At 70.9% G+C, this 112,518-nt stretch carries 101 protein-coding genes and 14 pseudogenes (1 of these 115 running past the window's edge); 53 read left to right on the forward strand and 62 right to left on the reverse strand.

The genetic code is table 11. The annotated features are described in order from the left end of the window. The first annotated feature begins 150 nt into the window (after positions 1–150). A complete protein-coding gene (locus tag ACFXGI_RS02320) occupies positions 151–2,511 on the forward strand; it encodes a phosphoketolase (RefSeq protein WP_384702027.1) in 2,361 nt (786 codons plus the stop codon). Positions 2,512–2,701: 190 nt separating this feature from the next. Here ACFXGI_RS02320 and ACFXGI_RS02325 read toward each other — a convergent pair whose 3' ends face one another. The 10 genes and pseudogenes from ACFXGI_RS02325 to ACFXGI_RS02370 form a co-directional block, all read right to left on the reverse strand. Further along, positions 2,702–2,986, reverse strand: a complete 285-nt coding sequence (locus ACFXGI_RS02325; protein WP_384702030.1) for a DUF1876 domain-containing protein — start codon at positions 2,984–2,986, stop codon at positions 2,702–2,704. Between the two features lie 18 nt (positions 2,987–3,004). Then, entirely contained in the window at positions 3,005–3,223 is a 219-nt protein-coding gene (locus ACFXGI_RS02330) for a cation transporting ATPase C-terminal domain-containing protein (protein WP_384702033.1), read from the reverse strand. A gap of 85 nt (positions 3,224–3,308) precedes the next feature. Next, a pseudogene (locus ACFXGI_RS02335) lies at positions 3,309–3,950 on the reverse strand (cation-transporting P-type ATPase); the annotation flags it as partial. After that, the gene (locus ACFXGI_RS02340) at positions 3,943–4,539 is read right to left on the reverse strand and encodes a hypothetical protein (RefSeq protein ID WP_384702036.1); all 597 of its coding nucleotides are present in this window, start codon (positions 4,537–4,539) and stop codon (positions 3,943–3,945) included. The pseudogene ACFXGI_RS02335 and the gene ACFXGI_RS02340, both read right to left, overlap by 8 nt. A 42-nt stretch (positions 4,540–4,581) precedes the next feature. Beyond that, a complete protein-coding gene (locus ACFXGI_RS02345) occupies positions 4,582–5,082 on the reverse strand; it encodes a flavodoxin domain-containing protein (RefSeq protein ID WP_384702038.1) in 501 nt (166 codons plus the stop codon). Positions 5,083–5,435: 353 nt separating this feature from the next. Continuing rightward, positions 5,436–5,801, reverse strand: coding sequence for an iron chaperone (locus tag ACFXGI_RS02350; protein WP_384702040.1), 366 nt, complete (start codon positions 5,799–5,801; stop codon positions 5,436–5,438). A gap of 32 nt (positions 5,802–5,833) precedes the next feature. Beyond that, entirely contained in the window at positions 5,834–6,286 is a 453-nt protein-coding gene (locus tag ACFXGI_RS02355; RefSeq protein WP_384702043.1) for a universal stress protein, read from the reverse strand. Between the two features lie 84 nt (positions 6,287–6,370). Further along, positions 6,371–8,770: a glycoside hydrolase family 65 protein gene (locus ACFXGI_RS02360; RefSeq protein WP_384702046.1), complete on the reverse strand. Its 2,400-nt coding sequence runs from the start codon at positions 8,768–8,770 to the stop codon at positions 6,371–6,373. Between the two features lie 82 nt (positions 8,771–8,852). Further along, positions 8,853–9,539, reverse strand: a complete 687-nt coding sequence (locus ACFXGI_RS02365) for a helix-turn-helix domain-containing protein (protein WP_384702049.1) — start codon at positions 9,537–9,539, stop codon at positions 8,853–8,855. Positions 9,540–9,544: 5 nt separating this feature from the next. After that, positions 9,545–10,621, reverse strand: coding sequence for a zinc-dependent alcohol dehydrogenase family protein (locus ACFXGI_RS02370; protein ID WP_384702052.1), 1,077 nt, complete (start codon positions 10,619–10,621; stop codon positions 9,545–9,547). A 176-nt stretch (positions 10,622–10,797) separates the two neighbouring features. On the opposite strand from ACFXGI_RS02370, the gene ACFXGI_RS02375 reads away from it, so the two are divergent. Then, positions 10,798–12,219: an MBL fold metallo-hydrolase RNA specificity domain-containing protein gene (locus tag ACFXGI_RS02375; protein WP_384702056.1), complete on the forward strand. Its 1,422-nt coding sequence runs from the start codon at positions 10,798–10,800 to the stop codon at positions 12,217–12,219. A 119-nt stretch (positions 12,220–12,338) separates the two neighbouring features. After that, entirely contained in the window at positions 12,339–12,992 is a 654-nt protein-coding gene (locus ACFXGI_RS02380) for a CBS domain-containing protein (protein WP_384702059.1), read from the forward strand. 284 nt (positions 12,993–13,276) lie between these two features. Here ACFXGI_RS02380 and ACFXGI_RS02385 read toward each other — a convergent pair whose 3' ends face one another. After that, on the reverse strand, positions 13,277–13,717 hold the full coding sequence (locus ACFXGI_RS02385) for a hypothetical protein (protein WP_384702062.1): 441 nt from the start codon (positions 13,715–13,717) through the stop codon (positions 13,277–13,279). Between the two features lie 1,050 nt (positions 13,718–14,767). On the opposite strand from ACFXGI_RS02385, the gene ACFXGI_RS02390 reads away from it, so the two are divergent. The 4 genes and pseudogenes from ACFXGI_RS02390 to ACFXGI_RS02405 all read left to right on the forward strand — a co-directional run bounded on the left by ACFXGI_RS02390 (position 14,768) and on the right by ACFXGI_RS02405 (position 20,352). Beyond that, the gene (locus tag ACFXGI_RS02390) at positions 14,768–17,521 is read left to right on the forward strand and encodes an IPT/TIG domain-containing protein (protein ID WP_384702065.1); all 2,754 of its coding nucleotides are present in this window, start codon (positions 14,768–14,770) and stop codon (positions 17,519–17,521) included. A 471-nt stretch (positions 17,522–17,992) separates the two neighbouring features. Then, positions 17,993–19,111: pseudogene (locus tag ACFXGI_RS02395) on the forward strand (alpha/beta fold hydrolase); the annotation flags it as partial. Beyond that, positions 19,027–19,431, forward strand: coding sequence for a CocE/NonD family hydrolase C-terminal non-catalytic domain-containing protein (locus tag ACFXGI_RS02400; RefSeq protein ID WP_384702681.1), 405 nt, complete (start codon positions 19,027–19,029; stop codon positions 19,429–19,431). The pseudogene ACFXGI_RS02395 and the gene ACFXGI_RS02400, both read left to right, overlap by 85 nt. A 363-nt stretch (positions 19,432–19,794) precedes the next feature. Beyond that, on the forward strand, positions 19,795–20,352 hold the full coding sequence (locus tag ACFXGI_RS02405; RefSeq protein ID WP_384702068.1) for a YceI family protein: 558 nt from the start codon (positions 19,795–19,797) through the stop codon (positions 20,350–20,352). A 67-nt stretch (positions 20,353–20,419) separates the two neighbouring features. Here the strand turns inward: ACFXGI_RS02405 and ACFXGI_RS02410 are convergent, their stop codons facing one another. After that, positions 20,420–20,860: a cupin domain-containing protein gene (locus ACFXGI_RS02410; protein WP_384702071.1), complete on the reverse strand. Its 441-nt coding sequence runs from the start codon at positions 20,858–20,860 to the stop codon at positions 20,420–20,422. 301 nt (positions 20,861–21,161) lie between these two features. On the opposite strand from ACFXGI_RS02410, the gene ACFXGI_RS02415 reads away from it, so the two are divergent. After that, a complete protein-coding gene (locus ACFXGI_RS02415) occupies positions 21,162–21,326 on the forward strand; it encodes a hypothetical protein (protein ID WP_384702074.1) in 165 nt (54 codons plus the stop codon). Between the two features lie 94 nt (positions 21,327–21,420). On the opposite strand, the gene ACFXGI_RS02420 is transcribed toward ACFXGI_RS02415, so the two are convergent. From ACFXGI_RS02420 to ACFXGI_RS02485, 14 genes and pseudogenes are all read right to left on the reverse strand, one after another. Further along, positions 21,421–22,791: a hypothetical protein gene (locus ACFXGI_RS02420; RefSeq protein ID WP_384702078.1), complete on the reverse strand. Its 1,371-nt coding sequence runs from the start codon at positions 22,789–22,791 to the stop codon at positions 21,421–21,423. 300 nt (positions 22,792–23,091) lie between these two features. Beyond that, a complete protein-coding gene (locus tag ACFXGI_RS02425; RefSeq protein ID WP_384702081.1) occupies positions 23,092–23,643 on the reverse strand; it encodes an MOSC domain-containing protein in 552 nt (183 codons plus the stop codon). 7 nt (positions 23,644–23,650) lie between these two features. Further along, on the reverse strand, positions 23,651–23,884 hold the full coding sequence (locus ACFXGI_RS02430; RefSeq protein ID WP_384702084.1) for an acyl carrier protein: 234 nt from the start codon (positions 23,882–23,884) through the stop codon (positions 23,651–23,653). Between the two features lie 2 nt (positions 23,885–23,886). Continuing rightward, entirely contained in the window at positions 23,887–24,897 is a 1,011-nt protein-coding gene (locus ACFXGI_RS02435; protein ID WP_384702087.1) for an NAD(P)H-dependent flavin oxidoreductase, read from the reverse strand. After that, positions 24,894–25,766 (reverse strand): hypothetical protein, encoded by an 873-nt coding sequence (locus ACFXGI_RS02440; protein WP_384702090.1) that lies wholly within the window; start codon positions 25,764–25,766, stop codon positions 24,894–24,896. The genes ACFXGI_RS02435 and ACFXGI_RS02440 overlap by 4 nt, the downstream gene beginning before the upstream one ends. Then, positions 25,753–26,667, reverse strand: coding sequence for a diiron oxygenase (locus ACFXGI_RS02445; RefSeq protein WP_384702093.1), 915 nt, complete (start codon positions 26,665–26,667; stop codon positions 25,753–25,755). The genes ACFXGI_RS02440 and ACFXGI_RS02445 overlap by 14 nt, the downstream gene beginning before the upstream one ends. Before the next feature lie 5 nt (positions 26,668–26,672). Next, complete coding sequence (locus ACFXGI_RS02450) at positions 26,673–27,629, reverse strand: inositol monophosphatase family protein (RefSeq protein WP_384702095.1); 957 nt, start codon at positions 27,627–27,629, stop codon at positions 26,673–26,675. After that, on the reverse strand, positions 27,626–28,984 hold the full coding sequence (locus ACFXGI_RS02455) for an aspartate aminotransferase family protein (protein ID WP_384702098.1): 1,359 nt from the start codon (positions 28,982–28,984) through the stop codon (positions 27,626–27,628). The genes ACFXGI_RS02450 and ACFXGI_RS02455 overlap by 4 nt, the downstream gene beginning before the upstream one ends. Positions 28,985–29,088: 104 nt before the next feature. Beyond that, positions 29,089–29,613, reverse strand: a complete 525-nt coding sequence (locus ACFXGI_RS02460; protein ID WP_384702100.1) for a hypothetical protein — start codon at positions 29,611–29,613, stop codon at positions 29,089–29,091. Positions 29,614–29,840: 227 nt separating this feature from the next. After that, positions 29,841–30,842: a phosphotransferase family protein gene (locus ACFXGI_RS02465; RefSeq protein ID WP_384702103.1), complete on the reverse strand. Its 1,002-nt coding sequence runs from the start codon at positions 30,840–30,842 to the stop codon at positions 29,841–29,843. A 31-nt stretch (positions 30,843–30,873) separates the two neighbouring features. Next, the gene (locus ACFXGI_RS02470; RefSeq protein WP_384702106.1) at positions 30,874–31,824 is read right to left on the reverse strand and encodes an ROK family protein; all 951 of its coding nucleotides are present in this window, start codon (positions 31,822–31,824) and stop codon (positions 30,874–30,876) included. Beyond that, positions 31,821–32,957, reverse strand: a complete 1,137-nt coding sequence (locus ACFXGI_RS02475; protein WP_384702109.1) for a zinc-binding dehydrogenase — start codon at positions 32,955–32,957, stop codon at positions 31,821–31,823. Before ACFXGI_RS02475 ends, ACFXGI_RS02470 begins: the two co-directional genes overlap by 4 nt. 151 nt (positions 32,958–33,108) lie before the next feature. Continuing rightward, a complete protein-coding gene (locus ACFXGI_RS02480) occupies positions 33,109–34,944 on the reverse strand; it encodes a glycoside hydrolase family 15 protein (RefSeq protein WP_384702684.1) in 1,836 nt (611 codons plus the stop codon). A 216-nt stretch (positions 34,945–35,160) separates the two neighbouring features. Then, a pseudogene (locus ACFXGI_RS02485) lies at positions 35,161–35,316 on the reverse strand (hypothetical protein); the annotation flags it as partial. Here ACFXGI_RS02485 and ACFXGI_RS02490 point away from each other — a divergent pair. Beyond that, positions 35,294–35,498: pseudogene (locus ACFXGI_RS02490) on the forward strand (LysR family transcriptional regulator); the annotation flags it as partial. The pseudogenes ACFXGI_RS02485 and ACFXGI_RS02490 overlap by 23 nt on opposite strands. A gap of 76 nt (positions 35,499–35,574) precedes the next feature. Here ACFXGI_RS02490 and ACFXGI_RS02495 read toward each other — a convergent pair. Continuing rightward, positions 35,575–36,192, reverse strand: a complete 618-nt coding sequence (locus ACFXGI_RS02495) for a TetR/AcrR family transcriptional regulator (RefSeq protein WP_384702112.1) — start codon at positions 36,190–36,192, stop codon at positions 35,575–35,577. Between the two features lie 105 nt (positions 36,193–36,297). Here ACFXGI_RS02495 and ACFXGI_RS02500 point away from each other — a divergent pair, with 105 nt between their 5' ends. Next, complete coding sequence (locus tag ACFXGI_RS02500; protein ID WP_384702114.1) at positions 36,298–36,651, forward strand: hypothetical protein; 354 nt, start codon at positions 36,298–36,300, stop codon at positions 36,649–36,651. Positions 36,652–36,779: 128 nt separating this feature from the next. Here the strand turns inward: ACFXGI_RS02500 and ACFXGI_RS02505 are convergent, their stop codons facing one another. Next, positions 36,780–37,808 (reverse strand): CorA family divalent cation transporter, encoded by a 1,029-nt coding sequence (locus tag ACFXGI_RS02505; RefSeq protein ID WP_384702117.1) that lies wholly within the window; start codon positions 37,806–37,808, stop codon positions 36,780–36,782. 944 nt (positions 37,809–38,752) lie between these two features. Then, positions 38,753–40,069 carry a cation:proton antiporter gene (locus ACFXGI_RS02510; protein WP_384702120.1) on the reverse strand — a complete coding sequence of 439 codons (1,317 nt, stop codon included), beginning with the start codon at positions 40,067–40,069 and terminating at the stop codon, positions 38,753–38,755. Between the two features lie 517 nt (positions 40,070–40,586). Between ACFXGI_RS02510 and ACFXGI_RS02515 the strand changes: the two genes are divergently transcribed. Together ACFXGI_RS02515 and ACFXGI_RS02520 are read left to right on the forward strand one after the other, a co-directional pair. Then, positions 40,587–42,209, forward strand: a complete 1,623-nt coding sequence (locus ACFXGI_RS02515) for a sulfatase-like hydrolase/transferase (RefSeq protein ID WP_384702123.1) — start codon at positions 40,587–40,589, stop codon at positions 42,207–42,209. Positions 42,210–42,625: 416 nt separating this feature from the next. Continuing rightward, complete coding sequence (locus tag ACFXGI_RS02520) at positions 42,626–42,922, forward strand: DUF2188 domain-containing protein (RefSeq protein ID WP_384702126.1); 297 nt, start codon at positions 42,626–42,628, stop codon at positions 42,920–42,922. 613 nt (positions 42,923–43,535) lie between these two features. Here ACFXGI_RS02520 and ACFXGI_RS02525 read toward each other — a convergent pair. Then, complete coding sequence (locus tag ACFXGI_RS02525) at positions 43,536–44,102, reverse strand: dihydrofolate reductase family protein (protein ID WP_384702128.1); 567 nt, start codon at positions 44,100–44,102, stop codon at positions 43,536–43,538. Positions 44,103–45,257: 1,155 nt separating this feature from the next. On the opposite strand from ACFXGI_RS02525, the pseudogene ACFXGI_RS02530 reads away from it, so the two are divergent. Continuing rightward, positions 45,258–45,473 (forward strand): annotated as a pseudogene (locus ACFXGI_RS02530) (STAS domain-containing protein); the annotation flags it as partial. 242 nt (positions 45,474–45,715) lie between these two features. Here the strand turns inward: ACFXGI_RS02530 and ACFXGI_RS02535 are convergent. Continuing rightward, positions 45,716–45,940, reverse strand: coding sequence for a hypothetical protein (locus tag ACFXGI_RS02535; RefSeq protein ID WP_384702131.1), 225 nt, complete (start codon positions 45,938–45,940; stop codon positions 45,716–45,718). Positions 45,941–46,548: 608 nt separating this feature from the next. On the opposite strand from ACFXGI_RS02535, the gene ACFXGI_RS02540 reads away from it, so the two are divergent. Beyond that, positions 46,549–46,761, forward strand: a complete 213-nt coding sequence (locus tag ACFXGI_RS02540; RefSeq protein ID WP_384702133.1) for an EF-hand domain-containing protein — start codon at positions 46,549–46,551, stop codon at positions 46,759–46,761. Between the two features lie 422 nt (positions 46,762–47,183). On the opposite strand, the gene ACFXGI_RS02545 is transcribed toward ACFXGI_RS02540, so the two are convergent. The 5 genes from ACFXGI_RS02545 to ACFXGI_RS02565 form a co-directional block, all read right to left on the reverse strand. Beyond that, a complete protein-coding gene (locus tag ACFXGI_RS02545) occupies positions 47,184–48,329 on the reverse strand; it encodes a terpene synthase family protein (RefSeq protein WP_384702136.1) in 1,146 nt (381 codons plus the stop codon). 57 nt (positions 48,330–48,386) lie between these two features. Further along, on the reverse strand, positions 48,387–49,091 hold the full coding sequence (locus tag ACFXGI_RS02550; protein WP_384702139.1) for a hypothetical protein: 705 nt from the start codon (positions 49,089–49,091) through the stop codon (positions 48,387–48,389). A 171-nt stretch (positions 49,092–49,262) separates the two neighbouring features. Then, the gene (locus ACFXGI_RS02555; protein WP_384702142.1) at positions 49,263–50,615 is read right to left on the reverse strand and encodes a cytochrome P450; all 1,353 of its coding nucleotides are present in this window, start codon (positions 50,613–50,615) and stop codon (positions 49,263–49,265) included. A gap of 213 nt (positions 50,616–50,828) precedes the next feature. Further along, positions 50,829–51,908: a polyprenyl synthetase family protein gene (locus ACFXGI_RS02560; protein WP_384702145.1), complete on the reverse strand. Its 1,080-nt coding sequence runs from the start codon at positions 51,906–51,908 to the stop codon at positions 50,829–50,831. Beyond that, positions 51,905–52,099, reverse strand: a complete 195-nt coding sequence (locus ACFXGI_RS02565; RefSeq protein ID WP_384702148.1) for a hypothetical protein — start codon at positions 52,097–52,099, stop codon at positions 51,905–51,907. Before ACFXGI_RS02565 ends, ACFXGI_RS02560 begins: the two co-directional genes overlap by 4 nt. 1,066 nt (positions 52,100–53,165) lie before the next feature. Here ACFXGI_RS02565 and ACFXGI_RS02570 point away from each other — a divergent pair. The 3 genes from ACFXGI_RS02570 (at position 53,166) to ACFXGI_RS02580 (ending at position 56,478) form a co-directional block, all read left to right on the forward strand. Further along, positions 53,166–53,825: a hypothetical protein gene (locus ACFXGI_RS02570; RefSeq protein WP_384702150.1), complete on the forward strand. Its 660-nt coding sequence runs from the start codon at positions 53,166–53,168 to the stop codon at positions 53,823–53,825. A 430-nt stretch (positions 53,826–54,255) separates the two neighbouring features. Then, positions 54,256–55,992, forward strand: coding sequence for a PKD domain-containing protein (locus ACFXGI_RS02575; protein ID WP_384702153.1), 1,737 nt, complete (start codon positions 54,256–54,258; stop codon positions 55,990–55,992). 249 nt (positions 55,993–56,241) lie between these two features. Then, complete coding sequence (locus ACFXGI_RS02580) at positions 56,242–56,478, forward strand: helix-turn-helix domain-containing protein (protein WP_384702156.1); 237 nt, start codon at positions 56,242–56,244, stop codon at positions 56,476–56,478. A gap of 27 nt (positions 56,479–56,505) precedes the next feature. Here ACFXGI_RS02580 and ACFXGI_RS02585 read toward each other — a convergent pair whose 3' ends face one another. After that, the gene (locus ACFXGI_RS02585) at positions 56,506–56,766 is read right to left on the reverse strand and encodes a hypothetical protein (RefSeq protein ID WP_384702158.1); all 261 of its coding nucleotides are present in this window, start codon (positions 56,764–56,766) and stop codon (positions 56,506–56,508) included. On the opposite strand from ACFXGI_RS02585, the gene ACFXGI_RS02590 reads away from it, so the two are divergent. After that, positions 56,765–57,034, forward strand: coding sequence for a hypothetical protein (locus tag ACFXGI_RS02590; protein WP_384702161.1), 270 nt, complete (start codon positions 56,765–56,767; stop codon positions 57,032–57,034). The genes ACFXGI_RS02585 and ACFXGI_RS02590 overlap by 2 nt on opposite strands. A 35-nt stretch (positions 57,035–57,069) precedes the next feature. Here the strand turns inward: ACFXGI_RS02590 and ACFXGI_RS02595 are convergent, their stop codons facing one another. Next, positions 57,070–57,396: a hypothetical protein gene (locus ACFXGI_RS02595; RefSeq protein WP_384702164.1), complete on the reverse strand. Its 327-nt coding sequence runs from the start codon at positions 57,394–57,396 to the stop codon at positions 57,070–57,072. Positions 57,397–57,742: 346 nt separating this feature from the next. Between ACFXGI_RS02595 and ACFXGI_RS02600 the strand changes: the two genes are divergently transcribed. The 4 genes from ACFXGI_RS02600 (at position 57,743) to ACFXGI_RS02615 (ending at position 62,536) form a co-directional block, all read left to right on the forward strand. Beyond that, on the forward strand, positions 57,743–58,993 hold the full coding sequence (locus ACFXGI_RS02600; RefSeq protein WP_384702167.1) for a cytochrome P450: 1,251 nt from the start codon (positions 57,743–57,745) through the stop codon (positions 58,991–58,993). Positions 58,994–59,705: 712 nt separating this feature from the next. Beyond that, a complete protein-coding gene (locus tag ACFXGI_RS02605) occupies positions 59,706–60,416 on the forward strand; it encodes a hypothetical protein (RefSeq protein ID WP_384702169.1) in 711 nt (236 codons plus the stop codon). A 269-nt stretch (positions 60,417–60,685) separates the two neighbouring features. Next, a complete protein-coding gene (locus tag ACFXGI_RS02610; protein WP_384702171.1) occupies positions 60,686–61,948 on the forward strand; it encodes an NAD(P)/FAD-dependent oxidoreductase in 1,263 nt (420 codons plus the stop codon). A 354-nt stretch (positions 61,949–62,302) separates the two neighbouring features. Beyond that, positions 62,303–62,536: a hypothetical protein gene (locus ACFXGI_RS02615; RefSeq protein WP_384702174.1), complete on the forward strand. Its 234-nt coding sequence runs from the start codon at positions 62,303–62,305 to the stop codon at positions 62,534–62,536. Between the two features lie 6 nt (positions 62,537–62,542). Here the strand turns inward: ACFXGI_RS02615 and ACFXGI_RS02620 are convergent, their stop codons facing one another. Next, on the reverse strand, positions 62,543–62,935 hold the full coding sequence (locus ACFXGI_RS02620) for a YciI family protein (RefSeq protein WP_384702177.1): 393 nt from the start codon (positions 62,933–62,935) through the stop codon (positions 62,543–62,545). A gap of 234 nt (positions 62,936–63,169) precedes the next feature. On the opposite strand from ACFXGI_RS02620, the gene ACFXGI_RS02625 reads away from it, so the two are divergent. The 3 genes from ACFXGI_RS02625 to ACFXGI_RS02635 all read left to right on the forward strand — a co-directional run bounded on the left by ACFXGI_RS02625 (position 63,170) and on the right by ACFXGI_RS02635 (position 65,487). Then, positions 63,170–63,328, forward strand: a complete 159-nt coding sequence (locus ACFXGI_RS02625; protein WP_384702180.1) for a hypothetical protein — start codon at positions 63,170–63,172, stop codon at positions 63,326–63,328. A 322-nt stretch (positions 63,329–63,650) separates the two neighbouring features. Then, positions 63,651–65,075, forward strand: coding sequence for a cellulase family glycosylhydrolase (locus ACFXGI_RS02630; RefSeq protein WP_384702182.1), 1,425 nt, complete (start codon positions 63,651–63,653; stop codon positions 65,073–65,075). Between the two features lie 229 nt (positions 65,076–65,304). Then, positions 65,305–65,487 carry a hypothetical protein gene (locus tag ACFXGI_RS02635; RefSeq protein ID WP_384702184.1) on the forward strand — a complete coding sequence of 61 codons (183 nt, stop codon included), beginning with the start codon at positions 65,305–65,307 and terminating at the stop codon, positions 65,485–65,487. 302 nt (positions 65,488–65,789) lie between these two features. Here ACFXGI_RS02635 and ACFXGI_RS02640 read toward each other — a convergent pair whose 3' ends face one another. Next, a complete protein-coding gene (locus ACFXGI_RS02640) occupies positions 65,790–65,993 on the reverse strand; it encodes a cold-shock protein (protein ID WP_030861106.1) in 204 nt (67 codons plus the stop codon). 511 nt (positions 65,994–66,504) lie between these two features. On the opposite strand from ACFXGI_RS02640, the gene ACFXGI_RS02645 reads away from it, so the two are divergent. From ACFXGI_RS02645 to ACFXGI_RS02655, 3 genes are read left to right on the forward strand one after another with little or no spacing between them, the layout of a single operon-like run. After that, positions 66,505–67,362 carry a CPBP family intramembrane glutamic endopeptidase gene (locus ACFXGI_RS02645; protein WP_384702187.1) on the forward strand — a complete coding sequence of 286 codons (858 nt, stop codon included), beginning with the start codon at positions 66,505–66,507 and terminating at the stop codon, positions 67,360–67,362. 1 nt (position 67,363) lies between these two features. Further along, positions 67,364–68,719, forward strand: coding sequence for a histidine kinase (locus tag ACFXGI_RS02650; protein ID WP_384702190.1), 1,356 nt, complete (start codon positions 67,364–67,366; stop codon positions 68,717–68,719). Next, on the forward strand, positions 68,671–69,315 hold the full coding sequence (locus ACFXGI_RS02655) for a response regulator (RefSeq protein ID WP_384702193.1): 645 nt from the start codon (positions 68,671–68,673) through the stop codon (positions 69,313–69,315). Before ACFXGI_RS02650 ends, ACFXGI_RS02655 begins: the two co-directional genes overlap by 49 nt. A 172-nt stretch (positions 69,316–69,487) precedes the next feature. On the opposite strand, the gene ACFXGI_RS02660 is transcribed toward ACFXGI_RS02655, so the two are convergent. Next, on the reverse strand, positions 69,488–70,120 hold the full coding sequence (locus ACFXGI_RS02660) for a TetR/AcrR family transcriptional regulator (RefSeq protein ID WP_384702196.1): 633 nt from the start codon (positions 70,118–70,120) through the stop codon (positions 69,488–69,490). 107 nt (positions 70,121–70,227) lie between these two features. Between ACFXGI_RS02660 and ACFXGI_RS02665 the strand changes: the two genes are divergently transcribed. The 3 genes from ACFXGI_RS02665 (at position 70,228) to ACFXGI_RS02675 (ending at position 75,965) form a co-directional block, all read left to right on the forward strand. After that, the gene (locus tag ACFXGI_RS02665) at positions 70,228–71,262 is read left to right on the forward strand and encodes an ABC transporter permease (protein WP_384702199.1); all 1,035 of its coding nucleotides are present in this window, start codon (positions 70,228–70,230) and stop codon (positions 71,260–71,262) included. Positions 71,263–71,462: 200 nt separating this feature from the next. Next, complete coding sequence (locus ACFXGI_RS02670; protein ID WP_384702202.1) at positions 71,463–74,498, forward strand: BTAD domain-containing putative transcriptional regulator; 3,036 nt, start codon at positions 71,463–71,465, stop codon at positions 74,496–74,498. 120 nt (positions 74,499–74,618) lie between these two features. Beyond that, complete coding sequence (locus ACFXGI_RS02675; RefSeq protein WP_384702205.1) at positions 74,619–75,965, forward strand: CHAP domain-containing protein; 1,347 nt, start codon at positions 74,619–74,621, stop codon at positions 75,963–75,965. 331 nt (positions 75,966–76,296) lie between these two features. Here ACFXGI_RS02675 and ACFXGI_RS02680 read toward each other — a convergent pair whose 3' ends face one another. After that, on the reverse strand, positions 76,297–77,313 hold the full coding sequence (locus ACFXGI_RS02680; protein WP_384702208.1) for an NADP-dependent oxidoreductase: 1,017 nt from the start codon (positions 77,311–77,313) through the stop codon (positions 76,297–76,299). Between the two features lie 110 nt (positions 77,314–77,423). Here ACFXGI_RS02680 and ACFXGI_RS02685 point away from each other — a divergent pair, with 110 nt between their 5' ends. Further along, complete coding sequence (locus ACFXGI_RS02685) at positions 77,424–78,017, forward strand: TetR/AcrR family transcriptional regulator (protein ID WP_384702211.1); 594 nt, start codon at positions 77,424–77,426, stop codon at positions 78,015–78,017. A 58-nt stretch (positions 78,018–78,075) separates the two neighbouring features. Here ACFXGI_RS02685 and ACFXGI_RS02690 read toward each other — a convergent pair whose 3' ends face one another. The 3 genes from ACFXGI_RS02690 to ACFXGI_RS02700 form a co-directional block, all read right to left on the reverse strand. Beyond that, on the reverse strand, positions 78,076–78,561 hold the full coding sequence (locus tag ACFXGI_RS02690) for a hypothetical protein (RefSeq protein WP_384702214.1): 486 nt from the start codon (positions 78,559–78,561) through the stop codon (positions 78,076–78,078). Positions 78,562–78,610: 49 nt separating this feature from the next. Further along, the gene (locus ACFXGI_RS02695; protein ID WP_384702217.1) at positions 78,611–79,093 is read right to left on the reverse strand and encodes a VOC family protein; all 483 of its coding nucleotides are present in this window, start codon (positions 79,091–79,093) and stop codon (positions 78,611–78,613) included. 63 nt (positions 79,094–79,156) lie between these two features. Then, a complete protein-coding gene (locus ACFXGI_RS02700; protein WP_384702220.1) occupies positions 79,157–79,312 on the reverse strand; it encodes a hypothetical protein in 156 nt (51 codons plus the stop codon). A gap of 857 nt (positions 79,313–80,169) precedes the next feature. Between ACFXGI_RS02700 and ACFXGI_RS02705 the strand changes: the two genes are divergently transcribed. The 5 genes and pseudogenes from ACFXGI_RS02705 to ACFXGI_RS02725 all read left to right on the forward strand — a co-directional run. Next, positions 80,170–81,162 (forward strand): DUF4344 domain-containing metallopeptidase, encoded by a 993-nt coding sequence (locus ACFXGI_RS02705; protein ID WP_384702223.1) that lies wholly within the window; start codon positions 80,170–80,172, stop codon positions 81,160–81,162. Between the two features lie 652 nt (positions 81,163–81,814). After that, complete coding sequence (locus ACFXGI_RS02710) at positions 81,815–82,108, forward strand: hypothetical protein (protein ID WP_384702226.1); 294 nt, start codon at positions 81,815–81,817, stop codon at positions 82,106–82,108. 158 nt (positions 82,109–82,266) lie between these two features. Continuing rightward, complete coding sequence (locus ACFXGI_RS02715) at positions 82,267–82,662, forward strand: hypothetical protein (protein WP_384702228.1); 396 nt, start codon at positions 82,267–82,269, stop codon at positions 82,660–82,662. Positions 82,663–83,105: 443 nt separating this feature from the next. Next, complete coding sequence (locus ACFXGI_RS02720) at positions 83,106–83,234, forward strand: hypothetical protein (protein WP_384702231.1); 129 nt, start codon at positions 83,106–83,108, stop codon at positions 83,232–83,234. Positions 83,235–83,392: 158 nt separating this feature from the next. Continuing rightward, positions 83,393–83,662, forward strand: a pseudogene (locus tag ACFXGI_RS02725) (MFS transporter); the annotation flags it as partial. 143 nt (positions 83,663–83,805) lie between these two features. On the opposite strand, the gene ACFXGI_RS02730 reads toward ACFXGI_RS02725, so the two are convergent. Then, on the reverse strand, positions 83,806–84,309 hold the full coding sequence (locus tag ACFXGI_RS02730; protein ID WP_384702233.1) for a hypothetical protein: 504 nt from the start codon (positions 84,307–84,309) through the stop codon (positions 83,806–83,808). A gap of 249 nt (positions 84,310–84,558) precedes the next feature. On the opposite strand from ACFXGI_RS02730, the gene ACFXGI_RS02735 reads away from it, so the two are divergent. The 3 genes and pseudogenes from ACFXGI_RS02735 to ACFXGI_RS02745 all read left to right on the forward strand — a co-directional run. Then, entirely contained in the window at positions 84,559–85,569 is a 1,011-nt protein-coding gene (locus ACFXGI_RS02735; protein WP_384702236.1) for a zinc-binding dehydrogenase, read from the forward strand. A 203-nt stretch (positions 85,570–85,772) separates the two neighbouring features. Then, positions 85,773–86,980 (forward strand): annotated as a pseudogene (locus ACFXGI_RS02740) (NupC/NupG family nucleoside CNT transporter). Positions 86,981–87,002: 22 nt separating this feature from the next. After that, positions 87,003–87,308, forward strand: a pseudogene (locus ACFXGI_RS02745) (hypothetical protein); the annotation flags it as partial. Between the two features lie 83 nt (positions 87,309–87,391). Here ACFXGI_RS02745 and ACFXGI_RS02750 read toward each other — a convergent pair. The 3 genes and pseudogenes from ACFXGI_RS02750 to ACFXGI_RS02760 form a co-directional block, all read right to left on the reverse strand. Further along, positions 87,392–87,943, reverse strand: a pseudogene (locus tag ACFXGI_RS02750) (SDR family NAD(P)-dependent oxidoreductase); the annotation flags it as partial. Positions 87,944–87,945: 2 nt separating this feature from the next. Further along, a complete protein-coding gene (locus ACFXGI_RS02755) occupies positions 87,946–89,253 on the reverse strand; it encodes an MFS transporter (protein ID WP_384702239.1) in 1,308 nt (435 codons plus the stop codon). After that, positions 89,250–90,674 carry an alkyl sulfatase dimerization domain-containing protein gene (locus ACFXGI_RS02760; protein WP_384702242.1) on the reverse strand — a complete coding sequence of 475 codons (1,425 nt, stop codon included), beginning with the start codon at positions 90,672–90,674 and terminating at the stop codon, positions 89,250–89,252. Before ACFXGI_RS02760 ends, ACFXGI_RS02755 begins: the two co-directional genes overlap by 4 nt. 139 nt (positions 90,675–90,813) lie before the next feature. Between ACFXGI_RS02760 and ACFXGI_RS02765 the strand changes: the two genes are divergently transcribed. Further along, the gene (locus ACFXGI_RS02765) at positions 90,814–92,025 is read left to right on the forward strand and encodes a PucR family transcriptional regulator (protein WP_384702245.1); all 1,212 of its coding nucleotides are present in this window, start codon (positions 90,814–90,816) and stop codon (positions 92,023–92,025) included. Positions 92,026–92,367: 342 nt separating this feature from the next. Then, positions 92,368–92,787: pseudogene (locus ACFXGI_RS02770) on the forward strand (isocitrate lyase/phosphoenolpyruvate mutase family protein); the annotation flags it as partial. Between the two features lie 40 nt (positions 92,788–92,827). On the opposite strand, the gene ACFXGI_RS02775 reads toward ACFXGI_RS02770, so the two are convergent. Together ACFXGI_RS02775 and ACFXGI_RS02780 are read right to left on the reverse strand one after the other, a co-directional pair. Next, on the reverse strand, positions 92,828–93,769 hold the full coding sequence (locus tag ACFXGI_RS02775) for a hypothetical protein (protein ID WP_384702248.1): 942 nt from the start codon (positions 93,767–93,769) through the stop codon (positions 92,828–92,830). A 419-nt stretch (positions 93,770–94,188) separates the two neighbouring features. After that, complete coding sequence (locus ACFXGI_RS02780) at positions 94,189–95,040, reverse strand: LysR family transcriptional regulator (protein WP_384702252.1); 852 nt, start codon at positions 95,038–95,040, stop codon at positions 94,189–94,191. A 138-nt stretch (positions 95,041–95,178) separates the two neighbouring features. Between ACFXGI_RS02780 and ACFXGI_RS02785 the strand changes: the two are divergent. Both ACFXGI_RS02785 and ACFXGI_RS02790 read left to right on the forward strand, forming a co-directional pair. After that, a pseudogene (locus tag ACFXGI_RS02785) lies at positions 95,179–95,498 on the forward strand (cupin domain-containing protein); the annotation flags it as partial. Then, positions 95,498–95,701: pseudogene (locus tag ACFXGI_RS02790) on the forward strand (DoxX family protein); the annotation flags it as partial. The pseudogenes ACFXGI_RS02785 and ACFXGI_RS02790, both read left to right, overlap by 1 nt. 75 nt (positions 95,702–95,776) lie before the next feature. Here the strand turns inward: ACFXGI_RS02790 and ACFXGI_RS02795 are convergent. Continuing rightward, on the reverse strand, positions 95,777–96,118 hold the full coding sequence (locus ACFXGI_RS02795; RefSeq protein ID WP_384702254.1) for a HopJ type III effector protein: 342 nt from the start codon (positions 96,116–96,118) through the stop codon (positions 95,777–95,779). Between the two features lie 186 nt (positions 96,119–96,304). Between ACFXGI_RS02795 and ligA the strand changes: the two genes are divergently transcribed. The 3 genes from ligA (at position 96,305) to ACFXGI_RS02810 (ending at position 99,038) form a co-directional block, all read left to right on the forward strand. Beyond that, a complete protein-coding gene (gene ligA, locus ACFXGI_RS02800; RefSeq protein WP_384702687.1) occupies positions 96,305–98,362 on the forward strand; it encodes an NAD-dependent DNA ligase LigA in 2,058 nt (685 codons plus the stop codon). Between the two features lie 143 nt (positions 98,363–98,505). After that, positions 98,506–98,727, forward strand: a complete 222-nt coding sequence (locus tag ACFXGI_RS02805) for a hypothetical protein (protein ID WP_384702257.1) — start codon at positions 98,506–98,508, stop codon at positions 98,725–98,727. A gap of 95 nt (positions 98,728–98,822) precedes the next feature. Further along, positions 98,823–99,038: a DUF6243 family protein gene (locus ACFXGI_RS02810; protein WP_384702260.1), complete on the forward strand. Its 216-nt coding sequence runs from the start codon at positions 98,823–98,825 to the stop codon at positions 99,036–99,038. A gap of 215 nt (positions 99,039–99,253) precedes the next feature. Here the strand turns inward: ACFXGI_RS02810 and ACFXGI_RS02815 are convergent, their stop codons facing one another. Next, complete coding sequence (locus tag ACFXGI_RS02815) at positions 99,254–99,673, reverse strand: arsenate reductase ArsC (RefSeq protein ID WP_384702263.1); 420 nt, start codon at positions 99,671–99,673, stop codon at positions 99,254–99,256. Between the two features lie 290 nt (positions 99,674–99,963). On the opposite strand from ACFXGI_RS02815, the gene ACFXGI_RS02820 reads away from it, so the two are divergent. From ACFXGI_RS02820 to ACFXGI_RS02830, 3 genes and pseudogenes are all read left to right on the forward strand, one after another. Continuing rightward, positions 99,964–100,278 (forward strand): helix-turn-helix transcriptional regulator, encoded by a 315-nt coding sequence (locus ACFXGI_RS02820; protein WP_007267709.1) that lies wholly within the window; start codon positions 99,964–99,966, stop codon positions 100,276–100,278. Between the two features lie 40 nt (positions 100,279–100,318). Next, positions 100,319–101,095, forward strand: coding sequence for an aquaporin (locus ACFXGI_RS02825; protein WP_384702267.1), 777 nt, complete (start codon positions 100,319–100,321; stop codon positions 101,093–101,095). A 97-nt stretch (positions 101,096–101,192) separates the two neighbouring features. Next, a pseudogene (locus tag ACFXGI_RS02830) lies at positions 101,193–101,477 on the forward strand (pyridine nucleotide-disulfide oxidoreductase); the annotation flags it as partial. Positions 101,478–101,708: 231 nt separating this feature from the next. On the opposite strand, the gene ACFXGI_RS02835 reads toward ACFXGI_RS02830, so the two are convergent. Together ACFXGI_RS02835 and ACFXGI_RS02840 are read right to left on the reverse strand one after the other, a co-directional pair. Next, complete coding sequence (locus ACFXGI_RS02835) at positions 101,709–102,203, reverse strand: GNAT family N-acetyltransferase (RefSeq protein ID WP_384702270.1); 495 nt, start codon at positions 102,201–102,203, stop codon at positions 101,709–101,711. Next, positions 102,200–102,562 (reverse strand): ArsR/SmtB family transcription factor, encoded by a 363-nt coding sequence (locus ACFXGI_RS02840; RefSeq protein WP_384702273.1) that lies wholly within the window; start codon positions 102,560–102,562, stop codon positions 102,200–102,202. The genes ACFXGI_RS02835 and ACFXGI_RS02840 overlap by 4 nt, the downstream gene beginning before the upstream one ends. A 114-nt stretch (positions 102,563–102,676) precedes the next feature. On the opposite strand from ACFXGI_RS02840, the gene ACFXGI_RS02845 reads away from it, so the two are divergent. After that, a complete protein-coding gene (locus ACFXGI_RS02845; RefSeq protein WP_384702276.1) occupies positions 102,677–104,089 on the forward strand; it encodes an NAD(P)-binding domain-containing protein in 1,413 nt (470 codons plus the stop codon). Here the strand turns inward: ACFXGI_RS02845 and ACFXGI_RS02850 are convergent. Continuing rightward, positions 103,999–105,153 (reverse strand): hypothetical protein, encoded by a 1,155-nt coding sequence (locus ACFXGI_RS02850; RefSeq protein ID WP_384702279.1) that lies wholly within the window; start codon positions 105,151–105,153, stop codon positions 103,999–104,001. The genes ACFXGI_RS02845 and ACFXGI_RS02850 overlap by 91 nt on opposite strands. Before the next feature lie 107 nt (positions 105,154–105,260). Further along, the gene (locus ACFXGI_RS02855; protein WP_384702282.1) at positions 105,261–106,181 is read right to left on the reverse strand and encodes an oxidoreductase; all 921 of its coding nucleotides are present in this window, start codon (positions 106,179–106,181) and stop codon (positions 105,261–105,263) included. Between the two features lie 80 nt (positions 106,182–106,261). Here ACFXGI_RS02855 and ACFXGI_RS02860 point away from each other — a divergent pair, with 80 nt between their 5' ends. Beyond that, complete coding sequence (locus ACFXGI_RS02860) at positions 106,262–106,870, forward strand: TetR/AcrR family transcriptional regulator (RefSeq protein WP_384702285.1); 609 nt, start codon at positions 106,262–106,264, stop codon at positions 106,868–106,870. Here ACFXGI_RS02860 and ACFXGI_RS02865 read toward each other — a convergent pair. Beyond that, positions 106,847–107,116: a hypothetical protein gene (locus ACFXGI_RS02865; RefSeq protein ID WP_384702288.1), complete on the reverse strand. Its 270-nt coding sequence runs from the start codon at positions 107,114–107,116 to the stop codon at positions 106,847–106,849. The genes ACFXGI_RS02860 and ACFXGI_RS02865 overlap by 24 nt on opposite strands. Positions 107,117–107,362: 246 nt before the next feature. Here ACFXGI_RS02865 and ACFXGI_RS02870 point away from each other — a divergent pair, with 246 nt between their 5' ends. Then, entirely contained in the window at positions 107,363–107,944 is a 582-nt protein-coding gene (locus ACFXGI_RS02870; protein WP_384702291.1) for a hypothetical protein, read from the forward strand. Between the two features lie 89 nt (positions 107,945–108,033). On the opposite strand, the gene ACFXGI_RS02875 is transcribed toward ACFXGI_RS02870, so the two are convergent. The 4 genes and pseudogenes from ACFXGI_RS02875 to ACFXGI_RS02890 all read right to left on the reverse strand — a co-directional run. Further along, positions 108,034–110,202 (reverse strand): xanthine dehydrogenase family protein molybdopterin-binding subunit, encoded by a 2,169-nt coding sequence (locus tag ACFXGI_RS02875; RefSeq protein WP_384702294.1) that lies wholly within the window; start codon positions 110,200–110,202, stop codon positions 108,034–108,036. A gap of 37 nt (positions 110,203–110,239) precedes the next feature. Beyond that, positions 110,240–111,256, reverse strand: coding sequence for an FAD binding domain-containing protein (locus ACFXGI_RS02880; RefSeq protein ID WP_384702296.1), 1,017 nt, complete (start codon positions 111,254–111,256; stop codon positions 110,240–110,242). Then, complete coding sequence (locus ACFXGI_RS02885) at positions 111,253–111,906, reverse strand: (2Fe-2S)-binding protein (RefSeq protein WP_384702299.1); 654 nt, start codon at positions 111,904–111,906, stop codon at positions 111,253–111,255. The genes ACFXGI_RS02880 and ACFXGI_RS02885 overlap by 4 nt, the downstream gene beginning before the upstream one ends. A 221-nt stretch (positions 111,907–112,127) precedes the next feature. After that, positions 112,128–112,518: pseudogene (locus tag ACFXGI_RS02890) on the reverse strand (hypothetical protein); it runs 694 nt beyond the window's last position.

Raw genomic sequence — 112,518 nt, forward strand, 5'->3', positions numbered from 1 at the left:
CACCCTCCCGGCCGGGCGCCGTGGCACACAGGGGCCAACGGTCCCTCCCCCAGGGCCGGTCATCCCCTCGCGGAGCCGACTCGGGGAGGGCAGTGTGGAGGTATCGGCTCAGTCGACGAACGTCCCGGACCGTCGCACTCAGGAGCGGGCATGACCTCGTACCCCATCTCGGAGCTCGACGCGCACTGGCGCGCCGCCAACTATCTGGCAGTCGGCCAGATCTACCTCATGGACAACCCCCTGCTCACCGAGGCGCTGCGGCCGGAGCACATCAAGCCGCGGCTGCTCGGCCACTGGGGTACTTCCCCCGGCCTGAACCTCGTCCACACCCACCTCAACCGCGTGATCAAGGACCGCTCGCTGGACGCCCTGTGCGTCTGGGGTCCGGGCCACGGCGGCCCCGCCGTCCTGGCCAACTCCTGGCTGGAGGGCACGTACACCGAGACCTACCCGGACATCACGCGGGACGCGACCGGCATGGGCACGCTGTTCCGGCAGTTCTCCTTCCCCGGCGGCGTGCCGAGCCACGTGGCCCCAGAGACGCCCGGCTCCGTCCATGAAGGCGGCGAGCTCGGATACTCCCTCGCCCACGCCTACGGAGCCGCCTTCGACCACCCCGGCCTGCTGGTCGCGTGCGTCATCGGGGACGGCGAGGCCGAAACGGGGCCGCTGGCCGCGTCCTGGCACTCCAACAAGTTCCTCGACCCCGTCCACGACGGCGCGGTCCTGCCGATCCTGCACCTCAACGGCTACAAGATCGCCAATCCGACGGTGCTGTCCCGGATCCCCGAGGCCGAGCTCGACGCGCTGCTGCGCGGCTACGGGCACGACCCGCTGTACGTGACCGGCAGCGACCCCGCCCAGGTGCACCACGCCATGGCCCGCGCGATGGACCACGCCCTGGACCTCATCGCCCTCATCCAGCGCAAGGCCCGGACGGCGGGAACCGATCCGGGCCGGGAGTACGCACACTGGCCGGTGATCGTGCTGCGCACCCCCAAGGGCTGGACCGGCCCCGCCACCGTCGACGGCGACCCGGTCGAGGGCACCTGGCGTGCCCACCAGGTCCCGCTCGCAGGAGTGCGGGAGAACCCCGCGCACCTGAGGCAGCTGGAGACCTGGATGCGCTCGTACCGGCCGGAGGAGCTCTTCGACGCCGACGGGCAACCGTCCGAGCAGGTGCTCGCGTGCGTCCCTCAGGGTGAGCGCCGTCTGGGCGCCGTCCCGTACGCGAACGGCGGCCGGCTGCTGCGGCCTCTCCCGCTGCCCGCCCCCGGTGCGTACGCCGTCCCCGTCGACAAACCGGGCTCCAGCCTCCACGAACCGACGCGGGTCCTCGGGCGCTTCCTCACCCAGATCATGCGCGACACCGCCGAGCGGCGGGACTTCAGGGTGGTCGGTCCGGACGAGACCGCCTCGAACCGGCTGGACGACCTGTACGACGTCACCGGCAAAGCCTGGCAGGGGTCGACGGAGGCCACGGACAGGAACCTCTCCCGGGACGGACGCGTCATGGAGATCCTGTCCGAACACGTCTGCCAGGGCTGGCTGGAGGGGTACCTCCTCACCGGCCGCCACGGGCTCTTCTCCACCTACGAGGCCTTCGCCCACATCGTCGACTCCATGGCCGGCCAACACATCAAGTGGCTGAAGACCTCGCGCAAGCTGTCCTGGCGCGCACCCGTCGCCTCCCTCAACTACCTGCTCACCTCGCACGTCTGGCGCCAGGACAACAACGGCTTCTCCCACCAGGACCCCGGGTTCGTCGACCACGTCCTCAACAAGAGCCCCGAGGTCGTACGGGTCTACCTGCCGCCGGACGCCAACACCCTCCTCGCCGTGGCCGATCACGCCCTGCGCAGCCGCGACCAGGTCAATGTGATCGTCGCCGGGAAGCAGCCCTCCTTCGACTGGCTGTCCGTCGACGAGGCCCTCGTCCACGTCACGCGGGGCGCCGGCATCTGGGAGTGGGCCGGCACCGACCACGGCTCCCGCGAACCGGACGTCGTACTCGCCTGCGCCGGCGACGTACCGACCATGGAGGTCCTCGCCGCCACGGCCCTCCTGCGCGAGCACCTCCCCGAACTGGCCGTCCGGGTCGTCAACGTGGTCGACATCGCCCGGCTGATGCCCCACGAAGAACACCCGCACGGGATGACCGACACCGAGTACAACGCCCTCTTCACGACCGACAAGCCGGTGATCTTCGCCTACCACGGCTATCCGTGGCTGATCCACCGCCTCGCCTACCGCCGCACCGGCCACCCGAACCTGCACGTCCGCGGGTACAAGGAGTCCGGCACGACGACCACCCCCTTCGACATGGTCGTGCGCAACGACCTCGACCGGTACCGGCTCGTCATGGACGTCATCGACCGCGTGCCGGGCCTGGCCGGCCGCGCCGAGGGACTGCGCCAGGCCATGGCCGACCAGCGCATCCGCCACCACAGCTGGATCCGCGAGCACGGCACCGACCTGCCGGAGGTCGCGGACTGGTCCTGGCCGTACTGAGCCCACCGCAGACCGCGGCGCCCAGAGCCTCGAAGACGACCGTCCCGACGAGCAGGGCGGCCGGCATCCGGCGCCGCCGGTACAGGTCGGGCAGTGCCCGCAGGGCGCCCACCGCTTCGCTCGGTGGTACGAGCCGGCCACCCGGCGGTGATCGGCGATCGGTCCGGTCCGAGTACCCGCACATGCCCGCTCACCCGAGGTCGTAGGCCGTGAGGGGGGCCTGCCGCGGTGCGGCCCCGGCTGCTGCCATGTCTCCGTAGGCGGTGCGCTTGAGTTGTTCCGCCAGGTTCTCCAGTGCCCGGGCGGCCGCGAGTTCGTCGCCGATCTCGGGCACGTCCTTGTCCGTCGGGTTGCAGCGCGCGGTGCCGTGGCCCGTGAGACGGGTGGTGCCGGTGTCGAGTTCGACGCGGACCTTGGTCGTGTGCTCTTCCTCGAAGAGGTAGAGGTGGGTATTCCATTCGCTCGTGTGCGACATGGTGTGCCTCCGGTCGGATCAGGAGTAGCGGTGGTGTCGGCGTCGGGCCCAGCGTCGGGCCTCGTCGCTTGCCCGGACCAGCGGCGGGAAGACCGCGATGAGGAGGACGACGTCCAGCGGGAGGGCGGCGGTGCCGAAGAGGTTCTGGAGCGGCGGCGCGTACACGAGCGCCGCGGTGAAGACGAGCTCGAAAGCGATGCCCGCGAGCAGCCACCAGTGCGATCTCGGTCGGGTCACCGTGCAGCCTGCCGTCGCTCTCACACAGCGAGTCGGTCAGCGGCAGGCCGACCGCCACCCCGGTCACGAGGAAGACGGCGCCCATGCCGACCGCGACCGATGCGATCAGCCAGGCGACCTTCTTGACCTGCTGCTCCAGTGGGCTCGGCTCACGGCGGGTGCGCTGGCTGGGGACCGCGATCCGGCCGAGCCCGGTGTGGTCCCCGGTGGCGAAGACGATCGTCTGCGCCCGGCCCTCGGTGGCGGTGGCGCCGCTGAAGACGAGGAAGGGCTCCTGGAGCAGGGAAAGGCTTTCCGGTCCCGGGCCGGCGGGACGCTCGACCGGGGTGGACTCGCCCGTCAGCATGGAGAGGTCGGCCTCGATTCCTCCCTCGGTCAGGCGGGCGTCGGAGGGTATCCGGCCACCTTCGTCGAGGGTGACGAGGTCTCCGGGGACCGGGTCCCGGGCCGGGACGTGCTGTGCCTGTCCGTAGCGGATGACCTGGGCCTGTGAGGGGAGGTAGCGGGCCGGCGGGTGGACCGGTTGCCGGAGCAGCTCCCTCAGGACGCTCGTCCGGGCGGTGCGGCGGACCTCGTTCGGGCCGTGGACGGCGAGCCGGCGTGCCGCCTCCCGGCTCGACAGGCCCAGGGGGCCGGTGTGCAGCTCGCGGCGGAGCAGAGGAAGGGGTTCCAGGGGATCCGGCGCGGTGTCCGGTGTGAGGTACGGGGCAGCGGCGGTCTCAGTCATCGCCGGCTCCCTGGCCGGGGCGCAGGCGGCCGGACCAGAGGGGCTCGACGCCCGCCCACTCGGATTCCCAGGCCCGTGCGCTGCGCGCGTCCACGATACGGAGCCGCACGGCGACCAGGGCGCCGCCGACGAGCACGATCCCGGCCAGCGCTGCGGTACCGATGCCCACCGCGTTCAGCACGATGTCGGCCTGGCTGGGTGGGGCGGCGGCCGCGCGGCCGTTTCCGTCGACCCACACGTGGATCGTGTCACCGTTCCCGGTTCCTGCCGGAACGGGGATGGTTTCCGTGTGCGCGCGCTGTGAGGGGTAGCGCCAGGTGGCGGTCGCCACGGTGACCGGCCGACTGCTCGGCTGGTCTCCCGCTCGGTAGGTGGTCTCGCTGACCGTGGTGGCCGTCACGCTGTGCCGGTGTCGCGCGACCTCCTCGGCGGTGCGGTGGCCGTCCGTCCAGGCGGCCCGCGCGAGGAAGAAGCCGGCGACCACTGCCAGCAGGCAGGTCAGCGCGAAGGCGGCATGCATACGGGTCCGGGCGCGGTCGGCATGCCGCCTGAGCGGGTTGCCCCCCGCCCCCTTCGTCCAGTGGTGCATCGCACGCCTCCGTGCTGCTCCATACCGAGCCGGGCCGTCCCTTCAGGCGGCGACGAGCTCGGCGCTGATGTGGTGGGCCCAGTTCTGGATCCGCTCCGGGTTGCGGAAGTCTCCGCCCTTGCCCTGGCGGGTCAGTGCCTTGGCGAGGAAGCCGGGGGTGTGGGCCGTGATGCTGCCGCCGAAGGTCATGTGCTCGCGGGCGCCGACCAGCTGCATCTCCCGGGCGACCGCGGAGACCGGCGGAATGTCGTGTTCCTCGGCCGAGCGGTCGAGCGGGCCGCTGCTGAACATCCACACCGGGCGGTGCCGAAGGGATTCGGCGTTGCGTTCTGCGCAATGCTTGGCCTTGCTGCTCCAGTGACCGGCGTAGAGGGAGCCGCCGAGGACGACGGCGTCGTAGGCGCGGACGTCGTGGACATCGTCGGCGGGCAGCACGACGGCATCGAGACCGTCCTCGCGGAGGGTCTTGCCGATCTGCTCGGCAATGCCTGCGGTGGCGCCGTGCTTGGTGCCGTAGGCGACCAGGACTCGCTTGGTGATCATGGCGGGTGCTCCTTGATTCCGTCGTGCGGGTCTGATGCCACTGTCACGCGGCCGACGGCTGTTCCGCTTGGGCCGGACGGATCCCTACGGGGACCATTCGGTCCTCCCCGCAGCGGCTCCCGGCGGCGGCGACGTGCTGCTTGACAGCGGCGAAGCCGTCCGGGGCTACGGAGATCGAGTCGGTGCCGGCGCGGACGAGGAAGGCGTGGCGGCGCCGGGATGGCGTCCGGGTTCCACGATCACGCGGCGGGCCAGAGGGACCGCAGTGCCGAGGCCTGCCCAGGACCGTGAGCGGGAACGCCTCGTCCACCCTGTGCCACTACGTCGATGGCCGCCGCGAGGACGCGGAAGGGTCAGCAGATCTTGCCGGGCAGGACCGCCGTGGCCTTGAGGAGGTCTCGCAACAGGTCGAAGTCGATGCTCTCCGACCTGCGGAACCGCAGGCAGCCCTTGCCCCTGTCCTGCTCGGCCAGCCGTTCCTCGAACGCTTCACGAACGTCACTGCGCATGAGGTAGAAGGAGATGTACTGCTTCTGGCTGGCAAACGCGATCTCACAGGCGCCGTCGCGCTCGTATGCGGGCATCCCGTAAGCCATGACCTCGTCGAATCCGACCAGCTCTTCACGGCACAGCTGCCGCACCCTGGTCAGCGCCACCCTGCGTTCCTCGGGGACCTCATTCAGGTAGCCGTCGACGTCGCTTGCCTTGCTCTGCACCATTGCGTGAGGTTATGCCGGATTCAAAGCGCCCATCAACGTTCCTCGGGTACGTCCGCCCGGACGATGGTGATCGGACACGGCGCGTGGAGCGCCGTCTGATGGCTCACCGAACCGAGGAGGGCTCGGCTGAAGCCGCCTCGACCGCGGCTGCCCACGACCAGCATGTCCGCATCCTCTGCCGCATCGACCAGGACATCGACCGGATTGCCGCGCACCAAGCGCTGGTGTACGGACGCGGCGCCGTCCTCGCCGAGGACCGTGCGGACCTCCTCGACCAGTCGGCGCTCGGCTTCCTCCTCGTCGAATGTGGTGTCCACCGCCGGCGCCGACCACGATGCGGCACCGGGCAGGTCCCACGCTGCGACCGCCTCTACTCGCCCGCTCACCAGCCTTGCGTACCGGACCGCCCAGCGCAGCGCAGCCTGGGACGAGGGCGATCCGTCGACGCCCACCACGATCCGCGGAGCCTCTTGCTGCCTGTCCATTCCGTTCATCCTTCCGACGGCTGATACATCCACAGTGTGCGCATCGCGATCGCCACGCCACGCGAGCAGGGGGTGGGAGCCGCGTCAGCCCTTGGGGAGGCGGAACCACCGCTCCTGCCCTGCGGAAATGCGTTCCTGTCGGTCGCCGGGCAGGACCACGGGCACCGGGCCCAGGACCGACGAGGGGACGCTGATGCCGAGCCGGCCGGGGCGGAACCGGATGCGGATGTCCCGGTGCCCCAGGTAGGAGATCGAGAACGAGGAACCGGGCACTTCGCAGAGGGGCACCGGGTCGACGTGCAGGCCGTCGCCGTGGGGCTCGAGTCCGACGATGCCGCGCTCGAGGAGGTCGAGGGTGCCGCCCATGGCACCGAGGTGGATCCCTTCACCGGTGGTGCCGCCCTGGACGTCCGTGATGTCACCGAGCAGGGCTTCCTGGCAGTAGCGCCAAGCGTCCGGGCCCTGTTCCCGGGCGAGGACCCAGCCGTGGACGAGGCTGCTGAGCGTGGAGCCGTGACAGGTGCGCCGCAGGTAGTAGTCCACCGTCCTGCGCCAGAGGTCACCGTCAAAGCGGTACCCGAGCCCAAGGAACAGTTGTTCGAGTTCCTTCGGGCGGAAGAGGTAGCCGAGCATGAGGGTGTCGGCCTGCTTGGACGCCTGGTAGCGGTTGGGGGTGTCGCCTTCGGCTTCCAGGATGCGGTCCAGGCGGCGGATGTCGTGGTAGCGGGCGCGGTAGCCGTCCCAGTCGAGCTCGGCGAGGTCCCCGTAGCCGTGGAACTGGCTGATCACGTCGCGATGGAACGGCACGTACAGGCGGCGGGAGACGTCCTCCCAGACGGTGAGGCCGTCGGGGCCGATGCCGAGTTGCGTGAGGAGCTCTGCGCGTCGGGCGGCGGGGAGTTCCCTGAACAGGTCGAGGGCGCGGGCCAGTACCCACGCGGCGGTGACGTTGGTGTAGGCGTTGTCGTCGATGCCGGGAACGGCGGCGTCCGGGTAGGCGTCGTGGTACTCGTCCGGGCCGACGACGCCGCGGATCCGGTAGCGGCCGAGGCCGGTGTCCCAGATCGCCGTGTCCGCCCAGAAGCGGGCTGTGTGCAGGAGGAGTTCGGCGCCGGGGCCGTGCATGAATCCGGCATCGCCGGTGGCCTGCCCGTACCGCCACACGTTCCAGGCGATCGCCGACCCCACGTGGTGCTGGAGGTGGGAGCGGTCCGGCAGCCAGCGGCCGGAGCGCGGGTTGAGGTGCAGCCGCTGTGTCTCCTCGGCGCCCGAACTGCCGCTCTGCCAGGGGAACATGGCGCCCTTTGCCCCGGCCCGGCGGGCGGCCTCCCGGGCTGCGGGGAGGCGTCGGTGCCGGTACATCAACAGGGCGCGTGCGGTCTCGGGGAGGTGGAGGGCGAGGTAGGGCAGGACGAACAGCTCGTCCCAGAAGACGTGGCCCCGGTACGCCTCGCCGTGAAGGCCGCGGGCGGGGACGCCGGCATCGAGCTCGGCGGTGTGCGGCGAGAGGGTCTGCAGCACATGGAAGGCGTGCAGCCGCAGAACCTTGCCCGTCTCTCCGGGCACCTTCAACTCTCCATCGCTCCAGAGGCGTTGCCAGGATGCGCGGTGCGAGGCCAGCAGTGAGGGGAAGTCCCGGGCGTGTATGGCGCAGTCGATGCTCCGCCGCAGGGGATCGGCCGAGGGGCGGTCGAGCGAGGTGCACAGGGCGGCGGTCTTCACGACGACGACCGGAGCGGCCCGCCTGATCGGCAGGACGAATGTCTGAGTGGCGGTGGTGGCTGTGCATGTCCGACCCACCGGTGCCAGAGGATGCGCTGATGTCCGGACCGCCAGCCCGATCCGTACCCGGGAGGTGGCCGTAGAGCAGGACAGCCAGGCGGTGCCCTCCGCCTCCACTCCGACCCGGTGCTCGACGAGGTGCAGCCCGGCCAGGGCGCGGTAGCGGTCGACTCCCGCGTTCGTGACGTCGCCGTCGAGTACGGACTCGATCTCGATCCTGCCGCGCCAGCCGTACGCTCTGAACACCGTGTTCTGCGCGGCCAGGTTCGGGTCGCCCATGTGGACCATGCGAGTGTGGGTGACGCCCAGGCGGCGGCCCTCGGCGTCGTGGAAGAGCATGCGGCGGGTGAGCGTTCCGGCGCACAGGTCCAGCGATACGCGGCTGTGGCGCAGGGCCGGGTGGTCGGGCGTGAGCCAGTCGCCGGGCGGTGCGCCGTCGGGCAGGCAGCGGTACCGCAGGGCGGTCCAGTCCGGCAGCCGGACCATGTCCTCGTTGGAGACCGTTCGTCCGCCGATGGTGGAGGTGAGCCGGTCGTAGCAGCCGGCGAGGTAGGTGCCCGGGTAGTGGATGTCGTCGGCGACGCTCTCCGGAGCTGAACCGCGGGTAGCGAAGCGGCCGTTGCCCAGGGTGCACAGGGACTCGACCAGCCGCTCGGTTTTGGGGTCGTAGCGGTGGTACTCCCAGCGCCAAGGCGCGGTCATGGTTGGCGGCTGTCCTCGAGTGCGGCGAGTGGCCCGCCGAGGTCGGGGAGGACCGGGTGGGCGCCGTGCGCGCGCAGGTCGTTCATGGGTCGTGCACCACGCGACGGCCGGTGATGCGAGCAGGGATGATCTTCATCCAGTGGCTGCGCGGGCCGCCGGCCCAGGGCTGGGAGCGGGCCGTGGTGTTGAGGTGGTGAATCTCGTCCGGGTCTGTGACGGCTCCCAGTTCACCCACCGCCAGCACGCTCCAACCGCCGGCGGTCACGTCGTCGATGTTGTCGATCTCGAACGCGACCTCGGTTCCGGCGGCTCTGGCAGTGACGGCGTCCGCGGAGGTGCGGAAGGTGATGTCGGGTCCTGCGATCAGGTAGTTGACGGGGAGGACGGCGGGGCCTTCGGGAGTGAAGATGGCGATGCGGCCCACGCCGTGCGTGTTCAGCAGCCGCCGGCATTCGCTCTCGTCCAGCGGTACGAGCGCACTGTCACGCCGGGCGGTGGATCGGCCGGCGACGCGGTGGGCGCTGGCGCCGGTCAGGTCGCCGACGGTGAGACCGAGGGCGTCGGCCACCCGTACGAGGGTGCCGATGGCAGGACTGGCGGCGTGCTCCTCCAGGTAGGCGATGTACGTGCCGTCGGCGCCGCACCGCCGGCCCAGTTCTTCGCGGCTCAGGCCGAGGGCTTCGCGGCGGGCCGCCAGGCGGCGGCCCAGGTCGGTGCGTCCGGTCATCTCGCCGGACTGCTGCGGGTGGGTGCTCGGCGTGCTCTTCACGGCGCTCACTGCTCCTGGGGCGGTACGGCGATCGTGTCGTGCTGCGGTCCGCCGAGCACGACTTTGAGGGCGCCGGTTTCTCCTGCGCGGGAGAAGACGTCGTAGGCCTCTTCCATCTGGTCCAGCTCGAAGCGGTGGGTGACCATCGCGGCCCCGGGCAGGCGGCCGGCTGCCATCATGCGCAGCAGCATGGGGGTGGAGTGGGTGTCGACGAGGCCGGTGGTGATGGTGACGTCCTTGATCCACAGGTCTTCGAGGTGGAGGACGGCAGGCTTCCCGTGGACGCCGATGTTGGCGACCCGGCCGCCGGGGCGGACCATGCGGGTGCACATTTCGAAAGCTTCAGGCACACCGACGGCCTCGATGACCACGTCCGCGCCGAGCCCGTCGGTGAGGTCCTCCACCAGCCGCTCGGGCTCCTCGTCGGCGCTCGCGGTGGCATCGGCGCCGAGGTCACGCGCGGCAGCGAGCCGGGACGCGGTGAGGTCGACGGCGATGATCCGCCCGGGGCTGTAGAGCCGCGCTGTGGCGATGGCGGCCAGGCCGATGGGGCCGGCACCGACCACGACGACCGTGTCACCCGGGCGCACGTTGCCGTTGAGCACGCCGACCTCGTAGGAGGTCGGGAAGATGTCGGCGAGCAGTACGGCGTCGTGGCCGGCCAAGGCGCTGGGCAGCGGGTGGACGGAGAGGTCCGCGAAGGGGACCCGTACGTATTCGGCCTGGGTGCCGTCGATGATGTGGCCCAGGACCCAGCCGCCGCCTCCGCGGCACTGGCCGTAGTGCCCCTCGCGGCAGAAGCGGCAGCGGCCGCAGGCGGAGATGCAGGAGATCAGAACACGGTCGCCGGGGCGGACGCTGCGGACGTCGCCGCCGGTCTCGACGACGGTGCCGACAGCCTCGTGACCGAGGATCCGCCCGGGTGTCACTTCCGGGACGTCACCCTTGATGATGTGCAGGTCGGTGCCGCAGATCGTGACGGCGTCGACCCGGACGATCGCGTCGGCGGCGTCCTTGACGGAGGGGTCCGGGACGTCCTGCCAGGAGGTCTGTCCGGGCCCGTGGAAGACGAGTGCCTTCATGGCGCGGCCTTCTCTCTGTGTGCTGTGCGGGAGGGGTCACCGCCAGGCTGTGCCCATGCCCCTCCGTCCCGCTTGGGCCGGTCGGCCCCTACCCGGGACCGGTCGGTCCCCCGCGGTCAGGGCGTTCCGGTGCCAGGGTGGAGACCGGCATCCGTTCCGAAAGGAGGGCTGCTGCCATGTCCCAGTCAGCCCTGTCCCCCGCTTCCGCACGCCCGGCCTTGCTGAGGTTCCTCGGCGGAGTGCGGACGGTCACCGGCAGCAAGTTCCTGGTCGAGAGCGACCACGCCCGGATCCTCGTCGACTGCGGACTCTTCCAGGGTGTCGCGGACCTGCGCCGCCGCAACTGGGACAAGCTGCCCTGCGACGCCTCGGACATCCATGCCGTCGTCGTGACCCACGCCCACCTGGACCACTGCGGGTACCTGCCGCGACTGGTCCGGCACGGATTCCGCGGGCCGATCCTGACCAGCGCCACCACCGCCCGTCTCGCCGAGATCGTGCTCCGCGACAGCGCCCGCCTGCAGATGGAGGCGGCTGAGCACGCCAACCAGCGCGGCTGGTCCAAGCACCGGCCCGCCAGGCCGCTCTACGACGACGATGACGTCGACCACACGGTCAAGTACTTCGACCCGGTACCGGTGGGCAGCGAGATCGAGATCATGGCCGGCACGAAGCTGATGCTGCACCACGGCGGTCACATCCTCGGCTCCGCCTGGGCTCACCTGACCCTGGAGGACGGACACACCCTCGCCGTCAGCGGTGACCTCGGCCGCCCCGGACACCCGCTCCTCCTGCCGCCCGAGCCGTTCTCCGGCGCCGACGTCCTGCTGATGGAGTCGACGTACGGCAACCGCCGCCACGACCACGAGAGCGCACGGCGCGAATTCGCCTCGGTGATCACCCGCACACTGTCCCGGGGCGGGACCGTCGTCATCCCGGCCTTCGCGATCGACCGCACCGAGGTCGTCCTGCACGAGCTGGCCGCCCTGCGAAGCGACGGCACCCTGCCCCGCCACGTACCCGTCTACGTCGACAGCCCCATGGCCTTGGCCGCACTGGACGTCTACCGCGACGCCGTACGGGCCCACTCGCCCGAGCTGCGCCCCGAGATCCTCGCCCAGGGCGAGGCTGCGATCAGCCCGGAGCCCTTCCTGGCCGCCCGGACCGTCCAGGAGTCGATCGACATCAACAAGGCCACCGGCCCGGCGATCATCGTCTCCTCCGCCGGCATGGCCACCGGCGGCCGCGTCCTGCACCACCTCCACCGGATCCTGCCCGACCCCCGAAACGCCGTGGTCATCGTCGGCTTCGCCGCCACAGGCACCCGCTCGCGCGACCTCGCCGACGGCGCCCGCACGCTGAAGATGTTCGGCGAGTACGTCCCCGTACGCGCCGAGGTGGCCGACGTCCCGCACTTCTCCGCGCACGCGGACGCGGACCAGATCATCGACTGGCTGCGCGCCGCCCCGGCCCCGCACACCGCCTACCTCGTCCACGGAGAGGAGACAGCGTCCGAAACCCTGCGCGACCGGATCGATGACGAGCTGGGATGGACGGCCGTCGTACCCAAGTCCGGGGAGGCGGTCCTGGTCCGCTGACCGGGGCCGGACGGTCCGCGCGGTGTACACCGCGCGGCCCTCCCGCACCCGGTTCCTCGACCTGTTCGCCCCTCACGGCAGCGGCACCCCGCTCGCCCACGCACGCTGAGGACCCCGCCATGAACTCCACCCCCTACACCGTCGCCGACGTCATGACCACCAAGGTCATCGCCGTCACTCCCTCGACCGGCTTCAAGGACATCGCCACCGCGATGGAGCAGTGGAAGGTGACCGCCCTGCCCGTCATCGAGGGCGAAGGCCGCGTGGTCGGCGTGGTCTCCGAGGCCGATCTCCTGCCCAAGGAGGAGTTCCACGAGCACCGCCCGGGCCTGATCGAGCAGATGCGCCGCCTCGGCGACACCGCCAAGGCCGGCTCCACCCGCGCCGAGAGCATGATGACCGCCCCGGCCGTCACGATCAGCCCCGACGCCACCCTGCCTCAAGCCGCCCGCCTCATGGCCGACCGGCACATCAAGCGCCTCCCGGTCGTCGACGCCGACGGCAGCCTCAAGGGCATCGTCAGCCGCGCCGACCTCCTCAAGGTCTTCCTCCGCAGCGACGAGGAACTGGCCACCGAGATCCGCCGCACCGTCGTCGACCGGCTCTTCCCCCTCTCCCACGAAGCCGTCAAGGTCACCGTCACGGAAGGCATCGCCACTCTGACCGGCCGGGTCAGAGACAGCCACCTGATCGGGATGGCCGAACGCCTCACCCACTCCGTCGAAGGCGTCGTACAGGTCCACTGCCGGCTGAAGGCGCCCGCCTCGCCATGAGCTTGGACTCGCCGGCCTCGAGTGACGGAGCACAACGCCTCCCCCACGGACACGGCAACCCCCACACCGGCAGAGTCCGCCGGTGCGCCGGCCCAGCGGCAGGCGGACACCAAGGCCACACAGCCCGACTCCGCCCCGCCGGCAGCGCCCTGGGGCGCCCGGGCCTCGATCGAGAAGGAGGGCACCGGTTCACCGTTCCGCGCGGCCACCGACGGGCCGGCGCCTTGCAGCGTTCGACAGTCAGATGACCACCCTCTCGACACGAGTGTGCCGGTGATCCCCGATCAGCGGCGGCCGGTGGCCAGGACGACGAGGAACTGGCCGCCGCCCGCCTCGATGCCGGCGGTCACCGGCAGCCCCGGTACCAGTCGGGAGAACCGGTCCACCAGCCAATCCGCCACCTCTTGGGCGTCCTTCCTGGTCGGACAACGGCCCACCACCTCGCGGCCCCCCTTGCGCTCCAGCCTGTCGGCAACAGCGATCAGCGGCGCGGGTTCGACGACATACAGGCGCTCCGGCCAGGCGATGACCACCTTGACCGCACCCTTGCGCGTATTGCACCCGCGGTGCGCGAGTCGCTCCGCGACCTTGGCCTTCCGGTCTGCGGTCCGGCTGTCGACACTGGGCCCCCGCGGGTCGTTCACCGACTCGTCGGGGTCGACCGGTTCGTCACACACCCAGCACCGCCAGCCGTCACGCTCGGCCACATCATCAAGGAGACTCATCCAAGTAAACTAGCCTGCCCGACCGCCACCCGCGCACCAGGGCCCGTGACGTGCGGGCCTGTCCGGCGTTGCCCCCGGCATGACGCCGTCGTGCGGCAGCAGCACCTTGCACGGCTGCCAGCGGGGGGACTTCATCGTCCGGTGTGTCCGGGCTCGCGAAGTGGAAGGGGACGCAGAGGTGGGACGCGAGGGCTCGGCCGGCTCTTTCGGCTGTCACCGCTGCCGGGTGGCGTCCTTCCGGCTTCTCGTCTTCTCCATGGTGTCGTCCAGCCATGGCCCAGTGGACGAGGGCCGGCGCGTGCCCGTCCGCGGGGTCTTCGATGATGGCCAGCAGTCTCACGAACCAGTCGTGGACGGCGTGGCCGTCCCAGACCGCCTCGATCGCCACGTTGCGGCCGAAGATCCCGCCGGCACGCCGGACCCGGGCCCCCCGCAGCTCGCGTTGGCGGGCGAACATTCCTGTCATTCAAGATCCGAAAGAGTCGACCAGCCCTGCCGACCCACGCCGTTCGGTAACGGGAGGCGTCCCACATCGGCCGCCGCGCGGCTGGCCCTCCGGCACCCGGCCGTCAAGGGATCCGGGCCCCTCAGCCTGGAGGCGCCCTCGGGCGCGGGCCGGGGGCGGATATGTGGAGAGCCCGGCCCGGGTGGGGCGCCGACGGAGGTCTGCACCAGCGCCCGTCCACCCCGGCCAGCCGGCCGGGGTGGACGAGATCGCGCGATGCCGTCCGACTTCTGATCGCGCGGTCCCGCCGCGAGGAAGGGCAACTACAAGGCCCCGCGCGCCCCGGGTCCGTCACCGAAGTACCCCGTAGCGCAAGCGGAAACGGTCCTTCAACGGGGGCTGTGTGCCTGGCTGTAGCCCAGGCGAGGGAAGTATCGGCAGGGCGCGCCGCCGACCGTGACGGGCGGCCGGACGTTCCGATAGACACCGCCCGTGATCAACAGCTATCGCAGAACAGCTGTCGCCCGCTGCCGATGCGCGGGCAGGACCGGCCTTCCGAACGAGACCGAAGGGGGGAGCCCGTGTCGATGCGACAGTCCCTCCGAATGAAGCGACGGGTGATGCGCGCCGTGCGCGGCGGGCCGCGTGCGCTCGCGCTCGCTCTCACCGTGGCGCTCACTGTGGCCGTGCCGGCCGCCTCGGTGTCCGCCGAACCACGACCCGGCGTCCCGGCCTCGACCGGCGTCCCCTCGCCTTCGGGGGGCGAGGGGACGCTGTCGCGGGCCGAGGTGAAGCAGCGCGTGGACGTGAGCGCGCTGCCCCGTCCCAAACGCACCGCCGAGCCCCAGGTGCGGCCCTTCCTCGCACCTGCGAAGCGGCGGGCGCCCGTGAGGCCGTTGCGGCAGCCGAGTCTGCCGGTCACCACCGCGCAGCTGACTCCGAAGGGCGCGACGTCGCTGAAGGCCGTACCTTCCACGGCTGTGGTGGAGCGACTGAAGACGTTCCCCACCCTCGGGAACGGCGACAACGACGCCGCCTCGCGAACCGCTCCCTCCGACACCAATCTCGCGGTCGGACCGACGTACATCGTCGAGTTCGTCAACCGCGCCGGCCAGATCTACGACAAGGCCGGCAACACGGTGGGCTCCACGTTCGACCTGGGCACCTTCTTCGGGTTCGCGGCGGACACGGGCGGTGACCCTCGCGTGCACTACGACGCGGGATCCGGCCGGTTCTTCGCCTCGTACGAGGGGCTCCTGGCCGGCGGAGACGAGAACGACGTCGCGGTCAGCGACACCTCCGACCCCCGCGGACACTGGACCGTCTACAACATCGGCAGCAACACCTCCAACGTGCTGCAGGACCGGCCGCTGCTCGGCTACAGCAACGACAAGGTCACGCTGAGCTGGAACAACTTCGACCGCAACCAGCCCGAGCCGCTGCCGTTCCTCGGCGCGGTGAACGTCGTGGTCAACAAGGCGGACCTGCTGGCCGGTGGCACGATCAACTTCACGACGTTCGCACAGGACACGACCCTGGACGACGCCGTACCGGCCACCTCGCTGTCGGCGATCAACGACCAGCTCTCGATGAAGCACGACGGCACCAACGTGGTCGTGACCACGATCACCGGCGTGCCCGGGGTCAGTGCGGTCAACCGCGCCGTGAACACCATCGCCATCGGAACCGCCGACGCGCCGCCGGCAGCGGCCCAGCCACCGGGGGGTGATGCCACGATCGAGACCAACGACGCACGGATGCTGTCGGTCGCCTGGCAGAACAACCGCCTGTGGGGCGTCTTCAACGTCAGCTGCACCCCCATCGGAGACACCGCGGTCCACGCCTGCCAGCGCTTCATCCAGATCGCTACCGGCGGGACCCAGACCCTGTCGACCAACCTCAACCTCGGCCTCGTGGGCGGCGACATCTACTACGGCTCGCTGACCCTCAACGACGAAGACGACCTGTTCGCAGGATTCACCGCATCCTCGTCCACCCTGTTCGCAGGCGGAGTCGCGATCGGAGTGCCCGGCGGCAACTTCCCGTCCACCACCTTCGGTGACTTCTACGCCGCGGGCACGCAGGCCTACACATGTGCCTGCAATGGCGCCCCCCGCTGGGGCGACTACTCGGGCACCGCACGTGACCCCAGCAACCCCAAGGACGTCTGGACGGTCCAGCAGATCGGAGCCACCGGCAACACCGGGATCTTCGGAGGCGACTGGGGCACCGCCATGGACCGCGTCACGCTGTCCCCGCCCACCGTCACCAGCGTCACCCCGAACCACGCACCCGAACTCGCCCAGTGCGTCAACACCGTGACCGTGCGGGGGACGGAGTTCCCCACCAGCGGCACCACCGTCAAGTTCGGCTCCGCGGCCGCCACCAGTGTGAACGTCATCGGTCCGGAGGAGCTGACCGCGCAGGTGCCCCCACAGGCGCGGGGCACGGTCGACGTCACCGTCACCACCGCCAACGGCACCAGCCCGATCACCGCCGCCGACCGCTTCACCTACGACCCGGACACGACCGCCCCGACCGTCTCCGCAAGCATCTCCCCCGCACCGAACGGTGCAGGCTGGAACACCACCAGCCCGGCGACCGTCAACATCAGCGCTTCTGAGGGGGCTTGCGCCTCAGGGGTCCAGAAGATCACCTACAGTGCGAGCGGCGCCCAGCCCATCGCATCCACCGTCGTCCCCGGCGCGACTGCGGCCGTCCCGGTCACGGTGAACGGCGTGACCACCCTGACGTACACCGCGACCGACAACGCGGGCAACACCTCCGCGCCGCAGACGATCACGGTGCGCCTCGACACGGTGGCGCCGGCGATCACCATCGTCCGCCCGGCCGCAGGCACCTACCTGTACCGCCAGGCGGTCACCGCGTCCTACTCGTGCACGGACGCCACCTCCGGGCTGGCGAGCTGCGTCGGTACGGTGCCCAACGGGGCCGCCATCGACACCTCCACCCTCGGCTCACACACGTTCACCGTGAACGCCAAGGACATCGCCACGAACCCGTCCACCAAGAGCGTCACCTACACCGTCGCGTACCGGATCTGCCTGCTCTACGACCCCACCCGGCCGGTCCGCCTCCTCGGCCAGGTCGTGATCTCCCTGCGGATCTGCGACGCGAACGGCAACAACCTCTCCAGCTCCAACATCACCGTCACAGCCGCCCGCATCACCGGCCCCGTCACCAGGACCGTCGGCACGCGGATGCTCTACACCCCACTGTCCGCCGGCTACAGCCTCCCCCTCAGCACGCGGGGGCTGCCCAACGGCAACTACAACCTCGAATTCACCATCAGCGGAGCAGACACCACCACCCACGTAGCGCCCTTCACCCTGCGCTGACACCCACAACCCGTCCAAGCTCGCCGGCCCGGCCCCGAACCCGGGGCCGGGCCACCCGCGTATCACTCCGCGAGCCCGACAGCAGACCCTGCAAACGCTCCAACCGCTCCATGGCATTCCTCCCCGATCGGCAGGCCACAGGCCGTACATGACCCAGACCACATACGACGCTACGCAGGGTTGAGGGGGCCGGGGAGGCGGCCGTCCTCGGTCGACCTCTGGCCTGTTGTCCGCTTTGGGGTTTACCCGGTGTCGTTCATTCATTCGAGTGACTGGTGCGGAACCCTCCCCGGGGTGATCTTGGCGGGATGAGCATGTGTCCGGCACCTCGTCACCATCCCTTTCACAGAAGGCGGATACAGCCATGTCTGCAGACGGAACCACGGATACCTTCTTCACGCTCGACGCAGATGACCTCGCGAAGCTGGACGCGATCCAAGCGTCCCGAAGAACCTCGCCCCCGGGCAGGCCTGCCCCGCGGTCGTGCTGCCCGCCCCTCTGATCAGCCTCGGGCACCGGGCCTACCTCGGCATGCTCGCCCGATGGACGCAGGGCGGCTACGTCGTCCTGGCCTACAGCCAGCGCGGTCTGGCCAAGTCCACGGGCGAGATCCACGTCGCCGGACCGCAGGATGTCGCCGACGCCACCGAGGTCATCAACTGGCTGGTCAAGCACGACGGGGTCGACGCGGACCGGATCGGGTTCTTCGGCGCCTCCTACGGAGCCGGCACGAGCCTGCTCGCGGCCGCGCAGGACCAGCGGATCAAGGCCGTCGCGGGAGCCAGCGCCTGGGCCGACCTGTTCACCTCGCTCTACGAGAACGGCACCCGCCACCTCGCCGCCTTCGAGGCGTTGGTGAAGCTGTTCGGCGAGGACCGGTGCTCGCCCGAGTTCCGCGAGATCATCCAGAAGATCCGCGCCAACACCATCGACGACCAGGTCAGGGACTTCGCCCGGGTCCGCTCACCCCGGGCCTACCTGGACAAGTACAGCGACGCCGGCACGGCCGTCCTGCTGACCACCACCTGGCACGAGACCATCTTCTCCGTGCCCTCCGTCATCGACTTCCACAACCACCTCACCAGCCCCAAGGTGCTCCTCGTCCAGGTCGGCGACCACGGCAACGCCGAACTCCCGGGCCTGGCCGGCCTCACCGCCAAGCCCACCGCCATGGCCTACCGGTGGATGGACCACCACCTCGGCGGCACCGCCGGTGACGGAGAGCCTCCTCGGTTCGACGTCCGCACGGAGGCGATGTTCCAGCCCCTCTCCGACTTCCGCCACGCCACCTGGACGAGTTCGCCCAGCCCGAGAAGCGGTTCCACCTCGCCGACGCAGCCGCCGGGCAGAGCGACGGGCAGCTGGCCCGGGACAAGCCGCAGGCCGGCTGGACCCGTTCGGTCAAGGCCACCGGCAAGGGCACCGACATCGTCGTCGCCCCCCAGCTCGTCCAGACCGGCCTGTCCGAGCGCCTGGGCCTGCCCCACTCCTACAAGACCGCAGACATCGACCGCGGCCTCGCGGCGGTCTTCACCACCGCGCCGCTGCAGCAGGCCTCGCTCATCCGAGGCGAGATCGAACTGCGGGTGACCGTGACGCCCCAGCAGGCGGACGCCACGATCGTCGCCTACCTGCTGGAACACAACCCCGCCACAGGCAGGGCCAACATCATCACCCACGCCCCGTACACCTTCACCGCCCAGCAGGCGGGCAAGGCCACCACCGTGACCTTCCCCCTCCAGCCCGCCCACTACCCCGTACAGAAGGGACGCCGGCTCCAGCTGGTCATCGACACCCACGACCCCTTCTTCGCCTACGACAACACCACCACCCCGGTGTTCACCGTCGACATCACCTCCCCTAAGGGCACCGAGTCCTACCTCGACATCCCCCTCCACCCCGCCGACTGACCCCACCCCCGCCACACCGGTCCGCCGCCGCACCGGCGCCCATCGGGCCCCGAAACGCGGCGCGGACCGCCTCAGGGCCGGCGGCCTCCACCACCCGCGACCACCGCCCCCTCCGGTTCCCTGGCCCGGCGGAGTCATGAGGGATTCCGGCAGCCTCAGGTGATCGGCCGGCCACGGGATGCTGTTGTCGCTCGCCGGCGCCCTCCTGAGTGTCGTGCATACCGGTGGCATGAGATCAGCGATCAGGTGCACTCCGCGGTCGGCCCCGTGCGTCTGGCCGGGCGGGAGCCGCTCACGCCCTAGCGTGGCTCCAGAGCCGATGCCGACGGACCGCCGCCGGGACCCAGGACCTATGGAGCCGCCTTGACCACGTCGCCCGCCCTCACCGAGCTGACCGGGGACTACGTCCTCGACCCCGCCCACACCAGGATCGGATTCATCGCCCGCCACGCCATGGTCACCAAGGTCCGCGGCGCGTTCCACCAGTTCGAGGGCACCGCCCACCTGGACGGCGCCGATCCGGCCCGGTCCACCGCCCAGGTGGTCATCAAGACCGACAGCATCGACACCGGCGTCGAACAACGCGACCAACACCTGCGCACCAACGACTTCCTGAACGCTCCCGAGTACCCCGACATCACTTTCCGCACCACCTCGGTCGAGCCGCACTCCGACACCGAATACCGGGTCAACGGCGACCTGACCATCAAGGACACCACCCGCCCGGTCACCATCGACTTCGAATACACCGGCAACGCAGTCGACCCGTACGGCAACCTGCGGGTCGGCCTGGAAGGATCGGTGACCATCTCCCGCAAGGAGTACGGCGTGACCTGGAACGCTGCCCTGGAAGGCGGCGGAGTCCTGGTCGGCGACAAAGTCGTCCTGGAATTCGACATCTCCGCGATCAAGCAGAGCTAAGCGAAGCCCCGACCGGCCCACTCACCCGGCATCGGCCAGAGCCCAGGAACCCGTGACTTGCGCCCCCCTACGTCGGCGTGAGGAGTGTGAAGTCGTCGAAGTCGAACCCGGGTGTCACCAGGCAGCTCACCAGGACCTCTTCGTCGCCGGCGGGGCGGGCGCTCTGCCAGTGGCCGGCGGGCACGCACACCTCCAGCTCGGTGCCAGGGGAACGGTGCGGTCCCAGGCGGTACTCGGTGACCGTGGTCGGTGTCGGCCCCGGCGGGCTGACGTACAGCGTGAGGGAGCCGCCGTCACGCCAGAGCCAGACCTCGTCGCTGGCCACCGTGTGCCACTGCGACCGCTCCCCCGGTGCCAGCAGGAAGTGGATGAGGGTGGCCGACGGCCGCTGACCGCGGCCGGCCGGATGCGCGACGGTGACGGGAGAGGTGTAGATCCTGCCGTACCAGCCGCCTTCGGGGTGGGCTTCCAGGTCGAGCGTGCGGGCGGTCTCGGGACGGGAACTCATCGGTGGCAGCCTCCGGTCGGGACGGCGCTCTCTGGGGTGGTGGGCGAACCGTAGCGCTCATCATGGTCCTGGAAGCCCATTCTGGTCAGTCAGCGCGCGCACTGGTGCCGGCAGTCCCCATGTGACGGTGACGTCGATCGCTGGTGACCCGCGACGGCCGTCACATCCAACCCCGTACGAGGGGCCCGGCGGAGCTGTCGGAACCGGGGTCGGGACCGGCTGCGGCACGGTGGAGAAATAGCCCCTGCCCTGCGCATCGTCGTCTCCCCCTGCGGATGCCGAAGGCGGGCGCCGCGTCCGCGTGCCCAGGGGGATCCTCGGCCGCGCCACCGGCCCCGGCGACCTCCTCGCATTCCCGCGCCGGGCCGGCTCGGACCCGGACGGCATCCGCTTGGACGATCCGCTGCTGATCGAGTGGCGCGGCGGCGGACCGGCCGTCTGGAGCCCGGGTACCGGCGAGGCTTGATCGCCGTGGGGGCCGCCGGTGGTGACGTGGGGGCTCGTACGGCGTTGTCCCCGGCATGCCGCAATGCCCCCGTTCCCCGTGCGGGGCCCCGGTCTCAGTCGGTGGCGGAGGCCGGATCGTCGAGTTCGTGCAGCCCCGCCGGGTCCTCGTCGGTCAGCACCTCTCCGCTCGCGGTGACGAAGCGCTGGGCGTGGCCGCGGTGGACGCAGAGGAGTTGGTCGCGGGTGCCGGTCCGGTCCCGGTGCACGGCCAGCGCCGGACCGTACTTGCTGCTGTGCCCCGGCATCGCGGTGTCCGTACTCCACCCCGCGCCGTCGAAGGCGGACCACCACAGCTGCTGGCGGGCGGGGTCCCGGTGGACGCACATCAGCTTGCCGTCGAAGACGGCGAGGCCGATGTTGCTCCGGGTGCGGTGGCCGGGCAGCGGGCCCTCGGAGGTCCAAGTGGTGCCGCGCAGCCTGGTCCAGTGGATCGCCCCGTCCTTGGGGTTGCCGTACAGCAGGTGCAGGTCGCCGTCGTACACGGCGAGCGCCGGGGACCTCGTGGTGGCGCAGCCGGGAACGGGTTCGGGGGTTGTCCAGCTGCGGCCGTCCCGGCTGGTGGTGACCATGATCCGCTGGGCGGCGTCGGCGTAGGCGAGGTGGAGCGCGTCGTGGAAGACGGCCAGCGCCGGGCCGTAGACGCTCTCCGCGTCCGGGACCGGCCGGTCCGGTGTCCAGGCGTCGCCGTCGTACGAGGTCAGCGCCATGCCCCAGTCGCCCGAGCCGCCGCGGTGCGCGCAGTACAGCCGGTCCTGGAACACGGCCAGGGCCGGGCTGCCCAGGGTGTGGTGGGCGGGGAACGGCTGGTCTTCGGACCAGCTGCCGTCCGCGCGGTGCGCGGTCCACCACAGGTCGGGGTCATCGCCCCGGCCCTGGTAGACGCAGTACAGGTCATCGCGGAAGACGGCCAGGGCCGGTGTTTCGGAGGCGTAGCGCGCCGTGAACTGAACGTCCGCTCCCCAGCCTTCGCCCGGCTCGAACACGCTGAACCACAGGCCGGTCTCGCGCGGCGGGGCGTTGAGGGCCACGGGGGCGAGGAGGGTGGGCGCGGCCCACGGCGAGACCAGCTCGCACCCGGCGCCCCGGGCGGCCGCCCCGATCTGTCCGGTGCGTCCGGTCAGCCCCGCACCGACGGCTTCGGCGAGGGCCTCGGGCAGTGAGCCGGCGAGCACCTCCTCCACCAGGCGGGGGAGGTCCCTGTCGGGCCCGGTGCTGTCGTGCCGTGCGAGGCGGTCGGCGGCGCCCTGGTCCAGTCGGAGGGCGAAGCCCCACTCCAGCAGTCGGACGGAAACGGCCGCCCCCGCCGCGGCGAGCTCCGCGCCCGCCCGTTCCGCGTTCTCCACGGCCTTGGATGACGGAGCGTCCGCACCGAACTCAGGTGCCTTGCCGTTCTGCCGCCGAGTGGCGGCGCCTTCGATCGCCATGCTTCCTCCTGCCTGTTGGGCCACGGGCCGGACAGCCCGCATTCCGCGCGACGCGCGGGCGAACCGTTCCGATCCGCGGATTGACATGAACGCTTGCGGCCCGTCTCCGGCCAGGTACGCGCCGGCCTGCGGGCTCTCCCACGGTTCACCGGGCGGCCGGTGTGGACAAAAGAGGTCGGGGCCGGATGCGGCCGGGCCTGCGCCGGCTCGGCTGCGGCCGGGACATCGGCGTACGGGGTCCTCCATCCAGTCATGGCGTGACGGGGTCCGGACACGTCGTGGTGGGCATCCGTGCCGCCCTCAGGGAAGGTCGGACGGAACGGGGGGCACGAGCTGTCGCGCGTCCTGCGGCAGCGGGAGGATCCGGTCGCCCACTCGGATCGTCCCGCCGCGGACCACTTCGGCCCGCAGGCCGCCGCGGTGCAGCAGGCCGCGGATCAGGCCGGGGCGGACCAGCTGTTCGAGACGGGTGCAGGGCTCGCTGAGTTTGAGGCCGCGCAGGACCACCGCGCCGATCTGGAACTCCTGGTCCACCAGCGGGTTGAGCCGGATCTCGCGGCAGACGAGGTTGCGTCGGCACTCGGCGGGAGTGAGCGTGATGCCGTGTTGGCGGGCGAGGGCCTCCAGTGTCTCGGCCTCGATGAGGGTGACGTCGCAGACCCCGGACGCCCGGCCGGTGCCCCGGCGCCGGGGCCTGGGGCCCTCGCCCGCCCAGTAGTTGCGGTCCCCCGCCAGCCCGCGGCCGGTCACCGCGCGGGCCTCTGCCACGCGGAAGGTGGGATCCCCGGCGCGCGCGGCGAGGTGCAGGGAGGTGACCCGGCCGGGTCCGTACGGCGGCGGGGCCTGTGCCATGGGCGGTTCACCCTTTCAGGAAGTGGTCCGTGAGGGATCGAAGGGTGCGGAACTGGTTCACGTCGATCTGGTCGAGCTGCAGTTCCCGGCCGATCAGGTCCTCCAGCAGCAGGATGAACTCCATGAAGCCGAGGGAGTCGATCAGCCGGTTCTCGATCAGGTCGAGGTCCTCCGGGATCTCTTCGACGGTGGGGTTGCGTTCGCACAGCCAGTCCACGACGGGCTTGATCACGTCGTCCATGGTCACCTCTCCTGGATCCGGTGCAGCTGTCGGGAGTCCGTCGGGGGCCGGCGCGCGCTCTCGTACTCCAGGCGGACCCGGGCAACGGTGACGGCGGCCGGGTGCAGGGCGGTGACGCGGGTGCAGGACCGGCCGCAGTACATGGCCATCTCCTCGATGCGGCCGGTGGTGGCCTCGCTCGGAGCCGCCGCGCTGTAGCGCGGTACCGGGTGGTCCCGGCCGTCCACCCGGGTGGTCGCCATGAAGGTGGCCGGGGCGCGGTCCGAGGCATTGGTGAGGGGGTTGCGCAGGACGCGGTGCGGGCGGTTCGGCCAGCCGATGTCGAAGAGGGAGGTGATGAGGGTGTCGTCGGCCACGGCCTCGACCACCCGGCGTTTGAACTCCGGGTGCGCGGTGGATTCTGCGGCCGGGATGAACAGGGTTCCGGCCATGGCCCCGTCCGCGCCGCGCACCACGGCTTCCGCGAGGTCCTTCCCGGTGGCGATCCCGCCCGCGACGGCCAGGACCGCGTGCGGGTGGCGGGCCCGGACGGCGGCCAGCAGGAGGTCCACGGGCAGTCGGCCGAGCAGGTGGCCGCCGGCTTCGGTGCCCTGGAGGACCAGGACCGCCGCGCCCTGCCCAAGAGCCGTGTCGGCGTCCCTGAGGGTGCCGACCTGGACCACCAGCGGGTGTCCGGCTGCCCGCACGGCCTGGACGGCGTCGGTGTCGGGCAGCCCGAAAGAGGCGACGAAGCAGCCCCGGGGCAGTTCGGGCAGGACGGCCCGGAGCTGATCCAGACAGCCGGCCGGCCCGGTGACCTCGGGGACCACGTTCACCCCGAACGGGCGGCCGGTGGCGGCCGCCACCTCCCGGACCAGCCGGGCGGCCCGCGCGGGCGCCTCCTTGTACAGCGCGAGGGTCCCGCCCGCTCCGGCCCGGGACACCTCGGCGCACAGGGCCGGGCCGGCGACGGCGCCCATCCCGGCCTGGAGCAGCGGCAGTTCGAGGCCGAGCCGGGCGGTCAGCCGGGTCACGGGCGTTCCCCCGTCTGCCGCACCGCGCGGTGCGCGGCGGCCAGGTCCCCTTCGAAGACGTCGCCCAGCACGTGTACCCAGCGTTCCAGGCCGAAGGCGACGCAGCCGGTGAAGGCGGGGCGGCCCGCGTGGCTGATGGCGCGGCGCTCGCCGAAGAAGTTGCGGTGGTTGTTGGTGGACGCGACGGCGGTGCCGTCGGTGTGCAGGTACTCGTTCTTGACCGGGGCCAGCAACTGCATGACGGTGCGGGCGCCGTCCTTCTCGAAGAACGGGTCGGTGGCGGGCTGCCGGTCCAGGGGGAGGCCGAGGGCCGCGCCGAAGGCGAGGATCCGCTCCTCGTGTCGGTGAAGGTGGGTCCGTACGGCTTCGGCGGAGCCGACGCACACGATCTCCCGCATGGTGAACCCCCAGAGTCTGCGCAACCCGTCCTGGTGGTCCTCGTTGCGGAAGCACTGCGCGGCGGTGGTGATCAGTACGGGGGTGTCGGCGCTGGTGCCGGTGAGGTGCAGGAAGCAGCCGTAGCAGGCCGCGGAGGGCAGCATGTGGGTGGCGTCGGCCAGCTCGGATGCGGGCAGCGCGGTGGTGGCCCCGGGCGGAGCCGCGGCGAGGGCGGCCAGCCGGTCGGGGCGGATCCGGGTGACCGGGCTGCCCAGGTGCGGGAAGTTGCGGAAGTAGTCGAGGGACCGCAGGTCTTCGGCCCTCAGCAGCGGCGGGTAGCTCTGCTGCCGGGCTCCGGCCTCGGTGCCCCAGCGGGTGAACACCGCGTCGAGTGCGTCCCGCAGCAGAACGGCGGGTTCGTCGAGGGTGGCGAGTCCGTCCCGGACCGACCAGGTGGGCCCGGTGGTGGCCGTGGGGTCAGTGACGGGCATCGAACGCCCCGATCCGGTGGAGGAAGTCGGTGGTCTTGTGCAGGACATTGGCGTGGGCGGCCTGCCGGGCGGGGTGGGCGAGCAGCCGCCGGCGCAGCGCGAAGCCGTCCGGAAGGCCCGCGTCGCGGTAGACGGTCGGGTTGTAGAAGGACTCCATGCTGGTGGCGATGTAGCGGCTGAGGTAGTCGCGCAGTTCGAGCCGGGCCGCCTCGTCCAGGCCGCTGTCGAGGAGCCGCTCCCACAGCAGTTGCACCAGGCGGCAGCCGAAGGCGATGTGCCGGGACTCGTCCTGGTGGTGCAGCCGGTTGATGTGCCGGATGGTCCCGTGCAGCCGGCGGTCGGCGGCCAGCCGGACGTTGTAGTGGTCGACGATCTGCTCGAAGATCAGGATCCTGGCGAAGACCAGGAAGTTCTCGATGCCCGGGTCGCGCGGAGCCTCGGGCAGTTTGACCGACTTGTCAGGGTAGATCTTGTGGGCGTACTTGAGGCAGAAGGTGGCGAAGAACCACATGTGGTCGTTCTCCTCCCCGATGAAGTGATGGAAGAACTCGGAGGGGAGCTCGAAGCCGGGTAGGTGGATGCGCCGGGTGACCTCGATGAGCAGTTCGCGGATGCCGTGCACGTTGAGGCTGTAGAAGTTGATGCTCTCCCACCGGCTCAGGGCCTGGAGCCGGCCGGGGCTCAGTTCGTCCATGAGCTCGGTTCCGTGGACGGAGAGCAGTTCGGGGGACATCCACAGCCCGTCGGCGGGGATCGTGGGCGGCCAGTCGAAAGTGGTGTACGGGTTGTAGTAGTCCGCGGTGGCTTTGTCGGAGAGCCGGTCGAGCAGGGCCCTGAACTCGGTGTCGTCCGCTGTCGCCGTGCCGGCTGATCCGGTGGGCGGTGTGTTCCGCGGGGGCATTGGCGTCACTCCTTCCATCGAACGGCAGACAGCAGGGCCCGGTGGAGTTCGGGGGTGGATGCAGCCACGCAGGACCGCTGGTTGTCGATACTCAGGTCGGTCAGGACGGTCTCGCCGAGCGGCTGTCCGTAGCCGTCGGTGATGACCGTGCCGGCACGCTCGGCGAGGAAGACGGCCGCCGCGATGTCGTACGGGAAGAGGTGCAGGACCCGGCCGTTGCCGACGCGTTCGAACTCGGGCAGCAGCGCCGGGTCGTCACGCAGCAGCCGGTTGCCGATGTCCACGTACGCGTCGAGCTGGCCGGTGAGCAGCCGGGAGATGGACCAGGTCGCGCTGTTGAAGACGAAGACACCGCCGGTGTTGGCCGAGCGGTCGATGAGGTGGCCGTAGGCCTCGGTCATCAGGCGGGCCGGGTGGCCGTTGAACTCCAGCGACCAGAACATCCGCGCGGGGTCGGTGGTGCGGGTCAGCGCCGGGACGGGGTGGTCGTAGCCGTGCGCCGTGATGCCGGGCGTCGCCAGGTCCCCGTAGAGGTAGGCGCCCGTACGCAGTTCCATCAGCAGCGCGTGCTCGACGTCGGCGATGCGCGGGCGCTGCGACATTCGGGCGACGGCGACCGAGACGGTGGCCGACTCCAGGCCGGCGACGGCGGGCCGGGTGCCGTCGATGGGGTCGACGACCAGCAGGTGGGCCGGGTCGGTGCCGTGGTACTGCAGGCCGCGGTCCTCGGAGTAGACGGCGACGGGCAGGTCGTGACCGACGACGTACTTCCAGACGGCGGCCTCCGCGACCTCGTCGAGGCCGAACTGGGCGTCCCCTCCCGGCGAGTGGCCCCGGACCAGGCGACTGCCGGCCCGGTGCTGGGCGGCCAGCACGGCCCCGCGGACGGCACGGGCGAGGCCGGTCACGTACTGCCGCACGGCCGCGGCCCCGGGCGGGCTGCCGTGCGCGGTGTCCGTCATACGGCGGCCTCGGCGGCGAAGAGGGCTTCGAGCCGGTCGCAGAGCAGATCGGCCTCGGCGCGGGTGAGGATCAGCGGCGGGCGGATCTTGATCACGTTCCCCCGGCCGTAACGGGAGGTGCGCAGGACCAGGCCATGGTCCATGCCGCGCCGGGCCAGGGTTTGGGCGCGTTCGCTGTGCGGGCGGCCCGCGTCGTCGCCGATCTCGATCCCGATCATCAGGCCGAGGCCTCGTACGTCCACGACGGCGGGGTGCAAGACGGCCAGAGCGCGCAGCCGTTCCATGATGTGGGCGCCGACCTCCCGGACGTTCTCCAGGAAGCCGGGGCGGCCTATCACCTCGAGGGTGGTGGCCGCGGCGGCTGCGGCGAGGACGTTGCCGCCGTAGGTGAAGGAGTGGTGGTCGGCGCTCAGCCCGGACATCCGCTCGTCGGCGACGATGGCCGCGATCTGGGCGCCGGAGCCGCCGAGGCCCTTCGCGGTGGTCAGGATGTCGGGCCGGACCCCGTAGTGCTCTGCGGCGAACATCCGGCCCACCCGGCCGATGCCGGTCTGGATCTCGTCGAAGACGAGGACGATGCCCCGTTCGTCGCACAGCGTTCGCAGCGCGGGCAGATAGCCGTCGGGGGGCACGATGTTGCCGCCGCTGCCGGAGACCGGTTCGACGACCACACACGCCACGCTGCCGGAACTGGCGTGGTCGAGGAAGTCGTTGATGCGCTCGACGCAGAGCATGCCGCAGCTGTCGGGACCCGCCTGACGGTAGAAGCAACGCAGGCAGTAGGGGTCGGGAACCTGGAGCACGCCGGGCATCAGGTGCGGAAACGGGGCCTTGCGAAAGGACTCGCCCGACATGGTCGTCGTCATCATGGTCTGGCCGTGGTGACTGCGGAACAAGGTGATGACGTCGCGGCGGCCGGTGGCGAGCTGCGCCATCTTGACCGCGCCCTCGTTGGCGGTGGAGCCGCCCGACACCTTGAGGTGCACCTTGGTCAGGTTCGGCGGGGTGACCTCGACCAGCCACCGGACCAGCTCGTTGACGGGGGCGGTCTGGAAGGTCGAGGTCGTGTGCACCAGCCGTTCGGCCTGGTCGCGCATGGCCTTGACCACTTCGGGGTGCCCGTAGCCGAGGCTCAGGTTGAAAGTGCCGGACGCGCAGTCCAGGTACTCGTTGCCGTCGGTGTCGTACAGGTGGACGCCTTCGCCGTGGTCCATCTCGTACGCGCTGACCGGGTAGTACAGGTGGTTCTGCGCGTAGCTCAGGGCCTCGCCGCGGACGTCGCTCCGGGCACCGATTCGCGCGTCACTCCGGGCATCGCTCTGCGTATCGCATTGGGCGCGCATGAGATCAGCCATGTGTCTCCTGTCGGCTTCCGTCCCACGGACACGGTGGACGGCGGGATATCAATATCTCCGGGCAGCGGTCCGGAAGGTTCCCTACGGGATTCCGTGGCCGGATTTCACACATCCAGAACGAAGGTGAATGCGGCGTCCCACCCCTCGGACGTCTCCCGCACATCCATCAGACATTCTGGCCGGAAATATTTGTCAAGGTGGTTTCGGCGTTCCCCGGGGAAATACAGCATCGTGGTCAGTACCGCTCCGCCGGGCGGCTGCACCTTCACGTGCACGTGTCGCGTCCGCCCCGGGTACACGGCGGGCAGCACCGTCTCCAGCCGCCACCGCCCCTCGGTGTCGGCGAACTGGTGGCCGCGCAGCAGAAAACCATCGTCGTAGACCCCTTCGTCCCCGACCTGCCAGAAGTCGAGCAGGGTGCCGCCGATCGGTTTGCCCTCGGGGGTGCGAACGGCGCCGTGCAGCACCATCGGAACGCCTCCTGCCACATCACCCCGGAAGCTGGTCCTGCAGGGGGTGTCGGGCTTGTAGTAAGGCCCTTCACGCAAGGCGGGCGTCGGTGGCGTCCCGTTGCAGCGAACGGTCGGCGTGAGCGTCTTCAGGACGTTTTCCGGACTTCCGTTCTCCACGGTGGAATTCTCCCTTGGTCAAGGATCTTCGCTTCCGTCCAGGCAGACTAACCAGAATTCCCGATGTTGAGAAGAAGGCCCTGTGTCACCTCTCCGCCATTTATTGGACGTCTATTTCCAGGGCTTCGGTGATCCGCAAGGACAGCAGTCGTCTCCCGGGGCAAGAGCGGCGCACGGGTCGGATGGGACAGGCCGGCCATCGTTGGCACGTGCTTGTCCGGCCGCACTCAGTACCGGTCGGCTGCGGACCGGCGCAGCGCGGCGCGGGCGCGGGCGAAGTAGGCCGGGTCGGGTGGTGCGGTGAGGATGTCGGCCAGCGCGAAGAGGTCCAGTGTCCGGCTGAGCCGTAGCCAGTCCACCGGCAGCCGGCCGTTCCCCTCCCGGAAGCCCTCGACGAAGCCCGCGGTGAAGGCCGGCGGGTACTCGTGGGCGAAGCGCAGCATGTTCCCGACGTCGAAGAGCGGGGAGCCGCTGAAGGCGAGCTCCCAGTCGAGCACGGCGGCCACCGCCCACTGCCCGTTGTGCCGTTGGACCAGGACGTTCTTCGGGTTGAAGTCGCAGTGCACCAGACTGCGTTCACCCGCCACGGCGGCGAGTGCCCGGGGCCCCCGGCGGGCCAGGTCACGCAGTACGGCCGCGTCCGTCCCGCTCAGCGGCCCGTCCGCGGCCGAGGTCGCCAGACAGCGGTCGACGAAACCGGGCAGGTCACCCAGAGGAGCCGCGCCGTCCGGGGTCGGGACCAGCGAAGAGTCTCCGAAAGCGCCCGGGCGGGGCAGCCTGACCCGGCCGATCCGCGCCAGCACTGCGCCGACGGCCCGGCCCAGGGCCCGCGCCTCGCCGCTCACCGGGCCGTCCGCGAGCACCTGGCTGAGCGGGGTCCCGTCCACGAACCGGTAGAGCAGGGTCGGGCGACCTGTGGCCCGGCCGTGCGGATCGGCCGCGACCACCGCGGTCACCGGGACGGTACTGGCCGCCGCCCGGCCGAGGACGGCTACCTCCACCGCACAGGTGTTGCGCGGGACCCGACTGCCGCTGGGCCGGTAGCGGCGCAGCACGTAGCGCTCCGCTCCCGGTACGTCGGCGGACTCGGCCGTGAGCACGGCCATGTCGTTGGTGAACCCGCCGGGCAGCGGGTCCACGTCGTGCAGCCGGGCACCGGGCAGGGCCTGCCGGGTCAGCCAGGCGTGGGTGGCCGGGTCGAGGAAGCCCACCGGATCGGGGCGCGTCACATCGGCCAGCCTGCCCGGCCCGGGGCCGTCCTCATTCCTCCGTTCCCCCCGATGGCCCAGCGCCGGACCACGGCCGCTGCCGCCCGGCGGCGGCCGCCCCTGCCGCCAGCACCAGTCCGCCCGCCGGTCCGGCGAGACGGCCGAGCCGGGCCGGGACCACGAATTCCTCGGCCGCGTGCTCGGGCAGCCCGGGGTATCCCGCCAGTGCCGCGGCCAGCTCGGCGCGGAGCAGCGGGAACAGCCCGGGGAGTTCCGCGACGCCGCCTCCGATCACGATCCGCTGGGGCGCGGTCGTGTAGACGATGTTGCGCAGCCCCGCGGCGAGGTAGGCCGCCTCCAGCCGCAGCGCCTCGCGCAGGGTTTCGCCGGTCAGTTCTTCGGCCGGGGTCCCCCATCGGGCGCCCATCGCCTCGCCGCCCGCCAGCCCCTCCCAGCAGTCGCCGTGGAAGGGGCAGGAGCCGGGGAAGGAGTCGCCCGCGATCCGGGGCACCGCGAGGTGGCCCATCTCGGTGTGGACCAGGCCGCTGACCACCTTGCCTCCGATCACCGCGCCGCCGCCGATGCCGGTGCCGACGGTGAGGTAGACGTACGTGTCCAGGCCGCGCGCCGCGCCCCAGCGGCCCTCGCCGAGGGCCGCGCCGTTGACGTCGGTGTCGATGCCCACCGGCACGCCGAGCGCGGCGGCGACCGGGCCGGCGACGTCCACCCCGGACCAGCCGGGTTTGGGGGTGGCGGCGAGGTGCCCGAACTTGGCATGGTCCGGGCGCAGTTCGAGAGGCCCGAAGGAGGCGATGCCGATCGCCTCAAGCGGTCCGGTCTCGGCCGCCGTCTCCTGGAAGAAGGCGATGGCCCGGGCCAGGGTGGGGCCCGGTTCGCCGGTCGGGAACCGGATCTCGGCCTCGATCCGGTCGGGGGCCGAGCCGACCAGGCAGACGAACTTGGTCCCGCCGGACTCGATCGACCCGAGCCGCGGCGCGCTCACACCCCCACCGGCCAGCCGTCGGCGCCGACCGGGCCGGAGTGCGAGCGGATGACGACCTTGAGCGCTTCGTAGCGCGGTGTCCGTCCGGTGCCGTCGTACACGTCGCCCTGGGTGAGGCCGCCGAGCGCGGCGAAGGCCTCTGCGTGATGTTCGAGCGGGAACTCGTGCGTCACCAGTCGCTCCAGGGCCGGGACGGCGCCGGAGCCAGGTCTGTGGAGGCCGCCGAGTTCGGCGGCCAGGTCCACGGCCACCGGGAAGATGTCGGCCCGGTAGTCGCCGGCGCCGATCAGCCGGATGCCCCGATTGGTGAGCTGAAGCGGGCGCAGCGGCACGGTGTACGTGTCGTCGAAGCCCATCACCACCACCCGGCCACCGTCGTCGATCAGCCGTAACGCCGCGTCCAAGCCGGTGCCCGTGGTGTCGAAGACGACGGAGGGACGCTCACCACCCATGGCTTTCACCACGGCTTCGGCCGTGTCCGTTCCGGCCACGTCCACCACGTCCACCACGTGCGCGCTCTGTTCGCGGGCCTGCTCCAGCCGGTAACCGTCCGGTTCGGCGACGGTGACCCGGCGCGCCTGGCGGGCTGCGACGAGTGCGGTCAGCATCCCGATCGGGCCCGCGCCGAGCACTACCACGGTGTCGTCAAAGGTGACGGAGGCGGCCTTGACGTTGCTCAGGACGCAGGCAAGCGGCTCGATCAGGACCGCACTACGGAAGGGCAGTCCGGCGGGAACCCGCTCGACGAAACGTTCCGGCAGAGTCACAGCCTCGGCGTACGTGCCGTCCCGGTCGACGCCGACCTCGGTCCCGGCCTTGTGACGGCAGAAGTTGGTCGCGCCCCGGCGGCACGGAACGCACCACCCGCAGTACAGCGTGGGGTTGACCACCACCCGGTCCCCCACCTCGACTGAACTCACCTGCGGCCCCGTCTCCCGCACCACACCTACCGACTCGTGCCCGAGCACCACGCCCGGCCGTGCGGGGAACCGACCGAGCAGGATCTTGCGGTCCGTTCCGCAGACCCCCGTACCCACGATCTCCACCACGACGTCGTCACGGTTCACGAGCCGCGCGGCAGGCCGGTCCTGCAGTTCGGCGGAGCTTGGACCCAGATAGACGAGAGCGCGCACGAGTACCTCCCCATCGGTTTCCTGCGAGGACGCTAGCGCAGCCGAACGCGGCCGGACACGGCGCCTCTGAGCCACTCCGCGGCCGTGGCCGGCTGCAGCCGTCGACCCGCAGCGACGTGTCGGGCACCGCGGTCCGGGCGATGATGCTGCGTCAGCCCAGCGCGCGGTCGAGGTTGAAGGCGGCGCTGATCAGCGAGAGGTGCGTGAAGGCCTGGGGGAAGTTGCCCAGCTGTTCACCGGTCGGGCCGATCTCCTCCGCGAACAGACCGAGGTGGTTGGCATAGGTGAGCATCTTCTCGAAGGCGAGCCTGGCCTCCTCCAGCCGGCCCGCCCTGGCCAGCGCCTCTACATACCAGAAGGAGCAGATCGAGAAGGTGCCCTCGGGGCCGTGCAGGCCGTCCGGGCTGGCGGTCGGGTCGTAGCGGTACACCAGCGAGTCGGAGACCAGGTCCGTGGTGAGCGCGTCCAGGGTGGAGAGCCACTTGGGGTCGGTGGGCGAGACGAACTTGGCCATCGGCATCATCAGCAGCGAGGCGTCCAGCACGTGGTCGTCCAGCCCTTGGACGAACGCTCCTCGCTCGGCCGACCAGCCGCGCTGCATGATCTGCCGGTAGATCGCGTCCCGGGACTCCCGCCAGCGGGTCAGGTCCGCCGGCAGACCGCGGCGGTTCGCCATGCGCATCGCGCGCTCCAGCGCCACCCAGCACATCAGCCGCGAGTACACGAAGTTCCGCCGGCCCGCCCTGGTCTCCCACACCCCCTCGTCGGGCTGGTCCCAGTGCTCGCACAGCCAGTCCACGACGGCACCGACCTCGTCCCAGCGGTCACTGCTGATCGGCTGCCCCCACTTGTCGTAGAGGTAGATCGAGTCGATCAGCGCACCGTAGATGTCCAGCTGGAGCTGGCCGGTGGCGGCGTTGCCCACCCGGACCGGCGCGGAGCCGAGGTACCCCTCCAGGTGCAGAAGCTCGTATTCGGGCAAGTCGGTGCGCCCGTCGATGCCGTACATGATCTGCAACGGACCGGTCTCCCCAGTGCCCCGCAAGATGCCCCGCTCGGAGATGAACCCCATGAACGCCTCGGCCTCCGAGGTGAACCCCAGGCGCAGCATCGCGTAGACGCAGAAGGCGGCGTCGCGGACCCAGACGTAGCGGTAGTCCCAGTTGCGCTCGCCGCCGATCTGCTCGGGCAGGCTGGTGGTCGGTGCGGCGACGATCGCACCGGTCGGCGCGTAGGTGAGCAGCTTCAGCAGCAGCGCGGAGCGGTTGACCATCTCCCGCCACCGCCCGTGGTAGCGCGAACCGGCCAGCCAGTGGCGCCAGAACCGGACGGTCGCCTCGGCCTGCTCCTGCGCCTCTGCGCGCGGGCACGACCGGGGCGGGACGTCGTCGCCGACCTGGTCGAGGGCGAACACGTGGGACTCTCCCTCAAGCAGCTTGAAGTGCGACCACACGTCCAGCCCGTCGGTTTCCAGGGGCGCGGTGGCGGTCAGCGCGAGCGTCAGCGACGGGGAGCGGAACACCGCCGTGTGGCCTTCGAGGTGCGTGGTGTGCGCTTCGGCGCCGTAGCCGAAGCGGGGGGCGATCCGCGCCCCGAACGGAAGGGTTCCGCGGACGCAGACCACGCGCCGGATCAGCCGGTGCCGGGCCGCCTCGCGCGACTCGTCGACCACGGGCATGAAGTCCTGGATCTCCGCCACCCCGTCCGCGGCGAAGAACCGCGTGATCAGCACGTTCGTGTCGGGGAAATAGAACTGTCTGGTTCGGGTGGGAACCTCGGCGGCCAACTCGAACGACCCGCCGCGGTCGGCGTCGAGGATGGACCCGAAGACGCTGGGCGCATCGAAGCGCGGGCAGCAGTACCAGTCGATGGTGCCGTTCGTGCCGACCAGGGCGGTCGTACGGAGATCTCCGATCAGGCCGTGCTCGGAGATCGGGGTGTAACGGCCGCCCTCCGCCTGCCCGAAACCAGTCGTGTCGAACGCCATACCGGCCTCCCTGCCGCTGCCGCTGCCGCTGCCGCCCGAGCCTGGAGATGAAGTCCTACTCTTCATGCTAGTGCTGTGGCCGACAGGTTCGCCGGGTCGGGAAGGGCATCCGCTGGGGCACCACCACGTCCATGGCCTCCTGGGCAGTGGTCCCCGCGCGCTGGCCGCCACGGCCTCGGCGAAGCCGCCGCGAGCGGTCGAGAACGGGGTGCGGACCGGTCCGGGAGCGATGGCGTTCGTCCGTACACCGCATGGCGCAAGCTGCTCCGACAGCGCCTTGGCAAGGCTGGTCAGCGCGGCCTTGCGCCTTCGCTGGTAGCCACGCGAAGGCCGAACCTCATGGCCTCGGGCCGCGGGCTGCGGGCCCACCACTGCCCCGTATGCGCCAGCCGTCGCTGCACCGCCGGGCGTGCGCGTCCTGCCAGTGCGCGGCTGGCCGCGGGAGCAACGGCGCCTGCTCTTGGCCCGGCTCTCCCACCCTACCGTCCGAATTCGTCGTGCGGCTTGCTGCCGCCTTGAGGGCCGCTGCCCTGGGCATCAGCCCGGATCTGTGACCGACGGACCTGGGCCCCGTAACGCGCAAGGGGCGGTGTGACGGCCGGGCGCGCGGTCCACAGGAGCCCTGAACGTTCACTCGCCGGGCGTGGCACCCAAGGCGATGTCCAACAGCGCCTGGGCTGCCTGCCGGGCATCCGTGAACACCTGCGCGTCGTTGCAGGAGGCTGCCAGGGCGTTGGCGCCTTCGAAGAGCACGGCGAGTTGCCGGCCGAGGGCGTCCGGGTCGGCCGCGCCGGCTTCCGCGGCCGCGGCCACCAGGCGATCGCGGAAGGCCTGCTTGTGCCGCTGCGCGAGGCGGGCCACCTCCGGGAGTTCTCCGGCCCCCTCGATGACAGCGTTGTGGAAAGGGCATCCGCGGATCGGCCCCTGCGAATCCCCCTCGACGGGGGCGAAGATCGCCAACAGCCGCTGTGCAGGAGACAGGTCTTCGCGCTCCAGTTCCGCTTCGGCAGCGATCGACTTCTTCGACTCGAACCGGCGGAGGTACTCCTCCACCAGCGCGTTCTTGGTCGAGAAGTGCGCGTAGAAGGTCCGGGGCGAGACGTGCGCGGCCTCGATCAGCGCCGCCACACCCGTGGCGTGGATGCCACGGGTGTAGAAGAGCTCCTCCGCCGCCCGCAGGATGCGCTCACGCGCACCACGCCCGCCGCGAGCCGTCCCGTTCGTCGATGCCGCTGCCGTCGCCTCCATACACGCAAGTATAGCGAACGCTTTACTTCCGATGTGAGGAGACGTGGCGTCGATCTCAGGTAAAGCGATTGCTATACCTTGATGGAGTCGACAGGGGAGATCCCCATGAGACCCTCCTACGCCCAGGCGTCCATCCGGACGGTGTCCGCCGCCAACGGCATCGAGTACGCGTACCGCGAGGTCGGCGGGGGCGGTGCGGCGGAGATCGATCCCTCACCGGTGCTCGACGTCTTCCACACCCCGTCGTCGGAGAGCCGCTCGGTCGGCGAGAAGGCCATGGGACGGATGCTCACACGGGAAGAACTGGACACGCCCACGACGTGGCAGACACGCCAGGCACAGTACGGTGCGGTCACCGCACGGGGCATCCCCGACATCACGCTCCTTGAACGGGTGACGGCCATCCAGGCACCGGTGTTCGTCGCCAACAGCGACAGCGACAGCGACAGCGACCGATGATCCTCCCCCGCTACTCCCACCTGCTCGCCGGTCCGGTCCCGCCGGCACGACTGAAGATCTACCCCGACTCGGCCCACAGGTTCCTGTTCCAGCACCACGCCGATTTCGCCGCCGACGTCGAAGGTTCCTCACCGATCCGCAGTAGACGGGTCTGGTAGTTGACCGGCGGCGGCATCGTGGGACCGGCCGTCCCTGAGCTGGCGCCAGTGCGTCCGGTACAGCACGACGTACATGGCCACGGCCAGGGCGCACACTTGCATGCCGATGCCCAGCCACAGGAAAGTCTGCTCGCTGGCCAAGCTGTTACTGAGGTAGCTGAAGTTCATGCCGAAGAAGCCGGTCAGGAATGACAGCGGCAGGAAGATGACCGAGGCGATCGCGAGTTTGTTGATCACGAGGTTCTGCTGGTCGGCGACGAGCGAGGCGTAGGTGTCGGCGGCCCGTCTGGTTTCGTCCCGCAGGGAATCGATCTCCATCATCACCAGCTGCACGGTGCGCTCGTGCATGCGGTTCAGCGCTCGCCGCTCCTCCGAGAGGCCAGGGTCCGCCATCCTGCGATGGGTGAGGAATTCCTGCGCGATCGCGGCGTAGGGCAGGAACGCGCGGTGCAGCTGGGCCGCACGCCTTCGCAGGTCGGCCAGCCGGTGGACGTGCTGCGACGCCCGCCCCTCGAACATCGCCTCCTCAACCTCCCCCACCTCCAGGAGTGCCTGGGCTGCTGCCCGGCGAAAGACTTCCAGTACGCCCTGCAGAAAGAGGAAGACCGCCATGGCCCCGTTGGAGGGCATGTCCTCCGGCAACCGTCCGATGAAAGTGTCGACCAGTCCCACGGGCCCGTGGTGAATCGTGACGAGGTGGCGTTCGCCGGCGAAGACGTGGATGTGCCTGACGTGGCTGCCGTCGATCACCGGCACGACACATCCGACCGCTCCTGCGTGGTACTCGGCCCGCACGGGTTCATTCTGTCTGCCGAGCCACTCCCACGTTTTGTCATCCAGACCCAGCAGCCGGGCGAGTGGTTGCTCATCGGACGGGGCGTCTTCTCCCCGATCGATGTCCACGATCACGAAGTCGGGGGCTGCCAGACGCCCCCTGACCTCGGACAACGCTGTCCGAGCGACGACACCTTCCGGCATCGACACCACCGATACGATCATCGCCCCTCACCAAGATGACAGTGCTGCCCGGAAGACGGGCCACCATGGCTTCCCGTTTGCACCCCCGGCCGGGCTCCGCGGGCAACGCATTACGACTCAGCCTCTGCAAGCCCACCGGCCACCGGCCACCGGCCACCGGCCACCGGCCACCGGCCACCGGCCACCGGCCACCGGCCACCGGCCACCGGCCACCGGCCACCGGCACGGTACCGCTTGATGCCCCACAGGCAACGGTCCTGGCCGGCAGGCTCGCGGACACACGGGCGAAGTCACCCGGTTCCCCCACCTCCGGCCGACTTTCAGGCACAGAGGTCGCCACCGTCCGGCTGCTGCCGCGCGGACATGAAGATCGCATTGCGCCCCATCTGGGCAGACCGGAGGCGGGAGGCGCCTGATGAGTACGTGATTCCCCTGGGCGGCCCGCGGCAGATGCCGAGGCCTTCGGCAGCAACGGAGTCGCGAGCCGTGTGGAAGCCATGCGATCCCCTCACCGCGACGCTTCCAAACGGACCAACTGACAGCGGCGGGCATCCTGATCGCCTGCTGCTACCGGCTGCCAGCCATTCGATTCAGCCCTGACGCCCGGCCCGATCCTCGCGCTTGTCGGCTGCCTTGCGGGGTTGACGCTGCTTCTCGCATGGCAGATCCGCAGGATCACCCTGTCCTCAAGGCCCGGCCTGCGTCCCGTAGAGGCAATGGCGCTGAGCATCCCTCTTGTGGTGCTGCTGTTCGCGGCGAATCGGCCCGGCTGCCCACGACGGGGCAGATGACGGTGAACCTCCTGCTCCCCGGTGTCGCGGTCCGCCTTGTCGTGAACGCGGTCGAGCAAGCCAAACAACGGCGGGAGCAGGTCGGCGGCCCGCCACGACACTGCGGGCAGGTACGCGGGCCAGGCCCATTTCAGGGATACCTCGTGCGGGCGGCGCGAGGCGGCTCGGCGTGGATCAGTTCTCGGGGTGCCCCGTGGTCTCGAGCCTGCGGCGAGGTGGTGTTACGGGCGTGTCACTGCTCTCCCGGAGCCCCGGATCAGCGGCGGCTCGTACGTACCAGCGTCCGTAGCGGGCGGCGAGCAGCCCCGCCGAGGCGCCGTGGAGCAGCACGCTGAGCCCGACGGTGATCGCGACCACTTGGCTGATCGTCTCCACGCCCGGGACGTGCTCTTCGGCGACAAGAAGCCCGAACACGACGGAGGCGAGACCCCGAGGGCCGAACCACCCCACATAAGCGACCGTCGGGGCTTTCAGCCTGCTCCCGACGAGGGCGAGCGCGACCGGAATCAGTCTGATCACGGTGAGGCTGAGCAGGGAGTAGCCGACGATGCGCCAGCTGAGGTGCTGCAGAGCAGGACCCAGCAGCACAGCGCCGAAGAACAGCAGGCTCAGCATGGCCAGCAGACCGCCGAGGTCTTCGGCCAGCTCGGTGGTGTCGGACACCTCGACCGTCGGCTGCGTCGTCCGCGGCCCGCGGCCGCGCAGCGCGCCGGCGAAGGCGAATCCCGCCACCCAGGCCGCGATGAAGCCGCTGCCGTGGGTGACCGCGGCCAGCGAGTACGCCCCGGCGGCCACGGCGAGGGCGAGGATCTGGCGCCAGTCCCGGGCGATCCAGCCGCGATGGAGGGACGCCTTCAGGAGAAGGCCGCCGATGCCGCCGACCGCCAGGCCAAGGGCGGGACTGAGCAGCAGAGCGCGCCAGAACGTCCCGGCCACGCCTTCGTGGGCGTAGGAGGTGCCGGGGACGGCAGCCAGGAAGAGCACGAAGAAGGGCAGCACCAGGCCGTCGTTCACTCCGCTTTCGACGTTGAGCGTCTGGCGGACCAGGCTCGGCACCCGCGGGTCGGAGATGGCGCTCTTGCCAAGAGCCGCATCGGTGGGTGCGAGGATCGCGCCCAACAGCGCGCACTCCCACAAGCTCAAGCCCGGGAACAGCGGCCGGGCAAGCAGCCATCCCATTGCGATGGTGAGCACCAGCCCGATCGACAGTAGCCGTGTGGCCAGGATTCCCTCGCTGCGCAGGTCCGCCGTGCGCACCGTGGCGGCATCGGTGAACAGCACCAGGGTCAGAGCGACCTCCACCAAGATGCGCAGCTGCGCGCTGTCCTGCCGCAGACTCACCAGGTCCAGGACTGCAGGGCCGAGCAGGATGCCGAAGCCGACGAACACCATGGCGCCGGACACCGGTGTGACGCTCAGCCTGCGGGACACCAGCGCGTAGCCTGCCGCGATGCCGGCGACCGCTGCCGGCGTCCAGGTGGCGTCACTCATGGAATGGGGCAGGACGGCGCTCGCGTCCCGCAGGGGTCGCGGTCCGCCCGGCCGAACGCTGCCGATCGCCTGCGCAGCTCACTGCCATCGCCCCCAATGCACGCGGCGGGAAAGGTTTGCCGTCAACTCTGCGACACCCTGCGGCGGCTCATCGCATCGACACGTGAGCTTCCGGGTGGTCCCCCGCACGGGCGTGAGCACGTCCCCTGTGGGCATTGGCCTGGCGTGTGCCGTGGCTGGAGCAGCGTTCCACCCGGCCGGTCCAGCAGCTGTGTCAGTCCGTCAGGCAGCGGGCTCTGCTGGGGCTCCCCGGCTCCATGGGCGCAGAACCTGCTCGAGCCCGCCGGCCGCCGACGCTGCGATCACTCGTCCGGCCGCGTTCGGCCGCGTCCGGCCGCGTCCTGAACGGCCCCGGCAGACTCGCCGCCCTAGATTCGAAGGTATCCGTACCGGTCCGCGCGCGGCGGTCTCCAACCATCAGACCAATCGTCGGTACGTGGCGAGCGAAGGACAGGACATGACCGACCGCCCCAACATCCTGCTGATCGTCACCGACGAGGAACGCGTCTCCCTGCCCCGGCCGCAGGGCTTTGCCCTACCCGCCCGGGAACGGATCGCGGCTCGAGGGACCACCTTCGAGCGCTACTACACCGCCTCCGCTCAGTGCAGCTCCGCCCGGTCGGTCATCTACACGGGGCAACACGTGCCGATCACCGAGATCTACGACAACGACAACATGCCGTACATCAGCCCGCTCGATCCCGAGCTGGGCACCATCGGCACGATGCTGCGGTCCGCGGGCTACTACACGACCTACCAGGGCAAGTGGCACCTTTCGAACTGCTACGTCACCGCGGAGAATCCCGGACCCACGACGGATGCCCTGGAGCCTTACGGGTTCGGCGAGTTCAACGACTGGGGCGACATCGACGGCGGCGCCTGGGCGGGACTCAAGCTCGACCCGGTCATCGCCGGGCAGGCCGTGAAGTGGCTGCGCAACCGGGCGCCGGTCGTCCGGAAGGACCAGCCGTGGTTCATGGCCGTCAACTTCGTGAACCCGCACGACATCATGAGCTTCGACTACGGCGGCCGATCTCAGGCCGAGCTCCCTTTCGGGCTCGCCCACGCCGTGGTGGCGCGCGCGGCCGCGAACATCCCCCTCTACCGGCGGCGCTGGGAGTTCGACCTCCCCGCCAGCCTGCGGGACGACCTGTCCGGCGCGGCACCGGCGGTGGCTGAGTACGCCAAGGTGATGGACACGGTCTTCGGACCGGTCGCCGACGACCAGCACTGGTACGACGGGCTGAACTTCTACCTCAACGCCATCCGTGACGTGGACCGCAGCGTCGAGTTCGTCCTGGACGCGCTGGAGGCCTCCGGCCAGGCGGACCGCACCGTGGTCGTCTTCACATCCGACCACGGAGAGATGGCGGGATCCCACGGCCTGCGCCAGAAGGGCAACCTGATCTACGACGAGAACTTCCACGTCCCCTTCATGATCGCCCACCCCGACGTGGCCGGGGGAACCCGCACCGAAGCTCTCGCCTCCTCCGTCGACATCGCCCCCACTCTGCTCGACATCGCCGGCCTGGACCCCGCACGGACGGCCACCCGCCACCCGGCGCTCAAGGGGCACTCGCTGATGCCGGTGCTCCACGGACACCGGGTCCGCAAGGGCATCCTGAACGCGGTGGAGTCGATCACGACGCTCGACGCCTCGTTCTGGTCCGAGTTCACCGACCCCGACGCACCCAAGCGCGTCGCCTCCGGCGACCTGCGCCCCGACTGGAACAAGCGCGGCTTCCTGCGCGGCTACTCGGACGCCCGCTACACCTTCGGCCGCTACTTCTCCCCGCTGAACCCCAACCGACCGTCCAGCACACAAGCCCTGCTCGCGGAGAACGACGTCGTCCTCTACGACCGAGAGCAGGACCCCGCCGAGATGCACAACCTGGCCGCCGACCCAGCCCACCGCGACCTGGTGGAGCGCTACCGGGGCTTGCTGGAGGACCTCATCGACGCCGAGATCGGCGCCGACACCCACGCCTGGGTCACCGAACGGCCCCGCCTGCTCGGCTGGCCCACCTGGCACGGCGACGACTACCGCCCCGAGACACTCGCGGCCCAGGCGAAGCGCTGATCAGACCGGATCCTTGTCTCGACGTCGAGAAGGATGGTGGCGGGCAGGACAGGGCAAGAGCAGCGGCTGCCGCCGGTCGCGGCCCTCAGCATCATGATCATCACGACGGCCCTTCTCTCCCCCCGTTCGAGACCGCAGACCCCTCGGGGCGGCCGTTCAGACAGTGCTACGGGCGGGTCCTTGGTATGCGCCTGGCCCCGCCAGCGGGGCACACCCGGCCGCATGGGCGGCGCGCGCCGGGGACCGGTTCGGTGCCGCCGGTACGGGTAGAAGCAACCCAGGCGGACACCGCAGCCGCAGGCGCCAGACACCTCCACGCAGGCACTGCCTTCGCAGGCCAGGGCCGGCAGGAACAGTCGGGAAAGGCGTCTTCCAAGGTCTTGCGGACCTCCGCCTGGCAGCCGAGGAGAGCGATCATGGCAGCGAGACAGACCGTCTACCACGTCTCCCCGTCCGGTGAGCGGGCGGCGGCAGCGGGCGTGAAGTGGCAGGTCGAGGGCAGAGAAGGACGACGGGTCCTCCACGAGCCGCATCGCACCCAGAAGGACGCGATCAACGCGGCCCGACAGCACGCCAGGGACCACCAGCCGGCGCAGGTCATCGTCCACGCCGTGGATGGACACATCCGCACCGCGTACACCTACGGAGACAGCCCCGCGATGCCTTCCGGCGAGCGTGGCCGCAAGGCCGGAGAGCACGGAGGCGTCTTCTGAAGCACTGTGACTGCGCTGCGGGCGTGCCGGGTCAAGGGGAAGCCCGCCACGCCTGAGCGGAGCTGCTGCTCGCACGCTCGGGAACGGCGGCGCGCGCCCCGCCACATCCGCTCAAGGCGTCCGCAGCCGTGTCCGGCCGGCGGCCGGACCGGGTAGCCGCTGCTCGGTCGGCGCCGACGAAGTCTTTCCGGCAAGTGGTCCGTCCCGCCGTGCAGGTTGATGTCGTCGGCCAGGCGAGTGTCCTGGTGCGGGTCACGGTCCCCGCGTGTCCACCCTTCTCGGCGGCGGTGCGGGCATCGGTACTCCAGCAGTCGGCGGGGAGTGGGGCCCGTGGTAGGCAACGTGACCGCGCCGGAGCCGGATGTGGAGTGGCGGTTGCTCAAGGCGTATCCGAAGTTCAAGGCTTCGGGGACGTACGTGTTGCGCCGGCCCCGTCTCGGCAGCGGCGTTCGCGGGGCGAGGCGAGGCGGAGCGGGCTCGATTGGGCAGGCGAGGAACGGCAGGGAGCTCTCCGGTGCGAAATCCGGCTCTGACATCCGGATGCCGTGAACAGAAGGGATTGGCTCGCGTCGAAGGTAGAGGAGTCCGTCCAGGTCGATGTCCCCGTACGCGCTCAGCGCCTCGTCTCGTACCTGGTCAGGACCACGCCGCCGGGAAACGTCCGCGTCTCCACCAGGTTCAGGTTCACCCAGCTGTCCAGCGCGGTGAAGAACGGCGTGCCGCTGCCCACCAGGACGGGATGGGCGGCGATCGCGTACTCGTCGATCAGCCCGGCGCGCATGGCCGCCCCGGCGAGCGTTGCGCCGCCGATGTTCATTGGGCCGCCGTCCTCGGCCTTGAGCCGGGTGATCTCGGCGATCGCGTCGCCGGTGACCAGGCGGGTGTTCCAGTCGGCCTTGTGCATCGTCGCGGAGAACACCACCTTCGGCGTGTCCCGCCAGTTCCGCGCGAACTCGATCTCGGCCGGGGTGGCGTTGGGCTGCTGGTCGCCGGTCGGCCAGTAGGAGCTCATCGCCTCCCACAGCTTGCGCCCGTACAGCGACAGGCCACACGCTCGCTCGTGCTCGAGCCACCACTGGAACAGCTCGTCGCTCGGCGGTCCGCTCCAGCCGATGTCGTCGCCGACCGCGGCGATGTAGCCGTCCAGGGTCAGGTTCATGCCGTAGATCAGTTTCCGCATGGCTCAGCCTTCCGTTCGTGGGTGTCCGGCGTATGGACCGGCGCGGCGCGGGAGACTCATCGGTGCGAGATCTGGGCTCGCCGGTAGCCCTCTTGCTCGGGCTCAGCGTGGTGTACTCGGCCGACTCGGACAAGCCACCTGATCTCGCCCTCGCCCTCGCGAGGAGATACCACGAATTTGAGACTGATCATGGATGACAAGGCCGTGAGACAGCCAGGAACGCCCAGGTCACGCAAGATCGACATGTCACGAGCGGCGAGTCCCTACAGATCTGACCCCGCGCCGGCGCCACACTGCGGTCGGGCACCGGGAGGATCACGTCCCGGCGCCCGACCGCTTATGCGTACGGAGACTCCTATCCCGCACCTGCCGGACGCGTCCAAAAATACGGCGCCGGGACATCGGGACGCTGCCGCACGGGGCGGTGTGCGTGATGAGGGATGCGGCGGGCAGGCGCTAAGGCATGATGCCGGCCGCCGCAGCGTCATCAGCGTGAGCGGCACTGCACCCTTCTGGAGGTTCCACCGTCTCCGACCGGCTTGCCGCTCTGTCCGACGCAGGGGTAAAACGTGCCGCTCCTTGTACGGGCGGGTCAGCAGCTCCTGGCCGTCCAGCTGCAGGGCGTCGAACGCGACGAAGCAGGCCGGCCACCGGACGGCCGACCCGGCGGCGCCGCGGGGCAGGCGGCGCCCCGGTACAACGCCTCGAACGGCAACCGGCCCCCTTCGACATCCCGGACGACCGGTTCGCCATCGAGAACCAGGCCGTACGGCAACTGCCGCTCGGCGACCGCCACCAAGTCCGGAATGCGGTCCTGGACCAGCGAACACCGCCGGGTCTGCACCAGCCACCCGCGCGCACCGCGGCCGGCCCCGACACCGACTCGGCAGCCTTACCAAGCATCGGCTCCGCCGGCGGTCTGAGCGACATCCCCCGGGCCTCCCTCCTGGCCGCCCGTCCGATCCAGGGCCGGCCCCGCCGACCCGACACGGCCCGTCGGGGTCTCCCCCGCCGCGGTGCCGGCGGACCACAAGCACCGGGCGACGCCCCGGCCCGCACGGCCGGGCACCGGGCCGGGACCGCCCCCGCCCCGGTCGACCTCACGGCGCCGGAGACGACAACACGCCAGAGCCCTCCGAACACCGCGACTCCGGCATGTGGGTGGACGGTGGTAGCGAGCGTCTTGTCGTGCACGTCGGCGGTGAGACGGACATCGACGGGGCCCCGATGCTCCACGACACCCTGCACGCCACGATGGCCCAGACAGGCGACCCGAACCAGATCATCATCGACCTCGCCGAACTCTCCTTCTGCGACTCCTCCCGCCTCAACGTCCTCGTCCAGGCCCGGCACACCGCGGACGAACACGGAAGGAGATCAGCCTGCGCAACCCGCAGCCCCAGTTCCAGCGCCAAGCGAAGAAGCCACCCCGGCCGGGCCCCGCTACGGATTCGTGAGGCATCGGCTCGGCACCATCTCGCGACACTCGCCTGCCTGCGGGCGGAGGATTCGGCCGGGTGGCTCGCCCGTTGGCATCCGGCCCGGGAACCGGGCAGTCGGTCCTCCACATACTTGCGGGATCGCCTGGGACGGCGCACCGAGGAAACCACCAGTCAGATGTCACTGGTCCATACCTCAGGGCCGCCGCCCTCCCACTGGATCGGCCCGTCTTCGGACAAGTCCACATCCTCCAGGCCGGCCCGGCGCAGGAACTCCGACACGTCCCCGGGCGTGAACGCCCGGCCCAGGTCCGCGTCCACGCCGAGCGCGTGCACGGTGACCTTGCGTCCGCCCTGCGGGGACACGGGGTGGATCACGATCGCCGTTTTGTCCGCCATGCGTCCAGCGTGCAGCGGGCCGACCAATACGGCATCCCAGGGCCCGACCGGCAATGAAACCGTGGCTCCAAACATCCCTGGCGAGACGCAACGGATTCTGACGCCACCTCAGGTCTTGCGGGAGCAGCAGCGTTCAGGGGAAAGCGGTGGGGATATACGCGACCGGCGCTCAGACCACGGCCCCGGGCCACGGACCCGACAGCAGCATCCCGGCACAGCACCCCACACAAACCCGCCGACCGAGACGGACTCCGCCAGGAACAGCCACAGAGGCGGCGGCGATCCCGCGTCTTCAGTCGGCCAGGGCGACGAGTCTTTGATACCCGAGCCGGTAAGCACGCCTGGCGGTCAGGTGAACGTGCACGTCGGATAGGAATTCCTTCAGGGCCGTGCACCCGGCCGCGCAGGCGCCCTCCAGCTCACCGGCATCCGGCAGGATCCAGCAGATCTGCTCGTCGCTGGTCTGTGTGCTTGGCCGCCTCTTGGCCTCGAGCGCCGTTCGGCACGGCGCTCCTCGATGTGGTGAATCGGCGCAGCGACCCATGTCACACCTCTTGCCGCTTGTCACGAGGCGCCAGGGTGTTCTGTACACGTATTGAGGAGGAGCAATGGGCAAGATGGCCGAGGCCGAAGCCGAGGCTGTGTTCGCGGAGATCGACGCGGACGGAAGCGGGGAGATCCAGCTGCGTGAACTGCGGGACTACGGAAAGGCCAACGGCGGCACCGTCGACGGCGTGAAGCTCGCGGACTTCGTCCGGGAGGCCGACACGAACGGCGATCGGCGGATCACCCTCACCGAGTTCAAGTCGGGCTTCGCCTGACCGACCGCCCCGTTGCATACACCTGCGGCGGGGATCGATGCGGCGCTGGCACCGACTCGGTGCAGGCGCCGCATTGCGTCTGGCGTCACGCCTCTTACTTGAGGTCAATCGCGGACGGACCTACCTCCTCACGGCGTCCGGGTGTGGCTGGGCCTGGAATCATCCGCGAAGGCCGGTCTCCACCGCAGTGAACGGACTCGCGGGAAGTAGCACAAGATCAACTCGCATCCTTTCCCAAGACCGCACAGTCCTTGTGAGCGTTCACCAAATGCCCACCGAGGCGGGCCACGGCGTCACCCAATTCCCCAACGCTGAGCCAGCGGAAGTCACCGACGGACTGCCTCCGCCTGCCGCCCCGGCTCCTGGACATCACCGACTCCGCCGGGCCGCCAGGCTGACACCGGAGCGTTGATCTGCAGTGGTCAACTCATCCCGACCGTCCGGATGCCTCGAATGTGCGGGACATTTTGGAGCCGGTAGCGGGGTGTGAGGGGGAACCCTCTGAAGTTCCCCTCAAGTACCAACCGCACCACTCGGGTGTAGCCCCTGAGGTCTGGGTAGCGGTCGTCGAGGTACTCCGCGAGCCGCATGACTTCCAGACCTTCGCGGTTCTGCCGTTCCATGGCCTCGGTGCAGGCCTCTTGAAGGGTGAGCCCGCCTTCCCTACGCAAGATCAGCGCGATGTTGCACAGGCCCCCGCTCACGATGTCCCGCTCCAGCCCCATCACATCGTTGCCCCACACCGCCGCGTACGTGGCAGCCTGCCGGAACCGCTTGACCTCCAGCAGGTCTTGCCGGGGCGGTGAGATGTCGACGTCGTTGAGGAGCGCGGCCAGCTCGAACATCATGTTCCCTGCGCCCAGGAACTCTCGTTGGAACAGAAATGTGGTGTGGTCCACCGGCCAGGCCGACGATGCCGCGAGTTCCCTGGCATACCACTCACAGGCGTCGAAGTACTCTTTGAGGAAGCTCGTGAACGCCCCCTTGCGCGCATGCCATCGGGGCAGATGCGCGGCATACAGCGCGATCACCTCCCGCAGCAGGCCGAGGATGACCCGCTGGCGTGGCTGATCCAGGTCACTCGTGCCGCATTCGGAAGAGCAGTCGGAACGGAACGCGCGCAGGATCGCTCCGTTGAGCTCCTCCAGTTCCCGGATACGCTCGGCGGCTGATGGATCGTGCGCCCATTGCTCATCGTCGACGCCGTCGTCGTGGAGGAAAAGAGCGGTGTTGAGCATCGTGGAGGCGATCATCGGCGGGGTGTCGAGCCTCTGATCGGGGAAGGCGTGCGCCGTCCACACCGCGGACGTCTGCGCGACGGGCTTCGCAAACGACAGTTGCTCGGGCGCGATCGACCGCACCACGTCGAGACAGGCCGCAGTGACGGCCTCTACCCCTGAAAGGTCGGGATCGGGATACTCGCCGGCACGCGTACCACACACCGCGTTGTAAGACAGATGTGCCTTTTCGTCGGCCAGAACGACCGGGGCGGAGTCGAAACCTATCGCGATCGGCGTTTCCGGTGCCATGTCTCCGTCGAAGAACGTCAGCTTGGCGCGCAACGCCATTTACCCTTCTCCCTGGACGAATTTACGGCCTGAACGGCCGCCGACTCTGTTTTGTTGTCACTCTTCAAGGTGCGCACCCGGCCGTGATGGCGAACGCTTTCCTGACGGCTCCGAGGCGACGTATTCACCGCTCCTCATGGTGACGCCGACTGCGGCGAACCAGATCCAGGCCAGACAGTTGGGAAGCCCGCTCAGCCAGCCGCTGGGGGCGAAGGGGCCCTCGTCGGCGAACAGGGCAAGGACACCCAGGACATCGACCACTCCGATCAGGGCGGAACTCCAGACGGTCCACAAGGGGAACAGCCCGGCGATTCGGATGGCGGCCGCCGCGCACAGCATCAACACACCGAGTGCCATCTGCGCGGCGAGCCAGAACCCGATGCTCAGCTCGAACGAGTATCTGACCAGGTCGGGAGCCGCAAAATGGCTGCTGGAAGATCCAGCAGTGGACGCCGCGATCCAGAAGGCACCGGCGCCGAAGAATCCACTGGCCCAAACGATGGCCATCGGTGTCATCGCAGGAACACCGGGGTGGCTACGTCCCTCTCGGTCCTTGAGGAGCCGAGTGAGGTTTATCGTGAGCCAGACGAGCACGATCGCGTACAGATTGCCCACGAGCGCCAGCCATGTCGAGGCTGTCCGGTTCTCAGCGAACCAGCGCACTATGGAATCGGTCGAGTCGTTCCACTGTGGATAAGTGTGCCAGCCGTTCTGCCGGACCAGGATGACGGCGACACCGGTGAACAGCAGGAGCGTACTCATCGCCACCCACGATGCCGCTCGGGCCGCGATAATGCGTCTCATTTCGAGCTCCCTTTCCTTTCGGTCCGCCGGTGGTGGATGCGCCCTTCAGGTTGCCGTCCTGCATGTGCTGGAGAAAGCGATGTGAATAGCGAACCGTCGAACCGGCATCCGCCGCACCGTTGCCCCGGTCTAGACGGCCGGTCCTCTTCGGGTGGCGCGCATGCGCAGCTTGTGGGGCCTGAGCGCAGCGGTTGCGGCAGGCCGGACATGCCGGCCGGACGGGAGGGCAAGTCGCCAGCGACTGGCGATGCCGGCGAGCGAGAGGGTGGCCGCGGTCATCGCGAAGGAATCGCCGATGCACTTGCGCGAGCCGGCTCCAAAGGGGATGGAGGCGTGGCGCGGGGGCCGGGCCGTGTTGTCGGCACGCCAGCGGTCGGGGTGGAAGCGTCCCGGTTCATGGAAGAGATCGGCGCGGGTGTGGATGAGATAGGGGCTGTACACCACGGTCGCGCCGGCCGGGAGCAATTGCCCGCCGAGGCGGGTGTCGGCGGTGACGGTGCGGGTGAGCATCCATGTAGGGGGGTAGAGACGCAGGGTTTCGGTGATGATCCGTTCGGTCAGCCCCAGGCGTGGCAGGTCGGCCCAGGTCGCGGTCCGGCCGCCCAGCACGGTGTCGACCTCGGCATGGAGTCGTTCTTCGACGTCCGGGTGGCGGGCCAGCATGTACAGGGCCCAGCTCAGTGTGGTGGCGGTGGTCTCGATGCCGGCGGCCAGCATGGTGAGGATCTGGTCGTGGATCTCGGTGTCGCTGAGTGGCCGGCCGGCTTCGTCGCGGGCTGCGAGTAGCTCCGAGACCAGATCGGCGTGCTCTTCTCCGCTGCTCCGGTAGTCCTGTACTGCATGGTCCACGGCGGTGTGGATGCGGTCCAGCGCCTGCTGGTAGCGGCGATTGCCCGGGGTGGGCAGTCTGGTCAGGCTCGAGGGCATGAGGAGGCGCACGTACATGGCGTGCAGGATGGTGGCCAGCGATTCCTCCACGAGGGTGGAGGCCGGGCCGACGGAGTCGGAGGCGAACAGGGACCGGGCCAGGATCCGGCTGACGAGGGTGTGCATGTGGGCCGGTACATCGATGACCGTGCCGCCGTGCCAGCCGTCGAGGAGCTCGGCGGTCTGCTCTGACATGACCTGCGCGTAGGCGGGCATCCGGGCACGGTGGAAGGCGGGTTGGAGCAGGCGCCGCTGCCGGCGGTGGTCTTCGTGTGGACAGGTCAACACACCGTTGCCGAGGATCCGCCGGCCTTCGTCGAAGAGGGGGCCGCCCTTGTCGAAGGTGCGGTCGTCGAAGAGGACCTGCCGGGTCAGGTCAGGGTCACAGATCACGTACGCCCACCAAGGGCCGATCTGGATCCGGACCAGGTCTCCATGGGCAGGCAGCGAGGAGACGAACGCCAGCAGCCCCTTGCGGAGCTTCAGCGCGTGGCCGATCAGCGGCAGACGTCCTGGGGCGGTAGCCACCGTCCACGTAGCGGGAGATGGCGTCATGACTCCTCCACTTCCTCGGAGCGCACGGGGCCGGGCCCCTGGCTGGGGGCGCGGCCAAGACTTGCCGCGTCCTGTGGTGTGTCGGGCAACGTGATGGGCTCCGACGCCTCACCACTCGTACCGATGACCTCTTCGCGGCCTTCGCGGCGATGGCCCGGTCCACCCTGGCACCCGCCCCGTGGGGCGCGGCCGGCGGCAGGCGTCGGCGGAGCGTCATGAGGTGCGCTCCAAGGCCAGGGCGGCGATACGGCGCAGGGTGGCCATGGTGCCGGGCACGGCCGGAACGTCTTCCAGCGCGGCCAGGGCCTGTTCGTACCGTGCGGTGATCATGGCCTCCACGGTGGTGCGCGCTCCGGTGGCCTCCAGCACGTCCCGAACCCGGGTGGCGCCGTCCGGGTCGAGGTCTGGGCTGCCGACTAGGCCGTCGAGCACGTGCTGCTGGGCGATGTCGGCGCGTTGGGCAGCGAGGGCGAGCAAGATCGTGCGCCGACCCTCGCGCAGGTCGTCAAGGACCGGTTTTCCGGTGGTGGCGGGGGTACCGAAGACGCCGAGGAGGTCGTCGCGCAGTTGGAAGGCCTCCCCCAGAGGCAGTGCGAAGCGGGACAGAGCCGCCAGCAGCGTGTCGTCGGCACCGGCGAGTGCGGCCCCGATGTGAAGGGGGCGTTCGATGGTGTACTTCGCGGTCTTGTATCGCGCCGTCTTCAATGCGCGCTCGACGCCAGGGGTGGAGTGTCCGGTGCCGGTGACGTCCAGGTACTGGCCGTACATCACCTCGCTGCGCATGACGTCGATCAGCGGGTATACCGCGCCGAGTTGGCGGTGGGTGAGGCCGGCAGTGTGCAGGAGTTCGTCCGACCATGCCAGTGCCAAGTCACCGATGAGAATCGCGAGGCTGGCTCCCGCACGATCGGCTGCGGAGCCGCTGCGGCCGTCCCTGTGCTGTTGCGCAAGGCGGCGGTGGACGGTGGGGACACCGCGGCGGATGTCACTGTCGTCCATGACGTCGTCGTGGATGAGGCAGAAGGCGTGGAACATCTCCAATGATGCCGCTACCCGCAGCACAGCGGCAAGGTCTCCGGTGGCGTTCGCGGCCTGCCAGCCGGTCACGCACAGCAGGGGCCGCAGCCGCTTTCCTCCGGATGCCAGGAAGTCGCTCAGACATTGCGGCACTTCGGCGGGCAGATCCAGCTCTGCGGCAGTACGCGCCTTGGCCTCCAGGAACCGGTCCAGCACCGTGGTGACGCGCCTGCGCACGGCGTCGACATCGGGCAGTTCGACAGCGGCCGCGGTCATGCCGCCCCCTCCACGGCAGCGGTCCGGGTGTCCTGTGCGAGGCGCAGGGCCTCCTCCGACAGAGCGTCGACGATCTCCGGCTCCGGCATGATCGCGGTCACCCGGCAGCAACGGAACTTCCGGCCATCCCCGCAGAAGGCGCCCAGGTCGGCCTCGCTCAGCAGACCGGGCCCGTCGACCACACAGCCCATCACCGCGACCCGCCCGGTAAACCGGGGAACCCGTCGAAGGCGGAACGGGCGGCGAACCGGGTGTGCACCACTTGGGAGATCTTCGTCATGCCTCCAACTCAAAGCAAACACTTGAATGACGAACAGGCGTACGGTGCGGGCGCATGGATGCATCAGGGGAGCACCCACCACAGCCTGCGCAACACAACCCTCACGGCACCCACCCGCCACGGCCCCTTCCATGCCAGACCCGAACCACGCGGGAAGCTGGGCTCGGCTAAGGGCGTCTTCACCCTCCCCACGGTTTCGATGTGGCGGTCCCAGTCGTCGCGGCAGTTCTCCGCGTCCAGGCAGCCCGGCTCGTCCTCGTGCAGCGGCGTCCGCCTGATCCGCTCCCGGTCCAGCCGGTACTCGGCGCCCGTCCGGCCGCGCACGCACACCGCGCGCGGTCCGCAGTAGGGGTGTCCGCCATGGACGGCCCAGGAGGTGCTCGCGTGCCGCCTGGATCTCCGTCCGCACCTGCCCTCGGCGGCCGTACAACACCCGGGTGGCCGTGTGCCCCGTCCCGACCATCGCGCACCCGTCACGCCGGCGCACTGTGGAACGCAGAAGGGCGACGTCAACGCACAGCGGTGGCGCGCCTTCCGCGCCGGCCCGGTACCGAGGCGTACAAAACCGATCAACCGCCCCGCGGGCGTCAGTGCGCGAGATATGGCGTCCAGCGTGGGGAAACGACGTTGTGAACGGTCTGCCGAGCAGGACCTGACCGATCCTCACGCCGTCGGCCCGCGCCCCGCGCATTGAACGTGTTCAATATCCTGAGGTACGGTGACGCCAGTCGAGGCCGGGGTCGCAACCGCAGCAGCGGCTGGCTGTCGGCCTGAAGATCATGGGGGCAGGGTGCACAGTCGGGTAGGTCTGTTCGCCGACGCGCCCGCGCCGCCCGGCACGCCGCAGACTCCGGTGAGGCCGCGCTGGTCCGTGGGGAGGCCCAAGTCGCATACCGTGTCCGTGCGTTCACCGGCGAAGCGGGGATGGTCGCCGTCTCCCTCACCGCGACTTCCGCTTCCGAGAGGAGGCAAGAGGAATGAGTACGGGAACGTGGCTGCGCATCTGTTTGCAGCGCTATGTCCTGACCGCCCTGTGCGGCTGGGCAACCGCGGTGGCGATTCTGCCGCGGAACGCGGATCCCTTCGGTGAGGTGTTCACTGTGGGCATGCAACTGGGGCTGATCGGGGTGCCGCTCCTCACGATCGCCACCATGTTCGTGATCATCCTGCTGGCCGACCGGCGGTTCGAACCGCCAACCGGCGGCGTCCAGCGGATCCGAGGTGGCTGGATGGTCGTGCTCCCGCTGCTCCTGCCGCTGCCCCTGGGCACGCTCATTCCTTTGTCGTACCTCGTCATGGTCGGGGTTCAGCTCGCCTACGTCTTCTGGGTGCTGCCCCGTCAGGATGCCTGCGACACAGCCGATGTCCTCATCTCGCTCACCAACCCGGCAGTCCCCGCCGAGCAGCGGGTCCGCATTGCACGGGCGGTCACAGGACTCCGCTCCCGGCCGGTCGAGGAGGCCCTGGTCGATGCCACGACAGACGAAGAGCCGGAGGTTGCCGAAGCCGCGCTGGAGACTCTTCGCACCATCTGGCAGCGAGACCGCGTCATCGCCGAGGACTTGCTGCTGAAACTTCGCCCGAACGACCAGGACCGGATCCGCGCCCTGGAAGTCCGGATCCGCAGCTCCCGGTAAGGACTGCGGTGGGCGGCTGCTTCTCACCCCCGCTCCCCCGGCACACCCACCGGTCGGATGGCAGATTCGGGTTACCGGCTGCGACGGTCGCTACGAACTCGGATGAGTCGGCACGCCCACAGGCCATCGGGCACAAGATCACCATTTCCGACGGCGTGCCGGCCTTGCCTCGCACAGCGCTGATCGCACACGGCCAGGCCTGAGTTTCCCCGCCTCCCCCACCTGCGCCGGACACCGGCACGAGCCGTCGGCCGGCACAGAACGGCAGACGCCCTCCTGTCGATCGCAAACCGCACAGCCGGTAAAGCGTTGACCCCTATGGAGTGAATGGCGCCAGAACCCCGTGACCCTTGGCCGGAACCCTTCATACGGTGGCCACTCTTCGCTCATCACCACAACTGGGGGGCCGGTGCGCAACCACCGACTCGTAATGACCGCTGCCTTCGTGGCGGCCGGTCTCGGCATCATTCCGGGCATCGCGCAGGCGGCGGATCCCGTACCAGTCGCGGCCGGCGTGGCCGAGGCGATCACCAAGGCATCCACGTCCGAGGGCTTCCACAGCCCCGCGGATCGCACGATCCGTACCACCCTGCCCACCGCCACCGAGGGGAAGGCCACGGCGAGCTCCAAAACCGCTGCACCGCTGAAGGCACAGGCTGCACGTACCGAGCAGGCCGCGCCCGCGCAGAACGCGGAGGCCGCACCGACCGAGCAGGCCGCACTCGACGCGGGGGCCAACCCGGCCCTCGCGGTCGATGTCAGTGGCACCAGCTACACCGCGCACGGGATCGAGCTCACCGCCCTGATCACGAGCGCCGACTTCGCGCTCGACATCGTCATCGACTGGGGCGACGGGAAGACCGACACGGTCACCGCCCAGGGCAACTACGAACTGCACCACTCGCACACGTACGACAAGTCCGGCGAGTACCAGGTGCAGGTCAAGGTGACCGACACGGCCAATGCCGTCCAAGCCACCAACGGCGGGGCATTCCTCACCCCCGGCGCCGACTTCACCCCGCACACCCCGACCCGCCTCCTCGACACCCGCAACGGCACCGGAGCCGCGGCCGGCAAGGTCCCCGGGCAGGGCTCCACCCGCGTCAAGGTGGCCGGTAACGCCTCCGTCCCGGCGGGCGTCACCGCCGTCGCCCTCAACGTCACCGTCACGGAGACCGTCGACAGCGGCCACGTGACCGTGTGGCCCGGAGCCGGCTACGAGCGCCCGAACACCTCGAACCTGAACTACACGGCCGGCCGGTCCGTCCCGAACATGGTGATCGTGCCCGTCGGCGAGGACGGGTACGTGGAGCTCTTCAACGGCGGCTGGCAGCCGGTCGACCTGATCGCCGACGTCACCGGCTACTTCACCCGGGCCTCGGCGAGCGGCTACACCTCGATGACGCCCGCCCGGTTCGTCGACACCCGAGAGGGGCTCGGCACGGCCCCCGGAAAGCTCGCCGCCCGCAGCGCGTTCACCACCCGGATCGGCGGACTGCAGGGGGTGCCCCAGAACATCAAGGCCGTGGCGCTGAACGTCACGGCGACCGAGCCCGAGGGGCCCGGCCACATGACCGCCTTTTCCGGCACCGGGCCGGTACCCACTGCGTCGAACCTGAACTTCGTACCTGGACAGACCGTCGCCAACGCCGTGATCGTGCCGGTGGCCGAGGACGGCACGATCAAGATCTTCAACGGGGCCTGGTCCCCGACCCACGTGGTCGTCGACGTCGTCGGCTACTACAGCCCGGACAGCAAGGCCGCCTTCCTGCCCTTCACCCCCTTCCGTACGCTCGACACCCGCGAGGAGGCGTACGGCTGGCCCGGCGGCAGGTTCCGGGCCCGGGAGTACATCACGCAGGGGTTCACGCCCGAGGCGGCGACGGGTGTCGAGGCCTACGTGCTGAACGCCACCGTCACCGAGACCCGCGGCACCGGGTTCCTGTCGGTCGCCCCGAGCCCGTACGCGCTGCCAGCGGAGGGCGAGCCCGCCGCACCGGCCGGACCGCGCCCCGTCTCCTCCGCCCTCAACTGGACGACCGGCGACACGGTCCCCAACATGGTCCAGGCGAGCGACGGCGACCACGGTGTCATCACCTTCTGGAACCAGGGCCATGAGGACGCCGACCTGGTGCTCGACGTCTTCGGTGTCTACCAGACGAAGTGACCCCCGGGGTGGCGCGCCCGGGCGCGCGCCACCCTCGCCCCGTTCGGCCTGCGCCCAGCTGGGGCTGATCCGGCAGGAGCCACGGCCCTGTCCCAGCCACGGAACGCGAGCACCGCCGGGGCCGGGGACTTCCTTGGGTTCCTCGGTTCCCTCGAGGACCATGAACTCCACTGCGGGCCCGGGAAGCTGCTCGCTCTGGGCACGGCGGCCATCAGTCTGACGGCCGCCTTCCTCGCCCAGCAGCTGGACGTGGAGGAGCAGCTCCCCGCCGAGGGCGTCCACGCCTGGATCCGGCGGCGCCGGCCGGAGCGGTGCCGCGCCGAGCTCGGCCTTGGGGGTCCAGGCGCCGAGCAGGTACAGATCATCGCGGCCCGCTGGGGTTTCAGCGGGCCGGCGGTCTTCAGCCGGTGCTTCCGCGAGGCGTACGGGATCAGTCCCAGCGAGTACCGCGCGCTGCGTGCCGGGGAGCCCTGCGCCGGGGGCTGACCGCCGGCACCGGCGGGCGGGGCCGGGTCAGTTCCAGACCTCGCCGTAGAAGTACCCGCCCGTGCCCTTCAGGTAGTAGTGCTGCCCGTACAGTCCACCGGTGCAGGCCTGCTGCCAGCGGAAGCCGTTGGTGGCGATGGAGCCGGCCATCACGCCGGTGTCCCCGTCCCAGAGCTCGGCACGTCTCCAGGAGGCGAGGGCGTTGTGCTTGCCGCCGAAGCAGACCTGGTGGCCGCCGTTGGCGGGGATGCTGGAGCTTCTGGCCGGCTTCGAGAGCCGGCGCAGCATGGTCTGGGGATCGGAGGCAGTCCACACGCTCGGTGCACGGTTCTTCCCTCGGCCGGCCGGGGAAGACCCGCGCGTTGCCCCACAAGACATCCCGGAGTTCATCGAGGAAGTCCTCCTGCTCCAGGACAACGTCGAGTCCATCGCCGCTCACATGGACTCACCCAAGCCCATCGCCCAGCGCACCGGCGAGATGGCGGGTCGTCTGGACAACATCCTCGCCGCCGCTCAGCGGGCATCGCAGATCCGCGGCGGAGTGCAGATCTGGTAGCGGACCCACACCAACGCCACGGCGAGGCCGATCACTCACACGCACACCTGCACCTGGGCGGCCGCGCCGGAGCCGAAGTTCATCGCGGTCACAGGGTCGCGGCCTTCGATGAGTTCAACGGTGCAGTCCACGGGCTGCGCGCAGGCGGGACAGGAGGGTGTCTCATCGTCCTGGAGCCAGTCGGGGGCGCCGCCGAGCCGGCCCAGGATCGTCGCGGTGCCGGGTGCCGTACGGGCGCGTACGGCGGGGCGGACGGCCCGGAGTCCGAGGAGGTCCTGAGCCACGCCGTCGGGGGCCGGTACGAGCTCCAGGCCGCCGTCGGGGAGCACCAGGGCGAGGTGCCGCCCGCGTGGAGGCTCCATTGTGCGAAGCGCCTCGTGCAGTTGGTGCGTCGCCTTCGGCCCGGACAGCTGGACGCGGGCGGTGACGGCCGTCCCCGCGGGCTGCCGGTGCTCCGGACGGGCGTGCGCACGGGTGGCCGCCGGAGCAGCGAGGGCGTGACCTGCGGTTCTTTCACCCCGGCAGGCGGTTCCAGGGGCTTCTGTGCATGCTGGGAGAAGCCTGCCCGGAGTCGGCCGACGAGCAGTGTGCGAACGGCGGAAGCCGACGCGAGTCCGAAGCGACTCCCGCCCACGGTCCGCGCCCTGCACGGAGCCGGCCCGCGCCCTCTTCCACGTCCCGATCCCGCGAGCCGCACGAGGACATGCCATGTGCAAAGCCATGCTCCGGCAGATCATCGACTACTCCAGCCGAGCCGACCCGTACCCGCTGTACGAGGAGCTGCGCAGGACCCCGGTGTTCCACGACGCGGACGGACCCTACCTCGTGAGCACCTACCACGAGATACTCGGCCTGCTTCACGACCCACGTATCAGCTCCGACCCCCGCAACCTGACGCTGCCGTCGAGCGATCCGCTGGCGCAGGACGAAGGAGACGAATCGGCCCTGCCCCCTGTCTTCCTCAAGCTCGATCCGCCGGACCACGACAGGCTGCGCCGTATCACGAACCGGCCCTTCGGTCCCCCGCACTCCCCGCACAGAATCCACGACATGCGCGGTGAGCTCGAAGGCATCGTCACCGGCCTCATCGACGGCATCGCCGGCTCGGACTCGCTGGAACGAATCGACCTGGTCGACCAGTTCTCCTACCCCTTCCCGGTAACGGTGATCTGTCGGCTGCTCGGCGTGCCGCGCGAGGACGAGTCCCGCTTCCACGGCTGGGCCGACACCATCGCCGCCAGCCTGGACCCAGATCCGGACGCCGACCCCGCCGCGCAGCACAAGGGCGCGTCCGACGCGCAGATGGAACTCGGCATGTACCTGGCCGGGCTGATCGAGGAACGCCGCAAGAACCCGGGCGAGGACATGCTGTCCCAGCTGGCGGCCGTCAACGAGGAGCCGGACGGATCCATGAGCACGCTGGAGGTCATCAGCACTGCGGCGCTGCTCCTGATCGCGGGCCACGAGACCACGGTCAATCTGATCACGAACGGGATGCTGACCCTCCTGCGTCACCCTGACGTCCTCCGGCGGCTGCGCGAGTCCCCGGAGCTGTCGGTGAGGATCGTCGAGGAACTGCTGCGCTACGAACCGCCCGTGCAGATGCTGCCCCGGCGCAGCACGCTCGCCGACATCGAGGTGGGCGGGGTGAACATCCCCAAAGGCGCGACAGTTTCGCTGATCCTGGCGTCCGGCAACCGTGACCCGAAGCGGTTCGAGAACCCGGACCGCTTCGACCCCGACCGCGGGGACATCCAGCACCTCGGCCTCGGCAGTGGCATCCACAGCTGCTTCGGCGCCCCGCTGGCTCGCCTGGAAGCCCAGCAGGCGCTGAGCGAACTGGCCCGGCGGTTGGAGAATCCGCGGCTACTGGAGGACCCGCCCCCGTACCGCCAGAACGCAGTGCTCCGCGGCCCCCGGCACCTGCCGATCGCCTGCGACGGCATCCGTGCACCCTGAGTCTCAGTCTCAACAGGGCCCCGTCCGTCACCCAGCGGGTACCCGGGGGCTTCCGGGCGGGAAGGTCGCAGCCGAACGCCAGCGCACTCGCGCGGCCCGCGCTGCGAGGGCGGCCCCGCTCGACTGAGAACTCCTTCACCGCGTGGCCCACGCCCATCTTCGTGAAGCCGTCAACGGCACAGGCCTCCACCAGCGCCTGGCCCACCTGTTCGACGGCCCGGAGCCGACCGTCAAGGACTGGATCAAAGCAGCCCGTCAGCGCGGCTACCTCTCCCCCGCTGCCCCAGGCCGCCGCACCACCGGCCCAGGCCCGCTTCTCCGCGGTCGATCGCTGTCGGCAACGGGCCTTGGGGAGGACGGCATCTTGGCCATGCCGGTATGTATTTGACCGTCGACGCGTCATCCGTCCGCTCCGGGTCACCCTGAGCCGCAGGCACAATCGTCTCCTCCGGCCCCGGCCAGGACCCGGGTAGCCGCAGTGCCTGGAGGCGGGTGGCGGGGACACTGGAAGGACGAGGGTCCCGGGGAATCTCCACTGGCGGAACACGGACGTCGCGCTCGATGCCCTACAGCCGGCTCTTCAGCCGATAGCTGCGATGCGCATGCCTCTCCGCCGACCAGGGAAGATGGTGGGATACGCCAACCATCGCTGATCCGCGCCAAGTAGCATCCGGCCAGCGATACGCATCTCCCACAAGGAACGGTGACTGCCATGGCCAACGAACCGGTCAACACCCCGATCCAGACCAAGTACACGCAGCAGCTGGCCGCCGACCTGTCAGCCAACCAGGACGAACAAGCGACCCTCACCACGCGTCTGAACCAGCTCCAGGCAGAAGAGAAGTGGCTCACCGCGGCGCTGGAGTCCCTGCATACGGCTGACGAATCTGACCCGACCCCTCCTCAAGGACTCGCTTCGTCCGCGGACAGTGTTGTCCTGGCCGGCGCAGGTGCGGCTGAGGCGGCCGTGCCGAAGCCGAGGACGCGGAAGAAGGCTGACGGTGCGGCCTCGGTGAGGAAGGCCGTCGCCAAGAAGGCCGCTGTCAAGACCGCCCCGGCCAGGAAGCCCACGGCCGGCAAGAAGCCCGCGGTGAACCGGGCCGACGAGAACGCAAAACCTGCGGAGCCCACGCTCGGCCAACTGCTCACGGAGATCCTCTCCAAGCAGCCCGGTGAGCCCAAGAAGGTCAGCGAGATCCGTATTGAACTCGAGGCGGCCCACCCCCGGCGCACGTCGTCGGACCCGGTCATCCGCGCCACGCTGGAGAAGCTCGTGACGAAGGGCGTACTCGAGAAGGACAACCGACAGCGCATGGTCCTCTACACCTGGCCGGCCCTCGAACAGGCCTCTGCTCCTGCATCGCAGACGAAGCCCGAGCAGCCCGCCGCCGAGCCCAGCGAGGCGGCATCGGTCGGCGTCTGAGTACCGCGGCTCGCCAAGCCTCGACGCAGAGGTGTTCACGCCCAGCGAATTCCAGGGTGCGGAGCCTCTGCGGAAGCGGACCTTGGGCCTGCCGAGGTGAAGGCTACGTGCGGGTACCCCGCGGTCGCCGGGTCCAACGAGCGGCCGGTGCACCCTTGGGAAGGGCCCGGCACGTACCCGGCGGCGCGTCCGAAGTCGTCGGACAGGTGTCCGCGCGTAGCCTGGCACCGCCGCTGAACGCCAGTCGGGCAAGGTATGTGAGGGCATTCATGGCCAAGACGCAGGACGACGGGCACGACGGGCACGACGTGGCCATCATCGGCGCGGGAGCCGCCGGGCTGGCATGCGCCTCGGACCTCGCCAAGGCAGGCCTTCGCGTGCGCCTGGTGGAGGCTGAGGACACGGTGGGCGGCCGTATCCGCACCGACCGCGTCGCGGGCTTCACCGCCGACCGCGGCTTCCAGGTGTTCAACACCTCCTATCCGCAGGTGCGGCGTCGCCTCGACCTGCCCGCTCTGCTCCTGCGACCGTTCACCGCAGGCGTGCTGGTCCACACCGACGGCGGAAGGCTCCGGCTGGCCGATCCCACGCGGCGTCCGCGCGACGGCATCGCTTTGCTCACGGACGGTCGGGTCAGGCCGCGCGATCTGCTGGCCTTCGGTGTCCTGTCGGCACGCGCCATGCTCGCACCCGCCTCCCGTGTCCGGGCCCGGCCTGACGTCACCACCCGCACCGCCCTGGCCGACGCGGGGTTCTCCGAGGACTTCGTCGAGACGTTCTTCCGGCCGTTCCTGTCAGGGGTCTTCCTGGAAGACTCGCTGGAGACCTCGGCCCGCTTCTTCCACCTGGTCTGGCGCAGCATGCTGCGCGGCACGCTCTGTCTGCCGCGCGACGGCATCGGCGCCGTACCGGCACAACTCGCCGCGCGGCTGCCCCCGGGGGTGCTGGGCACCTCGTCGCCGGTGACAGAGCTGACGCCAGGGGGAATGGTGCTCACCGACCGGGAACTGCGTGCGCGGGCAGTCGTCGTCGCCACCGGAGCCGGCGCTGCGGCACGCCTCCTGCCCGGCCTCGCGCCTTCTGCGGGCCGGACCGTTACAACGCTCTACCACGCTGTAGGACGCTCACCTCTGCCCGAGCCCACCCTGCTGGTCGACGCCCACCGCAGGTTCTTGAACACATGCGTCCTCACCGAGGTCCAGCCCGGCTACTCCAGCGCCGGCAGGGCCCTGGTGTCGACCTCCGTGCTGGGCACGCCAGGGCCTGTGGAGGAGGCCGCCGTGCTCACCGCCCTCGCCGAGGTCTACGGCACGGACACCAGCACCTGGGAACCCGTGCACCGCGTGACGGTACGAGGCGCTCTGCCGGCCATGCCCCCGCCCGTGCTCCTGACCCGCACCACCCGTTTCACCCCGGGCCGCTACGTCTGCGGGGACCACCGCGCAACGGGCTCGCTGCAGGGAGCACTCGCCTCGGGAGCGCGGGCGGCCCGCGAGGTGATCGCCGACCTCAAAGCCACCGGTACACCCTGACGGACGTCATGGCCCGCCGCCCACCCTCGCCAGCTGACGGTTCCAAGTCCGCCTTTGAATGAGCCGAGGGGCGGCCACGCAGGGGCACCCCGCCGAGGCACGCCGTGAAACCCAACCCCCAAGGCGCGGCCGAGCCGTACGCCCGCCCTCCCGGCACGACACGCGGCCGGGGCCTATGGCGCTCGGCATAGTCATCGGTTTCGATGCTCTGATGCTCCATCTGGGCCTGGGTGCCCCGACCTTCCGGTCAGTCACGGCACGGCCGGTCGGACAGGGTGTTGAAAACGGATGGCTGCCGCACCACGATCGTGCAATTCTGGTGCAGAAATGAACCGAGTCGGAAGGAACTCTCCCGTGGACAAGGACCAGCTTCCCCCGCACCCCGACACGGAGCGCTACTCCGTGACCATCTGCCCGCCCGCCGTCACGATCGTCTCCGACCTCGTCGCCGCCGGTGGCGTCAGCAAGTCGGACGTCATCAACCGGGCCATCCTCCTGCTCGGCTTCGTCGAGCAGGAGCGCGCCAAGGGGCACGACCTGATGATCCGTGACACCGAAGGCGCGCTCGAACGCATCCACATCATCTGAACGAGCTCAGGCTTGCGTCGGGTCCCCGGGAATCGCGTGCACCTCGACGGGGTCATTGCCGGGCTTCCCGCCCGGGCCGGGGCACGCCGACGCCCGGGCGGCGATCTCCAGGGCCCGGTCCTCGCTCGTGACGTCGACCAGCCAGTAGCCGGCCAGGATGTGTCCCGGCTGCGCCGGTCCGTCACTCACCTGCGGGCGGCCGTCGCTCGCGGCCCGCACCGTCCTGACCCGTGAGGGTCCTCCGAGGCCCTGCCCGTCCACCCATTCTCCGGCTGCGGTGAGCTCCGCGTTCAGGGCGTTCATGTGGGCGAACATGGCCTGCATGTCGTCCTCGGAGTAGGAGGACATGACGGCGTCCCACTGGTCGGCCGGCACGTTCATCTGGATCATGTACTTCATGGTCTTCACCCTTCCGGGGCGACTACGGGGGATTCGCGGCCCTACGGGAAGGCAGACCCCGGCCGACCACGAAACTCATCGGTGCCCGCCCATCCCGTGGCCCGTGGAGGGTGTCCCGCGATGATGTCCGACAGTTGTCCATGCCAGATCCCGCTGCCAAGGTAGCGGGATCCCTCGTCAGTGGGATGCTCCGAGTCCGTGTCCCGACGGCGGGTCGGGGAGCATCCGCAGGCTGTGCGCATCCTCGTGTTTCCGGTTGCCACCACGCCCACGGCATCCGCCGGGGAAGTCGGTCCCCGCAGGACCCGATCCACCGGCTTCACCATCCTGGAGAACAGCCTGCAGCAGTCCGTTCCCGGCACTCGGGCCGAACTGGGCCGGCGGCTCGCCTGACACCCCCGTGGCGCAACGAACACCGCCACGGCCGCTCACCGGCTCCTCCCAGCGGATGTTCCGCCGGCGGGCCGCCGTACCCGCGCAGGACGTCCGACCTGGCTGCCGTCGCCGCCAGGGTGCCTCACTCACTGTCTCCTGAAGGGACGGCGGCCGTACTGCGGACCTTGCTCCACCGGACGCGTACCCGAAACAGCCTGCTCCGCCCGAAGCGGGTCTCTTCAACTACCAATCACCACTGGGAAGTTGACCCACTCACCAGTAACATCCGACCGGCCAGTAGCACGCTGCACGAGCAGCCACCCTCGAAGGGGTCTCCTGCATGCGCTTGACCTCCCGCGTCGCCCCCATCACCCTCGCCGTGGCCATGGCCGCCCTCCTGCTCGGCGTCCTCCCCACGCAGGCTCAGGCCCGGCCCGGCCGCTCCCCCGACCGGGTCACGGTCGGTGACCGCACCTTCATCGCCGACGGCCAAGGCCGCGCGCTCCAGTGGCGCGGCTTCAACCTCGCCGACAAGAACAGCCGGGGCACCGACGCGTTCGCCGACATCCACGAGAGCGACCTCGAAGGCATGGCCGCCCGGGGCTTCAACCTTGCGCGCCTCGCGTTCTTCTGGGACGACCTCGAACCCAGCCCCGGGCACTACGACCGCGGCTACCTCTCCAAGATGCGCCGCATCCTCGACTGGGCCGACCGGTACCACATCAAGGTCATACTCGATGCCCACCAGGACGTGTACGGGCCCCACTTCGGCTCCCGTGGCGTCCCCGACTGGGCCACCCGCGACGAGGGGTTGCCGTTCACGCCGATACCCGACGACTGGTTCTCCGAGTACTTCGAGCCCTCCGTACAGACCGCCTTCGACCATCTGTACAAGGACACCGACCTCCGCGCCGCGCACGCCCGCATGTGGATGACGGTCGCCTCCGCCCTGGGCAGGCACCCGGCGCTGCTCGGCTACGACCTGATGAACGAGCCGTTCGCGAAGTTCCTCGAAGGCGAGGACCTCCCCGCCGCCGCGGCCCGCTTCGAGGCCACCGAGCTCACCGAACTGTGGAACCGCCTCGCCCGGGCGATCCGCTTGGTCGACCACACGTCGTGGGTCTTCGTCGAACCCACCGTCATCGTCGGCCTCGGTGTCCCCACCCGCATGGGCCACATCGACGACCCGCACGCCGGCTACGCGCCGCACTTCTACGAGACGGCGATGGAAACCGGCGCCGACTACGACCCCAACGGCACGTTCATCCCCGCGTACGAGGCCGCGATCAGCGACTACCCGGCCCGTAACCACATGCCGGTGATCGTCGGGGAGTGGGGCGGCAACCCGTACGTTCCGCACGCGAGCCAGTTCGTCACCGACATGACGGCCTCACTGGACCGCTTCTCCAGCGGCTGGACGTGGTGGCAGTGGTGCCGGGGTGGCGGCTACTGCTTCCTCGACCAGACGGGCGCCGCGAAGCCCAACGGCCGGCTGCTCGTCCAGCCGTACGCGCGGGCCGTGGCGGGCGACCCGCTGGCGTTCGCGTACGACCCGGCGACACGCACCTACACGCTCACCTTCCGCACCCGTGACAATGCCGAGGGCCCCACCCAGATCACCGTGCCCAAAGACACGTACCCGGGCGGCTACCGCGTCGATGTCCAAGGCAGCAAAGCCAGTTGGAAGGGCCACGACCAGACCGTCACCGTGAGTACACACAGCAGGGCCGGAGCCACCTACAACATCACGATCAGCCCGAGGTAGCCCGCCCGAATCGCTCGCGGTCGGCGGCGGCCGCTCAGCAGGATGCGAGCCGCCGCGGCGGGCCTCCGGAGACTACCGCTCGCGCCAACCATGGCCGGCCCCGTTTCGGCTCCGGCCGCATGCCCGACCTCGGCTCCGACACCGTCCGCCGGGAGGAGCAGCCCTTCGCACACTCATGACCCGGCCAGCACGGGGCACACGATCGGTACCGACCGAAAGGAGCCTTCCCATGCTGGGCATCGCCGCCGCAGTCCTCTTCTTCATCGCGTTCCTCCTCAACGCCGCCGACATCACCACCAACGATGTCCTGAGCTCGACCAACTTCATGCTGATCGGTCTCGCCGTACTCGCGCTGCACGTCGCCGGCATAGGCGGTACGCGGCCTGCCCACCGATGGGGCCGCGGACGCTGACGGTCGTGAGGTGACATCGCCCGCGGAACGCGGCCGCATGCCGGGGGATGTCGGTACGGAGAAGAGCAAGACGCATGCCGAGCATGCCAAGGGCAACGCCGGTCGGGCCAAGGAGGAGTCGAGGACACCTTCCGTCACTGAGTCGCGTGGCAGCTCGTCGGCATACCCGCCGGGCCCCGCCCCCGATTCCGGGTAGGGGTCCGGCCACGCCCCGTATCCCTGCGTCCTCGCGTCGGATGGCAACGACAGCGGCGCCCGCCAAGTGGCGGGCGCCGATTCACCGACTCATCTGTGAGGGTGTGTCAGCCGCGAGCGATGTTCTCCGCCTGCGGGCCCTTCTGCCCCTGTGTGACGTCGAAGGTGACGACCTCGCCCTCCTGCAGCTCCCGGTAGCCCTGCCCGGTGATGTTGGAGTAGTGGGCGAAGACGTCCGGACCGCCCCCGTCCTGGGCGATGAACCCGAAACCCTTCTCGGAGTTGAACCACTTCACCGTGCCACGCGCCATGCTCAATCCCTCTGTACGGCCTGCTGACGGCCCGCTTGGGGACCGCCTCGGCGTCCGGGCGGAAGCCTGATCTCTTCCTGCCCACCGGTACCACCGGCCACACTCCCGCCGGAGAAGAAGAGCTGAGGGGCTTCCCACCTGCAGGCAGCCTCGTGACGGCAGTTCATGGTTGCGCCGGCCACCTCGCGATCCCGCCCCATCGGGCTCGGCCGTGTGGCCGTCTGAGCGGGCCGGCGCAATCACGGGCGATCCGGCAGCGGCCGTCGCCGTGACCGGAGGCACGACCCGCACATCCTGCGGGGGACGAGGAACCCTGCCGGGGCGCGCGGGAGGCTCTGGCTCGCATCGGGCAGAGGAGGCGGGGACGCGGGGACGCGGGGACGCGGGGGTGTACCTGGGTACACCCGCCCCGGCACCCACGTACAAGGACGGCACGGCGCCGCACCGGCAGAGTCGTCACAGGCCGGCGTGACGGACGCGCCGGAAGCGATCGACGGGGAGGCCGGGCACGATGCCGGACGGGATGCGGATGCGTGGTCAGGGGCAGGGGTCGACGAGGTGGGCGGCGGAAACGGGGGTCTTCGTCGCGGTCGCCTTCGTGGGAGCGGGGATCTGGGGAGCCGTCCAGCCCGAGACGGGGATCCCTCCCGAGGTGGTGCAACTGACCCAGTTCGGGCCCGCCGTGGCCGTGGCGGCCGTGACGCTGCTGTGGCCCGGCCGGATCCGGGACCGGCTCCGGGGCGCCCTGCCCGTACGGGGCGGCGGACCGGCCGCGCGCGCCGAGCGGATCCCGGCCGGCCGCCGTACGGCGCTCCTGCTCACGCCCGTCCTCATCACCGCGATGTACGCGGGCGGCTGCGCCCTGGCGTCGCCGGGCAGCCTGCCCTTGACCGGCCCCTGGGCGCTGGAGAACCCCTTCGCGCTGGTCGTGGCCGCCCAACTGGTCGGAGCCTGCGGTGAGGAGATCGGCTGGCGCTGCTACCTCCAGCCGCTGCTGCGCACCCGCTTCGGACCCCTCGCGGCCTCTGCTCTGGTGGGCGTGGTCTGGGGGCTGTGGCACGTACCGGTCCTCGCGCAGGCGCCGGCATACGCGGCCGGATTCCTGCTGGGCGCCGTCGCGTTGTCCGTGGTCCTCGGCCTGGCGCTGGAACAGGTGCGCCGCAACCGGCTGTTGCTCGCCGGGACCTTCCACGCTTCGGTGAACCTCGGGATGCTGCTGGTGGCGGACGAGGAGTCCGGGGCGGTGCTGCCCATGGTGCTGTTCGGCGCCGCCTGCCTGACCGCGGCGCTCCCTTGGCTCGCCATGGCCGCCCGCCGGGCCCCGGCACACCCGGATATGATCACCGAGGCGGCGCACGGGGCGCGCTGACGTGACGGAACCACGGGTGGGCATGGCGCAGCGGGAGGGCAGCCGGGATTACGGTGTGCGTCCCGGCATCCGGGGCGCCCTGGTGGATCTCGGCCGCTGCCAGTTGCTCTCGCTCGCCGCCTTTGCCGTGTTCGGGACCGGCGGCCTCGTGGTGTGCGCGCTGCTCCTGCTGCCCGTCGGAGTCGGCTTCCCGCTGCTCCCGCCCGCCGCGGCGGCGCTGCGCCGCCTGTCCGACCGCTACCGCGACTGGGCCGCCCGCTGGACGGGGATCTCGATCAGCCCTCCGGAGCCGCTCCCGGACGCTCCGTTGCCGCCTGGCCCCACCGCCGCGCCCGTGCCCGGACACCGGTGGCGCCGGGCTCTCGCCCTGCTCGGCGACGAGGGGTTCCGGCACGACCTGCGCTGGGCCTGGGGCGAACCGTGGACGGGCGCCGTCCTGGCCGCCGTGCCCCTGCTGCTCGTCGAGTACGGCGTCTTCGGTGCGCTCGTACAGCCCTTCGTCTGGCGGCTCCTGGGCGACGGCAACCGGTACGCCTTCGTCCTGGTCGACTCCACCCTCTCGATGCTGGCGGCGCTCCTGCTCGGCATCGGGTTCATCGTCGCGGGCGTGAGCCTGGCCCCTGCCGTTCTGCGCCAGCACGCCCGCTGGAGTGCGCGGTTGCAGGCGGCCCCGTACACGACCGAACTCCTGCGCCGCATCGAGCACCTCGCCGGCAGCCGCGCCGACGTCCTCGACGTCCATGAGGCCGAACTGCGGCGCATAGAAAGGGACTTGCACGACGGCGCGCAGGCCCGGCTGGTCGCCCTGGGGATGACCCTGGACGAGGCGACCCGGCTCCTCGACACCGACGTCCCGGCCGCCCGCGCGCTGCTGCGCGAGGTGCGCGCCACCTCCCAGCGGGCGCTCCAGGACCTCAGGGAGCTCGTCCACGGAGTCCTGCCGCCCGTCCTCGCCGACCGGGGCCTCGGCGACGCCGTGCGCTCGCTGGCCCTGGACAGCCATCTCGACGTCCGCGTCGAGGCCGACCTGCCGGGTCGGCTGCCCGCGCCCGTGGAGTCCGCGGGCTACTTCGCCGTCGCGGAGCTGCTCGCCAACGCCGCCAAGCACTCCGGCGCCCCCGAGGTCCGGATCCGCCTGACCCACGCGGACGGCGTGCTGCGGGTCACGGTCGCCGACGACGGCAGCGGCGGCGCGGACCCCGGCGGGAGCGGGCTGCGGGGCGTCCGGCGCCGGCTGGACCCCTTCGACGCAACCTTCGTCCTGCACAGCCCGCGGGGCGGACCGACCACCGCGACCTTGGAGATACCGTGCGCGTCGTCCTCGCCGAAGACCTCTTCCTCCTCCGGGACGGGCTGACGCGCACCCTCCGGGAGCACGGCTTCGAGGTGGTCGCCGCCGTCGACAACGGCCCCGCCCTGCTGCGCACGCTTCTCGCGGAGGAGCCGGACGTGGCCGTGGTCGACATCCGGCTGCCGCCCACCTTCACCGACGAGGGCCTCCAGGCGGCCCTGGAGGCCCGGCGGGTCCGTCCGGCTCTGCCGGTCCTGGTGCTCTCCCAGTACGTGGACCAGCTCTACGCGCACGAACTGCTGGCCGGGGGCCAGGGCGCCATCGGATACCTGCTGAAGGACCGGGTCACGCACACCGCCCAGTTCGTCGACGCGGTTCGAACCGTCGCCGCGGGCGGCACCGTCATGGACCCGCAGGTCATCGCCCGGCTGCTGGCCCGCGGCGACGCGCGCGGCACCACGGCGGAGCTGACACCGCGCGAGCTGGACGTACTGGGCCTGATGGCCGAGGGCCGCTCCAACGCGGCCATCGCGCAGGCCCTGTTCATCAGCGAGAGCGCGGTCGCCAAACACACCGCGGCCATCTTCGCCAAGCTGCGGATCGAACCGTCCGCGGACGACAACCGCCGGGTGCTGGCCGTACTGGCCTACCTGAAGCGGTAGGGCCGCAGGCTGTGCGGCGTGCGGCCCGGCACCGCGAACCCCGTGTCGGGCGTTCGCTTACGTCCCCGGGCCGTGGGAAGTCGCGGGAGGCGGCGCCGCGCTCAGAGGGGCGGCTCGAGAAGGTCCACGGCGGCCAGGCCGGTGACCGCGGCGGGAGCGACTTGCGCCGGGGTCACCGGCGTGCCGGGGCGTCGCCGCCCATCGACATCAGTCCGCGCAGTCCGTCCCTGAGCATCCCGGGGTCGATCCCGCCGAACAGCGCCTGCTGGGTGATGTATCCCTGGGCGGCCGCGATGAGGGTGCGCGCGATGTGTTCGGCGGCGACGCCGGAGGGAAGCATTCCCGCCTCGCGGTAGCTCTCCACGAGCTCCACCCACCCTCCGCTGATCTCCTCGTACCCGCGGCGCAGCAGGCCGGCGAGGTCCTCGTTGCGGAGGGTCTCGGTCCAGACCTGGAGCATCAGGCGGGGCAGGTCCCGGGGGTCGGCCCCCGGCTCCCCCGCCCGCACGTCCAGGATGGCGGCGAGGACATTGGAGATCAGGACGTCCGGGCCGGGCGGCGGGTTCTGCTCCGCCGCCGCCTCGAACGCGTCGCGGATCAGGGCGAACGTCTCCTCGGCGATCGCGACGATCAGCTCCTCCTTGCTGCGGAAGTAGCGGTAGACGGCCCCGGCGGACAGGTCCGCCTCCTTCAGTACGTCCTGCATGGACGTGGCGTGGAAGCCGTTCCGTGTGAAACAGCGGGTTGCGCCGTCGAGGATCTGCCGGCGGCGGGCGTCGAGGTGCGCCTGGGATACACGTGCCATGCCCCCAGACTAAAACGAACATTCATTCTTGACAAGGAAGGGAGGGCGCCACACAGTGGGTCCAGGATGTAAAACGAACGATCCTTCTTCTTGAATCGAGTCCCGCCATGCCAGTGACATCCGCCTCCCTCCACACGGTCCCGGCCTCACGCCGTGTCCTGGCCGTGATGGTGATGGTCCCGCTCCTCGCCGCACTGGCCCTCTGGGCCTTTGCCTGGCCGGCCACCCGGATGGCCCCACGCGACCTGCCCCTCGGTGTCGCCGGACCCGCTGCCGCGGCCGCTCCGCTGGAGCAGCGGCTCGCCTCCCACGAGGGAGCCTTCGAGATCCACCGGTACGCCGACGAGGCCGCCGCCCGCACCGCCGTGCAGAACCGCGAGGTCTATGGCGCGGTCGTCGCCACCCCACAGGGTCCGCACCTGCTGACCGCGTCCGCCGCTGGCCCCGCCGTCGCGCAGCTGCTGACGCAGGCCGTCACCTCTCAGGCGCCGGCCGGGGCGCAGGCCGTGCCCGTCACCGACGTGGTCCCCGCTCCCGCCGCCGACGCCCGTGGCACCGGCTTCGGCGCCAGCATCCTGCCCCTCGCCCTCGCCGGAGTCGCGGCCGGCGCCCTCGTCTCGCTCAGCGGACTGCGCGGCGGCCGCGCCGTCACCGCCGTACTCGGCGCAGCGGCACTCGTCGGCCTGACCGGGGCCGCGCTCGCGCACAGCTGGCTGGGCGTGCTCACGGGCAGCTGGTGGGCCGAGGCAGGGGTTCTGGCCCTGACCGTCGCGGCCATCGCCGGCGGCGTCGCCGGGCTCCACGCCCTCCTCGGCAAGGCCGGCATCGGTCTCGGCGGCCTCCTGATCGTCCTCCTCGGCAACCCGTTCTCCGGCGCCGCGGGCGCGCCGCAGCTGCTGCCCGAGCCCGCCGGGCTCTTCGGCCAGTGGCTGCCGCCCGGCGCGGGCAGCTCCCTGCTCCGCTCGGTCGCCTTCTTCGACGGCGCCGCATCGGCCGGGCCCGCGCTGGTCCTGTCCCTGTGGGCCGCACTCGGAGTGACCGCCATCGCATTCGCCGGCCGCCGTACCGCCCCGGCCGCCTCGAACTTCCCGGCCCCCTCGGCCCCGGCTCCGGTGGACGCGGCTCCGGCCCGTGCGTCGTGACGCCGTACCGCATCCTGGACCCCGGTCTCCCCCGGCCACAGAGTGACCTTCATCAACTGCGGCGGGGCCGATGCCGCGGCGGCCCCGGTCAGGCCCCGTATGAGGTCCGGATTCCGCCCTGTCCGCCCTGAGCCCCCTCGGCTATCTTGATCACCGCGTTGACGACAGGGGGTGGGCGCGATGCCCGGGGGGACCTGCCGATGACCGAGTTCCGGCTGCTGGGACCCGTCGAGGCATGGAGTGACGAGGGACAACTGGCCATCGAGGGCAGAAAGCCGCGGGCGCTGCTCGCGGCACTGCTGCTCGAGCGCGGGCAGGTGGTGTCGGCCGAGACTCTGATCGACAGGGTGTGGGGTGAATTTCCTCCCGACAGCGCGAGGACCCTCGTCCAGACGTACGTGTGGGTACTACGCCGCGCCCTCGGCGATGTGATCGAGACGAAGCCGGCCGGGTATCGGATCCGGGTGGCATCCGCCTCCACGGACCGCGACCGCTTCGCGGAGCTGACCGCCCAGGGCAGCGCGGCGGCCGCGGAAGGCCGACACGCAGAGGCGGCTGCGCTGTTCACCCAAGGCCTCGGCCTGTGGCGTGGGCCGGCGCTGGGAGGGATCGGCGGGGCCCTCGCCGTCGCTGCCGCCGGCCTGGACGAGGAACGCCTGGCCGTGATGGAAGCGCGGGCTCAGGCACAGCTCGGCGCCGACACACCGGTCGATCTCGCCGAGCTGCGGGCCCTCGTCGCCGCCCACCCGACCCGCGAGCGCGCCAGGACACACCTCATGCAGGCTCTGTACCGGGCCGGCCGTCACGCAGAGGCCCTGGAGGTGTTCGCGCAGGGCCGGCAAGCGCTCGCCGCCGAGCTCGGCGTCGAGCCCGGTCCGGACTTGCAGGCCCTGCACGTGTCGATCCTCCGGGCAGGCGGCGCCCTCACCGGCCACGCGTCGGCCCCGACCGCCGCTTGCGTCCCCGAAGCGGAGGGCGAAGCGGGCGGCGAGCGCGGTGACGGCGACCCGGGAGCGGTGCCCGTTCCGGCCCTCCTCCCGCCGGCCACCGCGGACTTCACGGCCCGCGTTCGGCCTCTCGCGGAGCTGGTGCGCTACCTCGTCGGTTCGGGCGGGGACACCGCCTCCACCCGAACCGCCCTGCCCGTCTGTGTCGTCTCCGGCACCGGCGGGGTGGGCAAGTCGGCGCTCGCCGTCGAAGCCGCACACCGGACGGCCGAGGCGTACCCCGACGGCCACCTCTACGCAGACCTGAGCGGCGCCACCGCCCCCGCCAACCCCGAAGAGGTGCTCGCCCGGTTCCTGCGCGCCCTCGGCCGACCGGTCCCCGACAGCCTGCACGAGCGCGTGGATCTGTACCGCACCACCCTCGCGGGCCGCCGGACGCTGCTCGTACTGGACGATGCCGGCTCCGAGGCACAGATCCGCCCCCTGTTGCCGGGCACCGCCTCGTGCGCCGTCCTGATCACCTCCCGCAGCAGACTCCCCGCGCTGACGGGTGCGCACCGCATCGAGCTCGATGTCCTCGGCCCCGCCGAGGCCGTCGCCCTGCTCGCCCGCGTGGCCGGAGCGGAACGGGTCGCGGCCGAGCCCGCCGCGGCCCGGTCCATTGCCCGGCTGTGCGGACGTCTGCCACTCGCCCTGCGGACGGCCGGGGCGCGCCTGGCCACACGCCGCCACTGGACCCTGCGCACCATGGTCGAGCGACTCTCGGACGAGCACCGGCGCCTCGACGAACTGGCCGTGGGAGACATCGCCGTCCGCGCCAGCGTGGCTCTCAGTTATGAAGCCCTGGACGACCGGGCCCGCCGGGCCTTCCGGCTCTTGGGCGCCCTCGGCGTACCGGACTTCGCGCCCTGGCTCGTGACGGCCCTGCTGGACACCGACGCCTGCGCCGCCGACGACACCGTCGAACGGCTGACCGACGCCCACCTGCTGTCCGTCGCGTCGGGCGGACACGGAGTCGGGCTCCGCTACCGGCTGCACGACCTGCACCGGGTGTACGCTGCCGAGCGAGCGGCCGCCGAGGACGCCCCCCAACTGCTGAGGGACGCCGCCACCCGCGCACTCGGTTCGTGGCTCTGGCTGATCCGCCGGCATGCCGCGGCAGCACCCTCCGGCGAGCTCGAGATGTGCGCTCACTACACGACGGCGCGGGCCGGAGCACCGGTCGCCGAGAACGCCGCCGCATGGTACGAGTCCGAGGCGGCGGCGCTGGTGGCCGCCGTGGAGCGGGCCGCAGCCCTCGACCTCGCCATCCCCGCGCGCGAAGTGGCCCTCGCACTCGGCTCCTCCTCCTTCGGCGTGGCCAACCGCTTCGAGGAATGGTGGCGTACGCATGATGCGGCCATCGCGGCCGCCCGGCGTGCCGGGGACCGCTCCGGGGAGGCGATGCTGCTCGCCGGGCTCGGGCAACTGCGCTACTCCCAGGACCGCTACACGGAGGCCCTGACGTACTTCGAACAGGCCAGGGCACTCGTGGAGAAGACGGACGATCTGCGCAGCCTGGCCGTCGTGCTCGCCGGGACCGGCAGCGTCCACCGTGAACAGGGGCGGTTCGCCGCCGCCCGCGCCGCGCTCTCCCGCGCTGCGGATGGGTTCCGTGTCTCTCGCGACGATGCCGGACTGGGCTACGCCTCCCGTCTCGCGGCCTCGGTCGACCTGGAGCAGGGCCGCCACGGGCAGGCCCTGACGACGCTCGAGGAAGCGCACAGCGCGTACCGCCGCCTCGGCAGTCGCCGGGGCGTGGCGCTGACGCTGCGGACCACCGGCCTGGTCCACCGCGCGCTCGGCGACCACTGCACCGCAGAGCGCCTGTTCGAGGAGGCGCTCGGGATGCTCCAGGACCTGGGCGACGAGCTGATGATCGCCTACACCCTGCAAGCCCTGTCCAAGACCCGGATCCGCCTCGGCACCGCCTCGCTGCCTCCGCTCCTGGATGCCCTGGCCATCTGCCGGGCCCACCACGACACCCTGGGCGAGGGCATGGTGCTGCGCACCGTCGGCGAGTTCCATCTCGCGGCGGGCCGCCCTGAGCAGGCCGCCGGCCCTTTGCTCCATGCGCTGCGCGTCTGGGAGCCGCTCGGGGTACCGCTCTTCAGGGCGCGGGCCATGCGTGATCTCGCGGAGGTGCGCGAGGCGGAGGGCGCCTGCGCGGAGGCGGCCGCGCTCCGTGCCGCCGCCCTGGCCGTGTTCACCGAGCTGGAGGCGCGTGAGCAGGCGGAATCCCTCGTGTGATGAACCGCTACCGGCCCGCTCCGGTCACCTCCGCCGCGCACCTGGAGAAAACCTGGATCGGCGTGCGGCAGCCTTCGGTCATCGAGACCCAACGGGGTCCGAACACACGGAGGTTGACTGATGCTCGCCGAACTGCACACCCGGACACGCCGACTCGCGGCCACCGCCCTCGTCACGGTGTGCACCGCCGGCGCCCTGGCAGTCGCCCCCCAGTCGATGGCTGCGCCGCAGGCACGGACCGCCGCCCCGCCCACGGCGCAGGCCGCGTCCGCTGCGGCGGCGGCCCCGGGCAGCGGAGCCCGGATCGCGGAGGTGGCGCTGGCCGAGCTGGCGAACCCGCACGGCTGCACGTACTACTCGGGGAACGGAAGCTGCCCCCCGTGGTGCGCGGTCTTCGCGAAATGGGTCTGGCGCACGGCCGGGGTCGCCGATCTCAACCACCTCGACCCGTGGGCGGACAGCTTCCTGAACTACGGGAACGACCGGCTCTTCAGCACACCGCAGGTCGGCGACGCGGCCGTCTACGACAACCCGGGCCGGGACAACGACCACGTGAACATCGTCGTGGCCGTCTCGGCGGACGGCTCCCAGATCAAGACGGTGGGCGGCAACGAGAGCGGCCGTGTCGAGTCGTACAACAACGGCCAGTTCTTCGACTGGCGCAGGCAGGGCCCTGCCGGCCCGGTGAGCAGGTTCGTCCGGGCCCGAGGTGCCGACACCACGCCTGCCCAGCCGTTCGGCGCGGGCGTGCGCGAGGTCATGGGCGACTGGGACGGCGACGGGGTCGACACTCCGGGGATCTACCGGGGCAACCACTTCGCGCTGCGGAACTCCAACAACGCGGGCTTCTCCGACATCGACTTCGCGTACGGCAACGGCGGGGACTGGATACCGATCGCCGGCGACTGGGACGGTGACGGCAAGGACGAAGTGGGCGTGTATATGCCGGATACGGGCACCTTCGCCCTGCGCTCCAACAACAACCCCGGTCAGGAGATCACGACCTCCTTCCGGTACGGCAACGGCGGGGACTGGCTGCCGCTGGTCGGCGACTGGGACGGTGACGGCAAGGACGAGGTGGGCGTGTACATCCCGCAGACGGGCACCTTCGCGCTGCGCTCCAACACCAACCCGGGCCAGGAGATCACCAAGTCCTTCATGTACGGCAACCCCAACTGGGTGCCGACCGCCGGCGACTGGGACGGTGACGGCAAGGACGAGGTGGGTGCGTACATCCCGCAGACGAGCGTCTTCGTCCTGCGCTCCAACACCAACCCGGGCCAGGAGAGCACGACCTCCTTCATGTACGGCAACGCGTACTCGCTCCCGCTGGCCGGCGATTGGAACCACGACGGCAAGGACGAAGTCGGCGTGTTCTTCAAGGAATCCGCTGTCTTCGCACTGAGGTCCAACACGGTTCCCGGGCAGGAGATCACCAACGCCTTCCAGTACGGCAACCCCCGCTGACCCGCTCACCCGTGAGGATCCGGACGAGGGGGAGGGCTGTGGGACCGGATCGCGCCGCTGATGCCGCCCGATCCGGTCCCCGGCCGGCGGTGGGCCGAGTACCCGAACGGGAAGCGGGTCAGCGCCCCCTCCACCCCGACACGGCGTGTGCCGTGTCGGGGCCGAACGCGTGCGCAGCGTCCTCAATGACGACGAGCCCTCGTTCATCGAGCTCCGCCGCAATGGCGCAGAGGCCGATGGGCCGGCCGCCGAACAGGAGCGGGAAGACGGAGGCCGAGAGAACCTGCGCAGCTTCACCGATCGGCCGGCCCGTGCCGCGAGCCCGACGGGCTCACTCCTGGGCAACCGTGAGCACGATCTTGCCTTGGATGTGCCCTTGGGCGGCGCGTTCGTGCGCGGCTCGGGCATCCTCGAGCGTAAACGTGCTGTCGATCGCAACGCGGACCGTGCCCGCGCCGAGCAGGCGTCCCAGTTCGGCAAGCTGCGCGGCGTCCGAGCGGACCTGGGTTCCCGTGACCGTGACGCCCAGCTTGGCGGTCTCTTCTTCGTCGAATTCGCCGAAGAACACGGGGAACTGGGAGCCTCCGCGCTTGAGCGTGCGCAGGAAGCGCTTGCTGTTGGGGCCACCGACGGCGTCGAGAACGAGGTCGACGTCGTGCACGAGTTCCTCGGGACGGTCCTTGGTGTAGTCGATGAACTCGTCGGCGCCGAGCTCACGCAGGAACGCTTCATGCTTTCCCGACGCCACCGCGATGACACGCGCCCCCTTCCACTTGGCCAGCTGCAGGGCGAAGTGCCCCACGCCGCCCGCAGCGCCGTTGATGAGCACCGTCTTGCCGGTGTCGAGCGGCACCGGGCGATGCTGCGCCGCCTGGAAGGGCGAGGGGTGATCGTGTCCGAGCTCGATCAGGAACTGCCACGCGGTAAGGCCGGCCATCGGCGCCCCGGCAGCGTGCACGTGATCGATGCCGGCCGGCTTGAGTGCGAGGTCCGAAGCAGGCGCGGCGACGTACTCCGCATATGTGCTGCCGTCGAAGCCGGGGAAGCGAAGGAGACCGAAGACTTCATCGCCAACGGAGAATTCGTCCACATCCGCGGCGACGGCCTCGACTACGCCCGACAGGTCCGTTCCCGGAACCACGGGCAAGCTGAACTTCGGCCTCACCTCAGGAGGCAGGTTGGACATCCCGTCCCGCAGGTACCAGTCCGGGGGGTTCACGCCGACAGCGTGCACACGAACGAGCACCTCACCCGGCCCCACCTCGGGGATGGGCACCTCTTCGTATCGTAGAACTTCAGGGCCGCCGTGCTCATGGAGCCGGATCGCCCTCATGGTGTGTGTCGCCATCGGTTCCTCCTGCCCGCGCTGCGGGATAGGCTTAGCGGATCAGCGATCCACATAAACGGATCACTGATCCGAATATATGGACCACCGATCCACTTAGTCAAGAGGGGCAGATGCGCGCCGACGCCAGGAAGAACCGCGACCACCTGCTCGCAGCAGCGGGCATCGCCATCACCGAGCAGGGTGTCGACGTGTCACTGCGCGACATTGCACGCAGGGCCGATGTCGGACTCGCCACGCTGCTGCGCCACTTCCCGACGCGCGAGGCACTGCTCGACGCCCTGCTCCGCACGAGCTTCGACGAGCTGACCGCCAAGACGGACTCCCTCGAGACGTCCAGCTCGCCCGGCGACGCTCTCGCTTCGTGGCTACGCGACTGCGTTGCGTGGACAACGGATTATCGGGGCGCGATCGAGCTGATGGCAGCCGCCATCGAGGACACCGAGTCCGCACTCCACGCTTCGTGCGTCACCCTGCGCGCCGCCGGTGCGCGGCTCCTCACCCACGCCCAGGACGCAGGCGCGGCGCGGACCGACATCGATGGAGCCGATTTGTTCGCACTGGTGGCCGCGCTCGCATGGCTCGGCGATCAACCCGCGCTCGCTCCACGCTCCGATCACCTCTTCGACGTCGTCGCGGGCGCGATCCTGACCAGCACGGCGAGCAGCGAGTCCGTGGGGGAAAGCCACTCTCACAAAACCGGCTGACGAGGGCGCAGGCGCGATGTGCGCACGATCCGCGAAGAGTTGCTGCAGAACCCGGCCATCAGCTCTGGGGGCCCGCCGCTTCCAGCTTCTCAATGGCCTGGACCGTGACTACCGCGAAAAGACCATGCGGGATGATGTCCGAGACCCAGTCCGAGGGCGCCCAGGTCCGTGGATCCGAGATTCCCAAAAGGAAAATCGGCATGTTCGTGACGGTCAGGGCAAAGAGGGACGCAACGGCATAGCGGGAAGCCTTCGTCGGGAGCCAGCCAGCCGCCTGGGCCAATGACAGCGCCACCCCCATACCCATTCCCACGGCATATCCGGTCAGGGGACCAAGGCCCGCGATCCGATTCTCCTGGATCTGCTCGTCCCCGGGAATTCGAACATGGAGCTTCGCAGCAAGGGTCCGCACCGTAATCTCAGGCGTATCACTGATCGGCCGGCCTCGAAAGACGATATCGACATAACCCGCCATATTGAGTGCGGTCGTACCGGCGAGTCCCGCAACAGCGCCGTGAAGAACAGGCCGTGTAACGCTGATCATGGGCGGTCCTCTCGGTTCCCCTGCTGCGTAATGGATCTCGATTAGGCCGTCATCGTCCAGGCAGTCGCTCTCGGACCTCTTGGAGCAGCCACCCATTTCCGTCCGGGTCGCTGAACGTCGCGTACGAGCCGTAGCTGGCACCATTCGGAGCTGGGCCCTCCACCTGCTCCGGGGTGCCACTGTCGTAGACGCGGTGGAAGATCTCGCTGACCTCGGCACCCTGGCTGATCAGCTCGGCACGGGCCTTTTCGAGGTCTTGGACGACGAGGTAAGTTCCCTGGGCGGAGCCTGCTGCTGCAGGGGTGACTCCGCGGCCGATATGGATTGAGCATCCCGAGCCCGGAGGCGTCAGCTGAACAATCCTGAATTCCGGGCCCGTCTCGAAGTCGGCATCGACCCTCCACCCCAAGCCCTGGTAGAACCGCAGGGCGCGATCGACGTCAGCCACCGGCATCACTACGACCTCAAGATTCATATCCATGGTCGCCCCTTCATCAACGTTCCTTGCGACGTCCCGGTTTGCGGTGCCCATAACGGCCTTCCGAGCAATTGGGTTCATGGCCTCTGAAAGCCTGCGACTGGCGGAATATCATCGTCACCAGAGGATGCACAGGTTATGAGGAGACAGCGCACCTGCCGGCGCCTGTTCCTGCGGCTCGCCGGGCGCGCGCGCCTCGGCGTCATGCTCGCGGAACGTCATTTCCACCCTACGCTCGCGGACCGTGAGCTGCGCGCCGACCAGCTCGATCACTCCGGTAGGCAGCCCGTACACGGCAGCAGGTCCCTGGAGTGCCCCGCCATGAAGGTGTCGTCGGCACCCCGGTTGGCAGCTCCGCCCAGACGCTCTTCCCCTGCTCCTGGTAGCGGGCCGCGGAGTCGCTGACCTCGCAGGTCAGCATCCGCTCGTGGATCAGGCGTAGTCGCAGAGGAGGAGCGCCGTAACGGACGGCACTGCCAACGAGCTCGCTGACGATGAGTTGGGCGGTGTACGCCGTCTCTTCGTCCACGCTCCGGACGTCCAGTTGACGACGGACCACCGAGCGAGCGAGGGACGCGGCCCCGGGTTCTGCGGGGAGGCCGCATGTCAGTTCCGCTCGGGGGGCAGTGACTTGAGCGGGCGTAGCGGGCCGGACGGGCGACCGGCTCCGGCAGGCCGGCGCGCGCGATGGTGCAGCCGACGGTGAGTGGCTGACCGCGGCGAGGGCTTCGGCCATCGGTGCAGTGCGCCACTCGGAGGAGGAGCTGTGGTGCCTGCCGGGATGATGTTGCGAGACACCTGAGGCAGGACCATCACCATCAGGAGGTGGTCGGGCTCGGCAGCGGCGGTCTGCGGGTCGGCCAGGCCATATTCCGCCACCCGACCCGTCATGGCCAGGGCGCTCGCGCGCCGGGGGTCGCACCCTGCTCCCCCTGGTCCTCATCGGCGGCGGCGCCTTCGGTCTGTGACCGCGTCGGACGCACCACCGGGCCGCTGCGAATTCCTCACCACCCCGGTGCGCCTCCCAAACCGGCGGAACAAGTGCGTCCCCCGGACGGGCGGCTCGACGGGCACCCACGTTCGGGTGGCCGGAGGATCAGTGTGGGAACACGCGACGGGAGCCGACCAGGATGCCGAACACCGCCGGTTGCTCGAAGAGGGCGCACATCGTGCTGTCAGGCGTACTGGTCCTCGCCGGGGTCGCTCTGACCGGCTGCAGCGATGACGCCCGCAACGCCGGACAGGGGCCAGGAGCAGGATCTCACCTGCCGGCGGCTCGCTCGGGCAGGGTCACCGTCGTCTACGAGGACCGGACGGTCAAACCGGAGGACCGGGAGTCCGTGGCACTGATCCGGAACTCCCGTGTGCTGGAGCGGTCGGCCGACTGGGTGAACAGATCACTCACCCTCCCTCACGATCTGACCGTCAAGGTCACCGCCGACGTACCGCCCGGCGTCACCGACGCCGTCACCCAGCCCGACGGCAGGACGATCTTCATCCCTCCGTCGTTCCTGACCGAAATCGAGAAGGCCCTCGCCGACGTCGTGAAGACCGTAGAACGGCCCGCCCCGTTCCCCGAGTCCGAGTACAACACCGACGATCTGACCGTACTGTCGACCGAGTTCATCTTCGGACACGAGATGGGCCACGCCCTGCAACGTCAGCTCCTCCTGGCCAACCTCGGCCTCGAAGAGGACGCGGCTGACGGCTTCGCGTCCTTCTACACCGTCAACGAGGTCGGTCCGGGCCCGTCGCTGGCTGCCGCGGTCCTCTTCGACGAGATCGCCCGGAAGGAAGGCCGGCCGACCCTTGAAGGCTTGGCGAGCGACCACCCCGTAACCCAGCAACGGGCCTTCAACTTCCTGTGCTACCTGGAGGGCAGCGACCCGAAGAAGTACCGGCAGTCCCTTGTCGACAGCGGCTACCTCCCCAAGACCCGAGCCCCCTTGTGCCCACAGGCGTGGGCCATGCTGGACTACGGCTGGTGGACCCAGCTCCAACCCCACTTCAGCGCGGCATTCAAGGCGCAGGGTGGAGCGGAGCAGAAGAAGGCGCACGCGCGGCTGATCGCGGAGACGGACGCTCTGGCGAAGCGCATCGACGAGATCCGCAGCGGCCACTGAGCCTGACCGGCGCAGGCCCGTGGTGTCAGGGCAAGCGTGGTGCCGCGTGGCGAGCGGAGCCGAGGATCATGCCGCTCGGCGACTCCATCACACTCGCGCGGGCAGCTCCGACGGCTCCGGGTACCGAGGCCCGCTCTGGAACCTGCTGGCCCAGCAGACCCGGTACGTCCCCGACTTCGCGGGCTCGGGAACCTCTGGCTGGGCATCAACGGCATCCGCCACCACCAGGCCGACCCGGTGGACACCGCGCACCAGCTGCTCGCCCGGCGGGCAGATGGACGAGTCGGCCGTACGTCGGGTGCGCCGGGAACGAGTCGGGAGCGGACCGGCGCGTGCGGTGGCCTGACTTCGACGGCGACACCCAAGCCGACCACCTTTTGGCCTGCCCCGACGGCGGCGCCTCCGTCTGATGGTGGACCGACCTCGTTCCACCCGGCTGCGAGCGCAGCCTTCCCGATGGCCGGGGTGACGCTCTGCGCTGGACACACAAGAACGGAGGCCGACTCGACACATGCCCGCACGACATCGACTGGATAGGATCACGAACACCCGTGCGATACCTCCTGCGGGCACCCTCTGCCCGGGCGTACCCATCTCACGCCCGCCCACTTTGCATCGACTGCGCACATATGGCGCATCGGAAGGACCAGCCATGTCAAAGCCGCCGCAGGTCGGCCCCCTTACGCCGCTCGCCAAGAAGAAGAAGTTCTTTGACGGACTCGCCCCCTGGCAGGTGGTTCTCTCCCTGCTGCCACTGGGACTGCTCTTCATAGGCGGCGCGATCGGCGGTGGGCTGGGCGCTCTGGGCATGGTCGCCAACGTGAAGATTGCCAAGACACAGCTCCCGACTGCCGGCAAGGTGGCAGCCATGCTGGGGGTCGGTCTCGCAGTGGTCGTCGTCTTCCTGGTGATCGCAGGACTGCTGTCCAACGCCCTGAACAGCTGAGCCCGTCCGGGACCTCACTCGCCGTGCCCACCCACACGGCCGAAGCGGGCGAGCCGCACCGCTCGTAGTCGTTCGCGATGGTTGCGCATCCTGACGAGGACGTACGGGATCGGCGCACCCTCGCCCCCGGCCAGCAAGCACGGGCTACGCTGCGCAGGATGGAACGCGCAGAGGTACTCAAGCGGGTGATCGGCATCCTCACCGAAGCCCAGGACATCCGCCGGGCCATCGAATCCGGCCAGGACGACGATGGCTTCGGCGACGCCCACGGAGATGGCGACGGCCCCGCCGCGAGGGCCGGTGTGGCCACCACCCTCCTGAACGAAATGCTGCCGTCCATCAGCGTGCCGTCCGACGCGTCTCCGCAACAGGTGGCGGCGCTGGTGGCCGAAGCGCTCGGTCCGGCCCTGCACACGATGGTCTCCGGATTCAGCCTGGCGTTCACCAGCCTCGCGATCGCTCACGACAGTGGCCGCACGGACGTCACCTCGATCGAGGTCCTCAGGGAACTCGCCCTGGAAATCGAGGCGGGAACCTACGACGAGGGGCCGTAGGGACGCAGTCGCGTATCCGCAGGACCTCCGGGCACGCGGGCCGGGACGGATCCACCCCGAGCCCCACCATCATCCGGGCAACGCGAGCACGAAGAGGTTCGGCGCACCGGGACCGGTGCGCCGAACCAGGTGTGGCCGCCGTTGAGGAAGCGGCTCTGGCCGTTGGCCCACCAGCCCTCGGTGAGCATGTCACGGACCCAGGGGACGATGTCCTCGATCTTGGTCAGGTCGCCGTTCATCGCCGAGGACTTGTGGTCGGCGACGGAGTCGTCATCCTCGGCCGGGCAGAAGAAGGAGGTGCCGTGTTGAGGCTGGTGTCCAGCCTGCCGAAGCGGCTGACGACCTCGTCGAAGACCCGCTCAGCCTCGGCCACTCGGGTGAGGTCGGCCTGTATGGCGAACGCCACGCCGGGGCCGGCGTAACTCGCTGGGCAGTCGGCGGGGGTGATCCTGGACGCTGCCCTGCTGCACGGCACCGCGGCGGCCGCGGCCCGGCTCGTCGGCGCGCCGCGCGCTCCCGCAAGCCACCGACCGGAGGAACTCCCGGGCGCGTTCGAAGCCTCCTCCGGCTGATTCACCGTTCGACCCACGATGCGTCGTACGGCTCTGCCGGGCGCACGCGTGCGGTGCGAGAGTTGCTGATGCGTTGCCTCGTACGCCGGGGAACACACACCCGGCGTCGATCGCGCGGCCCGACCACCACACCCCGATCCCACGAACAGTGGCACGCCATGATCACCACCAGCTGGGTTCCCGCCCCGAATGGCACGGGGATCTCCGAGAAGACCTTCTTCGGGCACCCCCGTGGACTGGCCGCTCTCTTCCTCACCGAGCTGTGGGAGCGGTTCAGTTTTTATGGCATACGAGCCCTCCTGAGACCGGCTGTGGGGGCCGCGGCGCACCGTGATCGTGGCCGGGTGCGTCATCATCGCCGGCCACCTGTTGCTGGCGGTGCCGGGCCTGCCCCGTTCTTCGGCGGTCCGGCACTGGTCGCCGTCGGACGTGCGGAGGACGTCGTCGCGGCTCGTGTACTCGGGCGGATCCTCCGGACGGGGCCCCGGATTTCCGACGGGGTTCCGGTCTGCGTGCGCCACGGGACACATGCCGGTGATCTCTGGAAGATCGCCCGCGCAGTCCCTCGGGATCACCGCCGGGGGGCGCGTTTCACGTCTCGCCGCTCGGAGCCGGCCGGCCAGACGATCTCCACGGGGAGTCCATGGGCCTGGGCTGTGGCCACGACGTCCGCCGTCCCACCCCGCCCGCCCTCTCCCCCGTCCCAGACGGCAATCAGCAGGTCGGCGCGCCCCAGGAGCACACGATTGGCGGCAGCATAGGCATCCGGTGTGGTCCGCCGGTACGGCATCACCTTGATTTCAGCGGCCGCCCGGTACAAGCGATCGAACTCATCGGCGTGGCCCGGATCCACCATGCGCTCCCGGTAGTCCCACGACGGGATCACCGCCACCAGCCGTGCCCCCACGGCCAGAACGGCATCCGCGAAGACCCTGTCCGCCCCTGCTGCCAGGCAGGACAAGCCGGTGAGCTCGGCGGCCGGGTGCCGGGCGAGCCTCGAAACCAGGGCTTCTCCGATCAGGGGCCTGCTCGCATCCGTGATGTTCGCATGCCCGGTCACTGCGATCGATGTCATCTCATTCACCCGAGATCTTTCGGCGGAGAGCCGGCGTGGAGGACGGCTGATCGTGGCGCTCGGACCAGGCGAGCAGGTGCGCCCACCACCCTACGAATGCCTGCAGAGGCTACGAACCACCTGCTCACGCCCGAACAGCGCTGAGCACCGGCGCGTCACGCGATCGGTAGGCGCCCGGCCGGGGCCCGTGCGCTTCACTCGGTGGAAGTGCACCACCGAGCGGTGCGGAGACGAGGGAGAACGGCGGCCGTGGAGACGATGCTGGCCGGAAGGCTCACCACCGGAGGCGGCGGTTTCGCCGTCGAGGAGGTTCCCGTCCCCGAGCCCGGACCGGGCCAGGTCCTGATCCGGGTACGAGCGGCCGGTGTCTGCCTGTCGGACGTCCACCTCATCCAGGGCGTCCTCGCGCCGCAGCCCCTGACGGGCAACAAGGTGACGCTCGGTCACGAGACGGCGGGCGAGGTCAAGGCCCTCGGTGACGGCGTCACCGGTTTCGCCGAGGGCGACCCCGTCGTCCTCCAGGCCGGCGAGCTCCGGGACGGAACCCCCTGCACCCGCGGGGTGAACATCGACGGCGGCTGGGCCGAGTACACGGTGGCCGCGGCCGATGCGGTGGTCCCCCTCCCGCCCGGGATCCCCTTCGAGCAGGCGTGCATCATCCCCGACGCGGTGTCCACCCCCTGGGCGGCGATCACCTCCGGTGCGAACGTACGGCCCGCGGAGGCCGTGGCGGTGTGGGGCGTCGGCGGCCTCGGCGCGCACGCCGTCCAGCTGCTCCGCATGGTGGGGGCCTGCCCGGTCATCGCCGTGGACCCGCTGGCCGCCGCCCGCGAACGGGCCCTGCGGCTCGGCGCCGACGTCGCCCTGGACCCTGCCGATCCGGAATTCGGCGACCTGCTGCGCGCCGCCGCGGGGGCGGGGGGCGTTGCCGCGGCCTTCGACTTCGCCGGCGTGCCGGCCGCGCGGGACCAGGCGCTGTCCGCTCTCGCCGAGTACGGCCGGCTGGTGCTGGTCGGCCTCACCGACCAGCCCTTCACCATCCAGAACAACCTCTGGTTCTGCCGCTTCCGGCAGCAGGTCCTGGGCCACTACGGCTCCCGGCCCGAGGACCTCGTCGACCTGGTCCGCCTGGCGGGCATGCACCGCGTGGACCTCTCGGCCTCGGTCAGCGGAATCTATCCCCTGGCCGAGGCCGCGCAGGCCGTGGATGCCCTGGAGCGCAAGGAGGGCAACCCGATCCGGCTGATCCTCAAACCCTGACGGCCACGGGGCGGCAGGGTGCCGGCGGGGGGCGGGCGTGTCCTGAGGGTCCCGGGAGAGGTTGTCTCGTAGGTTCGGAGTGCCGCTTTTGCCCGGGTTCCGTTCCGTGCGGCCGTCCGGTGCGCGCCCGTATCTTCCGGACCGCCCGCGAGCCCGCCGGGCCACGAAGGGCCTGCCTCGGCCCGATGAGGAGATCGCGTCCGATGACTCGGTTGCAGGGGCTGCTCGGCCTTCTCGTGATCTACGGCCTGTGCTTCGCCATTTCACGCCACCGCCGGCAGATCAACTGGCGGACCCTGGGTATCGGCCTCGCCCTGCAAGTGGGGTTCGCCCTGCTCGTGCTGAAGTGGGAACCCGGTCGTGAAGCGCTGCGCCGTTTCGCCGACATGATCGCGAAGCTGATCGGCTACACGACCGCGGGAACGGAGTTCCTCTTCGGCTCGCTGGCCAAGGGCTCGTCCGTACCCTTCGCCATCGGCGTGCTGCCGGTCATCATCTTCCTCGGCGCGGTCGTCGGGCTGCTGTACTACCTCCGCGTCATCCAGTGGGTCGTGCAGATCATCGGCGGTGCGATCTCCTGGCTGCTCAAGACCAGCCGGGTCGAGTCGATCTGGGCCACGACGGTGATCTTCCTCGGACAGTCCGAGGCACCGCTGGTGATCGCGCCGTACCTGCGGCGGCTCACCCAATCGGAACTGTTCACCTGTATGACGGGCGGTTTCGCGTCCGTGGCCGGCTCCACTCTGGTCGGATACTCGCTGCTCGGCGCTCCGCTGCCCTACCTGCTCGCGGCGAGCATCATGAACGCGCCCGCCATGCTGGTCATCGCCAAGGCGATCTACCCGGAGACCGAGATGCCGGAACAGCAGGGCGACGTACGCGACGTACGCGACACGGAGTCGGCCAACGTCATCGACGCCCTCGCCCGCGGCGCGCTGAGCGGCGGCCGGCTCGCGGTCATCGTGGGCTGCCTGCTCATGCGTTCGTGGCGCTCATCGCCCTGGCCAACGGCATCCTCGGCTTGGCCGGAAGCTGGTTCGGCATCGACGACCTGACGTTTCAGCGGGTACTGGGGTGGCTCTTCGCTCCCATCGCGTGGCTCATCGGCGTGCCCTGGGACGAAGCCTCCACGGTGGGCAGCCTCCTCGGGCAGAAGACGGTCATCAACGAGTTCGTCGCGTTCGCCTCCTTCGGCCCGCAGATCCCCTCCCTCGATCCCAAGACCGTACTCATCACCACCTTCGCCCTCGCCGGCTTCGCCAACTTCGGATCCATCGCCATTCAGCTGGGCTCCTTCGGCGCGCTGGCCCCCGAACGCCGGGGGGACGTCGCCCGGCTCGGCCTCCTGGCCCTGCTCGCCGGAACGCTGGCCAACCTCAGCAACGCGGCCATCGTCGGCATCGTCGGCTGACCCTCAGGCCCGGATGGCCCGGATGGCCCGTAGGACCCGTAGGACCGTACGGACACGACGGCCGCCGGCCGCCCCGGCGTTCGTCCGCGCGTTCCTCCGTTCGGTCGTCGTGCCTGGGCGGCGGCGCCTGGTGTGCCGGCGGTGGCGGCCGGCCCGGCTCCGCACCCGCGGGCGTCATCACCGCTGCAGCCGGACGGAGGGCGGCCACGGTGAGGCTCGCCCGCGCGGCTGCCCCTCGGCGCGGACCCTGATCGCGGCACTCCCCCGGCTCCCGTTCCAGGACGGGTGCTTCGACGTGGTCGTCGGCCATTTCGTACTCGGGCACGCCGGTCCCACCGGGGCCGTGGCCGCCGAGCTGCGGGTGGTCGTACGCCCCGGAGGGCGGGTGGGCCCGGCCGCGGCGAGTTGCTCGGACGCGCGGCGCACTGAGTCCAGATCCGCGAGGTCGAGCCGTACGTCCGTCGCCCAGGCGCCCGGCACGGCTGCCCGCCGCGAGTACAGGGCGGTGCGGTTGCGTTCCGCGCTGCGGCCGGCGAGGAAGAGGCGCGCTCCCGCGCGTGCCGGCTGTTCGGCCACGTGGTAGCCGATGCCGGTGTTCCCCCCGGTGATCACGTGCTCCTTCCGCTGCCCGGCCGAACCGGCCGGGGTCCGTTGCGGGCGGCGGTCCCGGGGGTGGTCCCCCGCGGGAGCGCCGTCCAGGAGGCACACCCCAGGCACGCGGGGGCGCCGCCGTGTCCTCCCATCGGCCGGTCCGCCGGTCCGGGCACCGGACCGCCGGGCCGACCGGCCGGAGGACGTGCGGGTACGGCCGCACCGGTGACGGTCGGGGCGTACGACGCGCACCGCACGGTGCCGGGTGTCCCGGCCCGCGCCGGGTTCCTGCGACGCAGCCGCGGATGCAAGTCGGATTGCACCCCTTTCCAGGAACACCGGCCGCCGCCCCCGCTGTTCGGCGCCCCGCACAGCTAGGGGGTGTCCTCGCCGGGCGTCCCGAGGCGGTGTGCGTCCCGTTCGGGACGGAGGAACACGGCGGCGAGCACCCCCGCGATCGCGAGGAGGGCGGCGGTGAGCAGCCAGGCCCGCTCGTAGCCGGCGACGGCCTCGCCGGCGCCGTCGACGATCCGCCCGAGGACCAGCGGGGAGACCACCGCGCCCACGGAGGACAGGCCGACGACGATGCCGAGGACCGCTCCTCGGCGGTGAGCCGGTGCGATCCGGGCACAGGCCGTCTGGCCGACCGTCATCATCGGCGCGGACAGCGCCATCGGACCGCACATCATCGGCAGCTTCAGCCACGGCGGACCGGCGAGGAACAAGGCGAGCGCCGCGGCCGCGCCGAGCATCAGCAGCCCCGCCCCCGCTCCCCCGGGCAGGAGGCCCGGGCGGCCTCGGCGTGCGGAGGCGCGCCGGGCCAGCAGGCCGTGGGTCAGCAGCACGGCCGCGTTGGCGAGTGAACCCGCCGCCACCGCGAGGCCGGTCGCGCCGGGGGACCAGCCCAGGGCCGTGTGCAGGTAGTCGGGGACCCAGGTGAGCTGCGCGCTGATCTGCCAGTAGACGGCGAAACAGGCGAGGCCTGCCGCGAGCACGCTCGGGGAGGTGAGGATCCGACCCAGCGGGGGGCCGGTGTCGTTCGCGACCGTCCCGGCCGGGTCTGCGACCGGCGGAGCGAGCGGTCCCTCCCGCGCGCGCAGTCCCCACACCAGCGCCCAGCCGAGCCCGGCCAGCCCCACGCCCCCGAAAGCCCAGCGCCACCCCCACACGGCGATGACCCAGGTCAACGCGGGCGCTGCCAGGGCGACTCCCGCGGCCGCGCCGACGAGCAGCACGGCCGTGGGCAAGGTGCGGTCCCGCTGGTCGAACCATCCGTACAAGTGGTGCGCGGCCACCGGAGCCGCCGGTCCCTCCGCGGCTCCGAGCAGCACCCGGGTGGCGATCAGCACCCCGAATCCGGCGGTCGGCCACAGCATCGGGAGCTGGGCGGCCGACCAGGCGAGGGCCATCGCCAGCAGCAGGACGGTGCTGCGGACCCGCCGGGTCAGCAGGGAGACGCCGATCGCGGAGAGGGAGAACAGCGCGAAGAACGCCGCTTGCGCGGAGCCGAACTGCTGCCGGTTCAGGCTGAGTTCATTCATGATCTCGGGTCCGGCCAGACCCAGGACCGCCTTGTCGGCGAAGTTGACCACCATGAACAGCAGGAGCAGCCGGGCGGTCGGCCAGGCACCGGGAGCGTGCGTGCCGAGGCCCGGCCGCTCCTTCGTTCCGGCGCTCCTCACCGTACGGTGCCACCAGCCGCACCGGTCTCCGCCGTGCCGTCCCCCAGCCCCACACCGACCCGGCCCGCCGCACGGCTGGCACCTTGCGGGGTGCGGGCCAGTTCGGTCGCCACGTCCGTCCCCTCCACCACCGCGGATGACTCCGCCGCGGCCCAGGCGAAGATGCCGCGCGCCATGGTCGAGGTCTCGCAGCCGGCCCGGCGGCCGTAGACCTCGGCCCGCACCCGGGCGACCTCCTTGTCGCCCGGCGCGGCCAGCGCCGCCGTTTCCGCCAGGTGCGCGGCCAGGCGGAGCCGGCCGCCCGCCAGCAGCTCGGCGGCCCGGGCCGCGAGGACGTGCGCACCGCCCGCGGCGGCGGCCAACTCGGCGGCCACCGCCGCCTCGGGGGCGGGCTTGAGGTGCGCGGGGTTCTGGTCGTACCAGCCTCCCCACAGCCGCCACAGGTTGCGTACGACGAATTCGGGTTCGTCGTACGCGGGCCGCAGGTAGGGCTTGTCGAGCAGGGTGTCCGGCATCCGCACCCGCCGGACGACCTCGTCGAGGCGCAGGCCCTGGTTCATGAGGTCGCGCGTCTGGTCGCACAGGGTCTGGAGCAGGTCGGCCGTGTCCGTGAGCGCCTCCCGCACCCGCCCCGCTCCGACGATGGGGATGCCGTGGCCGGGCAGGAGGAGCTCGGCTCCGAGATCGGCCATGGACCGCAGGGCGGCGGCCCACTCCTCCGGATAGCGCTGCGCCTTCTGCGGGTTGCCCGCGTTGGGGGTGTTCCAGATGAACAGGTCGCCGGTGCACAGCACCCCGAGCTCGGGCACCCAGACGTAGGTGTGGTCGTCGGTCTCTCCACGGGCGTGCACGAGCTCGAAGGTGAGGTTTCCCTGCCGCAGGGTGCGGCGGGTCCGGTAGGTGGTGTCGGGGTAGCGGTACTCGGTGGGCCAGCCGAGCCACGGGACGCCGAACTGCCGCCGGTTGATCCAGGAGTTGTAGCCGCCGGTGCGGCGGTAGCGGTCGAAGCGGGCGGCCACGGCCTCGTGCGCGAACACTTCCGGTCGGTGTTCCTCGGCATCGAACGGGCCGAGCCCGCCGACGTGGTCGACGTGGCCGTGGGTGAGGACCGCGGCGGCCACGCGAGCGGTGGAGAAGTTCCGTACGGCCGCGTGCCGCTGGGCCGCGGACAGGACGTCCCCCGAGTCGACGAGGACCAGGCCGTCTCCGCTGTCGAACACCACGGAGTTCGCGAACCCCGGGAAGAACCCGACCTGTTCGCGCAGGCGGATCAGGTGGTCTCCGGAGTAGACGCCCGTGAGGTGGTCGTCAAGGTCCGCCGTCCCGCACCAGACGCGCTCGGCGTAGGCGAGGTAGTCCGGGGAACGGTCGGGCAGGCCCGGGCCGTCGGAAGGCGCCTCGGGGGCGGGGGGTGTGCTCATGGGGCTGTCTCCTTCTTCTTCCGCTCGTGCGCTCGCACGGTGAGTCTCGGTGCCCCCCGCCCGGCACGACACCGTCCCTCGTCACATCCGCCGGGGCCCGTTAGGGTGACGCGTCACATCTCCGGCTCCTGGAGGGCATGTGGTTTCCGAGGCCGCCCGCGCGCTGGCCGTGCGGTGCGAGGCGCGCGCCAACTCCCTCGCCCGGAAGCTCAGCAGGGAGGTCTTCGACGGCGTGCCCGGGTACGCGCAACTGCCCGCAGACGTCAAGGACCTGGAGATCGCGGCCACCGTCCGGCACGGCGTACGGCTCTTCCTGCGCGGTGTGGCCTCCCCGCCCGCCGACCCCGACGGGTACCGGCTCTTCGGGGACCGCTCCGCCCGCCGGGCGGAGGAGGGCGTGCCGCTGCACCTGCTGCTGCGCACGTACGCGCTCGGCGTGCACGGCCTGTGGCAGGTGATCCGGGACGAAGCCGCGCCGCAGGAGGCGGGGGCCGTTGCCGAACTGGTCGACCTGCTGCTGCACGCCCAGGCGGAGGTCGTCGGGTTGGTGACGGAACGCTACCTGGAGGAGAGGGAGGCACTCGCCTCGGAGCGGGCGGCGGAGGGGATCCGGCTGGTGCACCGGCTGCTGGACGGCGGGCTCGGCATGGAGGACGTCCGCCACGCGGGCGTCGACCTCACCGGTCCGCTCCTGGTCCTGGCGCTGGGGGCCGGCCCGTCCACCCCGGCCGGCGGTCCCGTCGGGCACCGGCGGCGGCTGCGGGGGCTGCGGACCGCTCTGCGCCGGGTACCGGGCGCCGGGGCGTCCGGGCTCCTGGCCGGGGAGCCGGAGGGCGGGGACCTGATCGGCCGGGCCGTGGTGCCCGGGTGCGACGGCGTCCCGCCCTGCCTGGCACCGCTGCTGTCCGAGGGGTACGGGGCCCCGCTGTACGTCGCCTCGGTGACCGCGCCGGATCCGGCCGGTGTACCCGAGGCCGCCCGGACCGATGAGGAGATCGTACGGATCGCCCGGGCGGGGGGCCTCCCGGCGGGGCGGGTGTACGGGCTGGAAGACGTCCTGCTGGAGTTCCACCTGTCCCGGCCCGGTCCCGGCAGCGACAGCATCGCCGGCCTGCTGGACCCGGTCGGGCACCGCCCGGAGCTGCTGGCCACCCTGCGGAGCCACCTGGAGCTGGGGCTTGACCGCCGGGCCACCGCTGCCGCACTCGGCGTCCATCCGAACACCGTGGACAAGCGGCTGGCCCGGCTGACCGCCCTCACCGGCCTGGACCTCTCCACGCCGCGGGGCACCGCGCTGGCGCTGGCCGCCCAGTTGCTCCGGGAGACCCGCCGCCCCGCCGGCGGCGGCTGAGCGGTGGCCGTCCGGCCGGGCACCGCCGTACGGGCCGCCACGGCGGCCGGGCGGGGGTGTCGGGCCGTTCACAAGCCGTCCTCCTTGGGATCGGGCACGGGATGCCGTCGAGCGCGGGGGGCACGGACCGGCCCCTCAGGCTTCCGCGGTGGCGGGTCGCCGGGTGGCGGTGACGGCGCGGGAGGCTCCGGTGAGGACTAAGGCGGAGCGCGCTCCGAGGCCCTGGACCTGCTTGAGCGGCTGGTGAGCGGAGACATCGTGCGGGCCGCACCCGCGTTCGTCCACCGGGTTCGTCCGACCGCATGACACGGCCTTCCGGCCCCGACCGTTGTCCTGGAGTACGAAAGGTGCGGCCACCTGTACGGCAAGGCCGTCGTCCCGCGGCAAGAGATGACCCGCCGTCTCCGGGCCGTCGTGGACGCCCGCCGCGACCCCGACTTCCTCGTCATGGCCCGCACCGACGCCCGGTCCGTGGAGGGCCTCGACGCGGCAATCGACCGGGCCAAGGCCTACGTGGACGCCGGAGCCGACGCGGTCTTCCCCGAAGCGCTGGCGAGTGCGGCCGAGTTCGAGGCCTTCCGCAAAGCCGTCGGCGTACCGCTGCTCGCCGACATGACCGAGTTCGGCAAGGGACCGCTGCTCGACACCCGCACGCTGGAGGACCTCGGCTACAACATCGTCCTCTACGACGTCCTCGACTACGAGCGGTACGCCTCGTTCGACCCCACCGTCTTCGACTTCACGCCTCCGCCCGGCTCCTGACGACGGCCGTCCACGTGCCGGCGGCGGCCGCGGCGGCCGGTCAAGGCCGGGCCAGGATGTCGGTCACACGGTGCGCGTAGATCACCCGGCCGCAGGGGGAGCCGGGGTCCGTGCAGGTCGGGTCCGTGGTGTCCATGCGGTGTTCGGTCAGCGACCACAGGTATTGCGTACCGCCGCCCGGCACGCCCTGCCCGTGCTCGAAGGACAGGTCCTCGGGGCCGACCGCGTAGGTGATGTTGGCGCCGTGGTCCACCAGACGGCCCTCGAAAACGGTCGCCCGGCGCAGACTGCCGCTGTGGGTGGTCCAGCTGCGGTTGAAGTAGTACATGCCGTCGTAGCGTGCCGCGCCCTGGGTGAGATCGCGGGGCAGGTGGAACGCGCCCGTCGCGCCGACCACGCCGTTGGTCGACTTCAGGAGGCCGGTGGCGTCGTCGATGGGCAGTGCGCCGACCCGGCCCTTCTCGGGGTGCGTGTCGTCGGGGTCGCAGTACTCGCCCATGATCAGAGCCGGAGCGGCGGAGTCGCTGCGGTCGGCGGAGATGTAGGAGGCCTTCGGCTCTCCGGTGGCCACGCAGGTCGCCGCAGGGGAATTGCCCTGGGCCCTGACGAACTCGTACGAGGCCACCTGCGGCATCACGTACCGGCAGGTGTGGCCGTAGTAGACGTTGTTCTGCCGGCCGATCCGGGTCTCGCCGCGGACGTTGCTCCTCAGGCCGTCCAGCGTGGTGTCGTCCACCGATGCGTTCTGGTCCGGGTTCAGGTCCAGGATGGAACGCATGTCGAAGACCCGCAGGCCGTTCAGGGTGTCCGCGACGTAGAGGTGGTACTTGTACCAGGCGATGCCGCCCGCGGGGTCTCCCGGTATCGCGGTCTGCGGGTCGAGGAAGGACAGCCGCGCACCCTTGCCGCCGGCCTTGTCGTACCAAGCGGTGACCAGTGGCTTGCGCGAGCCACAGCTCGTCGGTCCGGGCGTCCGAGACACCGGTCATGCCCTGAGGAATCCATTCCTCGGTGGCGGAGTCGCCGGGATCCCAGCAGAGCTTCCTGGAGGGAGCGAGCACCGTGCCGTCGTCGCCCGAGCCGAACGGGTCCGTGGTGCAGGACGCGCCCGTCTTCGCGACCCGGCTGCCCTGGTCGAGCGACCCAACCGGCATGCCTGCCAGGGGATTTACGGGGTGGCATCGCTGATTCCTCGACCTTCACCGGGGAGAAGGCGAGGATCATACGTATGGCCACCGGACGCCCGTACACCGGGGCAGCCGCGCGAGTCGGCGGAGCGTCGGGTTCGGCGTGGCCTTCGTCTGGCTCGGCTTATGCGCACCGGACGAGGCCCCGCCCGCTGGCACGAAGCGCTGCCGCCGAAGCCACAACAGAGGCTGCGGCAAAACCGGTTGCCGGTGCTCAGCTACGGTACGCGGTGGTCGCGGTCTCGATGAAGGATCGGATCAGCGGGTTGGTGTCGCCCTCGTTCCACACCGCCACCACACGGCTGGGCGGCATGTCGATCAGCGGTACCACGGCCAGCTCCGCGGGCAGGTCGTGTCCGAGGGGGGCCAGGCCGACCGTGCCATTCCACAGCACGGCTTGCAGGCATTCCTGCACGGCGCGCACCACTGGGCCCTCGCGCGGCCTGCCACCGTTCCAGTACGACTGCCAGATGGGGTCGGTGCCCGGTGGGAACTGGAACCAGCGGCGGTCGCTCAGCTCGGCCAGCCGAAGGCCATCGCGGCGGGCCAGCGGATCGTCGGCGCGCAGGACCACGCCGACCTGATCGGTCCGCAGTGCACGCACCGTCAGGGCGGTCTCGTCGAACGGCGCCCGGGTCAGCGCGACGTCGACCAGTCCGGTGCGCAGCCCGCACGTCGGGTCGGTCAGGTCGGTGTCGCGGATGCGGATGTCGGTGCCGGGGTGGGTTCGGCGGTAGCCGGCGGCCAGCCTGGACACTCCCGGGTCGGTGCCGTCGCCCAGGATGCCGATGGTGAGGGTCGCGGCGCCGGCCGCCGCGCTCACGCGTACCCGGACGCGATCGGCGTGGTCGAGCAGAGCGCGCGCCTCGTCGAGCAGCACCGAGCCGACCGCGGTGAGCGTGATGCCGGTCGGCGCGCGGGCGAAGAGCAGGGCGCCGACCTCGGCCTCCAGCTGCTTGATCGCCCGGCTCAGTGGCGGCTGGCTCATGTGCAGTCGGGTGGCTGCGCGGCCGAAGTGGAGTTCCTCGGCGACCGCCACGAAATAGCGCAAGGTACGTAGCTCCACGCTGCAACGATACCCATCGGGTATCGGCGCCGCGGAACGGGTCTTGGAAACCGACGGAGCCGAGGCCGTGCACTGGGGAGCATGACCGAAGAAGCACGAGCACGAACCGGCGAGCGGCAGACCGGACCCGCCCTGGCGATGGTGGTCCCGGCGAGGGCGAGACGATGGTTCTGGGCACCACGCGCATGCGCGTTCTGGAGGACGGCAGCCACACCGGACACCGCCTCGCGATCGCGGAGTCCGTTCTCGCCCCGCACACCCAGGGACCGCCGCAGCACCGCCACGGTCAGCACGGCGAGGGCTTCCACGTCCTCTCCGGCACCGTGCGGTTCACCGTCGGGGAGGAGGACCACGACGCCACCACGGGCACGCTCGTGATGGTTCCGCCCGGCACCCCGCACACCTTCGCCAACCTGACCGACCAACCCGCCGTCATGCTCGGCACCTTCACCCCCGACGGGTGGTCCGCAGCCGCGATCAACTCCGACCGATGACGGCCTGGGTCGACCACATGCCCTTGCCTGCCCTCAGGGCGCTGGTGACGGTCGAAGTCCTCGGCGCGATCACCGTCCACCTGATCGGCGGAGACCGTCGCATCGCGCTCAACGCCGGACTCACCGTGAACGCGGCCGCCACCATCCGGCCGGCCACCCGGCTGTGATCAAGCACAGCCCTCGGCCGTGAGCCTCGCCTCGTGGTGGGCGTTCACTCGTGGCGCTCGCCCCGAATTCGCCGTTCAGCTGTTGCGGGCCAACGGTTGTCCGGCGAAGTTCACGCCTTCCAGGCCATGGGCCATGAGGCTGCGAATGTTGCCGTGATCGGTGTCGTTCGGCGTCGCCAGCACACTGCGATAGTGCTCACCGAATGCCAGCAGCGCCTCTTGGTCGTCCAGCTCTTCCAGCAGGGCCAGCCCCAGCGTCTTGCAGGAGCCCTCGTTCTCCCCTGCGGCATTTTCCAGTTCCCCGTTGCGGAACGCCTGCGGCTGATACTCGTAGTGCGCGGCGACGAAGGCCAGGGTGTCGGCGAACTCGTGCTCACCCGACGCAAGGCTTGCCCGCAGCGAGTTCAGATCAGTCATGGTGGTTCCCCTGGCTTGAACGGACGATCCGATTGCCGTCCGTGACCGGACGGACATTACCCCGCTGCGCCCAGTCGGCAGGAATCGCGCCACATGTCGGAACGACGACATCTCCGCAGGTCACAGGCGCGACCGGGCAGGAGCCGGCAGGGTCGGGCGGTGGCGTTGTCAGTGCCGGGCAGGATGATGACCTACATGACCGAAAACAGTGCCCTGCTCTCCCCTGCCGCCTACGTGGAGGCCGTGACCGCCGCCGTGGCGGCGTCGGCCGCGTACTACGGCGACGGGACCACCCCGCTCGGTGACGACGAGTACGACGGACTGCTGCGCACCATCGCTGCCTACGAAGAGTCCCACCCGGACGAGGTGCTTGCCGAGTCACCGACCGGGAAGGTGGCGGGCGGAGCCGTACAGGGTGACGTGCCGCACTCGGTGCCGATGCTCTCCCTCGACAACGTCTTCGACGCCGACGAGCTCACCGAGTGGGCCGCAGGCCTGGAACGGCGCCTCGGGCACCCTGTGGCCGGCTGGTGCGTGGAGCCGAAGCTCGACGGCCTCGCGATCGCCGCCCGGTACCGGGGCGGTCGGCTCGTCCAGGTCCTCACCCGCGGCGACGGCCTTGCGGGCGAGGACATCACCCATGCCGCCGACGCCGTCCTCGGTCTGCCGCCGGTACTCACCGAGCCGATCGACGTCGAGCTGCGCGGCGAGGTGCTGCTGACGACCGCACAGTTCGAGGAGGCCAACCGGATCCGGCTCGCCCACGAGGCCACGCCCTTCGCGCACCCGCGCAGCGGAGCGGCCGGCACGCTGCGGGCCAAGGACCGTCCGTACCGGATCGAGTTGACCTTCTTCGCCTACAGCGCGATCGGCCTGGACGACCTCGGCCACGTCGCTCTGCTGGAGAACCTGGCCGCGCTCGGCGCGAACACGGCCGCCGGCACGGCCGCCGCCCCGATGCGGTACGAGACCGTGGAGCAGGTGCAGGAACGCATCGAGGTGATCGCCGGCCTGCGCGCAGACCTGCCGTTCGGGATCGACGGTGTCGTCGTGAAGGCCGACACGGCCGAGGACCAGCGGCAGGCCGGCAACGGCTCTCGCGCCCCGAGATGGGCGGTGGCCCGGAAACTGGCGGCCGAACACAAGGTGACGCGCCTGCTGGCGGTGGAGTGGAACGTCGGCCGGACCGGGATCATCGCCCCGCGCGCCGTCCTGGAGCCCGTGGTCATCGACGGGGTGACGGTCACCTACGCCACGCTGCACAATCCGTCCGACATCACCCGTCGCGGGCTCATGATCGGCGACCAGGTGTTCGTGTACCGGGCCGGCGACGTGATCCCCCGGGTCGAGGCACCGCTGGTCGACCAGCGCACCGGCACCGAGATCCCGATCGTCTTCCCCGAGGCGTGCCCCCGCTGTGGCGATGCGATCGACACCTCCGAGCAGCGGTGGCGGTGCGTGCGCGGCCGGAGCTGTCAGGCCGTGGCCTCGGTGATCTACGCGGCCGGCCGGGACCAGCTCGACATCGAAGGTCTTGGCGGCACGCGCGCGATCCAGCTGGTGGAGGCCGGTCTGGTCAAGGACATCGCCGACCTGTTCACGCTGACCCGCGAGCAGCTCCTCGGTCTGGAGCGGATGGGCGAGACCAGCGCCGCCAACCTCCTGGCCGCCCTCGAAACCGCCCGCGGAGCCGCGTTGAGCCGCGTATTCTGCGCCCTCGGTGTCCGCGGCACCGGGCGTACGATGTCCCGCCGGATCGCCGCGCACTTCGGCTCGATGGCCGCGATCCGGGCCGCCGACGCGGACACGCTGGCCGGGGTCCCCGGCATCGGCACCGAGAAGGCCCGCGTCATTGCGGCCGAACTCGTCGAACTCGCCCCGCTCCTCGACAAACTCCAGGCCCAGCAGGTCGGCACTCAGGTCACCGAGCCGCAGAAGCCCGCTACCGACGCGAACGACACGAACGACGGCGAGGACTCGGCGGGCGGGCCGCTGGCCGGACAGGCCGTCGTGGTGACCGGCTCCATGACCGGCCCCCTTGCGGTGCTGTCCCGGAACGAGATGAACGAGCTGATCGAGCGGGCCGGCGGGAAGGCGTCGTCGTCGGTGTCGAAGCGCACCACCCTCGTGGTGGCGGGCGAGAAGGCCGGCTCCAAGCGCGCCAAGGCCGAAGAACTGGGCATCCGCATCCTCGACCCCGAGGAGTTCGCCGCCCTCCTCGCCGATTTCCTCCCCACCTCCTAGCAGTCGGGGGTTGATCAAGTGGAGCTGCCCGTCCTCCCAGTACGGGTAACCGTCCAGCCCGTCATCGAAGCCGCTGCAGCATTCCGGTCCTCGTTTCCCCCGGGTTTGGCGGGCCACTGCGCGACTTCGACAGCTGGGGCCGAGTGCCGGGGCTCAAGTGCCTGTTCCGCCGCGAGTCGCGCCTGCTGGCCGACCTCGTCCAGGACGTCCAGTCGCCGGTGGTCGACCTGGTCGATCACGAGACCGGCCCCCTGCGCTCGCCGAGGGCCTGGCCGGTGCCGGGGCGGCGCAAGGGTTGGTGTGCGGGGCCGACGGAACCGGGTAACGTCTTTGTCATGTTCTTCCAGAGGCCGATTTACGAGTGAGAGCGTGATGGGCCCCTGCTGACGTCCTTCGACGTCGCCGCCCGTCCCCCACCGATGAATCCGTAGATCCCTTCACATCACTACCGGGAGAACCCGTGACCGACAGCAAGAACATCAACAACCCCGTGGGCCAGGGTGGCGGCCAGCGCAAGAAGCTGTCCCGCGCCGAACGGCAGAACAACGGCCCGCATCGCAACCGCGACCGCCAGGATGCCGCCGACCGAAGGGCGGAGCTGGTGCGCAAGATGCGCGAGAAGGCAGGCGCAGCCGAGGGCGCCGGGCAGGCGGGCGATGACACCGCACAGAGCTGACGCACCGCCGCCGCAGGGCGACACCGCACGGACAGGGCCCGGACCGCGACGCGCGGTCCGGGCCCTGCTGCCGTACCGGGGGCTCTGTCGAGCCGCGCCCGCGCCGTGGTGAGGGCAGCGCCGTGTCCCGCAGGGCCCGAGCGGGGCCGGAGCGGGGCCGATGATGGCGACGTTGCGTATGCCGTCATCGGGCGGAGGGGGCTTCGGGCGCGGGATCAGCCCTGCTTCTTGGCGTCGATCTCTGCGATCAGGCCCTCGATGAGGCCCTTGATCTCGTCGCGGATGGGGCGGACGGCCTCGACACCCTGGCCGGCCGGGTCCTCCAGCTGCCAGTCGAGGTAGGTCTTGCCGGGGAAGTACGGGCAGGCGTCGCCGCAGCCCATGGTGATGATGTAGTCGGATGCCCGGGCGGCCTCGGGGGTGAGGACCTTCGGCCTCTGGTCGGAGATGTCGATGCCCAGCTCGGCCATGGCGGCGACGGCGGAGGGGTTGATCTGCTCGCCGGGCACGGAGCCGGCGGAGCGGACCTCGACGCGGTCCCCGGCGAAGTGGCGCAGGAACCCGGCTGCCATCTGGGAGCGGCCCGCGTTGTGGATGCACACGAACAGGACGGAGGCGGCAGGAGCGGAGGGCATCTGTTCTTCCTTGGGGTGAGATCGACTGCGATGGAGAAGTGCGGGGCGGCGCTCAGGGGGCGAGGAGCTCGGTGATGTGGGCGTCGCGTATATCGCGGACGACGGTGATCGGCGCTTGGTCGGGACCGGCGACGGGCCAGTCGAGGTAGCGGCGGCCGGGCACGACGGGCAGGCGTCGCCGCAGCTCAGCGTGATCACGATGTCGGCGGCCTGGACGACCTCCGTTCAAAGGACCCGGCGAGGTCAGCACTGGCTGGTGTCAGCACCGGCTGATGTGACAGTATCAGCCCATGATGACGTCAGTCGACACTGATCTGATCCGGGTTCTGGCCGACCCGCTCAGGCTCCGGATCGTGACCCTGCTCGCCCGCGAGACGCTCTGCACCACCCACCTCGTAGAGGAGACGGGCGCCAAGCAGACGAACCTCTCCAACCACATGAAGGTGCTCCGGGAGGCGGGGGTCGTGGATACGGAGCCGTGCGGCAGGTACATCTACTACCGCCTGCGCCCGGAAGTCATCGAAGCCCTCGCCGGTCAGTTCGCCGACCTCGCCCAGACCGCGCGGGCCACCGCGGAAGCGAACCTCAAGCGGTCCTGTCCATAGCCTTCCGCGTTTTACCTCACCCGCCCGAGGAGAACCAGCCTTGACCGCCACCCAGCCCGTCGGCACCCCGATACCTGCCGACGCGCCCCGGCCCGCACCCGGTGCGGCCCCGCCCCGCACCCCACTGATCGCCCGTGCCGCCGCCGAACTGGTCGGCACCGCGGCTCTCGTCGCGATCGTCGTCGGCTCAGGGATCCAGGCCGCCGAGCTCACCCAGGACGTGGCCCTGCAACTGCTGGCCAACTCCACCGCCACCGTCTTCGGGCTCGGCGTCCTCATCGCACTCCTCGGCCCGGTGTCCGGCGCACACTTCAACCCGGCCGTGACGCTGGCCGAATGGTGGACCGCCCGCCGCGGTGGCGCCGGCGTCACCGCCCGCGAACTCGCCGTCTACGTACCTTCGCAGATCACCGGTGCGATCGCGGGCGCGATCCTGGCGGACGCGATGTTCGGCGAGCCGCTGGTCAAGTGGTCCACGCACGATCGCTCCGCCGGGAACCTCCTCCTCGGCGAGCTCGTGGCCACCGCCGGCCTGATCCTGCTGATCTTCGGCCTGGCCCGTACCGACCGCCTGCGCTTCGCACCTGCGGCCGTGGCCTCCTACATCGGCGCCGCGTACTGGTTCACCTCCTCCACCTCCTTCGCCAACCCGGCGGTCACGATCGGTCGGGCCTTCACGGACACATTCGCGGGAATCGCCCCGGCCTCGGTCCCGGCGTTCGTCGGTGTGCAGTTGGTGGGCGCGGTGGTGGGCCTGGCGCTGGTGGCCATCATCTTCATGCGCGGCAAGACGGACGGCGGCACGCCTTCGGCATGACGCAGGGCACGGATGTGGTGGTGATAGGCGGCGGCCAGGCCAGGCCGAGCTCGGCGCCGGATGACACCTGCGGCGCCTGGGCATCGAGCTCGTCCGCCGCCGCCGCGCCCTGAACGAAGGCCGCCGCACCGACAGCGGCGGTGTCGACTCCCTCCGCGCCATCGTCGCGATCCCGCCCGTACGCGCCGCCCGCGATGCCGGACAGCTCACCGCCAGGCCGACGTTCAGCCGCCTGGCCACTCACCGGTGTCGAACGGGCCGACGGGCCGGCACCCGGACGGTCGACGAGCCGCGCCTGCACCTGACCGGCCATGCCGACTGGACCGGCCCGGCCTCCGGCACCCTCACCGGCATCGGCCGCCCAGCGAGAGAAACCGTCCGGGCCGAGGTGCCCACCGAACTCGTCGTCGCCACCCACGGCACCACCCCGAACGCACCGTGGTCGAGTGCGCGAAGCCCGTGGGCCCGGAGCAGATCATCGCCGCCGTCACCGAAGCGGGATACAAGGGCCGGCACCTCTGCTGAGCCTTCCAAGACCCAGCCGGACAGCCCCTGGTACCGACATCGACACCGACACGGACCGCAGGGTGAAGCCGGCGCGGTCCGACCGCTCTCACTCCACGTTCGGGCTGCGACGCTCCAGCAGTACGACGTCGCGCCAGATGCCGTGATGGCGGCCGACGCGCTCGCGGGTGCCGATGATCCGGAAGCCGGCCCGCTGGTGGAGGGCCAGGCTCGCGCGGTTCTCGGGGAAGATGCCGGACTGGATCGTCCAGATGCCCGCGGCTTCCGTCGAGCCGATCAGCGCGGCGAGAAGGCGCATGGCGATGCCTTGTCCGCGGGCGGCGGGGTGGACGTAGACGGAGTGCTCGACCACGCCCGCGTACGCGCACCGGTCCGAGACCGTGCTCGCCGCGACCCAGCCCAGCACCTTGCCGTCCTTGCCGACGGCGGCGAAGCGGTGCTCCGGCAGCTTGCCCGCCGCGAACACCTCCCACGCCGGGGCGGCGGTCTCGAAGGTGGCGTTGCCCTCGTCGATCCCCGCCCGGTAGATCGCCAGGACCTCATCCGCGTGCGCTTCGGTCAGCGGCGCGATGGTGATGCTCATGCGGAAGCCGCGCGGGTCAGGAGCTGTCCCATGGCGGCGAGCACCGCGGGCTCGACCCGGTAGTACACCCAGGTGCCGCGCCGCTCGGAGGACAGCAGACCCGCCTCCCGCAGCTTCTTCAGGTGATGGGAGACCGTCGGCTGGGAGACCCCCACGTCGGAGATGTCGCACACGCACGCCTCGCCGCCCTCGTGCGAGGCGACCAGCGAGAACAGGCGCAGGCGCACCGGGTCGCCCAGGGCCCTGAACATGACGGCGGTCCGCTCGGCCTCCTCGGCCGTCAGCGGGCGCTCCGACAGGGGCGGGCAGCACGCCGCCACTGCTTCCGGCTCCAGCAGCGGCAACACCTTCGTGGTCATGCGCCCATCATCCGATGGATTTCGACAGATGTCTATGTTGACGAACATCGATACAGGGCTCACCCTGGAGGCGACAAGACATCGACAGACGTCGAATCAACTGGAGAGCCCGCTGTGAACGCATCCACCGAAGCCCTGCCCGTCGTCGTGATCGGCGCCGGCCCCATCGGACTCGCCGCGGCCGCCCGCCTCGTCGAGCGGGACCTCGAGCCCCTCGTCCTGGAAGCCGGACCGGCCGCAGCGTCCGCCGTGCGCGACTGGTCGCACGTACGCCTCTTCTCCACCTGGTCCGAGGTCACCGACCCGGCCGCCGAGAAGCTCCTCGCCCCCACCGGCTGGGTCAAGCCCGACGGCGCCACCTGTCCTTCCGGCGGCGACTGGACCGAGCTCTACCTCCAGCCCCTGGCCGACGTACTCGGCGACCGCGTCCGCTACGACGCGACCGTCACCGGCGTCTCCCGGGCCGGCCGCGGCCGCATCGTCGACGCCGACCGCGAGAGCCGGCCCTTCGTCATCCACCTCACCGGACCCGGCGGCGAGGAGCGGATCTTCGCCCGCGCGGTCATCGACGCCTCCGGCACCTGGTCCACCCCCGGCCCGGCCGGGGGCAGCGGGCTCGCCGCCCTCGGCGAGAGGGCCGCCGCCGACCGGATCTCGTACCGGGTCCCGGACCTGAAGGACCCCGCCGTCCGCGCCCGGTACGCGGGCAAGCGGATCGCGGTCATCGGCTCGGGCGCCTCCGCCTTCACCGCCCTCGCCTACCTGGCGGATCTCGCCAAGTCCGCGGACGGCAAGGGCACGCACGCCACGTGGGTCCTGCGCCGCGGGATCTCCGGCTCCACCTTCGGCGGCGGCGAGGCCGACCAGCTCCCCGCCCGCGGCGCCCTCGGTCTCGCCGCCAAGGCGGCGGTCGACGGCGGGTACGCGGACGCGGTCACCGGCTTCCGCACCGATGCCTTCGAACGCGACGGTGAAGGCCGCGTGGCCCTCGCGGGTGAGGACGGCAGGCGCCTGGACCCGGTCGACGAGGTCATCGTCCTCACCGGCTTCCGCCCCGACCTCGGCTTCCTGGACGAGCTCCGGCTCGGTCTCGACGAACGCCTGCAGGCCCCTATCGCGCTCGCCCCGCTGATCGACCCCAACCAGCACTCCTGCGGCAGCGTCCACCCCCACGGCGCGGACGAGCTCTCCCACCCGGAGAAGGACGTCTACCTCGCCGGCATGAAGTCCTACGGCCGCGCCCCCACCTTCCTCGCCATGACCGGCTACGAGCAGGTCCGCTCCATCGCCGCCCACCTCGCAGGCGACCAGGAAGCAGCCGCGCGCGTCGAACTCACCCTCCCCGAAACCGGCGTGTGCGGCGGCGCGGGCCTCTTCGACGAGCCGGAAGCCGCCGAGCAGGGCGGTGGCGGCTGCTGCGCCGCCCCGGCGGCACCTCACCCCGCCGCGGGCTCGGACACGGCGCCTTCGTCGGGGCGCAGCCGCACCTCCGTCGCGGCCGGCGCGCCAGCCGCCGGAAGGGCGTAGAAGTCCGGATGCAGGGGGCGGTACGCGGTCTCGTTGGGGAGCCGGTACTCCCAGGCCAGGGCGCGTGTGGCCACGCCCGTGATCGGGTGGTCCCGGTAGTACCGGACCCAATCCGTCCACAGCCAGGTCCGCGATCCGTCCGCCGGCGCTCCCAGCCGCTGCCGCTCCTCCGTCAGGGTCTTGCCGACGTTCTGCGCGTAGCGCTGGACCAATGTCACGCTGTCGGCCCGCATCGGCGTCTTGTACCCGGCCGGGGAGCGGAACGGGGCCGTCGTGCGGGTGACGTGGTCACCGTCGGCCCAGTCGACGGTGACCTGTCCGGTGTCGTGCAGGGTGACGACCGCGTCGACCGAGGCGTTCCACCACAGCACTCCCTGCCCGAACCAGCCGACCGTCAGGGTCCCGTCGCGCTCCAGCCCGTGCCGTGGCACGGTGCGCTCGGCGAGCTCGTAGGCAGGGACTCCGAGCCGGGCGGCGGCCTTCTTCACGGACTTCGCCAGGACCTTCTGCGGGTGCAGGGCGCGGGTGACGTCGTAGTGCAGGGCCCACAGTTCCTCCATCGCCTCCGGACCGGGCAGGTCGCCGAGCGCCGCGAAGGCCGCGCCCGCGATGTCGTGGTCCACCCGGTGGTAGGTGTCCATGGCCTGGGCGTTCTTACGGGCGACCGTGGCGAGGTCGGCGCTCAGCCCCTCGCCGTCCCGGCGGAGCCAGCCCGCGGCGAGGAGGAAGCCGATCGCGAGACTGCGCGCCCGCGAGGCGGGCTTCGCCATCCCGAGTTCGCGGATCACGTGCCCGGGGTCGTCCATGTCGTGGAACGACCCGCCCCGGGCCAACTCCCGCACTGCGTACCGGACGAGCTCGGCGGCGCCGTCCGCCTTGAGCAGCGCCTTCGCCCGGCGCTTCCAGGCGGCGTCGACCTTGTACCGCCAGTTCCAGAACCCGTCGGAGGTCCCCAGGTGCACGACCAGCTCACCCAACTCGGGCGACAGGCCGGTCAACCGCTCGCGCGTACGGGTGCTCCAGCCGTTGCCGGGATCAATCAGGTCCGTCACGAGATCGCTCATGTGGTGATCCTGCCGACCCACACTGACAACCCACGCTCGCCCGCGGGCGCTCGCGCGCGTGACGGTGTGGGGTGAACCGCGCGGTCGGTCCCGGTGCCGTATGGCGCTCAGTGGTTTCGGGGGTCCGGTGCCGGTGCGGTGAACCGGACCTTGGTGAGCCGTTCGGAGAGGTCCCACAGCCGGGCGGCCCGCGCGTCGTCCTGGGCGTACGGGCTGCGCTGGGCGGGGCCGGGGTGTCCGCGCAGTTCGCCGCGGCCGTCGGGGCCGGTGTAGCTGTTGCCCGGCAGGGGCTGGGTGACGGCGTAGAGCGTGGGCAGGGCGCCCATGGCGTCGGACTGGGCCAGCAGGCGGTTGGTGACGGCCAGCATCAGGCGCTGGGCTGTGCCGGCGGAGCGCCCCTGGAGGTTCGTCGCGGCGTAGCCGGGGTGGACGGCGTGCGCCGTGACCGGTGAACCGGCCCCGGTCAGGCGTCGCTGGAGCTCACGGGTGAAGAGCAGATTGGCCAGCTTCGACTGCTGGTAGGCGCGCCAGGGGCTGTACTCGCGCTCGGAGTTGATGTCGTCGAAGTCGATGTCCACGCCCGGTCTGCGGTGGGCGTTCGAGGCGACGGTGACGACGCGGTCGGTGAGGTGCGGGAGCAGCAGGTTCGTCAGGGCGAAGGGCCCGAGGTGGTTGGTGCCGAACTGCATCTCGAAGCCGTCGGCCGTACGGGCCTCGGGGATCGCCATGACGCCCGCGTTGTTGACGAGGACGTCGAGGGGGCGGTCCCAGTCGGCGGCGAAGGCCCGGACGGAAGACAGATCGGCCAGGTCGAGGGGACGGACCTCGGTGCTGCCGGTCAGGGTGTCCGCGAGGCGTTCGCCGCGGGCCGTGTCGCGGACGGCGAGGACCACGTGTGCCCCGGCCCGCGCCAGTTCCCTGGCGGTGACGGCGCCGAGGCCGCTGGTGGCCCCGGTGACCACGACGGTCCGGCCTGCCAGGGAGGGGAGATCGGCGGCGGTCCAGTGGGTGCTGTTGGGTGCGCTCATGAATCCAGGCTGACACCGTTCATCCGATGTTGTCAATGGACACATAGTTTCCAGTGGAAACATTCAGGTACCATGTATCCATGCAGGAGCGCGGCTATCACCACGGCAATCTCAGGACGGCACTCCTCGAGGAGGCGGAGCGCTCGATCGTGGAGAACGGCGCCGCCGCCCTGTCCTTGCGCGAGCTCTCCCGGGGGCTCGGAGTCAGCCACACGGCGCCACGGCGGCACTTCCCCGACCGGGCGGCCCTGCTGGACGCCCTGGCCCGGCGCGGGTTCGACACCCTCGCGCTGCGCCTGACCGAGGCGATCTCCGCGGCAGGCCCCTCGTTCGAGACCCGGCTCCGGGCGATCGCCCACACCTACGTCACCTACGCGCAGGGGCGGATGCCGCTCGTGGAGTTGATGTACGCGAGCAAGCACGGGTCGGAGACGCTGGCGGCGCCGGCTGCCGCTCGCGCCGCGTACGCGGTCCCCTACGCGGTGATCGAGGAAGCCCACCGCACGGGCGAGCTGGACGGCGGACTGGGCTCGCAGGAGGCGGCCCGCCTCGTCTTCGCGACGGTCCACGGACTCGCCGTTCTCCTCAGCACGGGCATGATCCCCTCCAGCGATGCCTCGAAGACCGTGGACACGTCGATCGACGGCCTCCTGCGGGGCCTCGGCTCACACTCCGCACGCGAAGGCTGACCAGGCACCACCGAGCCCGGCTCCCGTGGCCGGACTGCCACCGGCGCCATGCTCGATGAAGTAGGCCACGGCACGGCCTGCGACGTCGAAGGCGACGGTGTCCCGGTCGGCGTAGCTGCCGACCTGCCCGTCGGACAGCAGATAGCCACCGGAGGAGCCTTCGCCACGTGGATCGACAAGATGCTCACGGGTGTCGCCTTCGCCGTCCAGCAACACGACCATCGCGCGTCCGCCGTTGGTGACCACGGCCAGGAACCGGGCCAGGTGCTCCTGCCTCGATCGGGTGTCTCCGATCAGCCAGGGCCGGACGCGGGCGAGGACAACGCCGGGACAGCGTCTGAAGAGGTCCCCATTCTCACGTCCACGGTTGCTGTCGAGGGCCTCCTCCCGCCGAGGCATCATCCCGAAGTCTGACTCACGGCTCCCCCGCGCGGACGCCGGTACCACCTCAGCGATGACGACCGACTGCCGAGGACCGGACAGGCTGATGCCATGACAGCGCCAAACGAACTCGGTCCGACCACGACTGCGCACGGCACCGAACGGCCGGTGCCGCCGTGGGCTTCCGTCGTCGCTCATGCGATCCCTTTGCTGCTCCTGCCCCAGTGCCTGTGGCGGTTGCCTTTCGCCTTCGGCTTCGAGATGGGGCTGGACGCGGACGGGGCGATGCCGTCGTCGTTGTGGGTGTCCGTCCCCTACGTCTTCGGGCTCAGCCTGATCACAGAGGGGCTGGCGTTACTCTCCCTCGGATTGGTGCGCGGATGGGGCGAGGTCGCCCCCGCATGGCTTCCGTTCATCGGCGGGAAGCGGATCAACGCCTTTGCGGCGATCATCCCAGCCACCCTCGGCGGCCTCGGCGCGACCGCGTTCTGGGCGCCCGTGTTGCTGAGCTGGCTCGGTGTGGGTCACGCCGCCGGGTTCACCAGTGGCGGCTGGCAGACACTGGCCCACCTCTGCATCGCCCCCGGGATGCTATGGGGTCCGCTCGTACTGGTCCTGACCTACGCCTACTACGCGCGCCGCTGCCGTCCCGCCAAGCACCATGGGCACACGGGCGGTTCCCAGGCTGCCTGAATGCACATCCCGAGCTCGCCGGGCCCCGTCGGTGAGCCGTGGCTCCCGACACAGGGAGCGCCTCGCCGTAAACGCCGCGGCACGGCCGATCACCGCCCCGCCCCGTGATGGTCCCGGTGACCGAGGTGCTCTCCCGCTTCGAGGGCGGCCAGGACCCGGTCGGGGGTCAGGGGCAGTTCCCGTAGCCTCCGGCCGGTGGCGTGGCACACGGCGTTGCCGATCGCCGCGGCCGTGCCGACGATGCCGATCTCCCCGATGCCCTTGCTGCCCATCGGGTTGAGGTGCTTGTCGTGCTCGTCGATCCAGTGGGCCTCGATGGCGGGGACGTCGGCGTTGGCCGGCACGTGGTAGGCGGCCAGGTCCCGTTCGGCGAAGTCGCCGAACGCCGGGTCGAGCCCGCTGTGCTCGGTGAGCGCCATGCCCAGCCCCATCACCATTCCCCCGATGAACTGGGAGCGGGCGGTGCGCGGGTTGAGGATGCGGCCGGCCGCGTAGACGCCGAGCAGCCTGCGGACGCGCACCTCACCCGTGACGGTGTCGGTCTGGACCTCGGCGAAGTGTGCCCCGAACGCGTGGCGCGCGTACGGGGACTTCTGCTTCGCGGACTGGGTGGTGTCGGCGGACGCGGAGAGCCCTGCGGCGGGCAGGGGGCCTTGGTGCCGGGCCAGCCGGTCGGTCAGCGCGGTGCACGCATCGTGCACCGCCCAGCCCCAGGACGCCGTTCCCGTGGAGCCGCCGGCGACGGGACCGGGCGGCAGCGCGCTGTTGCCGATGGCCAGCGAGACGGCGTCGAGCGGGACGTGCAGGGCGTCGGCGGCGATCTGGGCCAGGACCGTACGGGCGCCGGTACCGATGTCGGTGGCGTTGACCTCGACCAGGTAGCTCCCGTCGGGGCGGGCGTGGGCCCGGGCGCCCGAGGGGGCGATGTACACGGGGTAGGTGGCGGCGGCCACACCGGTGCCGATGAGGAGCGGCCCCTCGCGGCGGGGCGGCCGGCGCCCGGCCCAGCCGAACCGGCGTGCGCCGTCGCGCAGGCACTCCACGAGGTGGCGCGTGCTGAACGGGCGTCCGCTGTCGGGCTCGGTGGCCGCGTCGTTGCGCACGCGCAGCTCGACGGGGTCCATGCCGAGGGCGTCGGCCAGCTCGTCCATGGCCGACTCCAGGGCGTACATGCCGGGGGTTTCGCCGGGGGCACGCATCCAGGAGGGCGTGGGCACATCGAGCGCGGTGACGCGGTGGGTGGTGCGGCTGTCCTGGACGGCGTACATCACCCGGGCCGGCACGGCGGCCTGTTCGACGAACTCGCGGACCTGCGAGGTGTGCGTGGTGACCTCGTGGACGAGGGCGGTGAGGGTGCCGTCGGGGCGGGCGCCGAGCCGGAGGTGGTGCAGGGTGGGTGCGCGGTGCCCGACGGTGGCGGCCATGTGCTGTCGGGGCAGGGACAGCGTGACCGGGCGTCCGCAGTGCCGGGTGGCCATCACGGCGAGGACGACGTGCGGGCGCGGTGTGCCCTTGGAGCCGAATCCGCCGCCGACGTGCTCGGCCAGGACGGTGATCCGGTCCTCCGGCAGCCGGAACAGGCCGGCCAGGACATTGCGCACCACCGTGGTGCCCTGGCAGGAGTCGTACACGGTGAGGTGGCCGCGTTCGGCGTCCCAGTCCGCGGTGGCGGCGTGCGGCTCCATGGCGTGGTTGTGCAACGGCGGAACCGAGTAGCGGACGTCCACGCGTACGGGCGCGTCGGCGAACGCCGCGTCGGGGTCGCCCTGTTCGCGGTGCGCAGGGTAGCCGCCGTTGACCAGCTCGGGGGTGTACAGGCCTGGATGCCCTTCGTGCAGGGTGACGTCGTGCGGCTCGCTCTCGTACCTGACGCGCACGGCGTCGGCGGCGGCCCGCGCCCCCTCCAGGGTGTCGGCGATGGCCAGTGCGACGTACCAGCCGCGGTGCGGCACCCGCGTGTCCTGCAGGAGTTGCAGGGTCGGGTCGTCGGAGGGGCCCAGGCGGGGAGCGTCGTAGGGGGTGAGGACGCCCAGTACGCCGGGCAGGGCCAGGGCGCCGGCGGTGTCGACGGCGGTGATCCGGCCGCGGGCGACGGTCGCGGGCACCGGCCAGGCGTAGGCCCGCAGGGGCAGGTGCTGTTCGGCGGCGTAGCGGGCGGCGCCGGTCACCTTCTCCCTGCCTTCGCGCCGCGGGGCGGAGGCGCCGAGCGCGGTGGGGGCGGAGGCGGTGGGGGCGAGGGTGGCGGAGGTCGGGCTCATCGTGGTCCTGTTCCTGGTCGGCGCGTCGGTGGCGCCGCTACGGCGCGGCAGGGGAACGGGGGTGCGTCCCGGCCAGCTCGGCGATGGCGTCGCAGGCGAGGTTGCGGGCGAGCGGGATCTTGTACGCGTTGTCGCGCAAGGGCCTCGCCTGCGCGAGTTCGGCGTCGACGGCCGCGCGCACGGTGTCGGGGCGCGGTACGGCGCCGGTCAGCCGACCCTCGGCGGTGGTCGCGCGCCAGGGCCGGTGGGCGAGGCCGCCGAAGGCGAGGGCGATCCGGCGCACCCGGCCGTCGTCGAGGTCGAGGTCGAGGACGACGGCGACCGAAGCGAGGCCGAAGGCGTACGAGGCGCGTTCGCGGGCCTTGCGGTAGAGGGAGAGTGCGCCCGGCGCGGCGGCGGGCAGGATCACCGCCGTGATGATCTCCCCGGGGCGGATGACGGTGTCCTGCTCGGGCCGGTCCGCGGGTAGCCGGTGGAACTCGGCGGCCGCGACGGTACGGGTGGTGCCCGCCGCGCCGTACAGCTCGACTCCGGCGTCCAGCGCGGCGAGGGCCACGGCCATGTCCGAGGGGTGGGTGGCGATGCAGTGCTCGGAGTGTCCGAGTACCGCGTGGTCGCGGTGGAGGCCGTCGCGGGCCCCGCAGCCGCTGCCGGGTTCGCGTTTGTTGCAGGGTTTGGAGAGGTCCTGGAAATAGCCGCAGCGGGTGCGCTGGAGCAGGTTGCCGCCGGTGGTGGCCACGTTGCGCAGCTGGCCGGAGGCACCGGAGAGCAGCGCCCGGCTGAGGAGCGGGTAGCGGGTGCGCACCAGGGGGTCGGCCGCGAGGTCGCTGTTGCGGACCGTGGCGCCGACGCGCAGGCCGCCGTCGGGGAGTGCGCGGATCTCGTCGAGCGGCAGGCGGGAGACGTCGATGAGGGCGCCGGGGGTCTCGACGCCGAGTTTCATCAGGTCCACGAGGTTGGTGCCGCCTGCGAGGTAGCGGGAGCCGGGGTGGGCGGCGTAGGCGTCGGCCGCCGACTGGAGGCTGGTGGCGCGCACGTAGGAGAAGGGCTTCACGCGGTCACCTCCGCGCCGGTCGCGGTGGCCGCGGCGTCGGCTCCCGCGTCGGCGACGGCTCGGACGATCGCGGGGTAGGCGCCGCAGCGGCAGAGGTTCCCGCTCAGCCGTTCCCTGATCTCCTCGGTGGTCAGCACGGCGGGGCCGGGTGCGGCCGGAGCCGCAGCGGCGGTGACCTGCGAGGGGTGGCCGGCGGCGGCTTCGCGGAGCGCGCCGACCGCGGAGCAGAGCTGGCCTGGGGTGCAGTAGCCGCACTGGAAGGCGTCGTACTCCATGAAGGCTCGCTGGAGCGGGTGCAGGGCGCCGTCGGGGCCCGCCAGGCCCTCGACGGTGGTGACGTCGCAGCCGTCGAGGGCCACGGCGAGGAGCAGGCAGCTGTTGGCGCGCCGGCCGTCCACCAGGACGGTGCAGGCACCGCACTGCCCGTGGTCGCAGCCCTTCTTGGCGCCGGTCAGGTCCAGGTGCTCGCGCAGGGTGTCGAGCAGCGTGACCCGGTGGTCCAGGTCGAGGTCGTGGTGGACGCCGTTGACGCGGAGGGTCACGTGGGAGCGGGTGGCCCCGGCGAGCGCGTCGTCCGGCGTGAGCGGCGCCGCTCCGGGGCTGCCGTCGGGAGCGGGTCGGCGGGCGGGCGGGTCGGTTGCGTGGGCCACGACGAGCTCCCTTGACGTCCGTTCGGGGAGGGAATATCCCTTCGGCTGCCCAGCCTGGCCCCTCGCACGCCCGAGCGCGCCGCACGCCCCCGTTGGCCTCCCCCGTACGGCCCACCGCTCGGGTGGGGGTCTTCGTGCGGGCCCGCGCCGTGCCGGTGGGCACCCGGCGGTCGACTCCGGAGTCCGGGCCGGTCACCACTGCCGGTGGTCCGTCGCCCTTCTCACCGTCGTCGCCGGTGTCGGTCCGCGCGAAGCGCCCGCACGCTTTCGATGTTCGTGTCGACCGCGTCCGGGACGACCATGCCCGCCTCGACGCCGGAGCGCAGGTGGCGCGGTACGTCCCGGGTGAGGCGTTCGCCGGGCAGCGCCGCCGGGATGCCCGGAGGGTAGGGGCAGCATCTCTGCGGCGATCCGCCCGTCCGCCTTCTCCCGGGGCACCTGCTCCGTCACGCCGAAGAATGCATCGCGCGGCAGGACCGCCTGTTCCAGCCTCAGCCGGGACGGCGGCGGGACGTGAACGGACCGGCCGTGCGCAGTTCGCCGGCGTGGGCGGTCGGGGCGGCCAGGTCGGTCAGGGCCGCCGGCAGGGTCTCGGCCGTGCACCCGCATGCC

The sequence above is a fragment of the Streptomyces sp. NPDC059355 genome (genome assembly GCF_042752335.1).
GTDB lineage: Bacteria > Actinomycetota > Actinomycetes > Streptomycetales > Streptomycetaceae > Streptomyces.

Excerpts from the sequence above, each read along its gene's own strand:
- ACFXGI_RS02585 (WP_384702158.1), bottom strand. The coding sequence starts at position 56,766 with ATGCTGCGCCGGCTCTCGAAGCCGGCCAGAAGCTCCAGCATCCCCGCC.
- ACFXGI_RS02860 (WP_384702285.1), top strand. The coding sequence starts at position 106,262 with ATGCAGGAGCGCGGCTATCACCACGGCAATCTCAGGACGGCACTCCTC.
- ACFXGI_RS02340 (WP_384702036.1), bottom strand. The coding sequence starts at position 4,539 with ATGCACCACTGGACGAAGGGGGCGGGGGGCAACCCGCTCAGGCGGCAT.
- ACFXGI_RS02325 (WP_384702030.1), bottom strand. The coding sequence starts at position 2,986 with ATGTCGCACACGAGCGAATGGAATACCCACCTCTACCTCTTCGAGGAA.
- ACFXGI_RS02540 (WP_384702133.1), top strand. The coding sequence starts at position 46,549 with ATGGGCAAGATGGCCGAGGCCGAAGCCGAGGCTGTGTTCGCGGAGATC.
- ACFXGI_RS02410 (WP_384702071.1), bottom strand. The coding sequence starts at position 20,860 with ATGAGTTCCCGTCCCGAGACCGCCCGCACGCTCGACCTGGAAGCCCAC.
- ACFXGI_RS02620 (WP_384702177.1), bottom strand. The coding sequence starts at position 62,935 with ATGAAGTACATGATCCAGATGAACGTGCCGGCCGACCAGTGGGACGCC.
- ACFXGI_RS02690 (WP_384702214.1), bottom strand. The coding sequence starts at position 78,561 with ATGATCAGCGTTACACGGCCTGTTCTTCACGGCGCTGTTGCGGGACTC.
- ACFXGI_RS02480 (WP_384702684.1), bottom strand. The coding sequence starts at position 34,944 with ATGGCGTTCGACACGACTGGTTTCGGGCAGGCGGAGGGCGGCCGTTAC.
- ACFXGI_RS02385 (WP_384702062.1), bottom strand. The coding sequence starts at position 13,717 with ATGAGTCTCCTTGATGATGTGGCCGAGCGTGACGGCTGGCGGTGCTGG.
- ACFXGI_RS02640 (WP_030861106.1), bottom strand. The coding sequence starts at position 65,993 with ATGGCGCGTGGCACGGTGAAGTGGTTCAACTCCGAGAAGGGTTTCGGG.
- ACFXGI_RS02840 (WP_384702273.1), bottom strand. The coding sequence starts at position 102,562 with ATGACCACGAAGGTGTTGCCGCTGCTGGAGCCGGAAGCAGTGGCGGCG.
- ACFXGI_RS02370 (WP_384702052.1), bottom strand. The coding sequence starts at position 10,621 with ATGAAGGCACTCGTCTTCCACGGGCCCGGACAGACCTCCTGGCAGGAC.
- ACFXGI_RS02570 (WP_384702150.1), top strand. The coding sequence starts at position 53,166 with ATGAGTACGGGAACGTGGCTGCGCATCTGTTTGCAGCGCTATGTCCTG.
- ACFXGI_RS02660 (WP_384702196.1), bottom strand. The coding sequence starts at position 70,120 with ATGGCACGTGTATCCCAGGCGCACCTCGACGCCCGCCGCCGGCAGATC.
- ACFXGI_RS02595 (WP_384702164.1), bottom strand. The coding sequence starts at position 57,396 with ATGGAGCCTCCACGCGGGCGGCACCTCGCCCTGGTGCTCCCCGACGGC.
- ACFXGI_RS02870 (WP_384702291.1), top strand. The coding sequence starts at position 107,363 with ATGACAGCGCCAAACGAACTCGGTCCGACCACGACTGCGCACGGCACC.
- ACFXGI_RS02665 (WP_384702199.1), top strand. The coding sequence starts at position 70,228 with ATGCCAGTGACATCCGCCTCCCTCCACACGGTCCCGGCCTCACGCCGT.
- ACFXGI_RS02390 (WP_384702065.1), top strand. The coding sequence starts at position 14,768 with ATGAAGCGACGGGTGATGCGCGCCGTGCGCGGCGGGCCGCGTGCGCTC.
- ACFXGI_RS02630 (WP_384702182.1), top strand. The coding sequence starts at position 63,651 with ATGCGCTTGACCTCCCGCGTCGCCCCCATCACCCTCGCCGTGGCCATG.
- ACFXGI_RS02600 (WP_384702167.1), top strand. The coding sequence starts at position 57,743 with ATGTGCAAAGCCATGCTCCGGCAGATCATCGACTACTCCAGCCGAGCC.
- ACFXGI_RS02505 (WP_384702117.1), bottom strand. The coding sequence starts at position 37,808 with ATGATCGTATCGGTGGTGTCGATGCCGGAAGGTGTCGTCGCTCGGACA.
- ACFXGI_RS02605 (WP_384702169.1), top strand. The coding sequence starts at position 59,706 with ATGGCCAACGAACCGGTCAACACCCCGATCCAGACCAAGTACACGCAG.
- ACFXGI_RS02545 (WP_384702136.1), bottom strand. The coding sequence starts at position 48,329 with ATGGCGTTGCGCGCCAAGCTGACGTTCTTCGACGGAGACATGGCACCG.
- ACFXGI_RS02380 (WP_384702059.1), top strand. The coding sequence starts at position 12,339 with ATGAACTCCACCCCCTACACCGTCGCCGACGTCATGACCACCAAGGTC.
- ACFXGI_RS02425 (WP_384702081.1), bottom strand. The coding sequence starts at position 23,643 with ATGGCACAGGCCCCGCCGCCGTACGGACCCGGCCGGGTCACCTCCCTG.
- ACFXGI_RS02455 (WP_384702098.1), bottom strand. The coding sequence starts at position 28,984 with ATGGCTGATCTCATGCGCGCCCAATGCGATACGCAGAGCGATGCCCGG.
- ACFXGI_RS02420 (WP_384702078.1), bottom strand. The coding sequence starts at position 22,791 with ATGGCGATCGAAGGCGCCGCCACTCGGCGGCAGAACGGCAAGGCACCT.
- ACFXGI_RS02610 (WP_384702171.1), top strand. The coding sequence starts at position 60,686 with ATGGCCAAGACGCAGGACGACGGGCACGACGGGCACGACGTGGCCATC.
- ACFXGI_RS02550 (WP_384702139.1), bottom strand. The coding sequence starts at position 49,091 with ATGAGTACGCTCCTGCTGTTCACCGGTGTCGCCGTCATCCTGGTCCGG.
- ACFXGI_RS02510 (WP_384702120.1), bottom strand. The coding sequence starts at position 40,069 with ATGAGTGACGCCACCTGGACGCCGGCAGCGGTCGCCGGCATCGCGGCA.
- ACFXGI_RS02575 (WP_384702153.1), top strand. The coding sequence starts at position 54,256 with ATGACCGCTGCCTTCGTGGCGGCCGGTCTCGGCATCATTCCGGGCATC.
- ACFXGI_RS02355 (WP_384702043.1), bottom strand. The coding sequence starts at position 6,286 with ATGGACAGGCAGCAAGAGGCTCCGCGGATCGTGGTGGGCGTCGACGGA.
- ACFXGI_RS02760 (WP_384702242.1), bottom strand. The coding sequence starts at position 90,674 with ATGAGCACACCCCCCGCCCCCGAGGCGCCTTCCGACGGCCCGGGCCTG.
- ACFXGI_RS02495 (WP_384702112.1), bottom strand. The coding sequence starts at position 36,192 with ATGGAGGCGACGGCAGCGGCATCGACGAACGGGACGGCTCGCGGCGGG.
- ACFXGI_RS02350 (WP_384702040.1), bottom strand. The coding sequence starts at position 5,801 with ATGGTGCAGAGCAAGGCAAGCGACGTCGACGGCTACCTGAATGAGGTC.
- ACFXGI_RS02670 (WP_384702202.1), top strand. The coding sequence starts at position 71,463 with ATGACCGAGTTCCGGCTGCTGGGACCCGTCGAGGCATGGAGTGACGAG.
- ACFXGI_RS02795 (WP_384702254.1), bottom strand. The coding sequence starts at position 96,118 with ATGACTGATCTGAACTCGCTGCGGGCAAGCCTTGCGTCGGGTGAGCAC.
- ACFXGI_RS02555 (WP_384702142.1), bottom strand. The coding sequence starts at position 50,615 with ATGACGCCATCTCCCGCTACGTGGACGGTGGCTACCGCCCCAGGACGT.
- ACFXGI_RS02535 (WP_384702131.1), bottom strand. The coding sequence starts at position 45,940 with ATGGCGGACAAAACGGCGATCGTGATCCACCCCGTGTCCCCGCAGGGC.
- ACFXGI_RS02815 (WP_384702263.1), bottom strand. The coding sequence starts at position 99,673 with ATGCCCTCCGCTCCTGCCGCCTCCGTCCTGTTCGTGTGCATCCACAAC.
- ACFXGI_RS02430 (WP_384702084.1), bottom strand. The coding sequence starts at position 23,884 with ATGGACGACGTGATCAAGCCCGTCGTGGACTGGCTGTGCGAACGCAAC.
- ligA (WP_384702687.1), top strand. The coding sequence starts at position 96,305 with ATGACCTACATGACCGAAAACAGTGCCCTGCTCTCCCCTGCCGCCTAC.
- ACFXGI_RS02835 (WP_384702270.1), bottom strand. The coding sequence starts at position 102,203 with ATGAGCATCACCATCGCGCCGCTGACCGAAGCGCACGCGGATGAGGTC.
- ACFXGI_RS02820 (WP_007267709.1), top strand. The coding sequence starts at position 99,964 with ATGATGACGTCAGTCGACACTGATCTGATCCGGGTTCTGGCCGACCCG.
- ACFXGI_RS02375 (WP_384702056.1), top strand. The coding sequence starts at position 10,798 with ATGTCCCAGTCAGCCCTGTCCCCCGCTTCCGCACGCCCGGCCTTGCTG.
- ACFXGI_RS02590 (WP_384702161.1), top strand. The coding sequence starts at position 56,765 with ATGGTCTGGGGATCGGAGGCAGTCCACACGCTCGGTGCACGGTTCTTC.
- ACFXGI_RS02730 (WP_384702233.1), bottom strand. The coding sequence starts at position 84,309 with ATGACATCGATCGCAGTGACCGGGCATGCGAACATCACGGATGCGAGC.
- ACFXGI_RS02680 (WP_384702208.1), bottom strand. The coding sequence starts at position 77,313 with ATGGCGACACACACCATGAGGGCGATCCGGCTCCATGAGCACGGCGGC.
- ACFXGI_RS02445 (WP_384702093.1), bottom strand. The coding sequence starts at position 26,667 with ATGCCCCCGCGGAACACACCGCCCACCGGATCAGCCGGCACGGCGACA.
- ACFXGI_RS02525 (WP_384702128.1), bottom strand. The coding sequence starts at position 44,102 with ATGCGGAAACTGATCTACGGCATGAACCTGACCCTGGACGGCTACATC.
- ACFXGI_RS02635 (WP_384702184.1), top strand. The coding sequence starts at position 65,305 with ATGCTGGGCATCGCCGCCGCAGTCCTCTTCTTCATCGCGTTCCTCCTC.
- ACFXGI_RS02450 (WP_384702095.1), bottom strand. The coding sequence starts at position 27,629 with ATGACGGACACCGCGCACGGCAGCCCGCCCGGGGCCGCGGCCGTGCGG.
- ACFXGI_RS02440 (WP_384702090.1), bottom strand. The coding sequence starts at position 25,766 with ATGCCCGTCACTGACCCCACGGCCACCACCGGGCCCACCTGGTCGGTC.
- ACFXGI_RS02560 (WP_384702145.1), bottom strand. The coding sequence starts at position 51,908 with ATGACCGCGGCCGCTGTCGAACTGCCCGATGTCGACGCCGTGCGCAGG.
- ACFXGI_RS02360 (WP_384702046.1), bottom strand. The coding sequence starts at position 8,770 with ATGACCGCGCCTTGGCGCTGGGAGTACCACCGCTACGACCCCAAAACC.
- ACFXGI_RS02705 (WP_384702223.1), top strand. The coding sequence starts at position 80,170 with ATGCCGAACACCGCCGGTTGCTCGAAGAGGGCGCACATCGTGCTGTCA.
- ACFXGI_RS02320 (WP_384702027.1), top strand. The coding sequence starts at position 151 with ATGACCTCGTACCCCATCTCGGAGCTCGACGCGCACTGGCGCGCCGCC.
- ACFXGI_RS02645 (WP_384702187.1), top strand. The coding sequence starts at position 66,505 with ATGCCGGACGGGATGCGGATGCGTGGTCAGGGGCAGGGGTCGACGAGG.
- ACFXGI_RS02875 (WP_384702294.1), bottom strand. The coding sequence starts at position 110,202 with ATGAGCCCGACCTCCGCCACCCTCGCCCCCACCGCCTCCGCCCCCACC.
- ACFXGI_RS02710 (WP_384702226.1), top strand. The coding sequence starts at position 81,815 with ATGTCAAAGCCGCCGCAGGTCGGCCCCCTTACGCCGCTCGCCAAGAAG.
- ACFXGI_RS02850 (WP_384702279.1), bottom strand. The coding sequence starts at position 105,153 with ATGAGCGATCTCGTGACGGACCTGATTGATCCCGGCAACGGCTGGAGC.
- ACFXGI_RS02715 (WP_384702228.1), top strand. The coding sequence starts at position 82,267 with ATGGAACGCGCAGAGGTACTCAAGCGGGTGATCGGCATCCTCACCGAA.
- ACFXGI_RS02565 (WP_384702148.1), bottom strand. The coding sequence starts at position 52,099 with ATGGGCTGTGTGGTCGACGGGCCCGGTCTGCTGAGCGAGGCCGACCTG.
- ACFXGI_RS02500 (WP_384702114.1), top strand. The coding sequence starts at position 36,298 with ATGAGACCCTCCTACGCCCAGGCGTCCATCCGGACGGTGTCCGCCGCC.
- ACFXGI_RS02685 (WP_384702211.1), top strand. The coding sequence starts at position 77,424 with ATGCGCGCCGACGCCAGGAAGAACCGCGACCACCTGCTCGCAGCAGCG.
- ACFXGI_RS02520 (WP_384702126.1), top strand. The coding sequence starts at position 42,626 with ATGGCAGCGAGACAGACCGTCTACCACGTCTCCCCGTCCGGTGAGCGG.
- ACFXGI_RS02515 (WP_384702123.1), top strand. The coding sequence starts at position 40,587 with ATGACCGACCGCCCCAACATCCTGCTGATCGTCACCGACGAGGAACGC.
- ACFXGI_RS02855 (WP_384702282.1), bottom strand. The coding sequence starts at position 106,181 with ATGAGCGCACCCAACAGCACCCACTGGACCGCCGCCGATCTCCCCTCC.
- ACFXGI_RS02675 (WP_384702205.1), top strand. The coding sequence starts at position 74,619 with ATGCTCGCCGAACTGCACACCCGGACACGCCGACTCGCGGCCACCGCC.
- ACFXGI_RS02695 (WP_384702217.1), bottom strand. The coding sequence starts at position 79,093 with ATGGGCACCGCAAACCGGGACGTCGCAAGGAACGTTGATGAAGGGGCG.
- ACFXGI_RS02345 (WP_384702038.1), bottom strand. The coding sequence starts at position 5,082 with ATGATCACCAAGCGAGTCCTGGTCGCCTACGGCACCAAGCACGGCGCC.